General features: G+C 49.6%; 91 protein-coding genes, 1 tRNA gene, 2 pseudogenes and 1 riboswitch (1 of these 95 running past the window's edge). Of the genes and pseudogenes, 54 read left to right on the top strand and 40 right to left on the bottom strand.

The window, feature by feature from the left end; genetic code table 11:
- Positions 1 to 727, bottom strand: the beginning of a protein-coding gene (gene nifJ, locus BGX14_RS00475; protein ID WP_095878756.1) for a pyruvate:ferredoxin (flavodoxin) oxidoreductase. Its footprint begins 2,837 nt before the window's first position; 727 of the gene's 3,564 nt are visible here — the first part of the coding sequence; the start codon lies at positions 725 to 727; its stop codon lies off the left edge, out of view.
- Positions 728 to 816: 89 nt separating this feature from the next.
- On the opposite strand from nifJ, the gene BGX14_RS16225 reads away from it, so the two are divergent.
- A complete protein-coding gene (locus tag BGX14_RS16225; RefSeq protein ID WP_255404457.1) occupies positions 817 to 945 on the top strand; it encodes a hypothetical protein in 129 nt (42 codons plus the stop codon).
- A 40-nt stretch (positions 946 to 985) separates the two neighbouring features.
- Here BGX14_RS16225 and BGX14_RS00470 read toward each other — a convergent pair whose 3' ends face one another.
- Positions 986 to 1,945 (bottom strand): IS30 family transposase, encoded by a 960-nt coding sequence (locus tag BGX14_RS00470; RefSeq protein ID WP_095878741.1) that lies wholly within the window; start codon positions 1,943 to 1,945, stop codon positions 986 to 988.
- A gap of 154 nt (positions 1,946 to 2,099) precedes the next feature.
- Between BGX14_RS00470 and BGX14_RS00465 the strand changes: the two genes are divergently transcribed.
- The 15 genes and pseudogenes from BGX14_RS00465 (at position 2,100) to BGX14_RS00400 (ending at position 16,078) form a co-directional block, all read left to right on the top strand.
- Positions 2,100 to 2,429, top strand: a complete 330-nt coding sequence (locus tag BGX14_RS00465) for a hypothetical protein (RefSeq protein WP_073303300.1) — start codon at positions 2,100 to 2,102, stop codon at positions 2,427 to 2,429.
- Complete coding sequence (locus tag BGX14_RS00460) at positions 2,377 to 3,150, top strand: TatD family hydrolase (protein ID WP_095878754.1); 774 nt, start codon at positions 2,377 to 2,379, stop codon at positions 3,148 to 3,150. The genes BGX14_RS00465 and BGX14_RS00460 overlap by 53 nt, the downstream gene beginning before the upstream one ends.
- A 196-nt stretch (positions 3,151 to 3,346) precedes the next feature.
- Entirely contained in the window at positions 3,347 to 5,494 is a 2,148-nt protein-coding gene (locus BGX14_RS00455; protein WP_073303301.1) for a bifunctional (p)ppGpp synthetase/guanosine-3',5'-bis(diphosphate) 3'-pyrophosphohydrolase, read from the top strand.
- On the top strand, positions 5,491 to 6,075 hold the full coding sequence (locus tag BGX14_RS00450) for a hypothetical protein (protein ID WP_095878753.1): 585 nt from the start codon (positions 5,491 to 5,493) through the stop codon (positions 6,073 to 6,075). Before BGX14_RS00455 ends, BGX14_RS00450 begins: the two co-directional genes overlap by 4 nt.
- Before the next feature lie 12 nt (positions 6,076 to 6,087).
- Positions 6,088 to 6,474: an NADH-quinone oxidoreductase subunit A gene (locus BGX14_RS00445; RefSeq protein ID WP_073303305.1), complete on the top strand. Its 387-nt coding sequence runs from the start codon at positions 6,088 to 6,090 to the stop codon at positions 6,472 to 6,474.
- A pseudogene (locus tag BGX14_RS16365) lies at positions 6,465 to 6,944 on the top strand (NADH-quinone oxidoreductase subunit B); the annotation flags it as partial. The gene BGX14_RS00445 and the pseudogene BGX14_RS16365, both read left to right, overlap by 10 nt.
- A 120-nt stretch (positions 6,945 to 7,064) precedes the next feature.
- Positions 7,065 to 7,718, top strand: coding sequence for an NADH-quinone oxidoreductase subunit C (locus tag BGX14_RS16360; RefSeq protein ID WP_369833013.1), 654 nt, complete (start codon positions 7,065 to 7,067; stop codon positions 7,716 to 7,718).
- The gene (locus BGX14_RS00435) at positions 7,719 to 8,858 is read left to right on the top strand and encodes an NADH-quinone oxidoreductase subunit D (RefSeq protein WP_095878751.1); all 1,140 of its coding nucleotides are present in this window, start codon (positions 7,719 to 7,721) and stop codon (positions 8,856 to 8,858) included.
- Between the two features lie 3 nt (positions 8,859 to 8,861).
- A complete protein-coding gene (gene nuoH, locus BGX14_RS00430) occupies positions 8,862 to 9,944 on the top strand; it encodes an NADH-quinone oxidoreductase subunit NuoH (protein ID WP_073303311.1) in 1,083 nt (360 codons plus the stop codon).
- Positions 9,941 to 10,381: an NADH-quinone oxidoreductase subunit I gene (locus BGX14_RS00425; RefSeq protein WP_233126353.1), complete on the top strand. Its 441-nt coding sequence runs from the start codon at positions 9,941 to 9,943 to the stop codon at positions 10,379 to 10,381. The genes nuoH and BGX14_RS00425 overlap by 4 nt, the downstream gene beginning before the upstream one ends.
- Positions 10,378 to 10,920: an NADH-quinone oxidoreductase subunit J gene (locus BGX14_RS00420; RefSeq protein ID WP_073303313.1), complete on the top strand. Its 543-nt coding sequence runs from the start codon at positions 10,378 to 10,380 to the stop codon at positions 10,918 to 10,920. Before BGX14_RS00425 ends, BGX14_RS00420 begins: the two co-directional genes overlap by 4 nt.
- The gene (nuoK, locus tag BGX14_RS00415) at positions 10,917 to 11,222 is read left to right on the top strand and encodes an NADH-quinone oxidoreductase subunit NuoK (protein WP_073303314.1); all 306 of its coding nucleotides are present in this window, start codon (positions 10,917 to 10,919) and stop codon (positions 11,220 to 11,222) included. The genes BGX14_RS00420 and nuoK overlap by 4 nt, the downstream gene beginning before the upstream one ends.
- Entirely contained in the window at positions 11,215 to 13,128 is a 1,914-nt protein-coding gene (gene nuoL / locus BGX14_RS00410; RefSeq protein ID WP_095878749.1) for an NADH-quinone oxidoreductase subunit L, read from the top strand. The genes nuoK and nuoL overlap by 8 nt, the downstream gene beginning before the upstream one ends.
- 9 nt (positions 13,129 to 13,137) lie before the next feature.
- On the top strand, positions 13,138 to 14,649 hold the full coding sequence (locus BGX14_RS00405; protein WP_233126352.1) for a NuoM family protein: 1,512 nt from the start codon (positions 13,138 to 13,140) through the stop codon (positions 14,647 to 14,649).
- Positions 14,650 to 14,653: 4 nt separating this feature from the next.
- Complete coding sequence (locus tag BGX14_RS00400) at positions 14,654 to 16,078, top strand: NADH-quinone oxidoreductase subunit N (RefSeq protein WP_095878748.1); 1,425 nt, start codon at positions 14,654 to 14,656, stop codon at positions 16,076 to 16,078.
- Between the two features lie 231 nt (positions 16,079 to 16,309).
- On the opposite strand, the gene BGX14_RS00395 is transcribed toward BGX14_RS00400, so the two are convergent.
- On the bottom strand, positions 16,310 to 17,113 hold the full coding sequence (locus BGX14_RS00395; protein ID WP_073303321.1) for an exodeoxyribonuclease III: 804 nt from the start codon (positions 17,111 to 17,113) through the stop codon (positions 16,310 to 16,312).
- Positions 17,114 to 17,316: 203 nt separating this feature from the next.
- On the opposite strand from BGX14_RS00395, the pseudogene BGX14_RS00390 reads away from it, so the two are divergent.
- A pseudogene (locus tag BGX14_RS00390) lies at positions 17,317 to 19,467 on the top strand (TIGR02171 family protein); the annotation flags it as partial.
- A gap of 77 nt (positions 19,468 to 19,544) precedes the next feature.
- A complete protein-coding gene (locus tag BGX14_RS00385; RefSeq protein ID WP_095878746.1) occupies positions 19,545 to 20,132 on the top strand; it encodes a hypothetical protein in 588 nt (195 codons plus the stop codon).
- 106 nt (positions 20,133 to 20,238) lie between these two features.
- On the opposite strand, the gene BGX14_RS00380 is transcribed toward BGX14_RS00385, so the two are convergent.
- On the bottom strand, positions 20,239 to 21,000 hold the full coding sequence (locus BGX14_RS00380; protein ID WP_073303325.1) for a Nif3-like dinuclear metal center hexameric protein: 762 nt from the start codon (positions 20,998 to 21,000) through the stop codon (positions 20,239 to 20,241).
- Between the two features lie 148 nt (positions 21,001 to 21,148).
- On the opposite strand from BGX14_RS00380, the gene metK reads away from it, so the two are divergent.
- A complete protein-coding gene (gene metK / locus BGX14_RS00375) occupies positions 21,149 to 22,342 on the top strand; it encodes a methionine adenosyltransferase (RefSeq protein WP_095878745.1) in 1,194 nt (397 codons plus the stop codon).
- A 704-nt stretch (positions 22,343 to 23,046) separates the two neighbouring features.
- Here metK and BGX14_RS00365 read toward each other — a convergent pair.
- Positions 23,047 to 24,006 carry a hypothetical protein gene (locus tag BGX14_RS00365; RefSeq protein ID WP_073303332.1) on the bottom strand — a complete coding sequence of 320 codons (960 nt, stop codon included), beginning with the start codon at positions 24,004 to 24,006 and terminating at the stop codon, positions 23,047 to 23,049.
- 63 nt (positions 24,007 to 24,069) lie between these two features.
- Here BGX14_RS00365 and BGX14_RS00360 point away from each other — a divergent pair, with 63 nt between their 5' ends.
- Positions 24,070 to 24,312, top strand: a complete 243-nt coding sequence (locus BGX14_RS00360) for a zinc-ribbon domain-containing protein (RefSeq protein WP_095878743.1) — start codon at positions 24,070 to 24,072, stop codon at positions 24,310 to 24,312.
- Here the strand turns inward: BGX14_RS00360 and BGX14_RS00355 are convergent.
- The 4 genes from BGX14_RS00355 to BGX14_RS00345 all read right to left on the bottom strand — a co-directional run bounded on the left by BGX14_RS00355 (position 24,302) and on the right by BGX14_RS00345 (position 30,450).
- The gene (locus BGX14_RS00355) at positions 24,302 to 28,093 is read right to left on the bottom strand and encodes a response regulator (protein ID WP_095878742.1); all 3,792 of its coding nucleotides are present in this window, start codon (positions 28,091 to 28,093) and stop codon (positions 24,302 to 24,304) included. The genes BGX14_RS00360 and BGX14_RS00355 overlap by 11 nt on opposite strands.
- A gap of 67 nt (positions 28,094 to 28,160) precedes the next feature.
- Entirely contained in the window at positions 28,161 to 29,120 is a 960-nt protein-coding gene (locus BGX14_RS00350) for an IS30 family transposase (protein ID WP_095878741.1), read from the bottom strand.
- A 92-nt stretch (positions 29,121 to 29,212) separates the two neighbouring features.
- Entirely contained in the window at positions 29,213 to 29,362 is a 150-nt protein-coding gene (locus BGX14_RS15410) for a hypothetical protein (protein ID WP_158223178.1), read from the bottom strand.
- Complete coding sequence (locus BGX14_RS00345; RefSeq protein WP_073303337.1) at positions 29,362 to 30,450, bottom strand: HD domain-containing phosphohydrolase; 1,089 nt, start codon at positions 30,448 to 30,450, stop codon at positions 29,362 to 29,364. The genes BGX14_RS15410 and BGX14_RS00345 overlap by 1 nt, the downstream gene beginning before the upstream one ends.
- A 150-nt stretch (positions 30,451 to 30,600) precedes the next feature.
- Here BGX14_RS00345 and BGX14_RS00340 point away from each other — a divergent pair, with 150 nt between their 5' ends.
- A complete protein-coding gene (locus BGX14_RS00340) occupies positions 30,601 to 31,809 on the top strand; it encodes an IS4 family transposase (protein WP_095878730.1) in 1,209 nt (402 codons plus the stop codon).
- 155 nt (positions 31,810 to 31,964) lie between these two features.
- On the opposite strand, the gene BGX14_RS00335 is transcribed toward BGX14_RS00340, so the two are convergent.
- From BGX14_RS00335 to BGX14_RS00320, 4 genes are all read right to left on the bottom strand, one after another.
- Positions 31,965 to 33,578 carry a cellulase family glycosylhydrolase gene (locus BGX14_RS00335; protein ID WP_095879744.1) on the bottom strand — a complete coding sequence of 538 codons (1,614 nt, stop codon included), beginning with the start codon at positions 33,576 to 33,578 and terminating at the stop codon, positions 31,965 to 31,967.
- A 167-nt stretch (positions 33,579 to 33,745) separates the two neighbouring features.
- Entirely contained in the window at positions 33,746 to 34,186 is a 441-nt protein-coding gene (locus tag BGX14_RS00330) for a hypothetical protein (RefSeq protein ID WP_073303339.1), read from the bottom strand.
- A gap of 81 nt (positions 34,187 to 34,267) precedes the next feature.
- Positions 34,268 to 35,641: a M23 family metallopeptidase gene (locus BGX14_RS00325; RefSeq protein ID WP_078775802.1), complete on the bottom strand. Its 1,374-nt coding sequence runs from the start codon at positions 35,639 to 35,641 to the stop codon at positions 34,268 to 34,270.
- Between the two features lie 10 nt (positions 35,642 to 35,651).
- Positions 35,652 to 36,089: a hypothetical protein gene (locus BGX14_RS00320; RefSeq protein WP_095878740.1), complete on the bottom strand. Its 438-nt coding sequence runs from the start codon at positions 36,087 to 36,089 to the stop codon at positions 35,652 to 35,654.
- 436 nt (positions 36,090 to 36,525) lie between these two features.
- On the opposite strand from BGX14_RS00320, the gene BGX14_RS00315 reads away from it, so the two are divergent.
- Complete coding sequence (locus BGX14_RS00315) at positions 36,526 to 43,803, top strand: tandem-95 repeat protein (protein WP_095878739.1); 7,278 nt, start codon at positions 36,526 to 36,528, stop codon at positions 43,801 to 43,803.
- Between the two features lie 86 nt (positions 43,804 to 43,889).
- On the top strand, positions 43,890 to 44,408 hold the full coding sequence (locus tag BGX14_RS00310; protein WP_095878738.1) for a hypothetical protein: 519 nt from the start codon (positions 43,890 to 43,892) through the stop codon (positions 44,406 to 44,408).
- 173 nt (positions 44,409 to 44,581) lie between these two features.
- Here the strand turns inward: BGX14_RS00310 and BGX14_RS00305 are convergent, their stop codons facing one another.
- Complete coding sequence (locus BGX14_RS00305; protein ID WP_095878737.1) at positions 44,582 to 46,546, bottom strand: DUF262 domain-containing protein; 1,965 nt, start codon at positions 46,544 to 46,546, stop codon at positions 44,582 to 44,584.
- A 476-nt stretch (positions 46,547 to 47,022) separates the two neighbouring features.
- Between BGX14_RS00305 and BGX14_RS00300 the strand changes: the two genes are divergently transcribed.
- Together BGX14_RS00300 and BGX14_RS00295 are read left to right on the top strand one after the other, a co-directional pair.
- The gene (locus tag BGX14_RS00300; protein ID WP_095878736.1) at positions 47,023 to 49,770 is read left to right on the top strand and encodes a valine--tRNA ligase; all 2,748 of its coding nucleotides are present in this window, start codon (positions 47,023 to 47,025) and stop codon (positions 49,768 to 49,770) included.
- Between the two features lie 224 nt (positions 49,771 to 49,994).
- The gene (locus BGX14_RS00295) at positions 49,995 to 51,758 is read left to right on the top strand and encodes a nuclease-related domain-containing DEAD/DEAH box helicase (RefSeq protein WP_158223177.1); all 1,764 of its coding nucleotides are present in this window, start codon (positions 49,995 to 49,997) and stop codon (positions 51,756 to 51,758) included.
- A gap of 52 nt (positions 51,759 to 51,810) precedes the next feature.
- On the opposite strand, the gene BGX14_RS00290 is transcribed toward BGX14_RS00295, so the two are convergent.
- The 10 genes from BGX14_RS00290 to BGX14_RS00245 all read right to left on the bottom strand — a co-directional run bounded on the left by BGX14_RS00290 (position 51,811) and on the right by BGX14_RS00245 (position 60,847).
- The gene (locus tag BGX14_RS00290) at positions 51,811 to 52,284 is read right to left on the bottom strand and encodes a V-type ATP synthase subunit K (protein WP_078775807.1); all 474 of its coding nucleotides are present in this window, start codon (positions 52,282 to 52,284) and stop codon (positions 51,811 to 51,813) included.
- 18 nt (positions 52,285 to 52,302) lie between these two features.
- A complete protein-coding gene (locus BGX14_RS00285) occupies positions 52,303 to 52,758 on the bottom strand; it encodes a V-type ATP synthase subunit K (RefSeq protein ID WP_073303354.1) in 456 nt (151 codons plus the stop codon).
- Positions 52,759 to 52,798: 40 nt separating this feature from the next.
- Entirely contained in the window at positions 52,799 to 54,721 is a 1,923-nt protein-coding gene (locus tag BGX14_RS00280; RefSeq protein WP_073303356.1) for a V-type ATP synthase subunit I, read from the bottom strand.
- The gene (locus BGX14_RS00275) at positions 54,718 to 55,338 is read right to left on the bottom strand and encodes a V-type ATP synthase subunit D (RefSeq protein ID WP_073303358.1); all 621 of its coding nucleotides are present in this window, start codon (positions 55,336 to 55,338) and stop codon (positions 54,718 to 54,720) included. Before BGX14_RS00275 ends, BGX14_RS00280 begins: the two co-directional genes overlap by 4 nt.
- A gap of 1 nt (position 55,339) precedes the next feature.
- Positions 55,340 to 56,638, bottom strand: a complete 1,299-nt coding sequence (locus BGX14_RS00270) for a V-type ATP synthase subunit B (protein ID WP_073303360.1) — start codon at positions 56,636 to 56,638, stop codon at positions 55,340 to 55,342.
- Positions 56,631 to 58,364, bottom strand: coding sequence for a V-type ATP synthase subunit A (locus BGX14_RS00265; RefSeq protein ID WP_095878734.1), 1,734 nt, complete (start codon positions 58,362 to 58,364; stop codon positions 56,631 to 56,633). The genes BGX14_RS00270 and BGX14_RS00265 overlap by 8 nt, the downstream gene beginning before the upstream one ends.
- Before the next feature lie 5 nt (positions 58,365 to 58,369).
- The gene (locus BGX14_RS00260) at positions 58,370 to 58,915 is read right to left on the bottom strand and encodes a DUF2764 family protein (protein WP_073303364.1); all 546 of its coding nucleotides are present in this window, start codon (positions 58,913 to 58,915) and stop codon (positions 58,370 to 58,372) included.
- A 3-nt stretch (positions 58,916 to 58,918) separates the two neighbouring features.
- Positions 58,919 to 59,524, bottom strand: coding sequence for an ATPase (locus BGX14_RS00255; RefSeq protein ID WP_078775812.1), 606 nt, complete (start codon positions 59,522 to 59,524; stop codon positions 58,919 to 58,921).
- A gap of 156 nt (positions 59,525 to 59,680) precedes the next feature.
- Positions 59,681 to 60,052, bottom strand: coding sequence for a cytochrome c (locus BGX14_RS00250; protein ID WP_073303370.1), 372 nt, complete (start codon positions 60,050 to 60,052; stop codon positions 59,681 to 59,683).
- A gap of 3 nt (positions 60,053 to 60,055) precedes the next feature.
- Entirely contained in the window at positions 60,056 to 60,847 is a 792-nt protein-coding gene (locus BGX14_RS00245; protein WP_073303372.1) for an SDR family oxidoreductase, read from the bottom strand.
- Between the two features lie 97 nt (positions 60,848 to 60,944).
- On the opposite strand from BGX14_RS00245, the gene BGX14_RS00240 reads away from it, so the two are divergent.
- Positions 60,945 to 61,505, top strand: a complete 561-nt coding sequence (locus BGX14_RS00240) for a manganese efflux pump MntP family protein (protein WP_095878733.1) — start codon at positions 60,945 to 60,947, stop codon at positions 61,503 to 61,505.
- A gap of 143 nt (positions 61,506 to 61,648) precedes the next feature.
- Here BGX14_RS00240 and BGX14_RS00235 read toward each other — a convergent pair whose 3' ends face one another.
- Positions 61,649 to 62,176: a DUF4416 family protein gene (locus tag BGX14_RS00235; protein WP_073303376.1), complete on the bottom strand. Its 528-nt coding sequence runs from the start codon at positions 62,174 to 62,176 to the stop codon at positions 61,649 to 61,651.
- A 4-nt stretch (positions 62,177 to 62,180) separates the two neighbouring features.
- Entirely contained in the window at positions 62,181 to 63,401 is a 1,221-nt protein-coding gene (locus BGX14_RS00230; RefSeq protein WP_143159343.1) for a hypothetical protein, read from the bottom strand.
- Between the two features lie 113 nt (positions 63,402 to 63,514).
- On the opposite strand from BGX14_RS00230, the gene BGX14_RS00225 reads away from it, so the two are divergent.
- Complete coding sequence (locus tag BGX14_RS00225; protein WP_095878732.1) at positions 63,515 to 65,857, top strand: DNA internalization-related competence protein ComEC/Rec2; 2,343 nt, start codon at positions 63,515 to 63,517, stop codon at positions 65,855 to 65,857.
- Between the two features lie 1,423 nt (positions 65,858 to 67,280).
- On the opposite strand, the gene BGX14_RS00215 is transcribed toward BGX14_RS00225, so the two are convergent.
- The gene (locus BGX14_RS00215) at positions 67,281 to 67,967 is read right to left on the bottom strand and encodes a trans-aconitate 2-methyltransferase (RefSeq protein ID WP_073303382.1); all 687 of its coding nucleotides are present in this window, start codon (positions 67,965 to 67,967) and stop codon (positions 67,281 to 67,283) included.
- A 178-nt stretch (positions 67,968 to 68,145) separates the two neighbouring features.
- Between BGX14_RS00215 and BGX14_RS00210 the strand changes: the two genes are divergently transcribed.
- The gene (locus BGX14_RS00210) at positions 68,146 to 69,354 is read left to right on the top strand and encodes an IS4 family transposase (protein ID WP_095878730.1); all 1,209 of its coding nucleotides are present in this window, start codon (positions 68,146 to 68,148) and stop codon (positions 69,352 to 69,354) included.
- A 233-nt stretch (positions 69,355 to 69,587) separates the two neighbouring features.
- Here BGX14_RS00210 and BGX14_RS00205 read toward each other — a convergent pair whose 3' ends face one another.
- The 4 genes from BGX14_RS00205 to leuA2 all read right to left on the bottom strand — a co-directional run bounded on the left by BGX14_RS00205 (position 69,588) and on the right by leuA2 (position 74,731).
- Positions 69,588 to 71,699, bottom strand: coding sequence for a glutamine synthetase III (locus BGX14_RS00205; RefSeq protein ID WP_073303384.1), 2,112 nt, complete (start codon positions 71,697 to 71,699; stop codon positions 69,588 to 69,590).
- Positions 71,700 to 71,934: 235 nt separating this feature from the next.
- On the bottom strand, positions 71,935 to 72,627 hold the full coding sequence (locus tag BGX14_RS00200) for an SIMPL domain-containing protein (RefSeq protein ID WP_095878729.1): 693 nt from the start codon (positions 72,625 to 72,627) through the stop codon (positions 71,935 to 71,937).
- Positions 72,628 to 73,161 carry a hypoxanthine phosphoribosyltransferase gene (gene hpt, locus BGX14_RS00195; RefSeq protein WP_073303388.1) on the bottom strand — a complete coding sequence of 178 codons (534 nt, stop codon included), beginning with the start codon at positions 73,159 to 73,161 and terminating at the stop codon, positions 72,628 to 72,630.
- Positions 73,162 to 73,171: 10 nt separating this feature from the next.
- On the bottom strand, positions 73,172 to 74,731 hold the full coding sequence (gene leuA2 / locus BGX14_RS00190; protein WP_073303390.1) for a 2-isopropylmalate synthase LeuA2: 1,560 nt from the start codon (positions 74,729 to 74,731) through the stop codon (positions 73,172 to 73,174).
- 228 nt (positions 74,732 to 74,959) lie between these two features.
- Positions 74,960 to 75,068: riboswitch (TPP riboswitch) on the top strand.
- Between leuA2 and BGX14_RS00185 the strand changes: the two genes are divergently transcribed.
- The 13 genes from BGX14_RS00185 (at position 75,057) to BGX14_RS00125 (ending at position 89,156) form a co-directional block, all read left to right on the top strand.
- Positions 75,057 to 76,634 (top strand): thiamine-phosphate synthase family protein, encoded by a 1,578-nt coding sequence (locus BGX14_RS00185; RefSeq protein ID WP_095879743.1) that lies wholly within the window; start codon positions 75,057 to 75,059, stop codon positions 76,632 to 76,634. It overlaps the preceding riboswitch by 12 nt.
- A 14-nt stretch (positions 76,635 to 76,648) precedes the next feature.
- Entirely contained in the window at positions 76,649 to 77,287 is a 639-nt protein-coding gene (gene thiE / locus BGX14_RS00180) for a thiamine phosphate synthase (RefSeq protein ID WP_073303392.1), read from the top strand.
- A 170-nt stretch (positions 77,288 to 77,457) separates the two neighbouring features.
- Positions 77,458 to 77,739 (top strand): co-chaperone GroES, encoded by a 282-nt coding sequence (gene groES, locus BGX14_RS00175; protein ID WP_073303394.1) that lies wholly within the window; start codon positions 77,458 to 77,460, stop codon positions 77,737 to 77,739.
- 31 nt (positions 77,740 to 77,770) lie between these two features.
- Positions 77,771 to 79,402, top strand: coding sequence for a chaperonin GroEL (gene groL, locus BGX14_RS00170; protein ID WP_073303396.1), 1,632 nt, complete (start codon positions 77,771 to 77,773; stop codon positions 79,400 to 79,402).
- Between the two features lie 184 nt (positions 79,403 to 79,586).
- Positions 79,587 to 80,240 (top strand): nucleotide exchange factor GrpE, encoded by a 654-nt coding sequence (gene grpE, locus BGX14_RS00165; protein WP_073303398.1) that lies wholly within the window; start codon positions 79,587 to 79,589, stop codon positions 80,238 to 80,240.
- Between the two features lie 104 nt (positions 80,241 to 80,344).
- Entirely contained in the window at positions 80,345 to 82,264 is a 1,920-nt protein-coding gene (dnaK, locus tag BGX14_RS00160) for a molecular chaperone DnaK (RefSeq protein ID WP_073303400.1), read from the top strand.
- Between the two features lie 148 nt (positions 82,265 to 82,412).
- Positions 82,413 to 83,549: a molecular chaperone DnaJ gene (gene dnaJ, locus BGX14_RS00155; RefSeq protein WP_073303402.1), complete on the top strand. Its 1,137-nt coding sequence runs from the start codon at positions 82,413 to 82,415 to the stop codon at positions 83,547 to 83,549.
- Between the two features lie 65 nt (positions 83,550 to 83,614).
- Positions 83,615 to 84,316, top strand: coding sequence for a peptidase-C39 like family protein (locus BGX14_RS00150; RefSeq protein ID WP_073303404.1), 702 nt, complete (start codon positions 83,615 to 83,617; stop codon positions 84,314 to 84,316).
- Positions 84,313 to 85,821 carry a RimK family protein gene (locus tag BGX14_RS00145; protein ID WP_095878728.1) on the top strand — a complete coding sequence of 503 codons (1,509 nt, stop codon included), beginning with the start codon at positions 84,313 to 84,315 and terminating at the stop codon, positions 85,819 to 85,821. Before BGX14_RS00150 ends, BGX14_RS00145 begins: the two co-directional genes overlap by 4 nt.
- A gap of 9 nt (positions 85,822 to 85,830) precedes the next feature.
- The gene (locus BGX14_RS00140; protein ID WP_095878727.1) at positions 85,831 to 87,063 is read left to right on the top strand and encodes a glutamate-cysteine ligase family protein; all 1,233 of its coding nucleotides are present in this window, start codon (positions 85,831 to 85,833) and stop codon (positions 87,061 to 87,063) included.
- A complete protein-coding gene (locus BGX14_RS00135; RefSeq protein WP_073303409.1) occupies positions 87,056 to 87,760 on the top strand; it encodes an N-formylglutamate amidohydrolase in 705 nt (234 codons plus the stop codon). The genes BGX14_RS00140 and BGX14_RS00135 overlap by 8 nt, the downstream gene beginning before the upstream one ends.
- Before the next feature lie 5 nt (positions 87,761 to 87,765).
- Entirely contained in the window at positions 87,766 to 88,431 is a 666-nt protein-coding gene (locus tag BGX14_RS00130) for a hypothetical protein (protein WP_073303411.1), read from the top strand.
- Positions 88,432 to 88,448: 17 nt separating this feature from the next.
- Positions 88,449 to 89,156, top strand: a complete 708-nt coding sequence (locus BGX14_RS00125; protein WP_143394064.1) for a hypothetical protein — start codon at positions 88,449 to 88,451, stop codon at positions 89,154 to 89,156.
- A 52-nt stretch (positions 89,157 to 89,208) separates the two neighbouring features.
- On the opposite strand, the gene BGX14_RS00120 is transcribed toward BGX14_RS00125, so the two are convergent.
- Entirely contained in the window at positions 89,209 to 91,755 is a 2,547-nt protein-coding gene (locus BGX14_RS00120; protein WP_095878725.1) for an ATP-dependent Clp protease ATP-binding subunit, read from the bottom strand.
- 273 nt (positions 91,756 to 92,028) lie between these two features.
- On the opposite strand from BGX14_RS00120, the gene BGX14_RS00110 reads away from it, so the two are divergent.
- A complete protein-coding gene (locus BGX14_RS00110) occupies positions 92,029 to 93,027 on the top strand; it encodes a class II fructose-bisphosphate aldolase (protein ID WP_073303418.1) in 999 nt (332 codons plus the stop codon).
- A gap of 1,657 nt (positions 93,028 to 94,684) precedes the next feature.
- On the opposite strand, the gene BGX14_RS00100 is transcribed toward BGX14_RS00110, so the two are convergent.
- Positions 94,685 to 96,634: an EAL domain-containing protein gene (locus BGX14_RS00100; RefSeq protein WP_095878724.1), complete on the bottom strand. Its 1,950-nt coding sequence runs from the start codon at positions 96,632 to 96,634 to the stop codon at positions 94,685 to 94,687.
- Positions 96,635 to 96,775: 141 nt separating this feature from the next.
- Here BGX14_RS00100 and mqnE point away from each other — a divergent pair, with 141 nt between their 5' ends.
- Positions 96,776 to 97,813 (top strand): aminofutalosine synthase MqnE, encoded by a 1,038-nt coding sequence (mqnE, locus tag BGX14_RS00095; RefSeq protein ID WP_073305106.1) that lies wholly within the window; start codon positions 96,776 to 96,778, stop codon positions 97,811 to 97,813.
- A 119-nt stretch (positions 97,814 to 97,932) separates the two neighbouring features.
- Here the strand turns inward: mqnE and BGX14_RS00090 are convergent.
- Positions 97,933 to 98,005 (bottom strand) — tRNA-Lys (locus BGX14_RS00090).
- 94 nt (positions 98,006 to 98,099) lie between these two features.
- Between BGX14_RS00090 and BGX14_RS00085 the strand changes: the two genes are divergently transcribed.
- Both BGX14_RS00085 and BGX14_RS00080 read left to right on the top strand, forming a co-directional pair.
- Entirely contained in the window at positions 98,100 to 99,062 is a 963-nt protein-coding gene (locus tag BGX14_RS00085) for a hypothetical protein (protein ID WP_143394063.1), read from the top strand.
- Positions 99,062 to 99,793: a hypothetical protein gene (locus BGX14_RS00080; protein ID WP_073305103.1), complete on the top strand. Its 732-nt coding sequence runs from the start codon at positions 99,062 to 99,064 to the stop codon at positions 99,791 to 99,793. The genes BGX14_RS00085 and BGX14_RS00080 overlap by 1 nt, the downstream gene beginning before the upstream one ends.
- Before the next feature lie 316 nt (positions 99,794 to 100,109).
- Here BGX14_RS00080 and BGX14_RS00075 read toward each other — a convergent pair whose 3' ends face one another.
- From BGX14_RS00075 to BGX14_RS00060, 4 genes are all read right to left on the bottom strand, one after another.
- A complete protein-coding gene (locus BGX14_RS00075; RefSeq protein WP_095878723.1) occupies positions 100,110 to 101,255 on the bottom strand; it encodes a glycosyltransferase in 1,146 nt (381 codons plus the stop codon).
- A 92-nt stretch (positions 101,256 to 101,347) separates the two neighbouring features.
- The gene (locus tag BGX14_RS00070) at positions 101,348 to 102,283 is read right to left on the bottom strand and encodes a glycosyltransferase family 2 protein (RefSeq protein ID WP_143394062.1); all 936 of its coding nucleotides are present in this window, start codon (positions 102,281 to 102,283) and stop codon (positions 101,348 to 101,350) included.
- Entirely contained in the window at positions 102,280 to 103,230 is a 951-nt protein-coding gene (locus tag BGX14_RS00065) for a glycosyltransferase (protein ID WP_073305095.1), read from the bottom strand. Before BGX14_RS00065 ends, BGX14_RS00070 begins: the two co-directional genes overlap by 4 nt.
- 2 nt (positions 103,231 to 103,232) lie before the next feature.
- Complete coding sequence (locus BGX14_RS00060) at positions 103,233 to 104,345, bottom strand: glycosyltransferase (protein ID WP_158223175.1); 1,113 nt, start codon at positions 104,343 to 104,345, stop codon at positions 103,233 to 103,235.
- Between the two features lie 228 nt (positions 104,346 to 104,573).
- Here BGX14_RS00060 and BGX14_RS00055 point away from each other — a divergent pair, with 228 nt between their 5' ends.
- The 8 genes from BGX14_RS00055 to BGX14_RS00020 all read left to right on the top strand — a co-directional run bounded on the left by BGX14_RS00055 (position 104,574) and on the right by BGX14_RS00020 (position 114,045).
- Positions 104,574 to 105,938, top strand: coding sequence for a capsule assembly Wzi family protein (locus BGX14_RS00055; RefSeq protein ID WP_233126351.1), 1,365 nt, complete (start codon positions 104,574 to 104,576; stop codon positions 105,936 to 105,938).
- A 145-nt stretch (positions 105,939 to 106,083) separates the two neighbouring features.
- The gene (locus BGX14_RS00050) at positions 106,084 to 107,349 is read left to right on the top strand and encodes a glutamate-5-semialdehyde dehydrogenase (RefSeq protein ID WP_095878720.1); all 1,266 of its coding nucleotides are present in this window, start codon (positions 106,084 to 106,086) and stop codon (positions 107,347 to 107,349) included.
- Between the two features lie 7 nt (positions 107,350 to 107,356).
- Positions 107,357 to 107,707 carry a phosphoribosyl-AMP cyclohydrolase gene (hisI, locus tag BGX14_RS00045; protein WP_073305087.1) on the top strand — a complete coding sequence of 117 codons (351 nt, stop codon included), beginning with the start codon at positions 107,357 to 107,359 and terminating at the stop codon, positions 107,705 to 107,707.
- 51 nt (positions 107,708 to 107,758) lie between these two features.
- A complete protein-coding gene (gene tilS, locus BGX14_RS00040; protein WP_095878719.1) occupies positions 107,759 to 108,922 on the top strand; it encodes a tRNA lysidine(34) synthetase TilS in 1,164 nt (387 codons plus the stop codon).
- Between the two features lie 102 nt (positions 108,923 to 109,024).
- Positions 109,025 to 111,115, top strand: a complete 2,091-nt coding sequence (gene ftsH / locus BGX14_RS00035) for an ATP-dependent zinc metalloprotease FtsH (RefSeq protein ID WP_233126350.1) — start codon at positions 109,025 to 109,027, stop codon at positions 111,113 to 111,115.
- Position 111,116: 1 nt separating this feature from the next.
- A complete protein-coding gene (gene folP / locus BGX14_RS00030) occupies positions 111,117 to 112,004 on the top strand; it encodes a dihydropteroate synthase (protein WP_078775749.1) in 888 nt (295 codons plus the stop codon).
- Positions 111,991 to 112,797, top strand: a complete 807-nt coding sequence (gene cdaA, locus BGX14_RS00025; RefSeq protein ID WP_073305084.1) for a diadenylate cyclase CdaA — start codon at positions 111,991 to 111,993, stop codon at positions 112,795 to 112,797. The genes folP and cdaA overlap by 14 nt, the downstream gene beginning before the upstream one ends.
- 36 nt (positions 112,798 to 112,833) lie before the next feature.
- A complete protein-coding gene (locus BGX14_RS00020) occupies positions 112,834 to 114,045 on the top strand; it encodes an SUMF1/EgtB/PvdO family nonheme iron enzyme (protein WP_095878718.1) in 1,212 nt (403 codons plus the stop codon).
- A gap of 5 nt (positions 114,046 to 114,050) precedes the next feature.
- Here BGX14_RS00020 and BGX14_RS00015 read toward each other — a convergent pair whose 3' ends face one another.
- Positions 114,051 to 114,467, bottom strand: coding sequence for a hypothetical protein (locus BGX14_RS00015; RefSeq protein ID WP_143394061.1), 417 nt, complete (start codon positions 114,465 to 114,467; stop codon positions 114,051 to 114,053).
- A gap of 53 nt (positions 114,468 to 114,520) precedes the next feature.
- On the opposite strand from BGX14_RS00015, the gene BGX14_RS00010 reads away from it, so the two are divergent.
- Positions 114,521 to 114,886, top strand: a complete 366-nt coding sequence (locus BGX14_RS00010) for a hypothetical protein (protein WP_095878716.1) — start codon at positions 114,521 to 114,523, stop codon at positions 114,884 to 114,886.
- On the opposite strand, the gene BGX14_RS00005 is transcribed toward BGX14_RS00010, so the two are convergent.
- Positions 114,883 to 115,167, bottom strand: a complete 285-nt coding sequence (locus BGX14_RS00005; protein WP_073305076.1) for a hypothetical protein — start codon at positions 115,165 to 115,167, stop codon at positions 114,883 to 114,885. The genes BGX14_RS00010 and BGX14_RS00005 overlap by 4 nt on opposite strands.
- Positions 115,168 to 115,343: the final 176 nt, after the last annotated feature.

Here is a 115,343-nt window from a genome sequence, read left to right as displayed (position 1 = left end):
CGATTGCCGGATACGCTTCGTAATATTTATTGACCGTTTCGCGACCCTGGAAATAGACGTCCGGGTTCTGGGCTGTTCCGCGCATGGTCGGACGATCCGGAGTCAGCGCGCGTTCGCGGCAAGCCTTGACATATTTTTCATCAATGACCTGACGAATGACGCCGTCTTCGAGAGATTCGATTTTCATCACTTCGTGCGAAGTACGGAAACCGTCAAAGAAATGCATCGTCGGGATTCTGCCTTCCAGAGTGGAAGCGTGGGCGACGAGCGCCAAGTCCTGGCATTCCTGTACGGAAGAAGAGCTCAGCATGGCAAAGCCCGTCTGGCGGCAGGCCATCACGTCGGAATGGTCGCCAAAAATAGAAAGGCCCTGCGCGGCAAGCGAGCGGGCTGTTACATGGAAAACCGTCGGGGTGAGTTCACCCGCAATCTTGTACATATTCGGAATCATCAGGAGAAGGCCCTGAGATGCCGTAAAGGTGGTCGTCAAAGCTCCCGCCTGAAGTGCTCCGTGCACCGTTCCTGCGGCACCGCCTTCGGACTGCATTTCGAACACGCGGGGAACTTGGCCCCAGATATTCTTTTTACCTGCCGCACTCCAGTTGTCCGCATGCTCGGCCATCGGGCTAGACGGGGTAATCGGATAGATAGCGGCGACTTCGCTTACTTGAAAAGCTACGTTGGCGGTGGCTTCGTTACCGTCAACGGCAATCATCTTTTTTGCCATAGGTAGGATACTCCAAAAATTAAGTAAACATCTCAACGCATCGTTTTCGAGATATTCTGGGCATAAAACTACATTTTATTCGACGCTAAATGCGGGAAAAAATCAAAAAAAAGGATAAAAGAACTTTTCCTGCGACTTGGATAGCTGACAAAAACGGCAAGAAAAGAGGTGAAACCGCCCAAAGCAAAGCACTTGCTGTTTTAAAAAGCCCATATTAAATCCGGATTTTATTAGGCGGATTTTCGTCGCTAACGCGACTTAGGTTTGTAGTTTAACTTGCGTATAAATATACTCTAAAGGGGTCATAAAGTCAAGCCTTTTTCGAGGCCTGTTGTTCAGTTTATCCTGTATCCAGCGAACTTTCCGGGGAGAGATTCCCTTGAACGACTCCTTCTTGGGAAGATATTGGCGTATTAGACCGTTCATGTTCTCGTTGGCACCGCGCTCCCAGGAGTGGTACGGGTTCGCAAAGTAGTAATCCGCCTTCATAGCTTTCGCTATTTCTGCGTGACAGGCGAACTCCTTCCCGTTGTCCGAAGTGATTGTGAGAATCTTGACTTCGAACGTTTTCTCAAAGTCCTTCAGCGCCCTCACAAGCGTTCTCTTCAGGTCTTTCGCGTTCTTCGTCGGAAGATACCTTATCAGGCTGTAATTCGTCATCCTGTCGTTGATCGTGAGCAGGTTCGCGTCATGGTCCGCGCTGTTTATCAGGTCTATCTCGATGTCGCCTACGCGTGATTTCTCGTCCACGATTGCCGGACGTTCCTCGATGGGCACGCGGCCTACAATCTGGCCTCTCTTGTCCTTCTTCTCCCCGCGCTTACGGTATGGTTTCTTGCCGTGCCGCAAGTGCTTCTTCAGGTCCTCGTCCTTGTTCACATGCCTGTATATCGTGGCGACGCTAGGGACACCCATCCCATCGAGTTTCGCGCGTCCGTTCACCTGTTCGGGAGAGTAGTCTTCCTTGATTTTCCCGTCCACGATTTTCCAGTCGTCCTCGTCGTAGTCGTAATGCAGGTGACTTGTCGCGGCAAGGAGGTCTGCCCGTTCCTGCGACTTGACCGGGTCGTAATGCTGGCGGCCGCCGCCCCTGTTTAGTTCCCTGTAGATTGTGGATTTGTGGACCTTCAGCTGCAAGGCTATGTTTTTCGGGGGGATCTTTGCCGCATTGAGCGCTCGTATTTCGTATCTTTGTGCTTGGTTGAGACTCACCGCCATGTCCTTTTTTGGTAGAATCGGCAAGGTAGAAAAGTTTCGGCCAGGTTCCCCAGGGGCTAGCCCTAGGGAACTTTTTTTCTTCCCGATTCAACCTATATCAGTCGCATTGACGGTGAAAATTCGCGTTATATTGGCAAAACGGAGAACAACAAAAATGAAGGATTTTGCAAGAGAATACCACGCCAAACACCTGGGCAACTGCGCAATGTCCGTTGCCGCCGCCTGGCTGAACGCCCATGAAAGCGACCCTTCCGAAGTCGAAAAATTTAAAACCTGCGGTGCGGGGCGTGCTCCCGACGGCCTGTGCGGAGCACTTTACGCCGCCACGCAATTCATGCCCGAAAAAAAGGATGCCATTGTTCAGGAATTCAGCCGGGTTGCCCAAGGAACTCTTTGCAAGGAGATTCGCAGCAAGACCAATATGACCTGCAATGACCGGGTCGCCCTTGCCGCCGAAATCCTTTCGCATCTCGAAGAAAAATAACCTGTTCGATTTGCTCGATTTTCACATTCACATCGCGCGACTTCCCCGCCCGGAAGAAATTTCCCGAGCGCTCGTTCGTCGTGGCTATAAGGCTGTTCTTGTCGCCTGCGAGCCCTGGGAATGGGAAAGAATCGAAGCTTTGCTTCCTCTATGGAAAGATTCGGCGATTCCCTGTTTTGGCATACACCCGATGATCGCTGCGAATTTGAATCGGGAAGAACTTGCCGCCTTGCGCTCCCTGCTGCACAAATACCCGCAGGCCTTTGTCGGGGAATGCGGACTGGACAAGCGTTTCCCCGGCTATGCGCCCGGAGAAATCCAAGAAAGCGTATTTCAAACCCAAGCGGAAATGGCTCTGGAAATGCAACGCCCGCTGATGCTCCACTCGGTCGGCGATTCGCGTCGCCTTTTGAAAATTCTCGAAGGAGCTGGATTTTCGCCAACTTGCGGGCAGCCGATTTTTCACCGATTTTCTGGCGATGCGGAAATCGTCAAACGGGCGATGGCGTTGAATGCGCTATTTTCCTTGCATTTAGACAGTTTTCGCAAAAAATCCTTTTGTCGCGCGCTCCCGCTCATCCCGGCAGAGAGAATCCGCTTTGAAACCGACGCCGACGAAAGTTTTTTGATGCCCAGCCCCGAAGCCCTGGAAAGCAACTTGCAGGAATGCGTTCGGCGTTTTGAATGGCTAAAAATGGAACGAGATTCCGAAAACCTCTGAATTCGTTTAGATATTCGCGAAATTTGCCTCTTTTTAATTTCGGCAACGCTGAAAAACTTTTCTTCTTCTGTTTTGGCGATGAAAAGCGCTTTTAAAGCAAACGCTCCTCCGAACGAATTAAACGCAAAGACAAAATTGTACCGCCAAAATTCACGAAATTTGGGCTTTTTCGCTGTTTTTTTGATAGATTTAGGGTATGCCAACGGAAATTTTGCAACCGACACAAGAACATATTATTCATGTGCTGATGAAAAAGAACCCCGCCCTTGACGAGGGAATGCTTCGGAATGCCGTAGCGTTTATATCCGATGCGCACAAGGGACAATTTCGCAAAAGTGGAATGCCCTACACGGAACATCCCTACGAAGTCGCCAAAATCATAGCCGAAATGAAACTCGACACCTCTTCGGTACTTGCGGGATTATTGCACGATGTCGTCGAAGACACTCCGCACACTCTTGAAGAAATCAAATCCCGATTTGGCGAAGACGCCGCCTTTATGGTAGATGCCGTAACAAAAATTTCCGCCGTGCAAAAGCAGGGAAATAAAATCGAGCAGAAGGCGGAAACCTATCGCAAATTCATCAGCGCGATGGCAAAGGACCCGCGGGTCATCATGATTAAAATTGCGGACCGCCTGCACAATATGCGGACCCTGCAATACATGAAACCCGAGAAGCGCAAAATTATCGCCCAGGAAACCCTCGACATCTACACGCCGCTCACCCACCGTTTTGGACTTTACCAGTTCAAATCCGAATTGGAAGACTTGGCTTTTAAATACCTGAATCCGGTCGAATACAAGCGGGTCGTCGATCACCTTCTTTCTACAAAGGAAGAGCGCGAACGCTATATCAAATCGGTGGTGGGCCCGCTCCAGATCAAAATGGCGTTGGAAGATTTTGACTGCGTTATCCAAGGGCGCACCAAGAACATCTACAGCATCTACGGGAAAACCCTGAGCCGCAACTGCTCGCTGGATGAAATTTTTGACATTTTCGCCATTCGCATTATTGTAGAAACCATTCCCGAATGCTATCAGGCACTCGGTTACGTGCACAATCTCTGGACGCCCCTGCAAGGGCTTTTCAAGGACTACATCGCAACGCCGAAACCGAATCTTTACCAGAGTATTCATACGACGGTCATCGGGCCGGAAAATAAAATGGTCGAAGTGCAAATCCGCACGAAGGACATGGACTTGACCGCTGAAAAGGGCTTTGCGGCGCATTGGGCTTACAAGCTCGAGACGCAGAGAAGCGGTGAAGAGCTCGAATGGATCGACCGTCTTGCCAAATTACAGGCGGAAATTCCGGATTCCGTGGAATATCTGAACTTTTTGCGCGTCGATTTGAAAAACGAAGGCGTTACCGTATTCACTCCGAAAGGCGACTCCATTGAACTTCCTGAAGGGAGTACGATTCTCGACTTTGCCTTTGCCGTTCACACGGAACTCGGATTGCATTGTGTAGGCGCCCGCATCAACAACGACGTCATCAACGCCACCAAAGTCGTCCCCAATGGCGCGACCATCCAGGTGCTGACCAACCACAATCAGAGCCCGCTTCCGGAATGGCTGGAAATCGTCCGCACCGAAAAAGCGAAACAGGAACTCCGCCGCTGGATGCGCACAAGCATCGCCAAGGAAGCGCAAACCCTCGGCAAGGAGCTGTGGCAGCGGGAATTGCGGGTTTTCAAAATCCAGAAGCACGAAGAACAGCCGAAACCCGAAGAAATCTGCGAATTTTTCAAAGTAAAGAATATCGAGGAATTTTATGACAGGCTTGGACTCGGCAATATGGAACTTTCCGAGCTTGCCCGCTTCATTCAAAAAATCCACCCGGAAAAATTCCAGGAAGCCGATCCGGAATCGCCCGTGAAACTTTTCGTGACCAACCAGGCGGATGAATCCCAGCTGCCCGTGGAAGTCGGCAATGAATCGAGCCTTCTTATCCACTTTGCCAGTTGCTGTTCCCCGATTCCCGGAGAGCCGATTGTCGGAGCGCTGATGCCGAAACACGGCATTGAAGTCCACCGTAAAGACTGCACGCGTCTTTTGAACATCCCCGAAACCCGCCGGATTTCCATGGAATGGAACAGCGATTCCAAAAAGGAGTTTTCTGTGCATTTAAAAGTGGACACCGATGACCGCAAGGGCATTACTGCCGAAATTTTGGACGAAATGAACAAGGCGAAGGTTTTTATTGAGCGGATGAGCGTCGTTTCTGCCAAAAAGGCAGGACGGATTCGTCTTGTTTTCCGCATTGCCCGCCGGGACATTTTGGAACGCCTGATGGAATCCCTCCGCAAAATTTCAGGAGTTCGCGAGGTAACACGCCTATGATGACACTCACCCATCCCGTTGAAGACCAGACCGTCCGCAATCGGGCGTTCAACTGCCGAATGCGCAACCGCCGATACGAGGAAGTTTTTTACGCTTTCTGCGCGCTCTCCCCTTTGATGACGCAGACCAATGTGAGCGATCGACGCGAATGGTTTGCCGCCATCGGTGAAAAAATCGCCGTTTGTGAAACGACGCTCGAAGCCTGTCTGGAATATGCGCAGGCTTCCGTCTTTTTTGGCAAGCTTGAAAAAATCGGGCACTACTCCTCGGAAAATCCCCGCGGCATTTTGCAAGAAGAGCTGCTGCTCGTGTATTTTTTGAGCGAGTTGCAGGCGACGACGCGCTACCTGCTTTCCCGCATCGAAATGGATAAAGAACTGCAGAATATGGATTCCGAAATGGAAGCCAACAAGAACGGGGCCTACGTTTTCGGATTCATTTCCAATATGCATAAAAATCTGAACGCCTTGAACCTCGCGACGGAAAAGGAATTTCGCGATTTGCACTCGCACATTAAAACGCGTTTTGAAATCGGGAACGAACTTTTCGGCATTTTGCAAGAAGTGCAGCATTTCTATTAATCGAAGGTGATCATGCAGCTTTCCGAATACTTCATCCTCATTTTCTTCCTTTTTCTAGGAATTGTCGTCGCCGGTGGAGCCGTCATTTTCGGCAAGATTCTAGGGCCGAAATCCAAGGAAACCAAAAATAAATTTGCGCCTTATGAATGCGGAATGCAAACCGTCGGGAACGCGCGAATCCAATTCAAAGTCGGCTACTATCTTTTTGCGCTCCTGTTTTTGATTTTCGATATCGAAGCGCTTTTTCTGTTTCCCGTTCTTGTCCACTTCAAGGCGATTGTCGGCGGGGAAACCATCCTTTCGCCTGTCATCGTCGCCATCGACCTCGTCGTATTTTTGGCGATACTCGTCTGCGGACTTGCCTACGCTTGGAATAAAGGAATCCTCAAATGGGAATAATCAATTACTTGCCCAAAATTCTCGACCCGGTTCCCGGCGGAAAAAAAATCGTGGACGCCCTAGACTATGTAGTGAACTGGGCGCACGCCAATTCCCTTTGGCCTTTGACCTACGGCACCAGCTGCTGCGCCATTGAAATGATGTCCGCATCCATGGCCCGCTACGATATTGCCAGGTTCGGCTCCGAAGTTTTCCGCGCTTCCCCACGGCAAGCGGATCTTTTTATTTTGGCCGGAACGATTACAGAAAGAATGGCTCCCGCCATCCAGATGCTCTGGGAGCAAATTCCGGGCCCCAAATACGCTATCGGCATGGGAGCGTGTACCATTTCGGGTGGACCTTTTTATTACAACAATTACTCCGTCGTCCGCGGCGCGGCCAGCATCATTCCCGTTGACGTTTTTATTCCCGGATGTCCGCCCAGACCGGAAGCGCTTTTCCATGGACTTTTAAAGCTCCGGGAAAAAATTCGACAGGAAACCTACCGTCACCCGTGGCACGAAGGCGACATCGATTCCACGGATCTGAGGAACCGTTTTGCCGAAGCAAAGAAAGCCTGGGAGGCTTTGGAAAAAATCAAGGACGAGGAAATGGCGGAAGCCCGGACGCATTTCAAAGAGCGGAATCCCGATTACAAATCCGGCTATCGTCCGACCCGCATCGTAAAGGAAACCTTTCCGGAAGTTTCCTACCGGGCAAGAAAACAGCAAGGACTTTCGCAAAAAGAACTTTTTGGCATTGCGCAGGAGAAATTCCAAGGCGTTTCGCTTTACGGGCTGGAAGTTTCGGACGAGGCTTTTGCCGCCATGGAATCCGATACGCCGCTGGATATTCTGGTTTCCAGAGAAGACTATTTGGCTTTCGCCGAATTTTTGAAAAACGATCCGAGAACGCAGATGGATTATCTGATTGACGTGACCGCCGTCGATTGGAAGGACCACTTCGATTTGATCGCCCAGCTGATGAGTTCAGAAAAAGGCCATAAGATTTTTCTGCGCCTTTCGCTTCCAAAGGACGATTCCATTCCCGAAGAGAAACGGGCGAAGAGTATTTTGGCTTCCGCTCCGTCGCTTTCCAAGCTGTATTTAGGGGCGAACTGGAAAGAACGCGAAGTCTTTGATATGTTCGGCATCGCCTTTGAAGGGCACGACGACCTGCGCCGGATTTTTTTGGACGAAGATTTTCCGGGCTATCCTCTTCGCAAGGATTTTACGCACCCGCACATCATTTCGAGGGAGGGCTAAATGGAAGAACTATTCAACCTTCCCGGATTCAAGGAAGTTTTCAAGGACCCGAACAGCGAAGAATTTATTGTGAACATGGGTCCGCAGCATCCCAGCACGCATGGGGCTTTGCGTTTGCAGCTGCGTCTGGACGGCGAAAACATCATCGAGGTCGTGCCGCATCTGGGCTACATCCATCGGGGACTCGAAAAACAGGCGGAAAGCCAAAATTATCTGCAATACATTCACCTTTCCGACCGGCAGGATTACCTGACCGCAATCCAAAATAATCTGGGAGTCTGTCTGGCTTTGGAAAAGGGGATGCAGATTGGAGTTCCCGAACGGGGCGAGTACATTCGGGTGATGATGGCGGAACTCGGGCGTATTGCGTCGCATCTGGTTTTCTACGGCTGCTTCGGCGGCGATTTGGGCGGCCAGACGCCTCTAATCTACGGCTTTAAAGAACGGGAAATGATCCACGATATTTTCGACGAGCAGACCGGTTCCCGCCTGACGACCAACTTTTTCCGACCGGGCGGTTCCCGCTACGACGTGACGGATACGTTCATTCCCAGGGTCAAGGATTTTCTGGAAAAGCTGAAGCCCGCTATGGAAGATTACGAAAGGCTGCTCAGCACGAATCTGGTTGTTCTGGAGCGCACACAGGGAATTGGCGTGCTTTCCAAAAAGGACGCGCTTGCATTCGGATGTTCCGGTCCTGTCGCCCGCGCTTCGGGAGTAAATTACGACGTCCGCAAAAACGACCCTTATGGCATTTACGACACATTCGACTTCCAAGTGCCGATTCGTACCGAAGGTGACTGCTACGCCCGTTACCAGGTGCGCATCGCCGAAATCCACGAGTCGATGAAGATTCTGGAGCAGTGCATTTCCCGCTTTCCCGATGGGCCGTGGCGCAGTAAGGAAAAGCCCGTTCGACTTCCGGCGGGCAGCTATTATGCGGCTAGCGAAACGGCGAAGGGACTCTATGCGACCTATGTGGTTGCCACTTCCGGAGACAAGCCTTACCGCATCCATACGCGCGGTCCTAGCTTTGCGAATCTTTCCGCTTTAAACACGATGGTCAAAGGGCATAAAGTAGCAGACCTGGTGGCCGTCATGGCGACCCTCGACCCCGTTATTCCCGAAATCGATAGGTAAACGATGACACCGTCTATTACAAATCCGATTGGCGACTTTGTTCGGGCGAACATTCCCATTCCGGAACTCGCCTACCTGATTAACGCCCTGCTGTGTATCTGCGCAATTTGCACGGTGGCTTTTGGAAGCGCAATGGTGCTGGTTTACATGGAACGCAAGGTATGCGCCCACGTCCAATGCCGTTTGGGTCCCATGCGACTCGGCTTTCACGGCTGCATCCAGACTGTCGCCGATACGATCAAGCTCATTTTCAAAGAGGTCTATGCTCCCGGCGGCGCGGACAAGATTCTTTACTACATGGCTCCGATGGTCATTCTCGTTGCGCCCTTTATGGCTCTCACGATGATTCCTTTTGGCCCGTCCCTGCAAGTCGCCGACATTCCCGTCGCCGTTCCGCTGATCATTGCGGTAAACGGTTTCGGCATTTTGGGAATTCTGCTTGGCGGCTGGTCGTCGAACAACAAATATTCCCTTTTGGGTTCGCTCCGTTCCGGAGCCCAGATGATAAGCTATGAAATTTCGTATTCCCTCGTCCTTCTCTTTATTGTGATGCTCGCCGGTTCCGCAAGCCTTCGCGATATTACGCTAAGCCAGCAAGGAACCCTTATCGACTGGTGGATTTTCAAAGCACCCGTCATCGGGATTATCGCTTTTGTCATGTTCCTCATCAGCTCTTCCGCGGAACTGAACCGCGCGCCTTTTGACATCGTCGAAGCCGAACAGGAATTGACCGGCGGCTACCACACGGAATACAATGGCACCGCTTTTGCCATGTTCTACCTCGCCGAATACATCAACCTGGTGACGACTTCCTCTTTGGCGACTGTCTTTTTCTTTGGCGGGTATCTGCCTCCCTGCATCGGAATCGCCGCTATCGATAGCATTTTGAACATGGTTCCCGGCGTCGTCTGGTTCTTTGCCAAAGTCGTCGTGATGATTTGGATTTACATGATGCTCCGTTGGACATTCGTGCGCCCGCGCGTGGACCAGCTGATGAGTCTGGAATGGAAATTCCTCTTGCCCGTGAATCTGATTCTTCTGGTTCTCGGGGCAGTCTTCATCTCTTTCGGATGGATTATCAAATGAACCGCTATTTTAAACGCATTCTCCAGTCCGCCAGTTTTTTCAAAGGGCTTTCCGTCACCCTGAAATATTTTTTTCAACCCAAGCGGATTGTGACCGAACAATATCCGGAAAACAGGGACTCTCTCCGCATGTATTCCCGTTTCCGTGGACGGTTGGAAATGATTGAGGATGAAAACGGCGAGAACAAGTGCACCGCCTGTGGGATGTGCGAAAGGAATTGCCCGAACGGAAGCATCAGCGTTTTACCGACGAAGAATATCGCCGGGAAAAAAGTTCTCGGGCGTTATATTTATCGGCTGGACACCTGCACGCAATGCGGACTTTGCGTCGAAAGTTGCCCATTTGGCGCGATTCGTATGAATCAGGAATTTGAACTCGCCGAATTTGACCGCAGCCGTTTTGAAATGAAATTGAACCAGAAGGAGGGGCGAGCATGAGTCTTATTTCCGACGCGCTCTTTTCGGACATCGTTTTTTATGTGGTCGCCGCCGCGATGATTCTTTCGGCAATTATCACGATTACGGCAAAAAACCTGTTGCAGAGCGCCGTGTTTCTGATTGTTTCCTTTATCGGAACGGCGATTCTCTATTTGATGCTCCATGCGGAATTTATCGCGATGGCGCAAATTATGGTTTATGCGGGAGGCGTCGTCATCTTTGTGATATTCACCATCCTTTTGACAAGCCATCTGGGAGAGGCGACGCTGAATATCAAACTGCCAAGAAATTTTATCGCCCTCGCTATCGCTGGCGGACTTCTGTTCACCGTGGTTCGTTTTTTGCTAAAAGCGAAAGACATCCAGACCGCTTTGCCGGGTGCCCATAGTGATTACGCATCCCTTCCGCAGCTTGCCTTGCGCCTGCTCTCCTCGGATCCTTCCGGTTTTTTGATTCCTTTTGAACTCGTGAGCTTTATTTTATTGGTGACACTCATCTGCGCCATTACCATTGCGCGTAAACTCAAGGGGGAAGAATGACCCTCGAAAACTGTCTGATACTTTCCTTTATTCTTTTCGCTATCGGCATCTGCGGCGTGCTTCGCCAGCGGCACATGGTCGGCATGCTGATTTCGATTGAAATCATGCTCAATGCGGCGAATATGAATTTCATTTCTTTTGCGTATTTCAAGGCTGCGGATGCCACTGCCGGAGCCGTGTTCAGCATTTTTGTCATCGCGCTCACCGCCTGCGAAATGGCGATTGCTTTGGCGATCGTCGTCAGCATGTACCGTCGCCATCACAGTTTGGACGTCAACCAATTGAGGGATCTCCATGAATGAATTTCTGATTTCCCATAGTTACTGGATTCTCCTTTTTCCGTTGATCGGGTTTCTGGTGAACGGTTTGATTCTTGCCAAAAATCACCGCAAGGCGGCAGGAACTCTTTCCGTCGTCCTTTCGGGGTTTTCAATGCTCTATGCGATCGCCTTGGTCGTCGCCTATTTCGCCGGAAACGCACCGCAGGCGATTGTCGCTTGGAAATTTCCCTTTCTCGCATTTTCTAAAACCCTGATTGCCGAAGCCGCCTTTTTGCTGGATCCGCTTTCGGCCATGATGGTTTTTGTCGTGACCGTCATCGCTTTCTTTGTGAACATTTACAGCCTGGGCTATATGCGCGAGGATCGGGCGGAAGGGCGATTCTTTGCGCTGCTTTCCTTTTTCACGTTTTCCATGCTCGGCCTTGTGGTTGCGACGGGGCTTTTCCAGATGTATTTCTTTTGGGAACTGGTCGGCATCGCAAGCTATTTGCTCATCGGTTTTTGGTATGAACGTCCCCGTGCCGTGGCCGCGTCAAAGCAAGCGTTTATTGTGACCCGCTTTGCGGACAGCTTTTTTCTGCTGGGCATTGTCATTGTAACTTATGTCGTCAAATCGTTCCATTTCGGCGTGCTGAATATCGTCCAGCCCGAAATGATGACGGGAACTATTTCCCTTGGATTCTGGGATGTTTCCGCCCGGGACGCCCTTCTCTTCGGTTCCGTTCTGATTTTTATCGGCGGCTGGGGAAAGAGCGCCATGTTCCCCTTGCACATCTGGCTTCCGAACGCCATGGAAGGTCCGACACCTGTTTCCTCCATCATCCATTCCGCAACGATGGTTGTCGCCGGTGTTTATCTGGTCGCGAGGATGTTCCCGTTTTTTGCCTCTTGCGAAGGCACACTGGAAATTGTCGGCACCGTCGGAGCGTTCACGGCGATTTTTGCAGCGGTTATCGCATGCACGCAAAAAGATATCAAGCGGATTCTCGCCTACTCGACCCTTTCGCAACTCGGCTATATGATGTTCGGGCTTGGAGTTTCGGCAACCGCAGCGGCGAGCTTCCACGTTTTCAATCACGCCTTTTTCAAGTGTATGCTCTTCCTGGTCGCCGGCTCCCTGATCCACCAAGTGGAAACGAACGATTTGGACAAAATGGGCGGACTCCGCAAAAAAATGCCGTTCACTTATATCGCCGCCCTCATCGCGTGCCTTTCCATTTCGGGCATTCCGCCGTTTTCGGGATTCTTCTCCAAAGATGAAATCCTTTCGGGCGCAATCGCCTCCGGCCATCCGTTTATTTTTGCGGTCGGCTTTGTCACCAGCGCGCTGACGGCTTTCTACATGTTCCGCTTTTTCTTCCTCGCTTTCCACGGGAAGCCTCGCGCTGACCTTTCCCACGCGAAGGAGGATTTCGCAATGACCTTGCCTATCGTGTGTCTTGCCGTTCCATCGTTTTTCAGCGGATTCCTTTGCCGCGGGCTCTTTGAAAAATTCTTCGACAGTTCCGCGGCGCACCTACCGGAAACCGCCTCCTCTTTGACTCCCTACGTTCCTTATCTGGCAACCGGAGCCGGCATTTTGGGAATCACCGTGGCATGGGTCCTTTACGCCAGCCCGAAAACGAATATCTCCCGTGCGCTGGATTCCACAAACCGGTCCGCGCTTTACAAAACCGTCTATCACAAGTTCTACTTCGACGAAGGCTATTACGCATTCACCCGCCAGTTTATTTTCCGGGGAGTCGCCGCCTGCGCACGAGCTTTTGAAGATTACGTCATCGGCGGGATTCTCAAGCTGGTCACGTCCGTAGTCCACTTTGCCGGAACGCTTGTCCGCGAAATGCAGACGGGCTACCTTTCCATCTACATCGGCACGCTTATCGTCGGCGTTATCCTGTGGCGTTACCTCGGCGGACTTCCCATCTAAAGGTTTAGTATGATTAGCACAGTCCTTTTCAATTCTATCTGGATACTGCCGCTCGTTGCGGTTCTTGTATGCGCACCGATTTCCCGAAAGCATACCGCCCTAATCAAACGGATTCATCTGCTATTCGCCGGAATCTCGCTGGCCATCGCCTCGTGGCTCGTTTTTCACACGTACTCGCTGACCATGCCGCTCGGCATTCCCGAAGGCAACAAGCCCTTTCTCCAATTTCTGACGGATTTTGAATGGCTCCCGGCGATTCACGCCCATTACACGATGGCAACCGACGCTCTCGGCATTCTCCTCGTCTTTTTGACGGCCGTCATCGTCTTCACGGGAATGCTCGCCAGCTGGAAAGTGGACAAGCAGCAGAAGGAATTTTTCGCGCTGATGCAGCTTTTGGGCACCGCGGTTTACGGCGTATTCATGAGCTTCGACCTGGTCCTCTTCTTTGTGTTCTACGAAATGGAAGCCCTTTGCATGTATCTGATGATTGCGGGCTGGGGAACGGGCAACAAGGATTACGGAGGCAAAAAACTCACGCTGACGCTGGCGCTCGGTTCCGCCATGGTGCTTTCAACCCTGTTCGGCATTTTTATCGAAAGCGGAGCAACAACTTGGAACATCGTCGAACTCGCCGACGTGAAGCTTCCGATGAATTTCCAGATGTGGGCGTTCCCGATGCTCTTCATGGGGTTTGCCGTTTCGGGTTCTCTTTTTCCGTTCCATTTCTGGTCGCCGGACGGTCACGCTTCCGCTCCGACGGCCGTTTCCATGCTCGCCGCTGGCGTGATGATGAAAATGGGTCCCTTCGCTTGCCTTCGGATCGCCATCTATTTGATGCCGGAAGCCGCCCGAATTTACCTGCCCTACATCGCCTTGCTCGTCATCTTCAATGTCGCGGTAGCCTGCTTTATCGCCATGCGCCACAAGGACCTCAAATACATCACGGCATACAGCTCCATTTCTCACCTGGGTCTTATCTTTTTGGGACTCGTGGCTGCGACCCCTTTGGCATTCCGGGGAGCCGCATTGCAAATGCTTTCCCACGGATTTCTGACGGGACTTTTCTTTGCGAGCATCGGCATGATTTACGGTCGCACCCACACCCGCAACATCGATGAAATGGGCGGACTCATGCGCATCATGCCATTCCTCGGCGTAGCCTTTACCATCGCCGGATTTGCGGGACTCGGACTTCCCGGGCTTTCGGGCTTCGTCGCCGAAACATCCATTTTTATCGGCAGCTTCCAAAGCCCCGTTCCGCATATTCGAGTCATCACCATTCTGGGAATCCTTTCGATTACGGCTACAGCGGTCTATATTCTGCAAACCGCCAACCGGATGCTTTCCGGACCCGTCCGCTTCGAACAATTCAAAAAACTTCCCGATGCGGATTGGACCGAAAAAGTCGCTCTGATCATCATCACCCTCTGCCTTTTGGGAATCGGACTCTTCCCCGGCTGGATTTCGGAATTTCTCGACACGGCCATCGCTCCCATCTACGCCAACCTGATGAGGTAAAATCATGACAACTTTTATTTTACCCGATATTCTGCTTTTGCTTTTTCCTTTTGCCGTCGTCACGCTGCATTTGCTCTTTCCGAAAAAACGCCAGCTGCCGTTCGTCTTTTCCGTTCTGTTTTTCGGCGGCGTTTTCATTTTGCTCAACTCGCTTCTGGTCGGGGGAACGCAGACTTTCCTTTCCAACTGGAAAATCGACAGCTTTGGCATTCTCATGCGGGAAGTCCTTGTGCTGGGCACGCTGCTCGCCCTGCTTTTTGCCAAAGACTACTTTGACCACCCTGCCGACGGAAAGCCCCAACTGCACCAGTTTCCGGAATTTTCCGCCGCCATCGCCGCCGCCACCTTTGGAGGGTTCATCGTCGTATCCGCAGACGAACTGCTCTCTCTCTTTTTGGGACTCGAACTCGCCACGCTCCCGATGTATGCGCTCACCGCGTGGAACAAGGCCGATCCGCAAGGCTCCGAAGCCGGCACCAAATACATTTTGATGGGAAGCGTCGCCACGGCATTTGAATTGTTCGGACTCAGTTACCTGTATGGATTTTCGGGCAGCATGCGCTTTGACGCCATCGCCCAGGCCGTCGCCGAAAGCCCGATGGATCCCCTGCTCTGGATTTCCGCCCTCTTCCTTTTTTGCGGAATCGGATTCAAGCTCACCCTCTTCCCCTTTCACACCTGGGCTCCCGACGTCTATGAAGGCGCGCCCACTCCCGTCACCGCCGCTTTGGCTGTCACCAGCAAGACCATCGCCATCGCTTTCGTCGCCGTCCTCGTTTACGGTCCTCTCTCCGCCATTCACGACGCATTGATTCCCTTCCTTTCCGTCCTCGCCGGAGTCACGATTCTCGCCGGCGGGCTGGGTGCGCTCAAGCAATCTCGCCTACGCCGCTTCATGGCCTACAGTTCCATCTCGCAGGCCGGATACATTCTCGTCGCCTTGATCGGTTCCGAAACCACAGCGAAAACGGCGCTTGTCTTTTACCTTTTCCTCTACGCGCTTTCCAATTATCTGGCGTTTTTCGTTTTCGGCATCATCGGGCAAAAGCGTCCGGAAAGCTTCCACTCCCTCGCCGGCCTTTCCAAGGAATGCCCGAGTCTGGCCGTCGCCACGGCCATCGCCGCGTTCAGCCTCGCTGGAATCCCGCCACTCGCCGGATTCGTCGGCAAATTTTTCCTCTTTGAAAGTGCCGCACACTCCCACGCCTACTTCATCATCGCCTTCGCCTGCATCAACAACGTGATAGCGCTTTACTACTACCTGCAACTGGTGAAAAGTGCCTGGGTGGACTCGCCGGACGAAAACCTCGCCCCGATAGCCATCAACCGGCGGCAAAAGATCTGCGTCGTCCTTCTCACGGCCAGCGTCCTCCTCGTCGGCGTCCTTCCTTTCCTCAGCACGAATATCCTAAGCGTTCTCGGAAGCTGAACGGAAAAATCCGACTCCGGTTCCGGCTTTTTAGAATCAAAGTCAAAACAAAGCCAAAAGGAACTTTTTGAAAAGTCGGGCGTGCCCCGGCGGCAAAAGGCAAAATGAAGTTTTTCACGCCGCCGGGTCGGCGAGCTGCGGGCTACCCGTTGGTCGGTGCTATGCACTGGCGCATCCGCGCCACCCTCCGCATGCCTCACGCAAAAATGCAAAGGCACCATCGCGCCAAACCTATTCCTGCTTTTCCGTAGAAATCGGTGGAAACGGCATTTCCAAATCCACGCTAATCGGGCAATGATCCGAACCGAGCACTTCGGTGTAAATTTGCGCATCGCTCACATTTTGCGAAAGCCCCGCATCCACAAAAGCGTAGTCGATTCGCCAACCGACATTCCGCGCCCTAGAGTTCGCCCGATTCGACCACCAGGTGTAAGTGTCCCGCGCATCCGGGTGCAGCGTACGGAAAGTATCTTCAAATCCGGCGGCAATGTATTTGTCTATCCAGGCGCGCTCCACCGGCAAAAAACCGCTCACGTTTTCATTTTCGGCGGGACGCGCGATATCCATCTCCGTGTGGCAGGTGTTGTAATCGCCCAAAGTCACCACGTGGCGTCCCCGCTTTATCCAGCTCAGACAATTATCCAGAAACGCATCGTAGAAACGGAGCTTGTAATCCACCCGGTCTTCGCCCTGACCGCCATTGGGAAAATAGATGGAGTTCAAGACCCAGTCCGGGAACACCAGTTGAACCACGCGACCTTCTTCGTCGAACTCATCAATCCCGAATCCATACTCCACGGAGTCCGGTTCTATCTGGCTTAAAATCGCCGTTCCGCTGTAACCCTTTTTCTTTTGACAGGAATTCCAGTAGCAGAAATAGCCTTCCGGAGCGACGATGCTTTCCGGGACCTGTTCTTTTTCGGCCCGGATTTCCTGCAAGCAGAGAAGTTCCGGTCGGGTTTGGTTGAACCAATCGGCGAATCCTTTTTTTTCTGCGGAACGGATGCCGTTTACATTCCAACTATAAATGCGCATGGCGCAAAAGATAGATTATTCAAATCCAAAAAGGGAATCCGCCAGCACCAGTTTCGGACAAGCGTTACCAATTACGCGCAGTTCTCGCGGCCAATGCCTTCCAGCCTTCCCAAAACGGATACAGGCTTCCCACCGAAGCCGAGTGGACCTTTGCCGCCCAAAACATCGCTTTCAGTCCCCAAAAATCCTAGAATTCTTCCAACTCCAGTGATTCGCTGCACCCGGTCTGCACCAGCGACCTCAAGGCGGTTCTTTGCGACATGGCGGGCAACGCCATGGAATGGGTAAACGATTTCTTGGGAGCGTTCCAGGACACGAGCGTCTCCAACTTTATCGGCTCCCCCGACGGCGGTGCCATCGGTATGCGAATTCTCAAAGGGGGCAGCTTCCGTTCCAGCGCATCGAATATGCACATCTATTCGCGGGGAGACGTTTATACCGTCACTTCTTCGACCAAAGCGGACTACGTGGGCTTTCGCCTGGCTCTAGGACCGATTCCGGACGGAAATTCCTTTGATGCGGAAAAGCCGAACTCTTCGACGGCCAAAGCTCTAGCTTCTTCCCAAGAACTCAAACTGAAAGTGGGAACGACTCTGGCGCGACTTGCCTTTCGCGACGATGAAATCGGAAAAATTGTCGTTGTCGAATACGCCATCGGTTCCAACAGTTTTTTTGAAATACAAACGAAAAGCGACCCCTACCACCCGAATATTTCCCCGAATGGGCAATGGATTGCCTACACGACACTCCCCGAAGGCATTTCCGGATTTAAATCGCTCTATGTACAACCGTTCAACGCTGCCGACACCAGCGTCTTCCTTTACTCGCAAACTTCCGCCGCTGAACCCCGTTGGAAAATCCAAGGCGGAGACACGCTGATCTATTTTGCAACCGACGGCGGAGACAATACAAACGAAAACCCGTTTTTCAAAGGGAAAACGGCAGCGGTTTCATTTTCAAAAAAGAATTTTGGCGAAGAAATTTTGCTTTTCAATGGCTCTTATCATGGCGGAGTTTCGGACGACGGCTCTCTCGCGGTAACGAGAGCCAAATTGCTGCGCGCCCATATCGGCGGAAACGATACGGTCTGGTATCATGGAAAACAGGCCTGCAACGTTTCGCTCGCTCCGGATTCCACAAAACGCGTGCTCTTTCTGGATTTCGGAGGCAAGACCGGTCGAGAATTTGTCAGCAAGAATTACACCCCGCACGAATACATTCTAATCGCGGACAGTACGGGAAAACTCGTCCAGGCGATTCCCGCTCCCGACGGTTACACCTTCGACCATACCGAATGGACGAACGTTCCCGACCTGATTGTCGCCACTTTGGTCAATGCAGACGGCGGGCATTCCCGAATTGTCCTTGTGGATACTCGGGATTCCAGCGTGCTCCACCTTGTCGAAGGAAACGAACTTTGGCATCCTTCCCTTTGGGTTTCTCCTAACCGGAACCGCCTGCCATCCGACAAATATGCCGCGGACAGCCTGGGCATCTATATGACGGAAACATCGAGCATCGGCAGCCGCATCATGAAGGTGAAAATGGATCTGTTCTGGACAAACAGAGCTAAAGCGCAAATCGCCATTACAGGATCATCCCGAACTTTTGCGGGCGTGGATCCGGCTCTGCTCACGACGACCGGAAACACCGAAGCTTTCAACTATTCCTATTCCGGCCAAGATATGGCGGCGACCGAATTCCTTATCGCCAACTACTACCTGCCACTCGAAAAACTGAAAACGCTTGTCATCGCTTTGAATTTGGATCGCTGGAGCTATACCGACGAAGCATTCCAGACACTCTACAACGAAGTTCCAGGCTACATCTATGACGAGCGGCATGATTTTTGGCAAAACGGCGTACCTTCCAATATGGCGGAAATCGTGCTGGACAACATCACTCCCGAACCGAACGAATACAACTTTTACTGCTATCATAATGGACTTTATCGTTCCATAATGATCGGATACGGCGACACGCCGGAAATCACCTTTAGGAATTATGACACGAAAGCCGCCCAATTCAACCAGGAAAAATTGCTTTCCATTATCGATTTGGCCAACAGCTACGGAGTGAATGTCGTCGGCGTCATTTTTCCGCAATCCCCGCGCTATATTTCAAACGGGACGTGGGGGCGTTACGGACCATCCCTCGAAGACGCCAAAATCCTGCTGAATTTTGTCAATTCCCTTGCCCGCCAAAAAAGCAATTTTTACGTGCTGGACGAATATAAAAACGGGAAAAACGACTACTCCATGCAGGTTTTTGCGAACGACGACCATCTGAATTTGCTCGGTGCCGAAAAATTGACCGTTCGATTGGATTCCCTTCTGCAAAAAATTCCGCAATAAACTTTCCCGCCAGCCCGAAATGCGAAATTTTTCTTTTTTCACAAGCGTTTTGCAAAAGCTGTAATTATATTAGCTTCATGAAGTTTCGATTTGTACTAGGAATCAGCGTTTCTTTATTATTGCTTACCGCCTGCGGCGGAACCTCTGACGGCAGCAATCTGGAAGTTCCCGATAATATGCCACCGGCGTGCCGAGAAATCGATTTTGTAGAGCAGCCCGATATGCGGGAGCTCTGCGGAGTCCGGACGGTTCGCTTCAAATCCTACCGCAACATCGCCAAGGAACGCTATCTGGTCAATCCCAAAGACGCCAAAATCGTTCAAGCGAACGGAAAAACGGAATTGCGCATTCCCGGCAACTTCCCCATCGAACTCAACGGCCAAATTGTCGAGGACATTCACTTTGACCAGAATACGCGCCTGAAAAAAATTTCCAACCGTTACGAATATCACGAAGGCTATAAAAATGCCAGCCACAAACGCAAAGACCGCATCCGGGCATTCAAATTGACAATCCCGACGGATGTCGGTACGGAATACGAATACTGCTTCCGCATTCCCGAAAAAATGGGCAACGAAAGAACCCGCAATCAGGCCATGGGAAACCGCCTCGAAGAAATGTCCTGCGAGGATTTTACCTTTTTAGCCAGCCAAAAGAAAAAATAAATCAGAGGCTAGTGGTTAGTCGAAAGTCAAGAACGCTTGAAGCTGAAAAAAAGGAGAAGCGGCGGAGTGCCGCTTTTTCAAAAAGGAATTTTTAGTGAAAGCAAAATCAAATAGGATTGTCAAAATCGACAAAGGTGGCAGGAATTTTCAATTCTCGCTCCATTTTTTCTGCCAGCGCGCGTACACCAAAAATTTCGGTGCGATGATGCCCGCAGCTAATCAAATTAAAACGGCCTTCTTCGCAAGCAATGGGAACCGCTTCCTTGATTTCACCCGTGATAAACGCCTCGCAGCCCAAGCGAATCGCTTCATCCATCCCGCTAGCCCCGCTGCCACTGCAAATACCGACCCGCTTGATTTTTTCAGAGCCGAACAGAAACGCATTTTGTACGCCGTGTTCAAAAGCGGCGTTCGCCCTGTCTAAAAATTCCTGTCTGGAAATGGCAAAATCCCATTCCGCAATCACCCCGACGCTTTTTTCGCCCTCTTGCATAAACCCCTGAACGGGATTCATTTGCATCGCTTTGGCAATCAAAGCGTTATTTCCGATTTCCGGGTGCGCATCTAGAGGGAGATGGAAGCCGTAAAGGGAAATGCCATGCCGAAAAAGCCGCCCCAGCCGTTCGCCGTAACGCCCCACCGGAATGCGGGATTCGTTTTTCCAAAATCCGTTCGGATGGTGTACCAAAATGCAGTCCGCGTTTCTTTCTATCGCCGCATCGATTAGCGCATCCCGAAAGCTGACCCCGGTAACAACCCGCGAAATCCGCGACGAGGCTTCCACGCAAAGCCCATTCGTACAATAGTCCTGAAATGCCGCAGGCTCCAGCAGTTCATCCAGCCATTTTGAAAAATTTTGCAATTCCATGCGTTAAATTTAGCGTAAAATCGCCCGATTTGATAAAACTTTTCCCTTGTTTTTGCGTATTCGAGAGTTTTTGTTTAAAATGGCCTCCACCCGTTGCCACAATCTATGCGTTTTTCTACATTTACGCATAGAACAATAAAGGAATACTATGGCTCACTATCTGTTTACTTCTGAATCCGTATCCAAAGGCCACCCGGACAAAGTCGCCGACCAAATTTCCGACGCCATTCTCGATGCGGCGCTCGCCGCCGACAAAAACAGCCGCGTCGCTTGCGAAACCCTGGTCAATACGGGACTTGTTGTCATCTCCGGAGAAATTACGACCCGGGCCGAACTCGACTACCAGACACTGGCCAGAAAAACGATTGAAAATATCGGCTACAACGATTCGGAACTCGGCTTTGACGCCAAAGGCTGCGCGGTCATCGTCGCCGTGGACAAGCAGTCGCCGGACATCGCCCAAGGTGTTGACGCCAAAGCTGCCGTCGGCAAGGAAGAAGACAAGCAGGGCGCAGGCGACCAAGGAATGATGTTCGGCTACGCCGTCAATGAAACTCCGGAACTGATGCCGTTGCCGATTTCCCTCGCCCACAAATTGATGGAAGAAATCCAGAATCTGCGCGAATCGGGTGCCATTCCATGGCTGCGCCCGGACGCCAAAAGCCAAGTCACCGTCGAATACGATGAAGAGAACAAACCTGTTCGAGTGGATACCGTTGTCATCAGTACGCAGCACGCTGCCACTTTCAAAGGCAAGGAGCTTTCGCACGACCAGATTCAAAAGACCATCGTGAGCCAATTGATTAAAAAGGTAATCCCGGCAAAACTTCTGGATAAAAATACCCGTTTTTTGGTGAACCCGACGGGAAAATTCGTCATCGGTGGACCGCATGGCGACTGCGGACTGACCGGGCGCAAAATCATCGTGGACACTTACGGCGGCATGGGACGGCACGGCGGCGGAGCATTCAGCGGAAAAGACCCGAGCAAAGTGGACCGCTCCGGTGCTTATGCGGCTCGTTATGTCGCCAAGAACATTGTCGCAGCGGGAATCGCCGATCGCGCCGAAGTCCAACTCGCTTACGCCATCGGTTATTCGAAACCGGTTTCCATTCTGGTCAATACTTTTGGCACGGGAAAAATTGCCGATTCAAAAATCGAAGACATCGTCAAAAAAGTTTTTGACCTTTCCCCCGCAGGAATCGTCGAAATGCTCGATCTGAAAAAGCCCGGCTACATCGATACTGCAGCACTTGGGCATTTCGGGCGCACCGGAAAACGCTTCACTTGGGAAAAGACGGACAAAGCGGCTCTGCTCAAAAAGATGGTAAAAGCCTGCTAGACTTTCGGGATTCCGTTCGGCGGAATCCTTTTTTTGATGGATGCCATTCGATTTTTCTCAAAAAAGTTGTTTCTATCCTAAAGAGAAATTTCTGTGAAAATGGGGCCGAAAATGGTTATCCATTACCAACCGGCTCTTTCTCTGCGTCGGCCTCGATGAAAATGCAACCACACCAGCAGAAAGAATGGCCTTTCGGTTTGCATACAAATTCTTTTCCGCAAAAATTTTTTGGAAATTATAGACAATCATCCACCAAATACTCGCAATTAAAATTTTTCCGCAAGAGTGAACTTTTTTCAAATGGAGCATTTTCTTTCACAAGTAGAAGTCGGTTATCAGTTTTCGGTTATCAGTTTCAACTCCCAACCGGTTGCTGAGCCTGTCGAAGCACTGCAGCCGTTGGTTAGTGCACCTCGGCAAGCTCGGTAACCACTTGTCGAACTAGTCGAAAGGTGGTCCCTGAAGGGCGACTTTATTCTTTCTGTAAAAGCATTCCTGTTTCATCGGAAAAGTTTCTTTTAGGCTTTTGCGTGAGGTACGCGAAGGGTGGCGCAGTTTTGATGCGCCAGCGCGAAGCGCCGACCAGCGGTAAGCCCGTAGCACACCGACCGCCAACGGCAGGGCACGCCCAAGAATCCGAAATTTCGCAAGCAATGCCAGCAAGAACAAAAAACGGGCCAGTCTCCCGCAGCAAAATTTCCGTTTCAAAACTTTCGACTTATCACAAACATAATCATCGACAGCATCCACTCGTGCCCGGTCCGTTCCTGCAGAAGTTCCTGGTTGCTTTCATAGCGGACGTTTCGGTATTTCCGGTTGCGGGAAACGACCGTCATCAGCATTCCCGCCCAATTTTCGTTCAACTTGACGGCAAGCCGAGGAGTGACATGGATGCGCTTGAACTCCGGGTCGTAGGGATCATAGACAGCATCATAATCGGACTTGTGCATAATCCCTTGAACGCCATAGGAGACCATCGCCATGGGAAAATGCGCAAACGGCAAAAGGCAAATGAACGTCGCCCCGTATTGCCAGCTGTAACCGTTTGCGGCAATCTCCGTCCCCACTTTCCAGACTTCCCCGTCGTCCGCACCCGTATAGCGCATGTAAGTCAAAGTCGCTCCCGGTTTCAGAATCCATTTCGTCCAGGCGGTCTTGGGAAGGAACGCCATCAGCGGGATGGAAAGCGTCGCATGGTAGTTCACGCCCAAAAGGAATCGCGTCATGAACGCATCGCAATCGTAGTCCTTTTTTTCCGGATTGTAGGTTCCCATAAAGGTCGCCACGCTCCCATAATTGATGGCCGTGCTAACGTTCCCTTGAACGCCCACTTCCAAAAGGTGCAAGAATTCAAAGGAGAGGTCGCTCCGAATCCCGAGCCCGAACAAAAAAAGATCCCCGTTCAAAGAAGCCTTGGGCGTTATCCACTTCCCAAAATCCCGCTGCGCCCGCAAGCTCGTATTCCAACCCATGGGCGACGCCGTGAGAAAAAAGGGCCACTTGTGCAGGGATTCCGAATTGCGCAAGGACTGGTGCGGCAAGAAAATGCCCACAAAGGAAAAGCGGTTTTCCAGCTCCGTTTTCCAGGAAGCGGAATCGGCACCCTCCGCGGCAAATAAAATGGTCGCCCAGAGCAGGACTATCAAACAAAAGCGAAAACGCATAAAACAGGCTTCCAATATACAAAAACAGATGGCTGCCCGCCGAAGAAAACCTATATTCCGACTATGAAAATTTGTCCTCATTGCGGCGCCGAGTTGAAAGACAAGGCGACATTTTGCAAAGAATGCGGCAGCGATACCGAAACCGGCTGGAAAGAGGGGGCCGAATTTGTGGACTTGGAGACTCCCGATTACGATGAAATTGTAGAGAAGGAATTTGGCAAGCGAAATCGCTGGAGTTCAAAAATCGCTTCGCTTTTCATCGTCGGCATTTTGCTTTTCGCCTTCGTTCTCGCCTTTATTTTTTGAACGTTTTCAGTTTCTGCAAGATGGCTTCTGCCGATTCAAAATCGAAATCCTCGACCGCTTTTTCCAAAAGACGAATAAAATCCATTCTGGCTTCGTCAAATCGGATGTGGGACACGGTTTTGATAGCGGCGCGGCAACTAGACGGAATAGCGTCTCGGACGGCAGATTCCAACATTTGAATCGCTTTGTCCAATTTTTCTTCCGCATCCGGATCGTCCACCAGTTTTTCATTTTGTTCACCGATACACTCCGCAGCTAGCGGAATCGCTTTGCGCAGGCGTTCAATGATGGTTTGCAAGTTCTTATTCAAAGCGGACCACGGCGTAAACTTCAATTCTTCACTCTCATTCGTAATCTGCGCTTCGATTTTGGCAAAGGCGGCCTGCAAAGCGGAGCATCCGATAGTTCCCGTTATGCCCTTGAGCGTATGCGCCATACGGACGCTGTTTTCCCTGTCGCCATTTTGAATCAACTCTTGAATTTCGGTCACGTAGCCGTCGAAATTTTCCACGAACCGGCGAATGATTTTCAGGTATATCGCCTTGTTGCCAGCGGAACGGTACAGCCCAAGAGAAACGTCGAGGTCGGGAATCTTTTCAAAAAGGGAAAGGAAAGGATCCTTGGGCGAGACGGACGCCGAATTTTCCGTTTCGGCATTTTCCACGGGAGCCGTTTCTTCACAAGGAATCCAGCGGGCGATTTCTTTGTAAAGTTCCGTCGGATCAATGGGTTTTGTAACATGCGCATTTAAACCGGCGGCAAGGCTTTTTTCCTTGTCCCCTTGCAAAGCGTAAGCGCTCATGGCGATAATGGGAAGATCCTTCTTTTCGGCATCGGGCAAAGCGCGAATCAAACGCGTCGCTTCAAAGCCGTCCATAATGGGCATCTGCAAGTCCATCAGCACGAGGACGTAAGAATTCTTTTTGAGAGCTTCCAGGCCCTCCTTGCCGTTGTTCGCCACATCCACATCCAAACCGACGCGCGTCAAAAGCTCGACGGCGAGTTCCTGGTTCAAAATATTGTCTTCTACCAGCAGGACTTTGCTTCGTTTGAACCGGTAAGCATCCTGCGCCCGCGGCTTCACAGAAAATTCCTTCTCCACGGGAGAGAATCCCAAAGTTTCTTCCAAAGCGTTTTGGAAATCGGAGAGCAAAAAGGGCTTGGGCAAATAATTCAATCCAGCCGCTCGAGCAGCCTGCAAACGGGATTCATCATTTTTCATGCCAATCCCTAAAATCGGCGGCAACGCCATTCCTTTATTTTTCAGATGCTCGACAAAGCGGTCGGCGGGAGTGTCGTCGGCATCCCAGGAAAGAACTAACGCATCGTAAAATCCACGTCCCCGTTCTTGAATTTTTTCTTCCGCGTCCTCGGCCAAACCACTCGCATCGACCTGCAAATTCAAATTTTCGCACATCTTTTCGAGAATGGAACAAGAGCAAGAATTCGAATCCAACAGCAGGAGCCGCTTTCCTTGCAAGGGTGAAGGTTTAGCCATTTCTTCCGGCTCTTCCGCCATATCGAATGTGAGCGTAAAATAAAATTCGCTTCCCTTTCCAGCTTCGCTGCGAACCTGCAAATTTCCGCCCATCAGTTCCACAAGGGAACGCGAAATCGCCAGTCCCAGTCCTGTTCCTCCGTATTTCCGGGTCGTAGAGCCTTCTGCCTGGGAGAACATCTGGAAAAGCTTTGCGGTCTGCTCCGAAGTCATGCCGATTCCAGAATCCACGACTCCAACCCAAATCGTGACTTGGGAAGCCTCTTGCTTGACGACTTCCATTTTAAGGAGAACCTGCCCTTTTTCGGTAAATTTTTCCGCATTGTTGATCAGATTGATAAGAATCTGGGAAAAATGCAAGGGGTCGCCCAGAATGCGCTTGGGAATTCTAGAATCGATGTCGGCCAAAAGCTCGATGGATTTTCCCGCGATGCGGACAACGGTAATCGACAGCACGTTGGAAACGCACTCCCGCAAATCAAACGGGATATGCTCCAGTTCCTGTTTTTTTGCTTCGATTTTGGAATAATCCAAGATATTGTTGATTATGCCCAGAAGGGATTTTGCCGCATAGGAAATGCGATCCAGATAATGCTCCTGCTGCGAGTTGAGCTCGGTGGACAAAACCAGGTCCGACATGCCGATAATCGCGTTCATCGGTGTGCGGATTTCGTGGCTCATGTTCGCCAAAAATTCACTCTTCGCCCGGGTCGCATCCTTTGCTTCCTGCTCTGCCCGCATAATGGGCGTAATGTCCGTAATGAAGAACAGGTAGCCCATCTCGCTCGAATCTTTAGAGCGCAAAACGGAGCCTTCGCCTCGACACCAGATTCGATTTCCATTCGGCAGCATCACTTCAAAGTTTTCGCTCCATAAAGCCCCGCTTTCCAAAGCGGCCAATGGCTTTTCCAAAATCGTCCGCGAAATACCGATGGAAGGCAAATCGTCATAGAAGACGCCGACAAGTTGATCCCTGCGGATATTGAAAAGCTCGCAAATCCTTTTCGAAACGTAGATTATCTTCATGCTGTTGTCGAAAATGATAATCGTATTTTGGGAAGACTCCATAATGGAATCCAAAATGGATTCTTTCTGAACCGCCGAAGTTTCATCCGATACCAAAAAGAGATAGCGCACCGAGGCGTCGTCTTCCAGCAGCAAATTGAAAGAGACGTTCCACCAGAGGATTTTCCCGTCATTCCTCTGCACGACGATTTCATGCGACCCGATTTCGCTGGTCTGCGGTGCCGCCGTTTTTTGCGCATTCAGTACAAAGTCCTTGAACTCCGGATTGGGAATGATGTCCCACAGGATTTTTCCCTGCAAATCGTGCCAGTCGTCTCCGCCTCGGACATTGGCGATATTGGAACTCGCCCGCAAAACGCGAAAATGGTTGTCCGTCAAAATCAGAGAAAAATACTTGCTTCCCAAAATCGCATCGAAGAGAGAGCTCGAATTGGTGCTGTCCGTCAAATCTTTGGAAATCATCCGACGGAACAAAATCTGGCTGACAATGATTGTCATCACAATTAAAAAGAGAATGCAGATGCCCGAAAACAGGGTGAAATTCCACATCTTCTGGCTGAAAAGCGAAGCCGTCTTGTTTTGCGGAACAATATGCACCAGGTGAAACGGCAATTTATTGACGGGCGCGATCAACGCCATATATTGCCGACCGTCTTTATCTTTCAATTTAAAATTGACTACGCCCGAACTCGAAAGCGTGTCCACGTCGTATAAATTCCGAACGGGTTCCAAAAGGGCGTGGACACTGTCCAGCGTAATATCGCCAAGACTTGTGCGATACGGAAAATAGGTGCACACGCTGTCCGTTTCATTATTTAAAAGAACAGTCACGCCCCCGCTCTCTTTAGCAAGCGCAGAAATCGTCGAACGAAAATCGTTTACATCTATATCTTCCGCAATCACACCCCGAATGCGATTCTGCCGTTTCCACACGGGCAAAGACAAAGTGAGCACCCGACGCTCCGCGCTAAAATTCCAATTCGGACCAGAATAGGCGAAACCCTTGTTGCGGCTGGATTCCAAAAACCAGGATTTAGTACGAAACTCCGGATGGTCCGGATCCCCACCGCGATACCCCTTGGCGCTGACGAACGCCCCGTCCGCCCCTCCGTAATAGACATCGACTACATTTTGCTTTTTGCATTCCGCTAAAAGTGACGCGCGCAAATTGGACGGCAGACGATGCGCAATTTTTCCATGAAACCGCTGAAAAGGAACCGCATAAAAAGAAATCTTTTCTTCAAAGGACTGCGCCATCTGCTGCAAAACCTTGCCGGATTCCGAATAGGCGTTTTCAAAGGCGGATTTTCGTCGCTAACGCGACTTAGGTTTGTAGTTTAACTTGCGTATAAATATACTCTAAAGGGGTCATAAAGTCAAGCCTTTTTCGAGGCCTGTTGTTCAGTTTATCCTGTATCCAGCGAACTTTCCGGGGAGAGATTCCCTTGAACGACTCCTTCTTGGGAAGATATTGGCGTATTAGACCGTTCATGTTCTCGTTGGCACCGCGCTCCCAGGAGTGGTACGGGTTCGCAAAGTAGTAATCCGCCTTCATAGCTTTCGCTATTTCTGCGTGACAGGCGAACTCCTTCCCGTTGTCCGAAGTGATTGTGAGAATCTTGACTTCGAACGTTTTCTCAAAGTCCTTCAGCGCCCTCACAAGCGTTCTCTTCAGGTCTTTCGCGTTCTTCGTCGGAAGATACCTTATCAGGCTGTAATTCGTCATCCTGTCGTTGATCGTGAGCAGGTTCGCGTCATGGTCCGCGCTGTTTATCAGGTCTATCTCGATGTCGCCTACGCGTGATTTCTCGTCCACGATTGCCGGACGTTCCTCGATGGGCACGCGGCCTACAATCTGGCCTCTCTTGTCCTTCTTCTCCCCGCGCTTACGGTATGGTTTCTTGCCGTGCCGCAAGTGCTTCTTCAGGTCCTCGTCCTTGTTCACATGCCTGTATATCGTGGCGACGCTAGGGACACCCATCCCATCGAGTTTCGCGCGTCCGTTCACCTGTTCGGGAGAGTAGTCTTCCTTGATTTTCCCGTCCACGATTTTCCAGTCGTCCTCGTCGTAGTCGTAATGCAGGTGACTTGTCGCGGCAAGGAGGTCTGCCCGTTCCTGCGACTTGACCGGGTCGTAATGCTGGCGGCCGCCGCCCCTGTTTAGTTCCCTGTAGATTGTGGATTTGTGGACCTTCAGCTGCAAGGCTATGTTTTTCGGGGGGATCTTTGCCGCATTGAGCGCTCGTATTTCGTATCTTTGTGCTTGGTTGAGACTCACCGCCATGTCCTTTTTTGGTAGAATCGGCAAGGTAGAAAAGTTTCGGCCAGGTTCCCCAGGGGCTAGCCCTAGGGAACTTTTTTTCTTCCCGATTCAACCTATATCAGTCGCATTGACGGTGAAAATTCGCGAAATAAAAACGAGCGCATATAGGCGGTAAAAGCGATAAAGCCTATAAGCATCGCAATCAAAACGGGAAATGTATAAATCCAAATAATCCGGGAACTTAAAGCACGCTTCGTACTCATCAATCAGCAAAACCTTTATACAGTTCGGGAAGATCGTCCGCAAAAGATTCAAACGCGCGAACGACTTCTGGGTCAAAATGCGTGCCGCTGCCTTCGCGAATAATACGAACGGATTCTTCGTGAGAAAGCGCATTTTTATAGACCCGCTTGGAAACCAGCGCGTCATAGACGTCGGCAACGGCCATCATGCGGGCGCAAAGCGGGATGGCATTCCCAGAAAGCCCCAGCGGATATCCCGAACCGTCCCATTTTTCATGGTGAAATTTCGCAATGTTGGCGGCAATGATAACCATCGGATTGTTATTCAATTCCTGCGTAGCGGAAAGCAGCACCTGATAACCCAAAATCGTGTGCTTCTTCATCATCATCCGCTCTTCCAAAGAAAGCGCTCCCGTTTTCCGCAAAATATCGTCCGGAATGCCGACTTTGCCGATATCGTGAAGAGGTGCCGCAATCGCATACTCTTCAATGGTTTCTTCATCCGGCAATTCCTTTTTGAACGCGTCGTATTGGCTCATGACTTGAGCGAGCTTTTTCACAATCATCTGCGTGCGTCGCAAATGCGTGCCGGTTTCATTGTCGCGGAATTCCGCAAGAGTGCCAAGACTCGTCAGCATCACCTGCAAAGTCTTTTGCAAATCCTTGGTCTTTTGAGAAAGCTGGACGGTGCGTTCATCCACCAAATCCAAAAGGCGATCCCGAAAAAACTTGCGTTCCAGATGATTGCGAATGCGCAAGCGCAGCAGGCCCTGATTAAAAGGCTTGGTCACATAGTCGTCCGCCCCCAAGGAAAGTCCCTTCATTTCGCTGTCGCTTTCCGTCTGAGCGGTTAAAAAGATGACGGGGATATTTTTGCAGGAAGGAATTTCGCGCAAACGGCGAAATGTTTCATAGCCGTCCATTTCCGGCATCATCACATCCAGAAGAATCAAATCCGGCAGACAGCGTTCCGCCAATTCAAGCGCGCGCTTTCCGCTTAAAGCGACGTGGACGTCGTAATTTTCCTGTTCCAAAGCCCCAACCAAAACCTCGATGTTCGGTTTCGTATCATCTACGACTAAAATTTGGGGCCTGCTTTTATCTTCCATATAGGAATAATCTATTCTATTTTAATAGTGTCCGCTAAAAGTTAATCAATTTCGTAGAAAAGTTATAAAAAAAGACGGTTCCCGATAATCGAGAGCCGTCACTTTTGGTATCGTTTTAAATAACCACAAATAAAAGGAACCAAAAGCAGTATGAAAGATAGCAACTTTAGCGGACAGCCGGTATTTTCCCAGATAATGAAGCTTATTCCCAAGAACCTTGTCCTGTCCCTATCTAGACAGAACGGCGGGGAACGCTATGTCAAGAAGTTCGATGCGTACCAGCATTTGCTTGTGCTCTTGTTTTCCGTCATGGAGCAGTACAAGTCCATCAATCAAATCTTGCTGGGGCTCGAAGCGGAATCGAGACGGCTAGTCCACGCCGGACTTACGGAGATCCCCAAAAGAAGCACATTCGCTGACGCGAACGGACGGAGACCGGCCGCGATATTTGAACGGCTCTACCATGAGTTGCACAAGAAGTACGAGCACTGTTTAGCGGACAGCCGGGACTATTTTTGGTCCAAAAGGCTTTATGTCATGGACTCGACGACTGTCTCCCTCTTCACCGACGTGATGAAGGGTGCCGGCAGGAACCCGAAGCTGGGCAAGAAGAAGGGCGGAGTCAAGGCGCACACCGTGATGAAGGATTCGTCTGGAGCGCCGGAGTTCGTCATCGTGACCCCGGCAGCGAAACATGACAGCACTGAACTCAAGAAAGTCAAGCTTCCCTCGGAATCATTTCTTGCTATAGACAGGGCATACATCGACTACAAGTTGTTCGAGAGCTTCTCCAAAAAGAAAACGACCTACGTGACCAGGATGAAGAAGAACCTCAAGTACGACCATGTGTCGGACAACCCCGTTTCAGACAACATACTTCGGGACGAGAATGTCCAATTTCATTTTGTCTCCCGCAAGAAGGAGCGAGTTCACAGGGCCCGCATAGTCGAACATTATGTCGAGGAGACGGGAAAGACATGGCGGCTGCTTACGAACAACAATGAACTTCCTGCCAAGGAAATAGTCGAAATTTATCGAAGACGCTGGCAGATAGAAACCTTCTACCGCAGTCTCAAGCAGAATTTTCCGCTTCATTTCTTTTACGGAGACAGCGAGAATGCGATCCGGATACAGATCTGGATAGTAATGATAGCTAACCTGCTGACAGCCATTGTTCGTGCGCAGACAAAAAGGAAGCTGAGTTTCTCCAGCACGGTTCTGCTGATACGCCAGTGTGCAACCTACTACGTAGACCTGTACAAACTCCTGGAATCTCCAATAAAGGCTGTAAGGGATGCATACGTCGGTGGACTCGCTCCACCGCAATCACAGCAGTCATTCCTGTCCCAACTGAACTGAGGGGGGGCTCGTATTTTGAAACAAGTCCCGTTTTCCTTGAAAACGGGACGTTTTGGGGATTATGAATTCATGAATTAAAGTTTAGCGGATAACAATAATTCTATTTTAATACAAAGTAGCTAAAGGTTAGTACAACATGGAATAGTAAAAAAGGCTTACAAATCCTTGATGACCATGATCCCGCTTCTTCCGATTTTTGGAAACGGTTTCATTCCCTCGCCGCCCTTGCCGCTATCAAGCACATCGAGCAGTTCGCCTTCCGAAGAATACAAATGCAATTCCCACGGACCTGCCGGCGTATTGAAATACCCGGAATTTTTCTGCACGTTGCGTTGGAAACTCCTGTTCAGACGATCCGTGACGCTGCGGGCCTGCACGAGGGAAACGTCGGCAAGAGTCCAGCCGATGTCGCTTCCGCCCATGTCAAAAATCAACACGGCGTTTTCGTCCGTCGGCTCCTTCATCGTGAACTTCCAGCTGAAATCCTGCCAGCTCGTCGAAAGATCCAAAAAACGACCGTTCGCGTAAGGGACGTATTCTTTGGTCGCCCGCTTGATGTCCACATTCAATGTGCGCGGCCTGTCGGCCTTGGCCCGCATACTGAAAACGTAAGTGACGCCGTTGCGCAAAGAAAAGCTCTGCCGAAACTGCAAATTCCAGGATTCTTTGCCCGAATCCACAATGCCGAAATGGACGACGCCGTTTTTAACATTCGCATTCGCCTTGCCTCCCCAGAAATCCGCAGTCCATCCGTCCAAACCGTCCTTGAAATCGCCATTGGCAATGAGGTTGCGGCCTCTGTCCGAAACCCCGGTCGAAAAATCCGCATTTTGAATAAACGCCGGAATGACACTCGTATTCTGGATGCCCAAAGGACTGTCCACGCACACTTCCCTGCCCCAGCCGACGAGGGTGTTGAAAGAACCGTGCGTCGTCATGTCCATCTCGGGACTGTCGAAATTTCCCGGTCCCCAACTCCACGACAACCAGCCGATTTCCAAACGTTCCGCTTCCGCCATGATGAATTTGTACGGAATCTCCCGAGCACCATTCACGGCAACAGGCGCAAATTCTCCGATAATCAACGGCAGATTGCGGGACACCGATTCTTCCAAAACTCCCGTGATGCGTTCCCGGACCGTCGCATAGCCCGTCTTTTCCGGATTGTGCCGTTCCGTGGGCCACCACATGTGGATGTCAAAAATCAAATTGTGTTCCGGATCGGACGACAAAAGTCGCGCCCCCTGTTCCAAAATATTTTTAGAACTCTGTCCCCAGTTGTCCGCATCGATAATCAATGGAACCCGAATCCCCGCAGCCCGCATCCGCGTGACCGCCGAAGTATAAGCTTCGTAAAATTCTTCGCCGCTTTCCTCTTCGCCACCCACTTCGTTTCCGATATTGACCAGCAGATATTCCTGATGGTCCTGTATCAGCTGGACGGCATCTTCCCGCGTCCAGAAGTTCACCAATTCCGGCAAGCGTGTCCACTGCCCCGTCGCATCGTGGAGTTCCACAATCGGAATCATGCTATTGACAATGCTTTCATCAACAATGTGGTACAAATCCGAAATCCGCCCGTGCATATTCCATACGATACGGACGCAGTTCGCGCCCGTCTTGGCGATTTCCGGAATGGACTTTCCTTCGCGATCCGTCCAAATGAACATGTGGTTCACGCCGCGAAGTATGACTTTTTCATTGTCCTTGGTATAAAGGAAGCGCCCCTGAACAAAAAAGCCCGGTTTTGAATTATTGACAGATTCCATCTGAACACCTTTCAAAAAAATTGATTCCTTGCTCAAAATAAGAAAAAAAAAGTCGGAACGTTCAAAGGAATTTCACGTCGGCTTTAAAAATCGAAGCGCGGACGAACATGTCGCCCGCAACCCGGGATTTTCCTATTCGCAAACGGGAAAATCGACCGTCGTTTGAATCAATTCGATTGGGATTCGAACGCGTATTTCTCGCGATAATAGCTCAACATATCGTCCGCATTGCGGAACGCTCCCCGTTTGACGGCGCTGCGCACTTCGGGATCCGTACGCACCAGCTTGCGAAGACGCGAATCAATGTCCCGGAAAAAGAGTTCATTGGAGGCCTGATCGATGTTGTGCTGGGAATAATTCAAGTGGTAACGGCGTTCCAGCATCTGGAAAAGATCCGTCTGGCACTGGTTATCGGGCGGATTCCTTTTGAGAATGGGCTCGTAGCATTGGGAAATATAGGACTGCTTCATGCTGACAATCATATTGTCAATCTTCGGGATGTTGCGCGAACTGTCCGAATGGGTGGCAAGCTCCGCTTTGGGCAAAGAAGAGGAACAGGCGACAAAAATAGCCGCAAAACCAATGACAGCAATCCAACGACCAAACATGAAAACTCCTATGTAATTTTCCCAGCCCGCACTAAAGTTACCTAATTCCAACCAAATTTAGGGGCATCTTTTTGTGAATTTTCACTTACCAGAAAGGAACCAAGTGATGGGATTCACAACTGTATAACGAATATTACCCAATTTTTTCTTGCCTCGGGCATCTACAAAACCCGTCACCAAATGAACGTGCGGTCCCGTCGTATGTCCCGTCGTTCCCACAGTGGCCACCGGATCTCCCCGCATGACGTTCTGCCCGTCCAAATAGAGCAGCTGATTGCAGTGCATAAAAAGAATCACCCGATTTTTATCGGCGATACCAATAACGACTCCCCCGCGTTCGTCTTGAAATGTCCAAGCCTTGCCGCTGAAAGGTGCGAGGATTCTCGCTCCGGGACGACTGGCGACATCCCACGCCGGATGCTTGCGATTTTTAGACGTCGCTTTCGGATAATAGGCTTCCGTCACGTAGGCAATCGAATCGGCGATAAGCCCCGTGAAATAATTCCAGGCGGGAGCGATCAAATCGTATTCGGGATTGCGCAAACTGTCCGGTATCGAGAAACGGACGGAAACTCCCGCGGGCGGAATGCGCAGAGAATTCTTTCTCCAGGAATCGGCGGGGAATCCATTTTTCTCCAGAGTTTCCGCGATGTAGGAATCCAAAATTTCAGCGTTCGTCACCAAGGCGGAAAAACGCCCGACCGCATAACGGGCAATTCTTTCCAGTGGCTCCTTCCCGTCAAAAACGTAATCAAAATAGGGAGCTTCGGCGTAAACAAGCATTTCGGACTTGATATTCCTGGAAAGCGGAAGCTGCTCCGCCCATTCGGAAGAGATAAAAAAAGGAACTGCGGCGGCCAAAACGCAAAAAAGAGGGAAAAAACGGCGAAAGAATCGCGGCCATCCATCCAGGACATTTTCACGGAGAATGCGAATTTTCAAAAACGAAAGGAACGTCGCCGCAGCCAAAGACGCATCGGACTCAACGTCCTCTACAGAAACAAAGCCTCTTTCGACGGAGTTCCTAACCGCAGAATGCAAGGCAGGAAAACGTTTTTTGGGTGGCAGCGGCGCACACCACCAGAAAAACTGGGGAGGAAAAGGGGCAAAGGAATTTAGAGCGGATAAAAGTTCGTCGGAGAGCGGCTCCCGGCCTTGAGAAAAAACAAGAAGAATACGCATGGAAAAAAGCAACGAGGCAATTTCGCCTTCAAATCCTTTCCGGAATACGACAAAGATATTTTTCGCTTCGTTCTTCTGCTGCCGAACTCGACATTTTTCCAAAAACGCTTTTGGAGAGCCTTCTAGCGGCGAATATTCGACAAAAAGAAAAGGCGCAGTCCCGCAAAAGGATTGCGCAAAATTCTCTAGCCGCTCGCAGCGAAAGTTTTTCGGAACGATGACGCCCACGAGCGATCCTTGGGCGATCAACGAATCGAGCACCTTGCGCTGCATGGCACTACGCTTAAAGGCTTTCTACCGTTTTCTTGACGAACATCTTGCAAGCACCGCGCGGATAAGTGTGGATCTGCGGCGGCGCAGCGACAAATCTGTCGATGGCCGTATAGAGCTCTTCTGAAGAGGCGTTCGGGGCGATAATCATTTCCTGACCACGCAAAGCACTGCGACCTTTGAGCGGTTCTACACGACGAGAGCGGCTGACAACGGCAAGCGGAACCATTTCCAAAACGGGAAGCAGCCCGAAATAACGGAAAAGGCTAAAATTCTTTTGCCACGTAAAACGTTCAACAAGAAGACCGAAAGTATTTTCCGGAACGCCCTTGGCCTGCAAAAACGCCTCGCCGGACATGGTTAGCAATTCATGATTGGTCGGAAAATTGTTTACAAAAGCGGCATTGTCGCCTTTCAGGTAAATATCATCGCAAAGGAAAACAAATTTCATATAAGATCCCGTTGTTGAACAAATGTCGCACTTAAAATAGATAAAATTCCCCTTTTTGTCATCACAAAGCGTCCCATTCGCATATTTATCCCACCAACATTATTTTTTTCTGTCCGCACTTGTTTTTTCTTTTTGGAGACAATCCTTCGACATGCCATAGCATAACTTGTTGAACATCAACGAGTTAAAATCAAAAAAGCGTTTTTTCTTTAAATTTTGGGCCTATTCAAATTCTTTTTTGCGCTATCAAAATCGAAAATTCTTCACATTTTCTTTGTCCAAGACCGTTCAAATAACTTTATATTTGGTAAAGTTCGCCCATTTTTGGCATTTTGCATAAAACCGGCGAAACATAGGATGAGAAGTGGTTTTGAACGGTTCAACCGCACAAGGCGGTTCGCCGACATTAAACCATGAGGTCTATTGGAGTTCATAAATGATTCGAAAGAAATCAGTGTCCCTATTCTTGGCCGCAGGTCTGCTGTCCTCGGTCGTTTTTGCACAAGATGAAGCCCAACCGGCGGCGGCAGAAAACAATCCGCCGTCCCTAAACGGCATTCCGGGTGAATCTATCCAAGAAGGCGGAAAATTCGCGCCCATCAAGCTTGACGACTTTGTCAGCGATCCTGAAGATCCTCCTGCTAAATTACGTTGGAACATCTCTGGAAACAAGCAACTCCAAGTAAAAGAATCCAATCATGTGGTCTCGATCACAGTGCCCGACCAATATTGGAACGGCTCAGAAGATTTGACATTTACTGTCACAGACACCAAGGGCGCGTCAAGTTCCGAAACCGTGACGTTCTCGGTGGAATCCGTCAATAACCCGCCTGAAGTTTCCAAAATCCCCGATCAGACCATCGACGAAGGCAAGACCTTCACTCCCATCAAGCTTGACGATTATGTAAAAGACCCCGACCATCCGAAAGACCAGATTACCTGGGAATACGAGATGACGCAGACCGCCAAAGACCAGGCGGAGGGCGAACTGACCGTCGATATCACCAAAGATCGCATCGCCAACATCGTCGTTCCGGACGCCCATTGGTACGGTGCCTACAAGATTACCTTTATTGCGACCGATGCCGAATACGCTTCGGCAAAAACCTCGGCGAACTTTACCGTTCGCCCGATAAACGATCCGCCCATCGTCCAGAAAGCTCCAGACCAGACCATCAACGAGAAGGAGCAGTTCGAAGCCATCAATCTTTCCGACTTGATCAGCGATGTCGATGACGACGTGTCGAAAATCAAATGGACCGTCTCCGGCGGAAAAGACCTCAAGGTCAAAATCGACAAATACAACGTGGCGGAAGTCACCATTCCTAATGAAAACTGGAATGGACCGACCGAAACGTTTACCTTTACAGCGACCGACCCGCACGGTGCCAGTGCGAGCTTTAAAACCGCTTTCACGGTAAAATCCGTCAATGACGCTCCGGAATTTGTGGACCAGATTCCCGACCAGACCATTGCGGAAAAGCAGCAGTTCAAGCCGATCGAATTGGAAAAATACATCAAGGATCCGGATCACAAGTTCGAACAATTGAAATGGGAATTTTCCGGCAACAAGGATTTGAAAGTCCAGCTAAACGGCAAGACCGCTAAAATTCTGATTCCAAACGCTTTCTGGAACGGTTCGGAATCCATCACGTTCAAGGCGACCGACCCCGAAGGGGCCAGTGCCGAAACCCAGGCGACCTTTACTGTCGAATCCGTCAACGACGTGCCAAAATTTGTCAAACAGATTCCCGCGCAGACCATCGACGAAAAGAAGCAGTTCGTCGCCATCCATCTGGATGAATTTGTCAAGGACGACGACCATAAAAACGCCGAGCTTTCCTGGGAAGTCGAAGTCAAGTCCGTCGGCAAGGAACCGGAATCCGGTCCGCTGAACATCAATATCGACGACAAGCACGTCGCTAAAATCGAAATCCCCGACACCTACTGGAATGGTTCCGCCATCGCGACTTTCAAAGTGACCGACCCCGAAGGTGCCGAAGCCAAGCAGGATGTCAAGCTTTCCGTCCGTTCCATCAATGATTTGCCGGTGTTTAAAAAGATTCCCGACCAGACCATTGAAGAAAAAGCCGAATTTGATAGCTTCGTCTTGGACGATTATCTCTCGGATCCGGACCACGATATTTCTCAGTTGAAGATTACCGTTTCAGGGAATAAAGATTTGAAGGTGAACATCGACAACAACCGCAATGTCACCATTAAACAGCCGACCGAAATTTGGAACGGCACGGAAAACATCACCTTTACGGCAACCGATCCCGAAAACGGCAAAGCTTCGACGACTGTGAAATTTACTGTGACCTCGGTAAATGATCCTCCGGTCATGACCGATATTCCGAACCAAACCATTAAAGAAAAAGAACAATTTAAGCCGATTGAACTCGACAAGTATGTGTCGGATCTCGACCATCCGAAGGAAAAGCTTAAGTGGACGATTACGGGCAACAAGGATATCCAAGTTAAGCTCGATAATAACCGCAAGGCAACATTCACCCTTCCGAGCAAATATTGGAATGGTTCTGAAGCGATTACTTTCAAGGTCACCGACCCCGAAGGCGCTTCGGACGAACGCACCGTGCAGATGACCGTAGAATCGGTCAACGATGCTCCTGAATTTGTGAAGGATATTCCGGATCAAAAGATTAAGGAAAAAGGTCAATTTAAGCCGTTCAATTTGGGCGAAATCATCAAGGATCCAGATCACAAGCTGACCGATTTGACCTTGGATGTTTCCGTGAAGCCGGCTCCGGGCGCTCCGAAGGGTTCCGAGGCAGAACTTCAAGTAAATGTGGATGCGAAGATGCTCGCCTCTGTCGTCATCCCGAACAAATATTGGAACGGCTCGAATGTGATTACCTTTACCGTGACCGACCCAGAAGGTGCCAAGGCTTCGAAGTCTGCAACCTTTACCGTCGAATCGGTAAACGATGCGCCGACTCTCCAAGAAATCAAGTCGCAAACCATTATGGAAAAGGCGCAGTTCGCTCCGATTAACCTCGCCGAACTCACAAACGACCCGGATCATTCTTTCGATAAGCTCAAATGGACGATCACCGGCAATAAAGACTTGAAGGTGAACATTAGCAAAGCGGGCGAAGCGACAATCGTTATCCCGAATCAACTTTGGAATGGTTCTGAAAAGCTCACCTTTACCGTGACCGACCCGGAAGGCGCAAGCGCTCGCCAGACCGCAGTCTTTACGGTGACCTCGCTGAACGATCCTCCTGTTATGAAGGATATTCCGAGCCAGACCATCAAAGAAAAGCAAGAATTCAAGGCAATTGACCTCGACAACTTCGTCTCGGATTTGGATCACCCGAACGATAAGCTCAAATGGAATATCACGGGCAATAAGGATCTCAAGTTCAAGATTGATGCAAAGCGTCAATTCACAGTGATTATCCCGAACAAATACTGGCACGGTTCCGAAACTCTTAATTTCGAAGTCGTTGACCCCGAAGGTGCAAAGGATTCTCGTAAGGTGACCTTCACCGTCGAATCGGTGAACGATCCTCCTGAATTCACAAAGAAAATTAACAACCAGACCATCGACGAAAAGAAGCAATTCGCGCCGATTAAACTCTTTGAAATTGTGAAAGATCCGGATCACAAGACCTCGGAACTCACTTGGAAATTTGACGTGAACGCTGCTCCGGGTTCGCCGAAGGGTTACAAGCCAGGTCTCTCCGTGAACTTGGATCCGAAAACGGGCATTGCGAACGTCGTCGCTCCGGATCAATACTGGAACGGTGCCGATGAAATCACATTTACCGTGACCGACCCGGAAGGTGCAAAGGCTTCGCAGAAAGCTCTCTTCACCATTCGTTCGATTAACGATAAGCCAGTTCTCAAGAAGATTAACGATCAAATCATCGTCGAAAAGGAAGAGTTCAAGGATATCAATCTCGCCGAACTCGTCTCGGATCCGGATGATCCGTTCAAGAATCTCAAGTGGACCGTTACAGGCAACAAGGATTTGAAGATTGCGATTTCGAAGGAAGGAATTGCAACGATCAAGACTCCGAATAAGCTTTGGAACGGCACCGAAAAAGTCACATTTACCGTGACCGATCCGGAAGGCGCTTCGGACAAGCAGACCGTTCAATTTACCGCAAAGTCGGTGAACGATCCGCCGGTCATGAAGGATATTCCGAACCAGACCATCAAGGAAAAGCAAGAATTTAAGGTCGTCGAACTCGACAAGTATGTTTCGGATCTCGACCATCCGAATAGCAAACTCAAGTGGACGATTACCGGAAACAAATTCCTCAAGTTCAAGCTTTCTCAAGATCACAAGCTCACCGCCGAAGTTCCGAACAAGTATTGGAACGGAACCGAAACGATTACGCTTACGGTAACCGACCCCGAAGGCGCAAAGGATTCTCGCAATGTGACCTTTGAAGTCATCTCGGTAAACGACCCGCCGGTCTTTGTCCGCGAAATCAAGGATCAGACAATCGACGAAAAGAAGCAATTTGCGACAATTAAGCTCGACGACCTCGTCCAAGATCCGGATCACAAGAAGACAGATCTCCAGTGGAGCGTCTCGGTGAAGGATGCTTCAGCAAAGGCAGCTCCGGCTCCGAAGAAAGGCAAGAAGGGCAAAGCGACTCCGGCTGAAGAACCGAAGAAAGACGGTTTGACCGTTGAAATTGACAACAATCATGTCGCCCACATCGTCATTCCGAATACTTACTGGAATGGTGCAGCAAACATCACGTTTACCGTCACCGATCCGGAAGGCGCAAAGGCTTCTTCGACAGCACTCTTCACAGTGCGTTCGATCAACGATTTGCCGGTCATCGCAGCGAATGCGCCGAAGGGCGAAACCATCCGCGAAGGTGGCAAGTTTAAGACCATCGACCTTTCGACTCTCGCGACCGATGCAGACCATCCGTCCAAGCTTCTCAAGTGGAGCTTCAGCGGAAACCGTCAGTTGCAAGTCGTCTTGAACAAAGACAATACCGTCCAAATCAAGACCCCGAATTCGCAGTGGCACGGCAAAGAAACGATTACGTTTACCGTGACCGACCCCGAAGGCGGCAAGGCAAGCCACAAGATGGACTTCGTCGTCACCGAAGTGAACGATCCTCCTGTTCTCGCCAAGATTCCGAACCAAAAGATTAAAGAAAAAGAAGTCTTCAAGCCGGTTTCTTTGGATGATTACGTGAAAGATCCGGACAATAAACCGTCCGAAATGAAGTGGACTGTCACCGGAAACAAATTCCTCAAGGCAGAAGTCACCTCGGCAAGAAAGCTTGTGATTTCCGCTCCGAATAAATACTTCTGGTGCAAACCGGATACGATGACTCTCACGGTGAAGGACCCGCAAGGCGCTTCTGCATCGACGACTATCATCTACGAAATCACCTCGGTCAACGATGCTCCGGTGATGAAGGATATTCCGGGTCAAACCATCAAGGAAAAGGCTCAATTCAAGGATATTCCGCTGGATAATTACGTCCACGATCCGGACCACAGAAACAATCAGTTGAAGTGGACCGCTGTGGTGAAGGCTCCGGCTGCTGCCGCTGCACCTGCTCCGAAGAAAGCCGCGAAGAAGAAAGGCAAGAAGGGCAAAGCGCAGAAGGAAGAACCGAAAGTCGAAGAAAAGAAAGAGGACGACTTGACTGTCACAATCGACGACAAGCACGTGGCACACTTGAACATTCCAAACAAATATTGGAACGGCAAGCGCACCATCACCTTCACCGTCGAAGACCCCGAAGGTGCAAAGGATTCGAAGACGGTTGACTTTGAAGTCATCTCGGTCAACGATCCTCCTGTTCTCGCCAAGATTCCGAACCAAAAGATCAAAGAAAAGGAACGTTTTGCGCCGATCGATCTGCTTCCGCTCGTCAAGGATCCGGATCATCCGACCGCAGCCCTTACCTTTGAAGTTTCGCAACCGCGTAGCCTCAAGGCTTCGATCAATGCGAAGAAGCAGTTAATCGTCGCCACTCCGGACAAGTACTGGAACGGTTCCGAAAAGATTACTCTCACAGTGACTGACCCCGAAGGCGGACGTGCTTCGCAGCAAATCCTCTTCGAAGTGACTCCGGTGAACGATCCGCCGGTTGTAAAAGCGATTCCGAACCAAAAGATCAAGGAAAAAGAACGCTTTGAACCGATTGATCTCTCGAAATTCGTGACCGATCCGGATAACCGTCCGAACGAAATCAAGTGGACTGTTTCTGGAAACAAGGATTTGCAGGTGAAGATGAACGGCGCACGCGTCCAACTCTTAACCCCGAACGAATTCTGGAACGGTTCCGAAAAGCTCACCTTTACCGCAACCGATCCGGCTAATGCAGCAGCAAGTGTTTCGGCAACCTTTACCGCAACTCCGGTAAACGATCCGCCGCACTTTGACAAGATTCCGGCTCAGACCATCAACGAAAAGCAAGACTTTAAACCGATTGACCTCACCAAGTTTGTGAAGGATCCGGACAACAAGGCTAGCGAAATGCGCTGGACTTTGGACGACGGCGAACCGGCTCAAAAGGATAAACGCGGCCGTATGGGCAAAGCAAAACGCCCGACAGTCAAACACCCGCTTTCGTATGATCTTTCGGACGCAGGCGTTCTCACCGTGAACACCCCGAACGAATTCTGGAACGGCAAGGATAAGATTAAGGTGAATGTCTATGATCCGGCTGGCGAAAAAGCTTCGATGGACATCGACTTCATCGTGAAACCGGTGAACGATCCGCCTGTTCTTTCAAAGATTCCGGATATGGTAACGAATGAAGGCACAAAGTTCAAGCCGATTAAACTCGACAACTTTGTGAAGGATCCGGACAACAAACCGCACGAACTCCGTTGGAGCGTCTCGGGCAACCGTCACTTGGAAGTGATGATTACCGGTGGCCGCGAAGCGATTGTGCGTCCGAATCGCGCCGATTGGTATGGTAAAGAAGCGATTACCTTCATCGTAAAGGATCCGGCTGGTGCATCTGCCAAGACGACCGTCAACTTTGAAGTCAAACACGTGAATGCGGTTCCGGAAATCCGTCCGATTCGCGATGTGACGATGAAAGAAGACGCAAACAATGGCGTTCTCGCCACCCTTAAGTTGGATCAATATGTCCGCGACCGCGACAATAGCTTCAACGAACTCAAGTGGGAAATCACGGGCAACAAGAAGCTTGTGGTCGAACACGACAAGGCTCGTAACATTGTCACGATTAAGCAACCGTATGAAAACTGGAACGGTCCGACCGAAACGATTACGTTTAAGGTTACCGACCCTGAAGGCGCAAGCGCTAAGACCTCGGCAAAGTTCACGGTCACTCCGGTGAACGATCCGCCGGTTGCGCTCTCGAAGTCTTACCAGACGAAGGAAGGCGAAAAGCTGACCGTCAGCGCGAAGGAAGGCCTCTTGAACGGTGCATACGATCCGGATGGAAAACTCGATGCAACGGTTTCTCTCGTTCGCCGTCCGCAGAACGGTAAAGTGGAAATCAACGCCAAGGATGGTTCCTTCACTTATACGCCGAATAAAGGCTTCTACGGCCTCGACGAATTCGGATTCAAACTGACCGATCGCGAAGGCGCGTCCTCCAAAGTGGAAACCGCCGAAATCAACGTGAACTTCAAAATGAAGGACATTCGCGGCGGAGAACCGGCAGCAGCTCCCAAGCCCGCAGCCAACGACAACGATAAAAAGAAGAACAAGCGTCGCCGCCGTTAAGCCGGAACTTTTCAAAAAAAGCTTTCCAAGGACTTTCTTGGGGAGCTTTTTTTGTTTATATTTCAAAAAAACAATGCGAGGAATCCATGAAAAAACGTTTAATTTTATCTGCAATCACCCTGTCGGCTTTTCTCTTCTCCGCCTGCTCTTCGAGCAGCAGCAGCGACAAGTCCCTTGCCGAAGAATGTGAAGCGGGCGTCTCGGAAAAATGTCTGGAAAGCGCAATCTGGAATATGAACGCGTTCTACACCCCGGAAGGAGCCATCTACAGACAGCTCTCGAATCCGACAACCCTTACCTTTGAAAAATCGGGCGAGTTCGAAATCAAATACTCCACCGATCCGAAAATCCAGAATGACGGAAACGGCATTCTCGGAGCCGAAGATATCGGAACCTGGACTCTCAACGGTTCGACCCTGACTTTGAACTTCACCGTCGGAACGGAAACGCACGAACTCCCCATCACGACAAATGCGACGGTCACGACGACGCCAACGGGAGAAATCCAACTGAATCTCGGCGGCATTTTCGTCCACAATCTCGCTTTCAGCAAAAACGAAGCCGCCTATTTAACAGAAATCTTCACCGGCATCGAAAAGCCCTAAAAGAAATTCGGAAATTCAAAAAAATCCCGGAAGTTCTTATCACTTTCGGGATTTTGTGTTTAAAGAGATTTTTACGATTGACGTTTAGGTAACGAAGAAATCAGCCGATACTGCCCCGCTCCGGCAGATACTCGCCTGACTCCTCGCGCGCTTTGTTGCCTTTCTGAAAATGTTCACGCATTCAATTCATCAATTTCATCTTCCATTTCTTCATCATCGTAAAATTCAAAAAGGTCCGCAACATCAATTCCGCGTTCCTTTAGATGTTCCAATTCCTCCTTTGTCAAATCCTCGTCGGTCGTATCACATTGCAATAAAGCGGCGTCGTCAACACCAAGCTTCTTCATCAAATCGGAAATGTCGATACCACTTTCTTTTAGGCGCTTCAAATTTTTCAGCTGTTCCTCTGTTACAGCCGGCTGCGCCAAAACGACACCGGCTTCATAATCTCTACGCCAACCTTCAAGAATCGCCACAACGCGTTCAGCGATGGAAACGTCCCGTTCAACGATGGAATCAAGGTTCCATACCATCAAGGAATCATTTTCACCAATGGCCTTGGTTATGGCCACTTCAGATTTCTTGTAGCACTCCCGTTTCTTCATGAAATAGTTGTTTCCCGCCACAATGTTCAGCTTCTTTTCAAAAGGAATCTTGTTGCCGAGATGTTCAATTTTTTCCTTCACTTCTTCGTCCGAATTATTCGGGAAATAACCATTCTGCCATTTCTGTGGAAGGATATGCTCGATTTCCCAATTAGCAGGCAGAAGTTCATCCTGCTCGTCATAGGCAAGAAGCTTCAGCAACATCCGCACCGCATTGCTATGGGGAGTTTTGGACAGTTTGCGGAGGTCTTCATTGGAAAACACATTAAAATCAATCGTCGGCTTATCACTGTCGATGACTGCCGCATTCAGTTTCAGAATACCCGTTTTGACCGAGTTAATGGTATGGGTTTCCAAGTACTTCGGCAAAAGTTCCACAATCATCTTTCGGATAAACAGCAAGAACTTCGCGGTAAAGTTATCGGCACCACGATAGGTGAGGTAGTAAATTACCACCGGATATTTCCAAAATTCATTAGGATAAGACGACAAGATGTCTAAAGCCTGGAGCACGTCCACATTGGAACTCCAAGCCTCGCCCTCGATGGCTACTTGAGAATTGACAACTTGGAACAAGCCTAAAATGGCTTTCAGATTTTCCATCAAGTCTTGCTGGTGGAGCCTGTCTTTCTTTTCTTCCAAATAATACCGGCGAACACCCGGAATGGTTGTATCCACATCGGATTCCAATGCCCGCAAATAAAACATGTAGTAGTAGAATAGGCGTTGAATGCTCTCCCCCGCCTCTTCTGCATCCTTGGAAAGTTCCTTCCAAGATTTAATGAAGGCGTCCTTCCGTTCCGCATCGGGTAAGCGATTGTAAATTTGAGCCTTGAAAATATCCGCATCCGATAATGGGCGGCCTCGATCGTTCAACGTCGTAAAGATGGTGAGAGCGGTCTCCTGGGTATCTGCCGTTATAGGCATCACGACAACCTGATTCAGCAAGGCGTAGATGAAGTCGTATATTTGAAGGGCGTCATCCTTAGAGGATTTTTCATACAAATTCACAAACTGATTATAGTTTTGGGAATAGTTGTCGGTCGCCCCGTCCGGAGCTCTTCCTGTTCGCAGAATCGTATGAAGAGATTCCCTGTCCTTGTCGCTAATAACCTTGGACTCCAGCAAAATCGCATCGAAATTTATGTCCCCTTCCAATTTGTCAATCAACCAGAGAGTTGGCTCAATTTGGCTCTTAAAATTAGCCGCCTTTTTATCGTTCGAGTCAAGCAACTTGGTATAAATCGCACGAAGAAGCAACGTAAGAGAAGTTATACGCTGCTGACCGTCGATGATTTCCTGTTTACCATCCTTTATGTAAGATACTACACAACCAAGGAAATATGAGCCTTCTCGAGTCGAGCCTCCACGGGTTTTTGCAAAATTCCAAACATCGTTAAACAAGGTATCCACTTCGTCAGAGGTCCAATCATAAGGACGCTGATAATCCGGTATGAGAAATTGTTTTTCCTTACCGGTTTCAAGAAAAGCCTTTACAGAAAGTTTGTTAACGCTAATAGATGTATCTGCCATTTTTTCTACACTCCTATCGATTCGCCCAAGCTGAAGTTCAATATTTGAGACGATGTTAAATATACAACGCTCCATCGAAAAATGCAAACAAAAATAAAAAGCTATTTGTATAAAGTTACTGTTCCAAGGCCTCCCGCAGGAATACTTCAAGAATCAAGGATTCCGCTTTTTAGCAATCCCCATGGGACTATAAATTGGCGAGCTTCCCGCTTTGTACGAAAAACATTTTTTAATTTCTTTTGCACTATTCTATAACCATGGCAGCATAAGATAACATGCGATTTTTGAAGGCTCTAACTTGAAAACGGAACATTGAGCGACGTAAAGCCCAAAGCGATGCTCCCAAATCGCGGGATGATGCAAAAATCAGCACGACTCCTGTTGCAGACAGAGAGACTCTTATATTTCATAAAAGTCCTCTTTTCTTTTTTGTCCGCAATCCAAACAACATCCAGATTACTAAATTTCTTCCCACTATGGAATCTCGTTATAATTCTTCTGAAGTTGAAGCCCGCTGGCACAAGGCCTGGGCAGAAAAAAACAGTTTTGCACCGAGTGGAAAGGGCGAGCCATTCTCTGTCGTCATTCCGCCTCCGAATGTAACCGGCGCCCTGCATCTGGGACATGCCCTGAACGACACCTTGCAAGATATTCTGGTCCGCTATCGCCGTAAGACCGGTCGGGACACTTTGTGGATTCCCGGCACCGACCACGCTGGCATCGCCACCCAAGCCGTTGTGGAAAAACGCCTGTTTCAGGACGAACACAAGACCCGCCACGACATCGGTCGCGAAGCTCTGGTGGAACGCATCTGGAAATGGAAAGACGAATACGAAGCCCGCATCACCAAGCAGCTTAAGAGCCTCGGTGTGAGTTGCGACTGGAGCCGCCAGCGTTTTACTCTGGATCCGGTGTGCGCCAAGGCCGTGCGTCACGCGTTTTTCAATTTGTTTAAGAAAGGTCTGATTTATCGGGGCAAGCGCCTGGTGAACTGGGACACCAAACTCCAGACCGCTGTCGCGGACGACGAAATCTATTACGAAACAGTGAAAGGCCATTTCTGGACTTTCAAGTATCCTCTGGCAGACGGTTCGGGATTTATCCCTGTTTCCACCACGCGCCCGGAAACCATCATGGGCGACACCGCTCTTGCCGTCCACCCCACGGACGAACGCTACGCCAAGTTCATCGGCAAAACTCTGAAAGTCCCCTTTGTGAATCGGGAAATTCCGGTCATTGCAGACGCAATTCTCGTGGACAAGGACTTTGGAACCGGCTCCGTAAAGGTGACTCCGGCACACGACCCCAACGACTACGCCACAGGACTTCGCCACAAGCTTCCCATGATTAACATCATGAACGACGACGGCACCCTGAACGAAAACGCCGGCAAGTTCCAAGGATTAAAAGGTCAGGCTGCTCGCGATGCCGTGGTTGCCGGCCTGGAAGAACTGGGACTGCTTATCAAAGTGGAAGACCACGAAATGCAAGTGGGACATTCCGACCGCAGCAAGACGGTGATTGAACCCTACCTTAGCGACCAGTGGTTCGTGAAAATGGACGTTCTCGCCGAAAACGCCATGAACGCGGTGAAGTCCGGTGAAATCAAAATTCTACCGGAACGTTACGCCAACAAGTATTTGGACTGGCTTGGCGAAAAGCGGGACTGGTGCATCAGCCGTCAGCTCTGGTGGGGGCACCGCATTCCCATTTGGCACACGGATGCCACCGAAGAAGAATTGAAGGCAGCCTTTGGCGACCGGAAAGACATCTATTTTTACAAGGCGGAAAACGGCGGCTACCTGGTTTGCTCCCAAGAGGAAAACCTGAAGGAAGATGCCATTCCGGGACGCCGCCTGAAACAGGAAGAAGACGTTCTGGACACCTGGTTCTCCAGCGGACTCTGGCCCCACTCCACCATGGGCTGGCCCGAAGAAACCGAAACCCTGAAGCGCTACTACCCCACCAGCGTCCTCGTCACCAGCCGTGACATCATCACCCTGTGGGTAGCCCGCATGGTGCTGTTCAGCCAGGAAAATATGGGCACTGTCCCCTTCCACACCGTCTATATCCATCCGAAAATTCTGGATGGCAACGGACAGACCATGAGCAAGTCCAAAGGCAACGGCGTGGATCCCATGGACATCGAACGCAAGTATGGTACCGATGCACTCCGCTTCGTGATGGCAAGCCTTTGCACCGACAACCAGGACGTGCGTCTGCCCGTGAAAAAGGAAAAGCAGGAAGACGGAACGGAAATCAACACTTCCGAAAAATTTGAAATCGGTCGAAACTTCAGCAACAAGCTGTGGAACGCCTGCCGCTTCCTCTATCCCCATTTGGAACAGGCAGGGGCCCTCGCTTCCGAACTCCCCATGGATTCCGCCTTGTTCGCCTTGGAAGACCGCTGGATTCTTTCCCGCTTGCAGACGACCATCAAGGACGCCACCCGGATGCTGGAAGAATACCGCTTCGCCGAACTGACCGGGTTCCTCTACCGTTTCGTGTGGGACGACGTTTGCTCCAGCTACCTGGAAATCAAGAAGGCCGTCATCAACAGCGAAACCCTCACTGCCGAAAAGAAAAACGCTATGGCCATTCTCAGCTATGTGCTGAAAAATGTGCTGGACCTTCTCCATCCGGTGATGCCCTTCATTACGGAAGAACTGAACGGAATCCTGTTCCAAGGTTCCGAATGGGTCATTAGCCGCTCCTGGCCCACCGCTGATGAAACCCTTATCGACAAGAGTATTGAAGCGTCATTTGACCAGGCCTTTGCCGTAGTGGAAGCCGTCCGTGGCGTTCGTGGCCGCTACAGCGTTTCGCCGGCAACCAAATTGAAAGCCGTCATCAGTGTGGATGACGCGACAACGGAAAAATCCGTAAACGCTTGCATCGCCATCATTACTGAACTGGGCGGCATCGACAGCATTACCGTCGCGGTGAAAGCGGAAAAGCCGAAATTCAGCGCATCCGCCGTCGTTCCCGGTGGCGAACTCTACATCCCGTTGGAAGGCATCCTCGACCCTGCGGCAGAAATCGCCCGCTTGGAAAAGGAAATCGAAAAAGCGAAATCCTTCGCAGCCAGCATCGAACGCAAGCTTTCCAACGAGAAGTTTGTGAACGGTGCGCCGGAAGCCGTGGTGAACGCCGAACGCACAAAACTCGCCACACAGCAAGACATCATTGCCAAAAACGAGAAGGCACTGGCCGAATTGAAATAAACGTCAGACCTTTCATTCAAGCACCCGGAAATCCTTGGATTTTCGGGTGTTTTTCATATTGAACTTTTCCCATGATTGAAAGATCAGTATCAGCGCGATGTCGAATGGCGACTCTGACTAAAGACGAAATTTTATCGGCGGCGATAATCCAAAAACTCGCGCGCCCTTTCTCCAAAGGAAATTTTACACAATTAAAAATTTATATTCCAAGAAAAAGGAAAAATATGCCGCAGATTCACAAATATTTATCCAAAGACTCCATATCCCGTTCCGAGAAAAAACTCTTCGATATTTTACTCTCGTTGAATAATGATTGGCATATATGGATGAACGCAAATCTCCGTTTCGCTCTTCGCAACGGAGCTTCGATGGAACGCGAAGTCGATTGCATTCTTTATCACCGGGAGCTCGGCATGCTCCTTGTGGAATGTAAAGACGGTCAGATTTCTACGGAAGAAAGCCTGGAATCCGAAAAAGGATTTATCTGGAAACAGAACCAGCGCGAAATGGAACGCTCCCCGGTGGATCAAGTTTTGAATCTAGTTCATCCCCTACACCAGCATTTTTGCGAAATGTTCCCCCGGCAAATCCAAAAAGACAATTCGCATCAACAATTTTCTTATGATTCCGTACGCGTACAATGGGCTCTTTTCTTTGGCGATATGGAAAATTTGAAAAAAATCGGCAGCAATGCGGTGCAATCCAAACGCGTTATTCTCAAATCCGACTTAAAATTCCCCAACCTATTGCTCCGAAAAATCACAAAAATTTTGGAAACGAAAGAAGCGAGTTTTGGCAACAAGCCCTTCCCCAACACAGTGCTGTCCGAAGAAAATCTCCAAAAACTGGTCGCCTTTCTCGGCTGCTTTGATGAACCGACCTGGCCGGAAATTTGGGATATGCAGGCCAATGCGCGAATCTACCCTACTGAAATTCAGGAAATGCTGATGGAGTCCATCACCCGAAATCCGCGGATGCGAATCGAAGGAGTCGCCGGTTCTGGAAAATCCCTGATGGCTCAGTGGGAAGTCGCCCGCCTTTTCAAGGAAGGCAAACGCATCGCATTTCTCTGCTATAACGACTTGTTGGCGGAGCAAATGCAAAATAATTTTCAAAAAAGAGAATTTCCGGCATCTCAGGTAACCGCCGCCAGTTTTTACAAGCTAGCAGCCAAATATGTACGACTAGCAAAAGTTCCCGGTGCTCCTCGAAAAGAACCCCAAAATGATGAAGGGAAAAAAGAATACTTCGCAAAAATGCCCCATTATTTTAAACAGGCTCTGGATATTTTGCGCAAACAAAATAAAGCATCCCGATTTTTCGACGCACTGATTATCGACGAAGGGCAGGATTTTGACAATTCTTGGCTGGACACGATTCTTTTGCTGCTAAAAGAACCGCAAAAAGGCTTCGTACGTTTTTTCTACGATTCCCATCAGACGATTTATAAAGGGCGCCCGGTATTAGGCAACACCAAAATCGAATCCATGCCGGTGATATTTCTGAAGCGTGGATTCCGCAGTACAAAAAAAATTCTGCTTTGGGTACGCGAAATCACTGGCATTTCTGTCTCTTGCTATGAAACCACTCCGACAGGCCACGATGTGGATGTACGTCTCTATTCCGATCCTCAAGAACAAATCGCACTTTTATATGCAGAAATTGCCCGTCTAAAAAAGAAAGCCGTCGAACCCAAGGACATCCTAGTAGTTTCATTACGCAGCCGATCTAATTCGGCCCTAGCAGAACTCCACAACGACGAGTTCCAATGGAGCGACGTCCACGATTCCCTAAATTCTTTGGCCATCAATATAGTTTCTGCTTATCGTTACAAGGGTTTGGACAAGCGGGTCGTCATTTTGACGGATTTGGAACCTTCCGCAAACAACCCTGGGGAGCCGCACAGCAATGCCAATTTGATCCTTGTCGGTGCGACCCGTGCCAAAGAGCATCTGATAGTGTTCAAGCAGCGCAGCAAAATTGTATAAACAAAAAGTTCCCGGCAAAAACCGAGAACTTTCCTTTTTATTTTGAACTTCTTTAAGACACGAGCATCATCGAGAAGACCATGACAAACAGGGCAACGGTTTCTCCAACGCCGAGAACCATCAGGTAATTCACGAGACCCTTTCCGGTTTCACCAAGAGCATTGCAGGCATTTGCCGCCGACTTGCCGACATACCATGCCGACGCCAGCATGCCAATACCGCCAAAAATGCCGACGCCCAAATACGCCGCCCACATGGAAGCTGTTGGATCCGTGCCACCTTCCGGGCTAATTTTGCCCAAAATGTAAAGCATCAGAAGCATCCCATAAATGGTTTGCGCAATCGGAGCTCCGACAAATATCAGCAAAGTGAACAACGCATTTTTGCCCTTGAGATATGCCTTTTTCCAGGCTCCAATGGCAGCCATGCCCGCCGTACCGCAACCCAATGCCGAACCCACCGCAGCAAGCCCTAAAGCCGCAACAGCTCCGAGTTTCGACAAAGTAATCAACATATTCTGATCCATAAGTATTCTCCTTATGGATTAAAGAACCATCATCGAGAACACGAGCACGAACAAGGCTACGGTTTCAACGATACCGAGCACCATCAGGTAATTGACCATGCCCTTGCCCGTTTCGCCCAAGGCATCGCAAGCGACCGCAGCCGACTTTCCTTGATACCAGGCGCTCGCCATCAAGCCGAGACCGCCGAAAATACCGGCACCTAGACATCCGCCCCAGTTCGTAAAGCCCGAAGCAGTCGCAGCATTCAAGATGAAATTCATCAAGAGCATTCCATAAATCGTCTGGGAAATCGGCGCTCCGACAAATACGAGCAAAGTAAAGAGAGCACCTTTACCTTGAGCATACGCCTTTTTCCATACGGAAATAGCGGCCATACCAGCAGTTCCGCAACCAAGGGCGGAGCCCATAGCACCAATGCCCAGAGCGGCAGCTGCACCCATCTTAGCGAGAGTTACTATTGTTTGTTGATCCATTTTGTTATCCTCTTATTGGTAACGGGAATAGTTCCCTTGGTTAATTTTTGCTCTTGGAAAAGGGAGCGAAAGCATAACCGCTCCACTGCAAGTCCAAGCCGTTAGAAAATTCAAGAGTATTCAGACGCACAGCATGAACGGCAACACCCATAATGGCAAGTGCAATATTCAAGCCATGGACAAAAAGAAGTATCAAAGCAGCGCCGGCAATGCCAATCGCAGAACCGAAAAGCGGAGAAAGCATTCCATTAAACGCTTCCGCAATGGCCGCTCCGCTCATTCCTACAGCAAAAAGACGAATATAACTGATCACATCGGTAAAGCTGTTCACAATATTCAGCACAAGCATAGGAATCGAAATCCAGTCCTGTTTGAGTCTGCTGGGCGGAACCGAGAACAGAACCAAGAGAACCGCCGCCACGATGAACATCGGCATGACGAACCCGGGCATCTGCATACCGAGAACCATATTGTTCGCCAAGCAGAACATGCACCAGCAGCAGAGCAGCCAGCCGACCTGCGCCAGGAACGTGGAATCCTTCCGTTTGATACGAACGGCGATATTCCAGAGGTGGGCGATCGAAAGATGCACAACCGCAATGCAGAAGCAGAAAAACTGGATGTGCTGCATCTGGGACTCGCCCGCTTCCAGCGGAACAAAAGATTCCGGGAAGAAGGATATTCCAGAAACCCAGCTATGGTAGGCGGCGAATTTCGCCGGATCCGACGGCGCAGCGGTACGAATCCAGAGCATCGCATTTTGAAGCGGTTCCGGAAGCCACGCATAATTCGTCAAATCCAAATAGCGCGTCCACGAAGCCAACTCCGGCGAAAGCCCGAGGAAACTGGCGTTAATAAGTCCCCAGAAAATGGTCATTCCACTCATCAAATAGATAAAATGGAAGCCCGCGGAATTGGCATTCGGTTTCTTTTTGCGCACAATCAAAGCGATGGCGAGGAAGAGCAGGCCATAAGCCATATCACCTACAATCATCGCAAAGAAAATGCTGAAAAAGCACAGGAATACGCTGGACACATCCACTTCATGATAGCCCGGAGAAATTCCGATAATATCATAAAGGAACTGCATCGGGCGAGAAAGCTTATTGTAGGAAAGCAGCGTCGGCACATTGTCCTCTTCGGACGGATCCTCTACGCGCAAACCCCAGCCAGCCGCTTTTGCCGCCGCAGAGAGTTCAGCAACTCGAGGAGCCGGACAAAATCCTTGAACCGCCGCCAGCATTTCCGAAGAGAGCATTCCGGCGGAAGCTGTTTCCAAAGCATAAGCGTCCGTAGTTTCTGCTAGGCATTTTTTGACTTTACCTTTTTCCGCAGAAAGTTCCTGGAAGCGTTTTTCCACCTTGTCCAGCTCCGCCAAAGAGCCCGAACGTTCCTGGCGATAATATTCCACGGACTGGGCGGGGATCGGTATTCGCGTTGCGGGCGTTTTTACCTTTGCAGGTTCCGCTCCTTGATTCAATACGGCGTAACACAAGCCGTCGGCATTTTCCGCAAAAGGACAGATGACGGCTTTTTCATCTTCCGTTTCCAAAGGAATCCCACGAGCGGTCGCATAAAGCCGAACAAAAATACCGCGTTCTTCCAAGGATTTAACCGATTTCGGATCCAAATTGCCAAAAACCCCGTAACGGGACAAATTGGCTTCCGCTTCCGCATGGGCATCTTCGGCATTTTTGCGTACTTCAAGAAGTCGCTGCACCTCTTCTACAACGCCTTCTCCCGTCAGAGAATCTTCCAAAGGAACGGCCTTTTTGACATCCGGAATGGATTCCAAAGCTTTCTGGACCCGCAGCAAATCGTTTCGGACGGCGTTCAGGCTGCTTCCCGTAGGATTTTTTAGCGGAGTGATGTGCAAAATGCCCATTTCCCGAAGTCTTTCGAGAGAGGCCTGCTTGTCGGAATCCAAGCAGATGATCGTCACTTTTTTCATCGGAGTAATCATGCGGCGGCTCCTTCTTGCGTAAGGATTCTAGCATTCGCCTTTCCCTTGGCCAGTTTGGAACGGGCGACTCCTGAAATCTGCTGATCCGAAAGGAATATATTGATGGTCCGAATATTCTCTTTCGTTTCCGGGATTTTCACTTTTTCAAAGAGATTTACTCGCTGGCTTGTAGAGCGCAATTCCGCAGAAAGCAATTCATACTGCTTTTCGAGAACCCGGCGTTCCAAGCGCAAAGCGATAAGTCCTTGCAAAGAGCGAATACCTTCGTCAAGCCATGCAGGTGTCGTGAAAAAATCCGGTATGGTCACTTTAAAATCGACACCATTGAAAATGGGAATTTCGACACCGGCGATATTGCCTTCGTCCTCCCGCACTTCCTTCACGGAAATGTACTTGTCCCATTCAATCGCTTCTGCATAAAGCCCGACCCAGCTTGCCATGGAAGTTCGAAGGGAGTCTTCTTCTTCCCGCTTTGCCATGACCTTGGCCTGGAGAGTGCGCATCTCCATCTGCAATTGCTGTTTTTTCAGCAGAAGCGTCGGCAGATATCGCTGATAGCGTTTCAGCGCATCACGCTCCATCTTCAAAGCGTTTTTTGTCAATTTGACTTTCGCCATATTACCCCTTCTTGGGCCAATACTGGCTAATCATCTTAGACGGAATGCCCGTTTCTTCGGGAGTAAAGCAATCGGCCAGAATTTCCCAACCCAGATCGAGAGCGCGCTCCAGCGGAATATTCACCGAAAGATCCATCATTTCTTTTTCAAAACGTTCGCCGTATTTGAGCAGCTTGTTGTCCCAATTGCTCATGCGGAAACCCATCGACTGTTTTTCCAGCGTCTCTTTGTAGCTGGCGTAAAGCTGGATCATCGTATTCATGATGGTGCGATGGTCGCTGCGGGTTTTGCCGTTCACTTGCTGTTTCAAGCGCGAGAGGGAGCCGAACGGTTCGATTCGTCCATGCTTCAAGTAGAACTGGCCTTCCGTAATATAACCGGTATTGTCCGGAACGGGATGGGTCACATCGTCGCCGGGCATGGTCGTTACGGCGAGAATCGTAATGGAACCCGAGGACTCGAAGTCCACAGCCTTTTCATACCGACTGGCAAGCTGGGAATACAAATCGCCAGGATAGCCACGGTTCGAAGGAATCTGCTCCTGCGTAATGGCGATTTCTTTCATCGCATCGGCAAAGTTGGTCATATCCGTCAAAAGGACAAGGACATTTTTGCCGCGAGTCGCAAACTGTTCGGCAACCGCCAAAGAGGCATCCGGAACCAGCAGGCATTCCACAATCGGGTCGCTCGCCGTATGCACAAACATCACCGTCCGGGAAAGAGCACCGTTCTGTTCCAGATAATCCTTCAGATACAGATAGTCGTCGTGCTTCAGTCCCATACCGCCGAGTACAATGACATCGACTTCCGCCTGCAAAGCGATACGCGCCAAAAGCTGGTTGTAAGGTTCTCCAGCTACAGAAAAAATCGGAAGCTTTTGCGATACGACCAACGTATTGAAAACGTCGATCATCGGAATGCCCGTGCGCACCATCGTCTTCGGAATGATGCGTTTCGCCGGGTTTACAGACGGGCCGCCGATTGCCACCGGATTTTCTTCAATCGCGGGACCATTGTCCCTTGGAACGCCCGCGCCCGAAAAGACGCGACCGAGAAGAGCTTCGCTAAACGGGATTTCCATCGGCTTGCCGAGGAAACGCACCTGGGAATCGGTCGAAATACCGCGGGCGCCGGCAAAGACCTGCAAGTCCACCATATCCTTGTCGATACGGATGACGCGAGCTAGAGAAGTGCCTTGAGCGCTTGTAACCTGCGCCAATTCCTGATTCGCCACATTGTCCGCTTGGACGGTAATCACGCTGCCAGCAATACGTTCAATGCGATGATAAACCTTATACATTCTTCGCTACCTCCGCAACAGAGTCAGAAATCTGCTTTTCGAGATTCTTAAATTCTTCGGAATCAAACGCAACGCGGTTCCAGTCCTTGGTCGTCTGCGTCAGCTTCAGGAAGAAGGCGCGGGCCGAATCCTTGTCGGTAAAAGACATTGGCGTTTCAAGAATTTTATAAACACATTCAAACACGTATTTTTGCCGATCCGCCGAGCACGCCGCATCGATATCGTTGTAAGCATCCTGCTGTAAATAGACGGAATCCAGATATTCGGACTTCAAATAAACGACAAAGTCGTCGTTGGAAGTTCCTTCCTCGCCAACGACCTTCATCATCTGGTTCACATCGTTACCGTCAGCAAGAACCTTTCTCGCTTCCGCCACTTTTTTCGAATCGATGACGCCTTCATATTTGGACCAGGATTCCAGCGGATGAATTGCCGGGAACCGACGCTGGTCGGAACGTTCGCGGGAAAGTCCGAGGAAGGCACCGACCACTTTCAAGGTCGCCTGAGTAACGGGCTCTTCAAAGTTGCCACCCGCAGGCGAAACGGAACCGCCAATGGTCACGGAACCTGTCGAGCCGTCTTTCAAACGCACGACGCCGCCTCGCTCGTAGAACGAAGCGATGACCGATTCCAAATATGCCGGGAACGCTTCTTCGCCCGGAATTTCTTCCAAACGTCCGCTCATTTCACGGAGAGCCTGTGCCCAACGAGAAGTCGAATCGGCAAGCAATAAGACGTTCAAACCCATCTGGCGGTAGTATTCGGCAAGGGTAACGCCCGTATAAACGGAAGCTTCTCGAGCAGCAACCGGCATCGAAGACGTATTGCAAATAATCAAGGTGCGTTCCATCAGGCTCTTTCCCGTTCTCGGGTCGATGAGTTCCGGGAATTCGCGGAGAGTCTCCACCACTTCACCGGCGCGTTCACCGCAAGCCGTCAAAATCACGATATCCACATCGGCATAGCGGCTCATCAGCTGCTGCAAAACCGTCTTGCCCGCACCGAAAGGCCCCGGCGTACAGAAAGTCCCCCCTTGCATCACAGGGAAGAATGTATCGATAATGCGCTGCTGCATCGTCAGAGGTTTAGAAGGGCGCAAGCGTTCCGCATAATTCTTGATTGGAATCTTGACCGGCCAGGTCTGGTAAAGCTTGACTTCAACGGAATTGCCATTTTCATCTTTCAAAACCGCGACGACATCTTCTACGACATGCTCGCCCGCAGGAACAATGCTTTCGACGGTGAGCGAATCGCGGCATTTGAACGGCACCATGATGCGATGCTTGAAAATTCCCTCGGGAACGGTTCCCAGAGTATCGCCACCCGTAACCACGTCGCCCACTTTCGCAACAGGCGTAAACGCCCACTTGACATCTCGCGGGAGCGCGGGCAGATACTTGCCTCTCTGCAAAAAGAATCCGCATTCTTCGGCCAATTCCGGCAGGGGGTTCTGCAAGCCGTCAAAAACCTGGGTCAAAAGCCCCGGTCCCAACTCCACAGAAAGCAATTCGCCCGTAAAGCGGACTTCGTCGCCCGCCTTCAGGCCCGTCGTATCTTCAAAAACCTGGAGTTCTGCATAATCTCCGCGGATACGAATCACTTCGCTTTTCAATTCAACGCCCGAAGCGAGTTTTGCAAAACCGACTTCGTTTTGGGCAACTGCACCATCAAATGCGACCCGGATCAAGTTTCCGTTCACACCGACTATTTTACCGATAGTAGCCATTGAAATTAAGACCTCCGGTCATCCCTGTTATAGGCAGGGTCGTTATCATTAATCACTTTGAGGACGGCGGCATTTCCGGCTTCAGCGGAAATACGAGACCAGCGTTCGCAAATTTTCAATTTAATCACGAAAGCATACACCGCCGCCATGGAATCCTCTCCACGGGCAAGTTCATCGACTAGCCAAAAACGGGTCTTATCCAATTCCTGTTCCCGTTCCAATGGATTCTGCTTGGCGTAAGCTTCCGAAACCATTTTGGCAAAAGTCACGTCGTAACCGGGAAACTGCCGTTCCGAAAAACGGACTTCCGGTCCCCAGGATGCGGCACGAGCATGCCCCACGACATTTTTTAATTGAATTTCATGAGCCATGTATGCCGAAGCAAAAGGATCGTCGCATTCTTCTCCGTTTACCAAGGAGTCGAAAGTGGCGAGTTCCTCTTCGGTCATGACCGCAGAACAACGATTGCGAAGTTCCGAAATAGAGAATGGAGGTGGATCTCCGAACTTTAAAAATGGAAGCGACGCAGTGATGTAAACAGCATTGCTCATCGACTATTTTCCCTGAGCCACGTCGGAAACGATTTTCGCCACCTGTGGGCGGACTAGCGCCGACAGCGCCGCAGCAATGGATTGGGAAGTAAATTCGTGAGAAACTTTGCCAGCGTCCATTTTCAGGCGGAATCCGAACTTGATGCCCGAATCGCTTTCTACCTGAACCCCGGCACCGAGAACCTTGGCAAATTCGCCGATGACAAAAGATTCCAATTTGGCCTTGTCCGCTGCGGAAAAAACGACACCCATTTCAGAGGAAGCGTAATTTTTTGCCAAAAGCAAAAGCATTTCCTTGATGGTAGAATCGTTCAAATTTTTTTCAACTTGAAGAGAAAGAATGCCGTTTACCATGGATTCCAAACGGCGACCGACAGAAATAAGCACATCGCGAGCGGCTTGTTCCAAAGCCTTGTTGCTCCGTTCCGTATAAACTTCCGCATCCTTATCGGCTTTTTCCAGTTTCGCCTTTGCTTCGGTTTCGGCGTTCTTGATAATACTGGCCGCTTCCGCTTTGGCTTTGGCAATAATTTCTGCGGACTGCGCGTCCGCTTTTTCTACCGCATCCTTTTGAATACGTTCAATCAGGTTCTGTAAATCTTCTGCCATAAAATCTCCGATTTCAACAGGCGTTTTTTTCGTCGCTTTCTAATATATATGAATTGCGGGCAAAAAAAGCCGTCAAAGATGTTAAAAAATGAAAAAGAATTGACAAAATTGCCCCATTTTAAGACAAAATGCAGACAAAAAGAGATGTTCAGAAATTCAGCGAGGACGGTCTTTCGCCGTAGAATCCCGCACCAAGGAAAATAGCCAAGCGACCATCAACGAGGCTTCGGAATCCGAAAGTTTCCCGATTTCCATCGGGCGATATTTGTCCGGATGGATGGGCTTCGGATCCTTGAGGTATTGCCAAAGCGAATCCGGGCGATCCAGATAGCGCGCGACATTTCCTTTCATGGCGGGACCGGCAAATTCCCGATTCCAACGATGGCAAGCGTAACATTCCCTATCGTAAATATCCGCGGCCTTTTGACGATTTTCGGGAGTCAAGTCGGAAAATGTCATCAAATCGGCGGCAAAAAGGGCCGATGCCAAAACCACAAAAAAAACAAACCAGCGATTCTTCAACGGCATCAACTATCTTCTCGGTTTCAAAAGTTTTCCAGAAAGGATGGTCACCAAACGCCGAGGGAGGAATCTTTCCGCTAAAAGAATCGCCTTGTTGGAATAACCGGGCACCACGACATTCGGAAATCCGGAAAGAATGGCGCGAACGGCTTCCCAAGCGACCTGCTGCGGCGTACTGCTGAAGAAATAACGGAGAAATCCTCTCTTTGAACCCGCCAAGGCGTGAAAATTCGTATCGACGGAACCCGGACACAAGGTGAGTACGCGAACCCCGTGCAAACGGGATTCTTCCGCCAAGGCTTCGCTATAGGACAAAACGAAAGCCTTGCTCGCAAAATAGGCCGCCATATAAGGCCCCGGCTGAAATCCGCCCATGCTCGCCACATTCAGTATAACCCCTTTGCGACGGGCGTACATCGTTTTCAGAGCGAGCTTGCAAAGAACCATTAGGGATTCCATGTTCAGGCGGAGCATCTGCGCTTCCGCTTCAACAGAAAGCTCGGCGGCTTCCCCGCAAAATCCTGCACCCGCATCGTTTACAAGGATATCCGGCGGGCATCCGACCAATTCGATAAATTTTTCAAAAACGGTCTGGGCGTTTCCCGATACCGATAGATCCGCAGCCAAAGCAAAAGCTTTGGTTCCAAAACGAAGGGAAATATCCTGCGCCAACGCTTCAAGCTTATCGGAACGACGAGCCACCAGAACGACCTGTTCTGCCTGGGGAGCAAGTCCGTAAGCGATTTCTTTTCCGATTCCAGAACTCGCACCCGTGACAAGAAGAGCTTTATACCGTTTCATAAGCCTCTCGACATTTCTATTTTTATCGCCGTCAAAAGTCATCCCATAACTTTTGATTCGTTCCTGTTCAAATTAACTTTTTTTTGTGGACGACGCAATGGAATGGATTCGTGTTTTTTTCATCGCCTGCGCTCTGGCCATCGACTGCATGGCCGTCTCCCTTTCCATCGGGCTTTGCCGGAAAGAAGCCTATGAACGCGAGATTTTAAAACTCGCCCTGTGTTTTGGAATTTTCCAGGCGGGAATGACCTTGACCGGGGCCTTTGGCGGCGGCTTTCTGGCGGAAATTATCGGAAGTTGGGACCATTGGGTCGCATTCGCCTTGTTGGGCTGGATTGGCATTCGCATGATACGGGAAGCTTTTCAGAAAAAGGAAAGCTGTTTCACGCAAAAACTCGGTTACAGAACGGTTCTTTCTTTAGCTATCGCCACCAGCCTGGATGCGCTGGCCGTCGGATTTTCCTTTGGGATTATCGGGCACGAAATCGCATTCAGTTCAACGCTTATCGGCATAGTCGCTTTTGCGGCAACGGAAATCGGCGTTCACTTGGGAAAAAGGGCAGGCAAAAAAATTCCGTACAAATGGACGGAAATCGCCGGCGGCTGCGTGCTCATCGCCATCGGCACAAAAATTCTCGTCGAGCATCTCCATCGCTGATTCGCATCATTGCCGCGCGTCGGAAATTCCGTACAGATCTCTGACGACTAGCCACTCTAATGCGAGCGAACTAACAACTAACAACTAGCAACAAGCCACTCTAATGCAAGCGATTTTTGCGAATGAATTTTTAGAGCCGCCTTTTAAACACTGTCTTTTTTGAATTTTTCCCGAATCAGCAATAGGTCGTGTTCATAGGGATTGCGCCTGAAGTCTTCAAAGGCCCACGCGGTCGGCGTAAAATGTCCCTTGGCGTAGTGCAGAATCATATCGAGCCAAATGCCGTTTCCGGCGTAGAGTTTGAAAGGGCCGCGCTTATAAGAGGGCAACACGACTTTGTCGAGATCCATATAGCCGATGTCCACATTCGCCGTGCGATGATTCGGGGAATGCGCCAATTCAAATTCCAGCGCATTGGAACGTTCCTTTTCTCTGCCGATATCCTGCGGGGACACGCTTTGCGCAAAGGAAAGAACGCCGCGATAAAGGGAGTCGCCCATTTCCGGCGCATAATACGCTGTTTTATCAAAGGCGAAAAGCTTGCCTAGATGCCGAACCGGCCCCCAGGTATTTTGCAGAGCATTCAGGACTTCAGACGGCCATTCGTTTCCTTGCACGAGAACGAAAGCCAAAAGAGCCGCCTTTTCAGAGAATTGATGAGGTAAAGCCATATCGTTAATGAGGGTAAACCGGTATCATTTTTGCTAGAGAGGAAAGTTGCCCTTCTGTAAAAGTTCCCGTATTTACCGATGCTGCGGGGAACATTGGGTTAGAGGCGTCGGGACAAGTCGCTGCATTTTTGAAAAAGAGTTTCGGCAGAACATTCGGAAGAAGCGAAACGGGGTTTTCCGATTCGCCCGAAGCCATTTTCATATTCAGAACCTGCCCGCAATGCGGCGTGTCGGCAATGCCGTCTTCCCAAATGGAATAATCCCCCAAAGCCGCCTGATCGGATTTTGTCGCCGTCGTATGGCGCAAACCGAGAAAATGCGCGCATTCGTGAATTGCCGTGTTCACGATTTCACTGGCCGTCTGTGAATATTCCGTACGGGAATCCAGCATATAATGCGTCCCGACGACCACCGTGCTGCCTTGACCGCCGCCGAAATTGCCCGCAAACAGAATGGAATACCCCAAAACTCCTGCAATTTCAATCCGATGCACCAGAACCAAATCCAGAGCGTTATACACTTCTGGTTCCTCCGGAGAGTTCGGCCAGCCTCCCAATTCCGTCACAAAAACATCGGAGCTGGATTTTCCGGCAAGCCAAGGTTCATCGTCTGGATAAGAATTTTTGACATCGTTCCTTTCCGAAGCGTAATGCAAAAAGAGCGTATCGACAGCAATGCCTTCCGAAGAAAAATACCGACGAAAGCCCGCGAGCAAAAGTTTTGACAGGGAATCCAGCGAAACGGAATCCGCCGTGCCGCCATACTGCCCCGCTACAACCAGATTCACGCTGAAATGCGAACTGTAAGCTCCCTCGGCTTCATAGCGGACATTTCGAACCGTTCCTTTGTAATAATCGCCGTTTTCTTCCAAAGTCGTCGCCCAATAGCCGGAGTTATTTTCTTCGCAAAGAAAACGGTAATACCATCTGCCATTGCTTTCTTCCGCCGAAAGTTGCCGCGTTCTAGAGCCTACATAGCTGTCCACAACACGGAAAAGGTTCAGTTTTGGTGGTTTCCTGCCGGAATCCGCATCGAAGGAAAGGGTGTAAAGAGCATTCGGATGCACCGCCAAAAGCGTTCCCGTCGGCAAATAAGCCGCAGCAGAATCGTTCGGCACAAAATCGTTGCCGTAAAGGACAAATTTCGCCGTCGTCGGATACAGAGCGAGAGCTTCCCCATCGCCATCCGAAGAAAAAAGCCCGCAACCCGTCAAAAAAGCAAACAAGGTTGCATAAAAAAGGATGAAAATCAACGTTTTTTTCTTTTTTCCCGTCATCTGGACGTTATTCCCTATAAAACATTTCTCTTCAATTTAGTCAAAATTTTTAGGAGAAAACGATGCGATTCAAAGAATGGGAAAGATTTTTACAGCCGCTTTCAAATCGTCCGGCACTTGCCGCTTTTTTCTGTTCCGTACTTTTTTTAGCGTCCGCAAAATATCCGATATACGGCATCGCTTTTGTGCCCGTCCTCCTTCTTTCCCTTTACGCCTTTCCCCGATTTCCTCGACGCGCTTCGCTTGCCGTGCTGCTTTTTTTCGCCTTGCGCATGGGCACCTCCTCTTGGATTTTCGCCCATCCTTCCGAGGAAAATCCATTTAAAACGCCGACAGAGAACCTGGGCTTTGTGGAATCCGTGATGGACAGGGAAGAAGGCGTCGCCGTCATTATCCGTAGCGAATCCGGGAGATTCCGGCTTTCCAAAAAGCAGCCTCCATTTCCCAGCCCCGGCGATTCCATCCGTTTTCAGGCAAAGTGGTTTCCCGTCGAGCCGCCCACGGTTCCCGGCGGATTCGATTCCCCCAAATGGCTTCGCGGTCAAGGGCTTTCGGGTTTCGGCAAATTGGAATCTTTCAGCGTCCTCTCTCATCGATTCGTCTTTGAAAAATTCTTTTCCGGGTTTCGCCATTTTTTGAAAAACTATTTCTCGCGCTACCTTCCCGCCGCCGAATCGGGACTTCTGATTGGACTTTTGGCCGGAGACCGCTCCCAAATTCCGGACGCCTTGCAAAACGGTTTCAAACGGGCAGGAATCGTCCATGTTCTGGCCATTAGCGGTTTTCACGTCGTCTTGCTTTCGGAAATGATTCTGCTTTTACTGAAAGCGACCCGGATGCCCCACCGAATCGCCCGCATCTGCGCCATCCTTTTTATGCTCCTTTATGCGCCTGCCGCCGGAGGCTCCCTCGCCGTTTTTCGTGCGGTGTTTATGTTCTCCGTCGTACAGATCGGGCTTCTGTTTGAACGCAAAGCCGACAGTCTGAACGCTCTTGGCGTCGCTCTGGTTCTTTTGTGCGCATTCAACCCGGAGGTCATCTGGAATGTCGGTTTCCAGCTTTCCGCCTCGGCGACGGCGGGGATCATCGCTTACGGAAAACGGAACCCGCTTATTTTGCAAAGCGAAGTCCTGCGAAAAAACAAAATATGGATTTGTTTTGAAAACTACGTGCTGTCCGCCGTCTGGATAACATGGGTCGCAACGGCTTTTACAGCCCCCTTTCTCATCTGGTCTTTTCATTCCCTTTCTCCCATTTCCATCGTCGGGAACATCTGCGTCGTTCCGCTGGTCAGCCTAGGAATGCAAGCCGGCCTGTTCGCCCTTTTATTGCCGATTCCCGCAACGGCCAGCCTCTTCTGCGAAGCCGCAGGATTCCTGTTTCGCCTTTCTGCTTTTTTGGTCGCGCAAATTTCTTCGTTCAGCATCGCCTCCGTGACAGCGGGACCTTTGCCCGTCTGGGTTCTTTTGATCTTGGGAACGATTCTGCTTTCCCTTGGCAGTTCCAAAAACAATTCATGCGCCCGCCGAATTATCCTTTTGGGAATTTTAATTTTCGGATGCTACTTTACATACCAGGCGTTTCTTCCCAAAGCGCGTCCCGAATGGAGCGTCGCCGTTTTAGATGTCGGCCAAGGAGATTGCATAGTTGTGAAAAGCCCCAGTGGAAACGTCTATCTGGTCGATGCGGGGGTAAACACCGGAAAACGGAATGTCGCCAAAGACAAAATCATCCCCTACCTGCAAGAAGAAGGAATCTGGATGTTGAAAGGGATTCTCATCACGCACCCGGATCTGGATCACTTCAGCGGAGCCAGCGTTTTATTGCAGGAGTTTCCCGTCGAAAATCTGTGGATTCAGGAATGTTCCCGCTTTGCCGACAAGCCGGAATGGAAAAACGTACTTGCCACGGCGCAAAAACTCGGCGTTGTCATCCAGGACTTAAAACGAGGCATGATTTTTCGCGAGACATTTTATACATCGCCTCAAAAACGGGAAACCTGGAATATGCGCGTGATTCACCCGGATCCTTTTTATTGCGGAGAGACCAATTCGCAAAGCATTTCCATGCGCATCGAGGGCATCGGAGGCTCAATGTTGCTGACCGGCGATTTGACCAAGGAAGGCGAACAGACGATTCTGCAAACCGACATCCCTTTGAAAAGCGACGTGCTGAAATTGGGGCATCACGGTTCAAAGACATCCAGCTCGGTCGCCTTTTTGGAAGCGGTAAATCCCGACATCGCTATCGCATCGAACGGAAGAAAAAATCGGTTCCGGCACCCGCACAAAGAAGTGGTGAACCGACTGGACAGTTTAAAAATTCCCCTTTTGAACACTTCTGAAAAAGGCAGCGTTTTTGTACGATTCAATGCGAACGGCTATCAAGTCCAAACTTCGCTGTAGTCATTGCCGTATGCAAAGGGAAGAAGGGTCAGCGAGGAGTGAGTAGTTAAGAGAACTTAAAATGGAGTGTATAGGAGAAGCGGCTGAATTTTCTCCCAACTTTCCACTTTCCTCTAACCACTGATCACTAATCTCTAACCACTCCTAACTCCCACTTCCCGCCAACTCTTGTACCATTTAACGAACTTCTAAAAGGTCTCAAGAAAATCCATGCACCATTTGACAAAAGCCGACTTTGCGTCGAAACAGGCATTTTTCATTTAGTCGAAGCTCCAAAATGCAAAAAAAATGCCTTTGTTCATTTAGTCGAAAACTCAAAATGCAAAAAAAATGCCTTTGTCCATTTAGTCGAAGACCCAAAATACGAAAAAACGACTTTGTTCGTTTAGTCGAAGACCCAAAATGCGAAAAAAGGCCTTTGTTCATTTAGTTGAAGCTCCAAAACGCGACAAAATGCCTTCGTTCATAATCACTAAGTTGCCACCTCAGCCGTTTTCCGACAAATATGATCACCCCATCGCCAAACAAAAGCGTGGCGGGGGATAGGGTGAAGGGAAAAGGGGCTGCCCATGAGTCTTAAGAGTTTTACTCTTTTAGACGAATTGTCCCAGGAAGGGAGCCTTCGCAAAAGCGTGCAAGGCGAATGTTGCGCCGCAAGCTTGCTTGCAGGCATTATCTTCGAGAAGACTAGTAATATTCGTCATTGCGTACCCACCAAGGAGAAAATCAGTCATATTTGAAAGCGACCGTCACCCCGAACCCCAAAGGGGTTATACGACACTTGTCAATTTATTGACTTAGTGGAGTTATCCTCTATGTGGATATACGACACTTGGTAACTTTGTTACCTTAGTGGAGTTATACTCGAAGTGTAGAAGCAATCCTTTCCCGCAGCCAGGATTGCCACGGCTTTGCATCCCTGAAACTGGGAATCTCCGATTCCGTAGTTGAAGTATCCCTGCAAGGGACAATTCGTCTAAGGGAACAAGTTCCCAAGACTCATGGGGCTTTGCATCCCTGAAACTAGGAATCTCCGATTCCGTAGTTGAAGTATCCCTGCAAGGGACAATTCGTCTAAGGGAACAAGTTCCCAAGACTCATGGGTAAGCGAGCACCTCGCTGTCTGCGAGAAGAAATTCCCCTTGTGAAAAGAAGTTCTTGTTTTAAAGAAGAGTTTACTTTGTGAAAAGAAGTTCTTGTTTTAAAGAAGAGTTTACTTTGTGAAAAAAAGTCCCGTCTGAAAAAGAGTTCACCTTGTGAAAAAGAATTTCCCGCTAGAATAAATGACCAGCCTTCGTCACGACGAGAAGAACGCAAAGCGGCAGAAAGCCGTCTCTCCCAACTTTCCACTTCCCTCTAACCACTAATCACTAACCGTGGTTCGACAAGCTCACCAACCGGTCCCTGAGCCAGCCGAAGGGCGCTAATCACCAACTTCTTTTTCCGCGCGGATGACGCCGAATTTCCCTTGAAAATAAATGCAGTCCACGATTTGAAATCCACTCTCTTTCATCCAGTTGATTTCCTGCGGAACGGAACATTCCCTGTCGAGTTTTTTCCTTTCCATCCAGCGGCAAAATTCTTTTTCGGACAAGCCGGAAGCCCGGATTTGCTCCGTCCAATACTTATCCGTCTTTCTGTGGATTGCATCGTTTTCCGAAGAGAACTGGTCGTAATTTACAAAGACGCCTCCCGATGAAAGGGAGTCGAAAATCATTTTGAAAAGCGACTTTTTTTGGGCGTGTTCCAAATGGTGAATGGATAAAGCGGAAATGACCAAGTCGGGCGAACCCGATGGCAATTTTTCCGAGTAATCCGCAATTTCGTATTTCACATTCGGCATTCCGGCAAAACGTTTTTTCGCCACATCCATCATCTCTTCGGCAAGATCGACTAGGACATACGACGATGTGGGAAAATGCGGCATCCAAAAGGATGGTAAAATTCCCGTTCCGCTTCCCAAGTCAAAAATCAACGAAGGATTTTTCTCCAAGGATTTCGCCACGAAGTCGGTGGATGCGATGTAATAATCGTCAAAACACGGGATGAATTTTCTGCGGTTTTCGTCGTATTCTTTGGCGATTAGATTAAACTGTTCCCGAATGTTCATTTAAAACCCATACAATGGCATTTTGAATTCGTGTAAAATATATTCTTTGTTAATAGTGTCCGCTAAAAGTTAATCAATTTCGTAGAAAAGTTATAAAAAAAGACGGTTCCCGATAATCGAGAGCCGTCACTTTTGGTATCGTTTTAAATAACCACAAATAAAAGGAACCAAAAGCAGTATGAAAGATAGCAACTTTAGCGGACAGCCGGTATTTTCCCAGATAATGAAGCTTATTCCCAAGAACCTTGTCCTGTCCCTATCTAGACAGAACGGCGGGGAACGCTATGTCAAGAAGTTCGATGCGTACCAGCATTTGCTTGTGCTCTTGTTTTCCGTCATGGAGCAGTACAAGTCCATCAATCAAATCTTGCTGGGGCTCGAAGCGGAATCGAGACGGCTAGTCCACGCCGGACTTACGGAGATCCCCAAAAGAAGCACATTCGCTGACGCGAACGGACGGAGACCGGCCGCGATATTCGAACGGCTCTACCATGAGTTGCACAAGAAGTACGAGCACTGTTTAGCGGACAGCCGGGACTATTTTTGGTCCAAAAGGCTTTATGTCATGGACTCGACGACTGTCTCCCTCTTCACCGACGTGATGAAGGGTGCCGGCAGGAACCCGAAGCTGGGCAAGAAGAAGGGCGGAGTCAAGGCGCACACCGTGATGAAGGATTCGTCTGGAGCGCCGGAGTTCGTCATCGTGACCCCGGCAGCGAAACATGACAGCACTGAACTCAAGAAAGTCAAGCTTCCCTCGGAATCATTTCTTGCTATAGACAGGGCATACATCGACTACAAGTTGTTCGAGAGCTTCTCCAAAAAGAAAACGACCTACGTGACCAGGATGAAGAAGAACCTCAAGTACGACCATGTGTCGGACAACCCCGTTTCAGACAACATACTTCGGGACGAGAATGTCCAATTTCATTTTGTCTCCCGCAAGAAGGAGCGAGTTCACAGGGCCCGCATAGTCGAACATTATGTCGAGGAGACGGGAAAGACATGGCGGCTGCTTACGAACAACAATGAACTTCCTGCCAAGGAAATAGTCGAAATTTATCGAAGACGCTGGCAGATAGAAACCTTCTACCGCAGTCTCAAGCAGAATTTTCCGCTTCATTTCTTTTACGGAGACAGCGAGAATGCGATCCGGATACAGATCTGGATAGTAATGATAGCTAACCTGCTGACAGCCATTGTTCGTGCGCAGACAAAAAGGAAGCTGAGTTTCTCCAGCACGGTTCTGCTGATACGCCAGTGTGCAACCTACTACGTAGACCTGTACAAACTCCTGGAATCTCCAATAAAGGCTGTAAGGGATGCATACGTCGGTGGACTCGCTCCACCGCAATCACAGCAGTCATTCCTGTCCCAACTGAACTGAAGGGGGCTCGTATTTTGAAACAAGTCCCGTTTTCCTTGAAAACGGGACGTTTTGGGGATTATGAATTCATGAATTAAAGTTTAGCGGATAACAATAATTCTTTGTACATTACGCCGTCAATTCGCAGCCTGCATCGGTCGATGACAGAGTCCTTTTTTGCCGCTATACTTATCGCTTGGATACACAAAAACGCCCCGCAGATCGCGGGGCGTTCCTATACTCTTTAGAAAAGGCTATCCAATAAAGAACATTTCTCCGTAGCCAGGAATCGGCCACTGGGATTCGGGAACAATCCGTTCCAGAGCATCCACGTGCTTACGCACGTTCAGCATTCCTTCCAGTTCTTTCGCCGTATCTGCACTGTCGATAGCGGCTTCCAGCTTTTCGATTTCCGCCGTCAGAGCTTCTACTTCATCGGCGGCATTCTTTGCCAATTTGGAAACTCCCGAGTGCGCAAATGCCGAAAGAGAGGAAGCCGATTCCGCAAGTTCCACCGCGTAGGAGATGCTTTCCGGAAGGAACATCGTCTTCGCCATCTGACAAGCGCAATTCGCTTCGAGAGCGACAACGGCTTCGTATTTTTCCTTTTCTATGACGTAACGGCTTTCCAGTTCCACTTCGGAAAGAACGCCATAGTCCTTATACAGCTTGACCACCTTCGGATCGCGATACGCTTCAATCGCATCAAGCGTCGTCTTCAGGTTCGGAAGGCCTCGGCGGGCCGCTTCGGCTTTCCATTCTTCACTGTAACCGTTTCCGTCAAAGAGGACCCGCTTGTGTTCCTTGATTTCCTTTTGCAAGACGGATTGCAGGGCAGCATTAAATTCCGTACCCTTCGCCGTCAGGGATTCAATCTGGTTCATCACATCGTCCAAGGCCCAAGCGACAATCGCGTTCAATGCCGTATTCGCCGTGGAGCAGCTCTGTTCACTGCCAACGGCGCGGAATTCAAACTTGTTGCCGGTAAAAGCAAATGGACTTGTGCGGTTGCGATCGGTCGCGTCCTGCGGCAGTTTCGGGAGAGTGGAAACGCCGATTTCGATTTCCCCGCCCTTTTTAGAAGACGAAGGCGTACCTTTTTCCAGCTGGTTGATGATGTCGGTCAGCTGATCGCCGAGGAAGATGGAAATAATCGCCGGAGGCGCTTCGTTCGCGCCGAGACGGTGATCGTTGCCGGCACTTGCCACGCTGGCGCGGAGAAGCGGAGCGAAAGTATCGACGCCCTTGATAATCGAAACGAGAACCATAAGGAACTTCGCGTTTTCGTGCGGAGTCTTGCCCGGAGAAAGCCAGTTCTTGCCGTCGGGCCCCGTAATGGACCAGTTGTTGTGCTTGCCGGAACCATTCACTCCATCGAAAGGCTTTTCGTGAGTCAGGCAGACCATGCCATAGCGTTCCGCCACATTCTGCAGAACTTCCATCGTCAGCATATTGTGGTCCGAGGACAAATTCTGCTCTTCAAAAACCGGAGCCAATTCGAACTGCGCCGGGCTGACTTCATTGTGGCGAGTCTTGGCGGGAACGCCGAGCTTCCAGAGTTCGCGATCGACTTCCGCCATAAACGAAAGAACGCGATTCTTGATTTTGCCAAAATAATGGTCTTCCAACTGCTGGTGGCGAGCTGGGCGAACGCCAAAAAGCGTGCGACCGGTCTGAATCAAATCCGGACGCTTGCTGTAAACTTCGGCATCGACCAGAAAATATTCCTGTTCCGGTCCGAGAGTGGCGAAAGGACGTTCCGAGCCTTCAATGCCAAAAAGCTTCGCCACGCGATGAATCTGCTTGACCAGAGCCGTCTGCGAGCGAAGAAGGGGCGTCTTCTTGTCAAGCGCTTCGCCATGATAGCCATAAAAGACGGTGGGAATGCAGAGAACGGCAACGCCGTCATTGTTCTTCTTGATAAAAGCGGGAGACGTCGGATCCCAAGCCGTATAGCCGCGAGCTTCAAATGTGGCGCGAAGTCCTCCCGACGGGAAGCTGGACGCATCCGGTTCGCCCTGAGTCAATTCCTTGCCCGAAAAGGAAGCGACAACGCCACCCTCGCCATCGGGATTGAAAAAGGCATCGTGCTTTTCCGCAGTCGTGCCGGTCAGCGGCTGAAACCAATGCGTAAAATGCGTAGCACCATGATCCATCGCCCAGGTCTTCATGCCTGCCGCCACTTCATCCGCAATAGACGGATCGAGGGCGGAACCGTTCTTCATCGTGGCGAGAAGGCTTTCGTAGGTCTTGTGTGAAAGATACTTCCCCATCGTTTTCGCACTGAAGACGAGGCTGCCGAATTCATCTTGAATACTCACTGTGTACTCCTTATGGTTGTTTGCCCGTTCTTTTGCAAGAACCATGCCAATTCATCAAATAGGCAAAATTTCAAAAATTTCACAAAAACAAGCAAACAAACCACACTTTTTTGTCTTTTTTGTAGATAGAATATAGCAAATCTGTCGCATTCTTTTTAAAATTCTCCAAAATTCCCCAAGCTGGCTCGATAAACAAAGCTCCCGGTTTCTAAAAAATTGTCCAGGAGCTTTACAAAATTGCAACAAATCGTTTTCGCTCGCAAGTCTTCCTTGTCAAACGTCAATCTAAAGCGAAGTCGATTCTCGTTACAACACGGACTTTTTTTATCGTAGGAGTGTTGTCGTCCCTATCCTCTATGGAAAAAACGCCTTGAGACGCTTCTCGGATGTTGCCGATTTTGCTCTGCGAATCCTTGGCGAAATTCTCCGCCGCTTGGCGCGCGTTCCGGGTAGCCTCCCCTATCATTTCCGGCTTGATGTCATTTAAACCGGTAAATTCATAACGGGCAAATCCCGAATTGACAAGAATCTCTTTCCCTGCAAGGACGGCAACTTCCATTTGAAGGTTCCGCACCAGTTCCACTTTTGACGATGCGACGGTAATCGTCGAGGTCATGGTGTAGCGAAATTCGGGACGTTTGCTCTGATCCCGATAGCGGTCCGCATAGGCATCTTCAATGCTTTGGGCGTCAATCGTAATATCTTCCCGGGGAAGCCCCCTTTCCATAAAGAATTGGACGATGATGGAATCCTTTTCCCGTACTTTGTGGTAAAGAGGGACAATTTCGTTGCCCAGTTCCGAAAAACTGACCGACCAGAAGACCTTGTCGGCAGGAACTTCCCGCTCCGCCAAGCCGCGCACCGTCACGGAACGATCTTTATTTATCATTCGACAAAAACCGTTATAGGCAAGGATTCCCGAAAAAATCACCGCCACCGCAAGAATCAGGGTTTCTTTAATTCGACTCTGCATTTACTTCTCCTTTTTTGAGTTTTCACCATCGCACAAACAGGCAATCTCCGGAAGCGCACGATATTTTCCGGCGTAATCCAGACCGTATCCGACCACAAACCGGTTTTCGATGGTAAAACCGGCGTAGTCCACGGCGAAATCGACTTCTCGACGGCTGGGCTTGTCCAGCAGGGCGCACGTCCGCACCGAAGCCGCTCCGCGGCGGGAAATTTCTTCCGCCAAATTTTTCAGGGTATGTCCCGTGTCGAAAATATCATCGACCAGCAAAACGTTTTTGCCCGCAATGTCCAAGTCTTCCAATCCGTTTACCGAAAAAGAAGAGTGTTCCGTCCCATTGCCATAACTGCTCGCCCGCACAAACTGAATCCGCAAATCCGCAAGACGCATCGCCCGAGCCAGGTCTGCAACAAAAATAAAGGAACCAGTCAAAACGCCGACAAGCACTTCGACCTTTTCCTTTTCGGAAATTTCCTGCGCCAGTTCCGCGACTCGCGCCTGCAAAGCTTCGCAGGAAATCAAGGTTTTCAACCGCATCGCATTTCCATTATTTATACAGCAAATTCACGCCGCAGAAAATCGCGCGCATATTCGCCTTGAGAGTATCGCTAGAAACACCGCGGCCTTCCACCTCCCTGTCTCCGGCTTTCAGCACAATACGGCTGAGCCCGCGACCCGCCCAGAGTTTATCCTGTTCGGGAACGACCAACTGGCGATATTTGACAAGTTCCACCGGCATTCCGATTTCCCGCATGAGCATCATGGCCGCCTCAATGGGACCTTCCGCCATCACGGACTTGACCAGCGATTCGCCATCTTTTTTGAAATGGAAAATAAAGCGGTTTTCGTCCGGAATCACTTCGATGTTGTTGAAAATCAGACGACCGTTCACATTCACCATCCGTTCGCGGAAAATATCCAGAACGCGATCCGCCGGAAGTTCGCCTTCCTTTTCGCTGACGACCTTCAAGACAGGCTGTAAAGCCGCCGCCTCGGCAAGAGACAGTTTATAACCGAATTTAGTGATAATTTCGTACACGGCAGTCCGACCGCTCTGACTGGTAAAGCTCAACGAATCGTTCTGCGTTCTGCCGATCATGGAATAATCAATAGGACGGTAGGCACCCTTCTTCATTCCTTTCGTCTTGCTCGCGCCGTCCTGATGAATGCCGCTGCGGTGAACAATCGCTTCCGCACCAATCAAAGGCGCCCGACTGTAGATGCTGATTCCGGACCACTGCGAAATGAGAATCGCCGTTTCATAAATCCGTTCGAGATGAATGTCCACGGGAGTTCCCGAATTGGCCAAAGCGACCACCACTTCGTAAAAATTGGTGTTGCCGCAGCGTTCGCCCAGTCCATTCAACGCGACTTCCAGCTGGGTCGCTCCCGCATAGAAGCTTTCTACAGTCGCCGCCGTCGCCATGCCCAAATCATTATGGCAATGTACGGAAATCGTCACGTCTTTCGGCAAGGCTTCGCAGACTTGCTTGACCTGATTGACATACAGGAACGGACGGTAGCGTTCCACCGTATTGGGCAAATTGATGGTCGTCGCCCCGGCTTCCACGACGGCTTTCAATTCGTCAATCACAAAATCCATATTTTCGAGACAATCCCCAAAATGCTCCACGCTGAATTCGACATCGCCCTTATCGCCCACCAGAGACTTGGCGAGTTTCACGCAAGAGACCGCGCGCTCTTTCACCTGTTCCGGGGTCATGTGCAGCACATATTCCATCGAAAGCGGGCTTCCCGCCAAAAAGGTGTGGATTCTGGGATGCGGAGCGTATTGGATGGCTTCCCAGCACCGCTGAATATCGCTGGGGATGCAACGTGCCAAGCCGGAAACCACAATTTTCTGCGCCTCTTCATTCCCTTCTTTCGCCATTTGCGCTGTCAGCATCGCAAGTTCCTTGCACGATTCAAAGTCCATTTCGGAAGATGCCGGAAATCCGACTTCGGCACCTTGGACGCCGAGTTTCAAAAGCTGCAAATACACGTCCTTTTTCTGGGCGTTGTTCCAGGGATTCGGAAGGGCCTGGTTGCCATCGCGCAGAGTCACGTCATAAATAAAAGGTTTTCTTTGATTTTGTTTCGATTCCATTTTGTTCTCCTTGCCCTTCGCATTGACGAAAGCATGGCGTATTTTTATTCAAAAATAACAAAGCCCGCGTCAATGAGAAGCGGGCTGTCGTATAAACAGATATGTAAAAAGCTCGCTTCAGTTAGAGCGTCCCAATAGAAGGCTAGAAAGTTGAAGTCGAGTGCTTTTACAATTTTGCATACCGCTAATATATAAAAATTCATCCATAATGGCAACACTTTTTTTATAATTGTGTTCTCGGGGAGCTGGAACCATCCGGCTGAGAGGAAGGTAGCATCCTTCGACCCAAACACCTGATCTGGATAATGCCAGCGTAGGAGACATCATGATCGGAAAAGTAAACGACGATTTTTTCACCCAATCCATTCTTTCCAAAACCGGCGCCAAAAACGCCAAAGTGCTCATCGGCCCCGCCATGGGCGTGGACTCGGCAATCCTTAAAGTGCCAAACGGCTATATGGCGATAGCGGAAGACCCTATTTTCCCGTCGCTCCGAATGACGCCCAAGGATTTCGCCTACGTCACGGTCCACATCGGGGCAAGCGACGTCGCCGTCATGGGAATCAAGCCGCAACTGATGACGTATTCCCTACTTCTGCCGCCGGATACGGAACAAAAGTACATCGCCGAATTGATTTCGGAAATCAGCGCGGAAGCCACCCGACTGGGCATTTCCATTGTGGGCGGACACACGGGATATTACGGAGCGGTAACGTGCCCCACCATCGGCGGAATCACCGTCTGGGGAACCGGTAAAAAATTCGTCTCGCCGCGCGGTGCCAAAAAAGGCGACGACTTGATTATCACTAAAGGAATCGCCATCGAAGCCGCCGCCCTGCTCGGTTTTGAACTCGGCGAAGCGCTTCGGGGAAAACTTGCCGAGCGCGAAATCCGGAAAGCCGCCAAGCGCATTCGTGAAATTTCCGTTGTCAAAGACGCGGAGATTTCCTCGAAATTCAAAGGCGTCCACGCCATGCACGATGCGACGGAAGGCGGAGTCAAGCGCGGAATCTGGGAAGTCGCCGAAGCCAGCGGACTCGGAGTCGTCATCGATGCGGACAATTACAAAATCCCGGCGGACATTCAAAAAATCTGCGCCATATTCGGCCTGAATCCTTGGGAAATCATCAGCGAAGGCACCCTGGTCATCGCCGCAGATCCCAAAGAGACGGCAAAATTGCAAAGGGCTCTCGCCAAAGAAGGCATCCCCAGTGCCCGCATCGGTAAATTCACCGCCAAAAAATGCGGAAGAAAATTCATTTGGAACGGCAAATCCGAAGACTTCGCTCCCCCATCCAAAGATTTTTTCTGGGACGTTTTTTTCCACGCCAATGAAATTCTTTCCCAAGGCGACCTTCGGAACGGACTTTCCGAAAACGACAGGCTGTGCAGAAACTTGAACGCCACCGTCGAATCTTTAAAAGCGGCGAACATCTACAAAATGCTTCCCGAAATCGGAACCAATATCGGCTATACCGTCCACGGAAATACCAACGAAGACGTCTGCGCGATTCCCGGTCGCCTTTTCCGGGTGGACAACGAAACCTGTTCCGTGCGCGAAGCCAAAATGGGAATCAGCCAATATATGGCGGGCACGCTTCTTGCCATTCGGAAAAAATTTCCCCAGGCCCAGTGCGTCGCCAACTTCCGCAGCAACGAAAAAATTCTGGCCGCCGTCAAAAACAGCAAATTCCACACCGTCGCCATGCCCACTCCAAAGAATTACTGGCAACGCGGAAACGACTACGACCGCGATCTAGAAAGCGTTCTGAACCAGACCGACAAAATGCCGGACGTCATCACCATTCCCGACCGGATCAATCTGGAAAAATTGATTCTTGTGGTCGGCTCCTCCTTGGAAGACTTTGAAAAGAAAGTTCTGCAAATCCACAATCGCATTTAAACGGAGACGCTAAAATGAAAAAATCCAACTATCTAAAATTATATCTGGTGACCGATTCCGGGCTGGCACTCGGCAGATCCGTCGAAAGCGTCGTCCATGAAGCGGTGCGCGGAGGCGTAACCGTAGTCCAACTGCGAGAAAAAGAAGCGTCCTCTCGGGATTTTTACAACACGGCGCTTCGGGTCAAGGAAATTCTGCGAGGCACGGGCATTCCCCTCATCATCAATGACAGGCTGGATATCCTCTTGGCGGTCGATGCCGACGGCCTGCATATCGGGCAAAGCGACCTCCCTTACGAAGTCGCCCGTAGAATTCTGGGTCCGGATAAAATTATCGGACTTTCCTGCGACAACGACGAACAGCTTTTGAAAGCCAACCAATACGAAGACCTTGACTATGTGGCAGTGCAGGCCTACGGAACCCAGACAAAAGCCGAAGCCGACCACCCGCTCGGTCCCGAAGGCGTTCTCCGTTCCAAACAGCTGACCCGGCATCCCCTGGTAGCCATCGGAGGCATCCACTTGGAAAACGCCGCAGCCATCAGCGCAGCCTATGCCGACGGTATCGCCGTCGTTTCCGAAATCATGAGCGCGGCCGATCCACAGAAAGCGGCAGCGAATTTGCTCCAAGAATTCGAAAAAGGACGAAAATAAAAAAACGCTTTCCAACTTCCTTCACCGCTCAACCGTTTCAAAATGAAACGTTCGTTGAAACAAATCGCCTTTTTACTTTCATTTTGCGCCGTTTTTAATGGAAAATCAAATTGGCACGATTCTTGCATACTTCCGAGCGGTTGAAAATTCAACAACGAGGTAACAACTTTATGATTAAGCCACTTGCAGACAGAGTTCTCATTGAACCGGCCCCGGCCGAAGAAAAGACCGTCAGCGGTCTCTATATTCCGGACAACGCCAAAGAAAAGCCCATGCAGGGCAAGGTGATTGCGGTTGGCCCCGGCAAAAAGGACGAAAACGGAAAATCCATTCCGATGGAAATCAAGGTCGGCGACCAAGTTCTTTACGGCAAATACAGCGGAACGGAAGTTTCCGTCGAAGGCAAGGATTATCTGATTGTCCGTGAAAGCGATGTATTCGCGATTCTTTAACAGGTAACAAGTTTATTTAGGAGAAGACAAAATGGCAAAGCAACTGAAATTTGATGTCGCAGCCCGCGAAAGTTTGATGAAAGGCGTTGACCAGCTCGCCAATGCGGTCAAGGTCACTCTCGGTCCCAAAGGACGCAACGTGATGATTGGCAAATCCTACGGCGCACCGACCGTCACTAAGGACGGCGTTTCTGTCGCCAAGGAAGTCGAACTTTCCGACACATACGAAAATCTCGGAGCCCAGATGGCGAAAGAAGTCGCGAGCAAGACCAGCGACACCGCCGGCGACGGTACGACAACCGCAACGGTTCTCGCCCAGGCAATTACCCGCGAAGGGCTTAAGAATGTTGCCGCCGGCGCCAATCCAATGGACATCAAGCGCGGCATGGATGCGGCCGTAGCCGCCGTCATCGAAAAACTCGACAAGATGGCCGTCAAAATCAACGGCAAGGAACACATCGCTCAAGTAGCGACCATTTCGGCAAATAACGATTCCGAAATCGGAGACTTGCTCGCCGACGCCATGGAAAAAGTCGGCAAAGACGGCGTGATTACTTTGGAAGAATCCAAGACAGCCGAAACGACCCTCGAAGTCGTCGAAGGAATGCAGTTTGACCGCGGCTACCTCTCCCCGTATTTTGCGACCAACACGGATACGATGGAAGTCAATCTGGAAAACCCGTTCATCCTTCTTTATGACAAGAAAATTTCTTCGATGAAGGACCTTCTCCCGATTCTGGAACAGGTCGCCAAGCAGGGCAAATCCCTTTTGATCGTCGCCGAAGATGTCGATGGCGAAGCTCTCGCCACTCTCGTCGTGAACAAGATTCGCGGAACGCTGAAAGTCGCCGCCGTTAAGGCTCCGGGCTTTGGCGATCGCCGCAAGTCCATGCTTCAGGATATCGCGATTCTCACCGGCGGTGCCCTCGTTTCCGAAGAAACCGGCGCCAAGCTGGAAGACGCCCCGATTTCCGTTCTCGGTCGCGCCAAGTCCGTAACGATTACCAAGGACAATACGACCATCGTCGAAGGCGCAGGCGATGCCGCCAATATCAAGGCGCGCGTAAACCAGATTAAGAAGCAGATCGAGACGACCACAAGCGATTACGACAGAGAAAAACTGCAAGAACGCTTGGCAAAACTGGCTGGCGGCGTAGCCGTCATCAAGGTCGGCGCTGCTACCGAAGTCGAAATGAAAGAAAAGAAAGACCGTGTCGATGACGCCATGCACGCGACCCGTGCCGCTGTGGAAGAAGGCATTGTTCCGGGCGGTGGCGTGGCTCTCATCCGTGCGGCCAATGCTATTGACGCACTCAAGTTCGACAATGCGGACGAACAGACCGGTGCGAAGATCATCCGTCGGGCGATTGAAGAACCGCTCCGCCAGATTGTCAAGAACGCAGGTCTCGAAGATTCCGTGATTGTGAACAAGGTGAAGGAAGGCAAGGATGGCTTTGGCTATAACGCCAAGACCGACGCTTACGAAGACCTGATTCAGGCCGGCGTCATCGATCCGACAAAGGTGACGAAGACCGCACTCAAGAATGCAGCTTCCATCGCTTCGATGCTTCTTTCTACCGACTGTGTCATCGCCGAAAAGAAAGAAGACAAACCGGCTCCGATGCCGCAGGGCATGGGTGGCGGAATGGGCGGCATGATGTAATCCTTACGGATTCTGTCCGATTCTAGACAAGGCGTCGCTCAAGCGACGCCTTGTCGTTTTTAAATGTTTCAAAATAGAACGAATTTTTCGGGAAACGACGTTTTTTCAGCACAAATAGCATTGGCATACATTTTGCTTTTACTTATACGCATTCATACAAAACGCACCATTAAAAAGGCAAATCATGTCCGAAGAAAACAAAACACAAGACCCTCAAAACGACGACATCATGAAAGAGGCTGAAGAAATTCTTTCTTCCGAACCCCAAGACGAAGTTTCCCAAACGACGCCCGAACCATCTGCAGCGGAATCCACAGCAGAAACTTCTCCAGAACAACCTGCGGAAGAAAAGGCTCCCGAATCTCAAGCGGAAGCCGAAATCGAAAGCCTAAAATCCCAGCTGAACGAAAGTAAAGATCGTTATGTGCGTTTAATGGCGGAATTTGACAATTATCGCCGCCGGACGGCCAAAGAACAGCTCGACATCATTGAAACAGCAAATGCCAAGCTCCTTGAAAAGCTCTCCGAAGTCCTCGACAATTTCGAACGGGCGTCCCATCCGGATAACAACAAGCAGAAAGACTACGATTCCTTTGCCAAAGGAATCCAGATGATTCACGACCAGTTTGCAAAAATCCTTTCCGATGCAGGACTAGAACAGCTTGATCCTGTTGGAGAGCCTTTTGACCCGAACATTCATGAAGCCCTGATGAACCAGCCGTCCGATACCGTGCCCGAATCCCATGTCGTGCAGGTTTTTCAAAAAGGCTACCGGCTGAAAAACAAGCTGCTCAAAACAGCCAAAGTCATCGTTTCTTCCGGCCCTGTTTCAAAATGAAACATTTTCAAACGAGTATGGCGAAAATGAATGAATTTCAACACTTTGAAAAAATGGCACAATTTTTGCTTTAATAGGCGCAGAAAATTAAAGGAGTATCTACAATGAGTAAGATTATCGGTATTGACCTCGGAACGACCAACAGCTGCGTTTCTGTCATGGAAGGCGGCAAGCCGGTCGTCATCGCCAATGCGGAAGGATTCCGCACCACCCCGTCCATTGTCGCTTTCGGCAAAAACGGCGAGCATCTGGTTGGCCACGTGGCAAAACGCCAAGCTATCACCAATCCGGAAAACACAGTCTATTCCATCAAACGCTTTATGGGTCGCCATGCAGGCGAATGCAGCGAAGCCGAAAAACACATGCCCTACAAACTCGTCGGTTCGGGCAACGATCTGGTTCGAGTGAAAATCGGCGACAAGGAATTCGCTCCGCCAGAAATTTCCGCGATGGTTCTTCAGGCGATGAAGAAAACCGCCGAAGACTACTTGGGACAGCCGGTAACGCAGGCGGTTATCACGGTTCCCGCCTACTTTAGCGATTCGCAGCGCCAAGCGACGAAAGATGCCGGAAAAATTGCCGGCCTAGACGTTCTCCGTATTGTGAACGAACCGACAGCTGCCGCGCTCGCCTATGGACTGGATTCTAAAAAGAGCGAAAAGGTCGCCGTGTATGACTTGGGCGGCGGAACTTTCGATATTTCCATCTTGGAAATCGACGACGGGATGTTCAGCGTGAAAGCGACAAACGGCGACACGATGCTCGGCGGCGACAACTTTGACGAAGTGATTATCGACTGGATCAACGAAGAGTTCAAAAAGGAAAATCCTGGCATTGATCTGAAGAGAGACAAGATGGCTCTGCAACGTTTGAAAGACGCCGCGGAAAAAGCCAAGATCGACCTGTCCGCAACGACTTCGACCAATATCAACTTGCCGTTTATCACTGCGGACGCAACCGGCCCGAAGCACTTGGACTTGACCCTTACCCGCGCCAAATTCGACCAGATTACGGCTGACCTTGTAGAACGCACCATCGGTCCCTGCCGGAAATGCCTTGAAGATTCCGGTCTCAAGCTCTCCGACATCGACGAAGTGATTCTGGTCGGCGGATCGACGCGTATTCCGGCTGTGCAGGCCAAAGTCAAGGAATTCTTTGGCAAGGATCCGAACAAGACCGTAAACCCGGACGAAGTCGTCGCCATCGGCGCAGCCGTTCAGGGAGCCGTCCTTTCGGGCGATTCTTCGGTCAAAGACGTTTTGCTCCTTGACGTCACCCCGCTTTCCCTGGGTATTGAAACCCTCGGCGGCGTGATGACCAAACTCATCGAACGCAACACCACGATTCCGACCAAAAAGAGCCAGGTTTTTTCGACGGCAGAAGACAACCAGTCCGCTGTAACCATTCACGTGCTTCAAGGCGAACGTACCTATGCCCGCGACAACCGCACCCTCGGACACTTCGACTTGACAGGCATCAGCCCCAAGCCGCGTGGAGTGCCCCAAATCGAAGTCACATTCGATATCGATGCGAACGGCATTGTCCACGTTTCTGCAAAGGATAAGGAAACCGGAAAGGAACAATCCATCAAGATTACCTCTTCCAGCGGACTTTCCGAAGAAGATATTGAACGCATGAAGAAAGACGCCGAAGCCAATGCCGAAAAGGACAAGGCCGACCGCGAAAAAGAAGACGCCAAGAACAAGGCCGAACAGATCGTCTATCAGGCGGAAAAACAGCTCAAGGAAGTCGGCGATAAAATTCCTGCCGACACCAAGAGCCAGCTTGAAGCCGCGATTCAAGAAATCAAGGACAAAAAGGACAACGGTTCCAAGGCCGAAATCGATGCCGCAGTCGAAAAGCTGCAAAACATGCTCGGTTCCATGGCGGGAGCAGCACAAGGAACTCCGAATGCGGGAGCCAGTGCCTCTTCCGCTCCGAACAGCGGCGCTCAGGCGGGTAAAAAAGACGACGGTCCTATTGACGCCGACTACACCGTTGTCGATGACGACAAGAAGAACTAATGTTTTTCATGACGTAAAAAACTAGAGGATTTTTCCTTCTTCGGGAGGGAAAATCCTTTTTTACTCATTTCCATTTGTTTATATCACATTATTAATGTGATTTTCAAAATATTCATATTCCAAAGGCAAAAAAGAAGAGAGTTCCAATATGGCCGAGAAACGAGATTACTACGAAGTCCTAGGCGTTGCTAAGAACGCCAGTGCTGACGAAATCAAGCACGCATACAAAAAACTCGCCATCAAATACCATCCGGACAAAAATCCGGGAGATAAAGAAGCGGAAGAAAAATTCAAAGAGGCTGCCGAAGCCTACGAAGTTCTTTCCGATTCAAAAAAACGCGCCCAATACGATCAGTTCGGACACGCCATGCCAGGTGCCGGCGGCGCTGGAGGATTCGGCGGTTTCGGCGGTTTTGAAGACATCTTCAGTCAGTTCGGCGATATTTTTGGTGGCGGATTCGGCGGATTCCGTTCCTCTCGAAGCGGCGGCAGGCAAGGTCCTCCACGCGGTCAGGATTTGCAAATCAAAATTGCGCTCTCTTACAAAGAAATTCTTTCCGGAGCCACTAAAAAGGTTCGCCTAAAAAGATACGCCCCTTGTACGGAATGCGCGGGGAAAGGTGGAGAAGGGGTAAAAACCTGCCCCACCTGTCATGGTACAGGTACTATTCGCCATGTCACACGCTCCTTTTTCCAGATGGTAAGCGAAACGACCTGTTCCGATTGCGGCGGCACCGGTGAAGTCATCGCCAAACCTTGCGCGCATTGCCACGGAGAAGGGCGTATTCTCGAAGAAGAGACCATTTCGATTAAAATTCCTCTAGGCATTTCCGAAGGGCAGTATCTGAAACTTCGCGGCGAAGGACACTGCGGTCCGCGCGGTGGAGCTTCGGGGGATTTGCTCGTCATCATTGCAGAAAAAACAGACGATTTTTACACCCGCGAAGGGGACGATCTGCATTGCTCTATAGACATTCCCGTCTATAAGCTTGCGCTAGGTGGGACCCAACGGATTCCGACCCTAGACGGCAGCGAGGTTTCCATCAAAATCGCCGCCGGAACTCAGCCCGGAGCCATTTTCCGCCTGAAAGGGCAAGGACTTCCTCAATTAAATGGAGGCAGCAACAGTCGCGGCAATCTTTTTGTCGAGGCAAAAGCATTTATTCCAACAGACCTTTCGTCGAAAGAAAAAGATCTTTACAAGCAGCTTTCTGAAATCCGCAAGGACAAGGACACCGCCAAAGACGATTCCCTGCTCGAAAAGGTGAAAGGACTCTTCTCGTAATATTTTTCCTTTCTTTCAGCCGCTTCAATTGGCTTTTTTTTTGACGAAAGAACAGTGAAGGCGTTATGAAAGTTAAAATTTTACCTCAACCCGATGATGTTACGTGCGGACCGACTAGTCTGCATGCCATTTATCATCATTTTGGTTACAATATTCCCCTCCCCAAACTGATTTCCGAAATCGAAATGCTGGAAGGCGGCGGAACCCTCGGCGTATTTTTGGGCTTGGACGCCTTGCGTCGCGGTTTCAACGCGACCATCCATTCGGTGAATTTGCAGATTTTCGATCCGACCTGGGTAGATTTGTCCATGGACGAACTGCATCAGAAATTGGAATTGGAATTTGCCGCCAAAAAAAAGAACAAACTGCGAATCGCCATCAAAGCCTACTTGCGCTTTATCGAGGCGGGCGGCATCGTTTCCCTTAAAGATTTGAAGCCCGGGCTTCTGGACCGCTATTTCAAAAAAGACATTCCGGTCATCGCCGGCGTTTCGACGACATTCCTCTACCAGAGTAAGCGCGAATACACGAATGCGGAAAACATGTCCGTTTTCGACGATATTCACGGAGAGCCGATGGGCCACTTCATCGTCATCTACGGGGAAAACGAAGAGAAAAAATTCCTTGTCGCCGATCCCGACCACACGAATCCCATAGCCCACAACAATTATTACGCCGTAGAACGCAATCGCCTTGTGCACAGCATTCTTTTAGGCATTCTCACTTACGACAGTTTAATCCTAGCCATCCAACCCAAGAAGATATGAAAAAAATTATCGTCGTCAATAATCCGAAAAACTGGAAGTTACACGTTCCCGAAGTGGAAATCGTTTCCGCCAAGGATTACTTGACAAATACCAACTACACGAAAATGCGCAACCTGCGCGTGTTCAACCTTTGCAAAGACTACAGCTACCAGAGCAAGGGCTACTACGTTTCTCTTTTGGCGGAAGCCCGCGGGCACAAAGTGATTCCCAATGTAAAAAGCATTCGGGATTTTCGGGCTCCGGCGGTCGTCAAAAATATCACCGATGAAATCGACGACCTGATTCAAAAAAGCTTGAAGAAACTTTCCGGCACAGAATTCTCACTCTCCATCTATTTTGGCCAAAATGTCAGCCCGCAGTACCTGGAACTTTCGCAGGAACTATATCGATTGTTCCAGGCTCCCCTGCTGCGCGCCCACTTCGTCTTTAAACAAAAATGGTTCATCCAGAGCATTCGCCCGATTTGCGTAAACGAAATTCCTGATTCCCACTTGGCTATGGTGGACCAGTTTGCCAAAGAATATTTTGACAAAAGCCGCTTTGGAGCCGCGCACACGGATGAATATCTGTATGACCTGGCCATTCTGGTGAACCCCGAAGAAGAGGAACCGCCGTCCAATCCCAAAGCGATTCAAAAGTTCATCAATGCGGCCGAAAAAACGGGATTCCGAGTGGAGCTCATCACCAAAAAAGACTACCACCGCGTGGGGGAATTCGATGCGCTGTTCATTCGGGAAACGACAAATGTCAATCACCACACTTACGCTTTTGCCAGACGCGCGCAATCCGAAGGCATCGCCGTGATTGACGACCCGGACAGCATTCTTCGCTGCTCCAACAAAGTCTATTTGCAAGAACTGATGACCGTCGGAAAAATCCCTGCGCCGCATACCCTTATCGCCCACTCCGAAAATCGCAAGGAGCTTTCCAAGGAAATCGGCTTCCCCATGATTTTAAAAGCGCCGGACTCCAGTTTCTCCATGGGAGTCGTCAAGGTGAAAGACGAAAAAGAATTGCAGGAACAGCTGGATAAAATGTTCGAAGGCAGCGATTTGATTATCGCCCAGGAATTTACGCCCACGGATTTCGACTGGCGAATCGGCATTTTGGATGGACGTCCTTTTTACGCTTGCCGCTATTATATGGCCAAAAACCATTGGCAAATCTACAACTGGAATTCGCAGAACAAAGACGACGTGTGCGGGCTTTACGACTGCGTCCCCTTGGACGAAGTGCCTCACGGCATCATCAAAGCGGCATTGCGAGTTGCCGCGCTTATCGGGAACGGGCTTTACGGCGTGGACCTGAAAGAAGTGAACGGTAAGCCTATGGTTATCGAGGTCAATGACAACCCGAGCATCGACGACGGCGTCGAAGACCAGCTCGGCGGCGAAAAGCTTTACCTGACCGTGATGCACTCTCTTCGTCGCCGCATCGAAGAACGGCTGAATCTGGCACAGCAACGACTGCTGCAACACCACGGTATCGATTCCTACATTCTGTAAGGAGGCTTTATGAGCAATTCCCCTTGGCATATTTTCGAACGGTTCGGCTTGGAACTGGAATACATGATCGTTTCCCGAGAAACGCAAAAAGTCATGCCCCGTGCGGACGCCGTTCTAGGCAAAGATGAAAAAGGCGAAAATCTTTCCGACGTAGAACACGGAGAGGTCGGGCTTTCCAACGAACTCGTTTCCCACGTTCTGGAAATGAAATGCGCGGAACCCGCCAGCTGCTTTTCGGGCTGGAGCGAATGCTTCCATCATGAAATTCTCGAAGCGAACAAAAAGCTTGAATCCATCGGGGCCGAATTGCTTCCGACGGCAGCGCACCCTTTTATGGATCCCTTGACCGAGACCCAAATCTGGCCGTATGAATGCAACGATATTTACGAAGCATACAATCGGATTTTCGACTGCCGGGGACATGGCTGGGCGAATTTGCAATCCACGCATCTGAATATTTCATTTCACGGCGACGAGGAATTCGGCATTCTTCACGCAGGCATCCGCCTTTTACTGCCTTTGATTCCTGCCATTGCCGCATCCAGCCCCTATCTGGACTCCCACTTCACGGGTTACAAGGATGCGCGCATTGAAACCTACCGGCACAACCAGGAAAAAATTCCGAGCATCACAGGCAAAGTCATCCCGGAAGCCGTATTCACCGAAGCGGACTACAATCGGCAAATCTTTGAAAGGATAAAAAAGGACATCGCACCGTTCGACAAAGAAAAATTGCTGAATCATTTCTTTTTGAACAGTCGCGGAGCCATCGCTCGCTTTGACAGAGGTGCCATTGAAATTCGCCTGGTCGATATTCAGGAATGCCCCGCCGCGGACGTCGCCATTGCGGAATTTGAAATGGCGATTCTTAAATCGCTTGCCAAGGGCGTTTTTGCAAGTCAAATGGAACAGCGCGAAATCGGCACGGATGAATTAGCCAAAATCTTGGAAGCGACAGTTCGCGAAGCCGAGGACGCCAACATCGACAATGCACGCTATCTGCGCCTCTTTGGAGTACAAGCCGAATCCATCCGGGCATCGGCATTGCTAGCTGAACTCTTTGAAAAAGTGCAATCCGAAATTTCTGCGGACTCGCAAAAAATTTTGCGCAAAATTTTAAACCGTGGCACCCTTGCCAGCACCATCTTGCGCAAACTCGGCGATTCGCCGCGCCACGAGGATTTTGTAACGGAATACGCCAGACTCGCCCACTGCCTTTCGGCAAATACACTTTATGAATAGGCTCCTGTTCCTGAGTTGCGAGCACGCATCCCGAGCGATTCCCCGCAACTTGTCTTTTTATTTTCAAAATCCCGAAGCGCAAAGACTTTTGCCGACGCATCGCGGTTACGACATCGGAGCGGCGGAAGTTTTTCGGAGACTCGCCCAAATACTCCAGCCGACATACGCCACCGAAGGAAGCTATTCCCGACTAGCCATCGATCTAAATCGCAACAGCAATAAAAATCATCGCTACTCCGCATTCACCTCTTCGATTTCGCCTGAAGCCAAAAATTTTCTGGAAAACTATTTCGACAATTATCGAAACGCTTTCTGGGAAGCCGCTTCCCGCGAATTGCAAAAACAAAACGACACCCAGATTCTCCATCTTTCCATCCACAGCTTTACGCCCGTTTTGAATGGAGTAGAACGCAATGCGGATTTCGGGCTGCTTTATGACCCGTCCAGAAAAACGGAATCCGCATTCGCCGCCAGCATGAAAAATCATCTGCGGGAAAATCGCGCCGAATGGCGCATCCGATTCAACTATCCCTATCTCGGAAAAACGGACGGCCACACAACCGCCCTGCGGAAGTGCTTGCCTCCCGAAAAATACATCGGCATCGAATTGGAAATGAACCAAGCGCTTTTTCAACGTTTTGATTCCAGAGAAATCGCCGTCTTTTTAGCAGCCGCAATCCAAAAAAGCTATTTTTAAGTTCTATGAATTTTCAGAAATTTTCCGCCACCATTTTCCCGCTGCTCCTTGCACTTTTGCTGTTTGGCTGCGCCGCTTCCCAAAAAATGCAGGCTGCCAATATTTTGCGACAGTGCAAAGTGGAAATCATCGGCGCTTCGCTGGACTCCATCAACTTGGATTTGGAAAAAATTATCGGCAAAGACGAGAAGCCCCTCGGCGGCATCCTCCCCAATCCCAAACAGATTCTTCTGATTCAAAACATCGCCAAAGGAAACATCCCCGACAGTCTGGGCACTCTCCATTTTGCATTCAGAGCCAACGTGAAAAATCCCACGAGCGACACGATATGGCTGCGTGCAGCCCAGGGCTCCGCACAATTGGACTCTCTAGTAACCCTGCCTTTAAATTATGCGGATTCCGCCATCGCCTTGTCGCCGGGAGATTCCGAAATCCAAATGCACTCCCGCTTGCCCATCGACAAGAACATTTTGAAGATTTTCACCGCCGATACTTTGAAAATCCAAGGCGAACTGACCTTTGCGCTATCTCCCGACGGCGACCCGATTTCTTTTTCCATCCATCAAAGGAAAATCATCCAGCCGGAAGAACGAACCGAAATCATCGATCGGGTTAGAACCCAAATTCTTTCCACCCTGACCGATTCTTGGGCTTCCGCATTTCGCCCGTAATTTTCTACTTTTCTTTCGTGATCAAAATATTTCGACACATTCCATGGATTCTGCTGTTCGCTGTTTCGGCGTCCGCACTGGATCGCATTTGGGATACCCGCTACACATTCGGTCCGGAATTCATGACCCAGGATCGCATTTCCTTGGGTGCTGGATTTTACACCAATTATCAAGAAGACGGCTATCTGCCGCTCAATGCGCAGCTCGCCATCAACGATTACATAGAGATTGGCGGCAAGTTGCTGTTTGACACCGAAGACGACTTTGAATCCGTCCAGACTTATTTGGACGTGGGGGCCAAATACCGCATTTTCGAATATTCAACCATCGAAATGGATTTTCTGATTGGCATCGGTAACAGCCGCGGTCCCGGACTCGCTTTTTCCTACGCCAAATTGCAACCGCTATCCCGCATTTTTTCAACGCTTTACGAAGTCCGCTTGGGCTTTTTTGACCGTATCGTCAGCGACGACGGCATCGCCGAATTCGCCTTTGGTGCAACACCCCAGTTCAAATTTACCGAAGCGGTTCTTGCCATGATGGGAATCGAAACTTCGGGAAGCCTGGGAAATATGAAAGACGATTTTATGGTGGATATCGTCCCTAGAATCCAGCTGGGAATACTTCCCAATATGCACGTCATGCTGGAAATGGCCATCGGGATCTTGCAGGAAAAGAACAACGACCAAATCCGTTTGGGCGCTTACAGCGTTCTCGGATTTTAAAGCACAAAAAATCCGACCCGGAAAACTCCGAATCGGAAATGCATTTTCCCCTCTATCCTATAATTTGGAATTCACCATCGCTGAAATCCATCGTACAGGGCTTTTCCGGTTGCACGTCACCGGCGAGAATCGCGTGGGAAAGTTTCCGTTCCACTTCCCTGTCCAAAAATCTCTGGATGGGACGCGCTCCAAATTCCGGGCTATACGACTTGTCGGCAATTTCCTGCAACGCGGCATCTGTCGCCGACACGATATAGCCTTCGCGAGCGGCCCGTTCGGCAAGATTCTTGAACTTGAGAGCGACAATCCGGCGAATTTCCTCTTTGCTCAGCGCCTTGAAAAGCAGAACTTCATCCAGACGGTTCAAAAATTCCGGGCGGAAGAATCCCTTCAGGCGAGGCATTACGTCGTCCATGGAGACCTCTCCGCTCTTGCCGAACAAGTCGGAACCCAGATTGGAAGTCATCAGGATTATCGTATTTTTGAAATTCACCGTGCGGCCTTTGCCGTCCGTCAAGCGACCATCATCTAGCACCTGCAACAAAGCGTTGAATACATCCGGATGCGCCTTTTCCACTTCGTCGAGAAGCACCACGGAATACGGCTTCGTGCGAACCGCTTCGGTAAGCTGCCCACCTTCTTCGTAGCCGACATATCCCGGAGGCGCGCCTATCAAACGGGAAACGGAATGTTTCTCCATGTATTCACTCATGTCAATGCGGATAACGGCGCTTTCGCTGTCAAAAAGTTCTTCGGCAAGAGCTTTCGCCAGTTCTGTTTTACCGACGCCCGTAGGTCCCAGAAAGAGGAAGCTGCCCACCGGTGCATTCTCTCGAGAAAGTCCGCTACGGTTCCGCAAGATTGCTTCGGACACCGCAGACACTGCAGAATCCTGCCCGATGACTCGTTCATGCAGGCGTTCTTCCAAGTGGAGGAGCTTTGCCCTTTCCGTTTCGCGCAGACGCGTCACAGGGATTCCCGTCCAACGGCTAACCACCTGCGAAACCGTTTCTTCCGTCACTTCCTGCGTCAATTCACCATTTTCGGAATCCTGACGTGCCAACTTTTCCAATTCGCCGACGCGCTTTTCCAAATTCACAATCGTATTGTATTTGAGTTCCGCAGCACGCGCCAGATCGTAGCGGGATTCCGCCTGTTCCATTTCTTCGCGCGCCTTGTGCAACGCTTCTTTGGCATCTTTCAGTTCGTTGAACTTGGAGCGGCGTTCCTGCCATCTCGCCTGCATCGCCGAAACTGCGGCTGAGGTCGTTTTCAATTCCTCCCTCAACTCGGCCAGACGCTTTTTGCTTTTTTCGTCGCTTTCCTTGGCCAGAGCCTGTTCTTCGATTTTCAGCTGCAATTCCTTGCGTTGCAGATTGTCCAAATCTTCCGGCACCGTATCCAGCTGCGTTTTCAGCATACTCGCGGCTTCGTCTATCAAGTCGATGGCCTTGTCCGGCAAAAATCGGTCGGCAATATAGCGTCCCGAAAGTTTTACCGCAGCAACCAAAGCGTCGTCATGGATTCGCACGCCGTGATGCGATTCAAAGCTTTCCTTGACACCGCGCAAAATCGAAATCGCTTCATCCTGAGTCGGCTCGAAAACGGACACCGGCTGGAAACGCCGTTCCAGAGCTGCATCCTTTTCAATGTAACGCCGATATTCCTGCGTCGTCGTCGCTCCAATGCAATGCAGTTCCCCACGAGCCAATTTGGGCTTGAGCATATTTCCCAAATCCATGCTGCCCTCGGTTTTTCCCGCCCCCACAATCGTGTGCAATTCGTCGATAAAGAGCAGCGTATTGCCATCTTCGTCCAAGGCGTTCAACACGCTTTTCAGGCGTTCTTCAAAATCGCCACGGTATTTGGCGCCAGCCATCAACGCAGACAAGTCCAAAGAAAAGAGCTTTTTGCCCTTGAGCGCATCGGGAACGTCGCCCTTGTGGATACGCATCGCCAATCCTTCGACAATCGCCGTTTTGCCGACGCCAGGTTCTCCGACAAGCACCGGATTATTTTTCGTCTTTCGAGAAAGAATCAAAATGACCCGACGGATTTCTTCTTCACGGCCAATCACCGGATCGAGCTTGCCCTCTTCGGCGAGGGCGACCAGCTCCCTGCCGTACAATTTGAGCGGCGATTCCTCTTCGGCGACGGCGGCGGCACTCATCGGATCCGAAAGCCAGGTTTCCACCACTTCCGCACTGCCCAGCGCATCTTCAAAAATTTTCACCATGCGGCGATCTTGCGCAAAACGCATCAAGGCGATCAGCATATCGCTGGGGCTTGCGGGCTGCGAGTTCTTGCGACCTTCCTGAATGGCGGCACGAAGCACCCGGGAAAGATCGGCATCCGGCGTTCCCGCATCCGGATTGACTTCCACCAATTTCGGGACGGCATCCAAAAAAGAAGCGAGCTTTCCCCGCATTTCCTTGGTGTCCGCTTTTTTCGCTCGAAAAAGATTTTTCAGCCGGGCATCGGGGGACTCCAAAAGGCCGAACGCCAAATGGACCGTTCCCAAATACGAATGCGATTTCTTGTCCATCAGTTCCTGCGCTTTCGCCAGAATCTTTTTCGCATCGCTTGTAAATTCTTCCATATAAACCTCCCGGATCCTTGCGGATCCATTCTATTTTCTGCCGCCATTATGCAAAAGCCGTGCCACTTTGAAATCCGCACGAAAATGCGAAAATCCGGAGTCCGACGATTACAACGTTTCATTCTGAAACATTTCTTTTCTTCTCTTGCGACTTTCATCGAAACGCAAGCACTTTTTATGGCAAAAAGACATTGCAGCCAGAGGAAATTTTCTAAATTGAAGCCGTCTAACTAACGGCGGATAAAAACGCCACAACTAAAACGAGGTAAAACAATGGCTGTTTCTTACAAGGAACTTGGTCTTGTCAATACGAAGGAAATGTTTGCGAAAGCCGTCAAGGGCGGCTACGCCATTCCGGCATTCAACTTCAACACGATGGAACAGATGCAGGCTATCGTTCAGGCCGCAGTCGAAACGAAGTCTCCCGTGATTATGCAGGTTTCCAAAGGCGCACGCAACTACGCCAACGGCACCATTCTCCGCTATATGGCTCAGGGTGCTGTCGAATACGCCAAGGAACTGGGCTGCGCCAATCCGCAAATCGTTCTTCACCTCGACCACGGTGATTCTTTCGAACTCTGCAAGGACTGCATCGACAACGGTTTCTCCTCTGTCATGATCGACGGTTCCGCTCTTCCGTACGAAGAAAACATCGCCCTCACCAAGAAGGTTGTGGAATACGCTCACGCTCATGACGTAACCGTCGAAGCGGAACTCGGTGTTCTCGCCGGTGTGGAAGACGAAGTCGCTTCCGAAGTTTCCCACTACACCAAGCCCGAAGAAGTGATTGACTTTGCAACCCGTACAGGCTGCGACTCTCTCGCTATCTCTATCGGAACTTCTCACGGTGCTTACAAGTTCAAGCCGGAACAGTGCACCCGCAACGCTCAGGGTAAGCTGGTTCCGCCACCTCTGGCTTTCGACGTGCTCCACGCTATTGAAAAGAAGCTTCCGGGCTTCCCGATCGTTCTCCACGGTTCTTCTTCCGTTCCGCAGGACGAAGTGGACACCATCAACGCTCACGGCGGTAAGCTCCCCGATGCCGTCGGCATTCCCGAAGAACAGCTCCGCGAAGCTTCCAAGTCCGCTGTTTGCAAAATCAACATCGACTCGGACAGCCGCCTTGCCATGACCGCCGCCATCCGCAAGTACTTCGACGAACATCCGGAACACTTCGATCCGCGTCAGTACCTGAAGCCGGCTCGCGAAAACATGAAGAAGATGTACATGCACAAGATTGTGGATGTGCTCGGTTCGAACAACCAGCTCTAATCTTCGCTCTTTAAAGAAAAGACCTGCCTTAGACAAGGTGGGTCTTTTTTTAAGGGAATATGGAGTTGGTGAGCCTGTCGAAGGGCACTCGCCGCTAGCCGCTAATCACTAATGGATCGAAAGCACACCAAGCAAATCGAGTGAAATTTTAGGGAATTATATACGATCTTCCACCAAATACTCTCAATTAAAAATTTTTTCAAAGTGTGAACATCTTTTTCGCAAAGTGGAACTCTTTTTTTTCAATACAGGAATTTCTTTTTCACAAGGAAAATTTCTTCTCGCAGACTGCGAGGTGCTCGCCTACGCCCATGAGCCTTGGAAGCTCCGCTTCCTTTAGGCGAATTGTGCAAAGCCCCATGAGCCTTGGAAGCTCCGCTTCCTTTAGGCGAATTGTCCCTTCCAGGGATACTTCAACTACGGAATCGAAGATTCCTAGTTTCAGGGATGCAAAGCCCCATGAGTCTTGGGAACTTGTTCCCTTAGACGAATTGTGCAAAGCCGAAGCAATCTGTGCTGGCACCTCGTCGTTGCGAGGAGCGTAGCGACGTGGCAATCTTGTCAGCGGGAAAGGATTGCTTCACCCCTCCGGGTTTCGCAATGACGGTCGCTTTCAAATATGACTGATTTTCTCCTTGGTGGGTACGCAATGACGAATACTACTAGTCTCCTCGAAGATAATGCCAGCAAGCAAGCTTGCGGCGCAACATTCGCCTTGCACGCTTTTGCGAAGGCTCCCTTCCAGAGACAATTCGTCTAAAAGAGTAAAACTCTTAAGACTCATGGGCAGCCCCCTTTTCCCTTCACCCTATCCCCCGCCACGCTTGGCGGTGGGAAATTTTAAATTCTGGGGCGGAATGAGATATGTTACTTCGCGAAAGGGGATATAGTCTTTTTCACAAGCTGAACTCCCTTTTAAAGAGAAACGTTTTTTCATAAAGTGATTTTTCTCGCAGGTTGCGAGGTGTTTTGCATTTTGGCTAGCCGTTTCTCCTATATTTCCAACTCCCCACTACCTTCTGATCACTAGTCGCTAACCATGGTTCGACTAGTTCGACAAGCTCACTAACCGACGGTCCCTGAGTTTATCGAAGGGCACCAACCAAGCAAATCGAGGTGGAATTTTATATATAAATCCCAAATTTTATGTATAAGCTCCAAATAGTGTTCCTTTCCTTCTTATTGTCCTGTCTGATTTTTCCAACATATTTTTTTATCTCCTGTTCGGATCCCGTCAATTCGGAAGAATCCGTCCAGTTTATCCAAAAGAATCTGAAAATTTCAATCGGAGAATGCCAAGAGACCCCTGTTGCAGAAAAAAATTTCCTCACAGAAAATACTCAATCGGCTACCCGTTGCGTGTCCGTTGAGGCCTTTTGCGGCAAATGCAATGAAAAAACGTCCTGTACGATCACTATTCCGCAAGTCTATGATGATTGCGATGTCACCGCCGATGTGCTTTATAAAATAGACGGAGATTCTCTAACCATTTCCTATGACAAAATCTATGGAGCAACACATTGCGTTTGCGCATCGGATCATCGTTTTCAAATCCCTAGGGAATTCTTGGCAAAATATGTACACTTTCAAAATCGCTGCTATGTGATTAGCGGGATTTCTTGTTCTTCCATCTAAAAATTTCCTCCAACGGACAGAATTACAAAGGCTGCAACGCATCCATATTATTTTGGCTGCGAATAAATTCCAGGAACGCTTCTTCGTTCAAAGGCTTTGAAAAATAAAATCCCTGAATTTTATTTGCTCCAGCTTCCAAAGCCCGCTCCAGCTGCTCGTGAGATTCGACACGTTTTAGCACCACATCGAATTGGAATTTGCGCATCAGCTGCATCCATTCGCTTGAGAAATTTTTCATATCCTTGCGCGTTCTTTTTTTTAAGATGGCGGCATCCAGTTTGAAGGTTTTAAAATCCTGATAAAGCATCTGAACCATATTCACGCCGCCTACACCGGAATCGTCCAGAGAAAACGAAAAACCTTGCCGACAAAGCCTTTCATAATGCCTTTGCAGTTTTTCTTTTTCACGGAAAAGAAAAGCCGATTGGACTTCCAGATTGATCCTTTCCGCCGAAACTTCATTTTTTTCCAAAATGCGTTCAAAATTTTCCGCCATATCGTCCGCATAAAACTGGGATATGCACAAATTGACGTCTATTTTATGCAGTCCGAATTTTTGGGGTTGCGCCGAACGCCATAAACGACACACTTGATCCAGAACTATACATCCCATTTCATGAATCATGCCGTTCCGCTCTGCAACGGGAATGAACTCCGTCGGAGAAATGCTGCCGTAATTCGGATTGGACAAGCGAAGAAGTGCCTCGGCGCTATCAAACATTTCTGTTTTGGCATTCCATATCGGCTGATAGTAAACTTCAAAAGCTTTTTGGCGAATCGCCCAGTGCAAGATGCGCTCGATTTCCGTTTGTCGCTTGAATTTTTCCACATCTTCCGCATGATGCAAAGCAAAACCCGATTGGAAGGAATTGCAATCATCATCGCCAAGTTCCGCCAGCAATTCCGAACTCTGCATTTCATCGGGAACGCTCACGATATCGACACTCGTGGACATGGGCACGGAACTGGTTTCTAAAAAAGCGGAAGACTGGACGATTTCTTTGAAACAATCAGCAAAAGCAGCACACGCCTCTCGGCTCTCCATGGTAATAATCCCAATTTTATCCTGCCCAATACTATAAACCGTCCCCTGGATATTTTTATTGAGCCAAAGGACAATCGACCTGGTCGCTTTTTCCATTTCTTCATGCCCGATCATGCGCAAGAGCATCTTGTAATTCCGCAGCGTAATGACCATGACCCTATATTGGCGCTGCGTCCGGATGAGGCGTTCATTGTCCACAATAAATATGTGGCTGTTATAGCCCCCCGTAATCACGTCCGTCCGTGAACCCTCCATTTCTATCAACAGCATAATACCCAACAGGGCTAGCGATTCGCCGAAAAGTTCCACCTGAAGCCATGGGAAAATAAGCTGCACGAAGGAACCGCCAAGAATGCAGGCGATGACAAAGCTGAGCGCAACCATATTGCTCTTGACCAAAATAAAGCGATAAATCCAGATCTCCCGGATGGCAAAAATGAAATAGCCGATTTCCAGCGCATAGATGAGAAGTTCCAAGGGGCCGCGGGTGTAAAGGATGTCGTCCTGGTAGAAAAAAATGAGCCCCGTCAGCGGATTTGTTAAAATAAAAAGTTCGACGAGCAGCGCCGGAGAAAGGAAAAGGACGATTTTTTTCAACGTCCGCATTTTGCCGCTATTATTGATTAAAACAACATAGAGAGCAAAAAGAGAAGCCAAAATGGAATGGAAAGCGAAGTAACTGGTCTGAAAAAATTCCTGCACGAGATGGGGAAAATTTTTCCCAGGCAAATTGAACGGTTTCAAGACGCTCGCCGCAGTAATCGAAAAGGAAGATAACAGCAGACAGAAAAGCAGACATTCGAATACGCAACTGTGATCCCTTTGAGGAGTCTTGTTGCTATAGTAATAGACGAGACAATAGAGAAGAACCGCTATCGAGCAGATATAAAAGCAAAAATCCGGAGTCAGCATTTCCATAGAGTTCATTTCAAGAAGCCCCAAAAAGTCCTGTTTTCTGAAAAAATAATATAGATAAAAAACATTCCGCTGCGGAAATTGTATTTTTTCAAGCGGTTTGTCGCCATTCCGCCAAATGAAAATGGGCTTATCGCCTTAAAGGTATCCGTCATGAGAATTTCTAAAGAAGATGCATTGGACTTGTTCAAAAACGCGCCGCTCCCCCTCCTTTGCCAAAAAGCGAATGAAGAAAAAGAGAAACGCCACGGGAAAAACGTATTCTGGGTGAATAACCGCCAAATCAACTACACCAACGTCTGCGTTCTCCATTGTTCGTTCTGCTCTTTTTCCAAAATCAAAAAAAGCGATGCAAACGCCTACGACTGGAATCTTCAGGAAATCACGGAAAAAGCGCGGGATGCCGTGCGGGGAGGTGCCCGAGAGCTGCATATCGTAGGCGGTCTCCATCCCGACCATCCCTTTGAATACTACATCGAAATGCTCTCGTCCCTGCGAAAGGATTTTCCCGGCGTAAACCTGAAAGCCTTTACCGCCGTTGAAATCTGCCACTTCGCCAAACTTTCCGGGCGGCATGTCCGAGAGGTTCTCGCCGACTTGAAAAATGCCGGACTGGACGCCCTTCCCGGCGGCGGTGCCGAACTTTTGAGCGAAGAAATCCGGCACCGGATTTGCGGAAAAAAGGAAAGCGGCGCAGAATGGCTAGAAGTCCATCGGGAAGCGCACAAAATGGGCATTCCGACCAATGCGACTATGCTTTTCGGGCATATTGAAAGCATTGAAGACCGACTGGAGCACTTGGAATTGCTCCGAAACCTGCAAGACGAAGCCCCCGGATTTTTTGCGTTCATCCCCCTGGTCTATCATCCCGAAAAAAATGCACTTGGCATTCGGGTAAAAGAAAAAACTTCCGAAGAAGATATTTTGCGTACGATTGCCGTTTCGAGACTCTATCTGGACAATTTTCCCCATATCAAAGCGTATTGGATTCAAACCGGCATTTCGACGGCGATGAAAGCGCTACACGCCGGCGCTTCGGATTTGGACGGCACCATTATGGAAGAAAAAATCACCCATGCGGCGGGAGCGGAAACCGCTATCGGCATGAGTCCGGAAAGAATGCGCTCGCTGATTCGAGAAGAAGGGCTTGTTCCTGTGGAACGCGACGCCCTCTACGACGTCATTCAGTGATTCCGGAATTACAGGGAATAGCGAGAGGGGGAGTTCACCTTGATGCGCCAAAGGAAAGCAGCAAATAGCCATAAGCCATAAAAAAAACCGGTCGAAGATTGCTCAATCGACCGGTTTCGTGAACTAAGAAGGGCTCGAACCTTCGACCCACGCCTTAAAAGGGCGTTGCTCTACCAACTGAGCTATTAGTCCAACGACCCAAATGTAATAAACATTTTGAATTTTGTAAATTATAACCATGTTTTTTTTTAAAAAAAGTTGGATTTTTTTTCTTTCTCTGCTCGTTTTGGCAGCAAATAGCACCGCCTACTTCAAAAAAAATGATTCCGGCGAAGAAGTTTTCTCCTTTTTGGGTTCTTTTAGCAGCGCTAGAAGTGCCGCTTTAGAAAATGCGAACGCAGCGATGCCATCTTCCAACCCCGGCGACGTTCTGCAAAATCCCGCGCTCATCCTGCTATCGTCGAATCAAAAAAACGCCGTGAGCTTTGCCTGGCAGACCGGAGAATTTGCCGACAATCAAGGATATCTCGCCTACGCCCGCCAAATCGGTAAAATGGTGGCGCTCGTCAGCTACGGCTGGATCCGCTACGGAGAAATCGATGGCTACGACAATATGGGCAATCCCACAGACAAGTCCTACAAGCCCCAAAGCTCCGTCGCCAGTCTTTCCCTCTCCCTTCCTCTTCCCCACTTCCAGTTCGGTTCTACCGTAAAATTCGCCTCCGACCTTTTATCCGACGAAGGAAACGACCAAACGGCGATGGCTTTTGCGTTCGACTGGGGCGTCCTGTGGCAGTCGTCCTCGCGAAAATTCGGTTTCGGACTGGCCGCCCGCAATTTCGGCAAGATGATTCGCGCCTATGTAGATGGCGGCGATACGGATTACGGGCTTGAAGAATCTTTCGACCTTTCAGCCTTTTACATTCCAGGGCTGCTTCCCCGTCTCTCGCTGCACGCCAAAACGACATTCCCCCGCTATGCGGAACCCGCACTTTCCTTGGGCGGCGAATACGCTCTAGGTTCAAGCCTTTTTGTGCGGCTCGGATTTTCCCGCACCTGGCTGGATATTTCCCGCGATGTCAAAGAAATTTTTTCTTCGTCCGACCGCCCGGACGAGACCAACGATGCCAGACTTTTCAGTGCCGGACTTGGCTATACCGGCAGCCGATTCTCCCTCGACTACGCCTTTTCCTATTTAGCCCAAGACCTCGGAACAGAACACCGAATCGGACTCGGTTTAAAATTTTAATGCAAAAGCAATTTGACATCATCGTCCTCTCTAAGGAAAATTTTCAGCCGCCCATCGAAGACGACGCCTTGGGCTGGTTCTTTGCAGAAAATTTTTCGGAATCGCTTGCAGCCATTGATGCAGAATGGATTATCCTATGTCATGCCGACACCTGTATCACACGAGAATTTTTGAATCGGACGGCGGATGTCTGCGCCGAGTTTCCCTTTGCCGACGCCATCGCCCCTAGAATCTGCACAGCCGGAAATCCGGAGCCTTTTTCGTCGGGTCTCCTCATCGACAAGAAATTCAATCTTCAAGAAGAGTTTCGTCAAAATCCGCGGGCGGAAATTCGCCAAGTGGCTAGTCTTTCCCCGTTTTGCGGCATCTACTCGGCACGCCTTCTCCAAGCTCTCGGCGGATTCGATACCGATATCCAAACAGATCTAAAATTTTTCGATCTTGGACTGCGGGCACTGCATCTAGGAGCAAACCTATTCACCATGCCAAAGCTTTCCGTCGAAATTTCCCATCGCATCAATCCTGAGCCGACCGACAACAAAGAACTCGCCCGCATCTACTACAAAGATGCCGACATAATGCGCTTTCTCCGGTTCACCTTTTGGCACCCATCCACCTTGAACGCCATCTGGGGAAAAAGAAAGGGACTCGACGAAAAATCTTTGAAAGTGACCGAGATTTCAAAACTTTCGTCCGAAAAATGGAAAAGCGTTTCCGCAGAACCACTATGAACGAGTCCTATTTTTAAGGGAATTATATACGACCTTCCACCAAATGCTATCAATTAAAAATTTTTCAAAGTGTGAACATCTTTTTCGCAAAGTGGAACTTTTTTTCAATACGGGAATTTCTTTTTCACAAGGAAAATTTCTTCTCGCAGGTTGCGAGGTGTTTTGCATTCTGACTAGCCGTTTCTCCTATATTTCCAACTCCCCACTACCTCCTGATCACTAGTCGCTAACCATGGTTCGACAACCGGTTGCTGAGCCTGTCGAAGCACACCAACCAAGCAAATCGAGGTGGAATTTTATATATAAATCCCAAATTTTAACGGTCCAGAATAGAATAGAGAAAAGCGCTTAATTTATCGGCAACCGTTTTAAGGCTGTATTTTTCCAATAATTTCGCCACTTTCTCCCGGTCGTATTCGTACTTGCCCGAAAAGACTTCGTCCAAAACCGCCAAATAGCCATCCACGTTATCCGCTGGGGAGACCAGCGGGCAAACTCCTGCAAAAATTTCCTTTAATGCGGTCGTATCGGCGCAAACGACGGGCGTTCCGCAAGCAATCGCTTCCAAAGGAGGCAAACCAAAACCTTCAAAGAAAGAAGGCATGACAAATAAATCGGCATGGCGGTAGAATTCCCGAAGCATCGGTGCTGCCAGATTGGAAAAATGGAAAACATTATGCAAATCGAGCGCTTCCATTTCCCGACGGATTCGGGATGTCATCTTTCCAATTCGTACAAACGCCACATTGGGACGTTTTTCCGCCATTTTCAAAAAAGTTCCAATGTTCTTCCTCGATTCGGGAAGGCTGACATTCAGCACCAGAGCACGAAATCCCCGAATCCCCAAATCCGCGCAAAAAGATTCCCGCTTGGCGCGATATATCATTCGGTCCGGCTGCAGATTGTAAAAAAGAGAATTGAGCGGAAGCCCGACCACGGCGTTCGGGCGACCGGCGATTTTATAATATTTTTCCGCTTCGCCCTTGGAATAATTGGAGTTGTAAACAAAGCCGTCCGCCTTTGCAGAAGGTGCGGCGTAAAGCCAGGAAATCAATTTATACTTGGGATTGAAAGGATAAAGAGTTTCGGCAAAAGTATCGTGAACGAGCACCACCGTCTTGGCGTTCGGGCAAGTTCTTTTGGCGACGGGAACCAAAAATCCTATTTCGGGACGGATGAAAAAAACAATCGTCGGATTTGACTTTTGAAGAAACTCGGCAAAGGGCGCGCGAAATTTGTAGAATCCAGAAAGAAGGGAGTCCGCCCAAATCGATTCGCTTTTGATGCCGCGCTCTTCTGGAGAAATCCCGTTGTTTTCCGGAAAATACTTGGGCGTTTTAATCCATAAAATTAAAACATCAAAGTCGGCAAAGAGGGTTCGTTCCAAATCCAAAGCCAAACGTCCAAAACTAGTTCTCGTGTTTTTATCGCATACGATGACGATTTTCTTTTTTTGCACCATATAAGCAATTATACTATTTTCAAAAACTTTTGCCCAACGGATTCTTCACACCGGCATTCCGTTTTCCCTAAGCCGACAGGCAAAAGAGAATTTTACTTTTTGGAAAAAGGAAAAAGTCCCAAGGCAAAAAGAAATAAGGTAAAATGGAGCTTCACGCGATTTCTTGCGTCCGCTGAAAACGGCACTCGAGGAAGCGAAAATAGCACACGAAGCGAACTGCGAACCGCGCGAAATGTTCGCGAAAGAACGACTCCTTTGAAGCCATAATGCTTGCGATAAAAATACAGTTGCGAGGAATCGTGTTGCAAACTGCGCGAAAGAACATTTTTCGCAGAGCCTCCGCCCAGATGGATGATGGAAGTTTTAAAATCAATCAAAAAGCGGATTTGAAAACGGTGCGCCCGATACGCCCAGTCCACATCTTCGTAATACATGAAAATATTTTCGTCAAAACCGCCCACCTTATTCCAGGTTTCCCTTGTCATCATCCAAGCCGCCGCATTCGTCCACTGGGCTTCATAAAAGGACGTGCCGGATATGGGTTTTATTTCTCCATTCACGTAACGCGACGCCGATTCCTCGGAACGGAAGGCATTGAAAAAAAATTGCACCGGCGGGATTTTGGAAAACCAGTTTTTTTGAAGACTGCCATCCACATTCAAAAGCCGAGGGACCACGACATCATTTGGAAAAAGGGACAAATCTTTTTGCAAAGAAGGAATTGCATTCGGCGAAAGCCGCGTATCATTATTCAAAAATAAAATGGAATCAAATGAAAAATTTTCCGGTTGAGCTAAGGCAATTCCTGCATTGTTGGCGGCACCAAATCCCCGATTTTCCTTGGCGCAAAGCAAGCGGACTTCGGGATAATCCTGAGCAATACGCTCCGGCGTGCCATCTAGACTTCCGTTGTCCACCACAAAAATACGAAACGATTCCTTGGGATTTTTTAGCAAGTCATCCAGACAATTTTTGGTTTGTTCCCAATGTCCGTAAGTAACGATAATGATGGCTGTTTTTTGAATCATGATTTCTTCCAAAAAATTTTTGCCCAAGGAAGCCCGATTAAAGAAAATAAAATCTGTCGGATTCGCGTTTTTAAATTTCGGGGTAAAAAAAGTTCATTCTGATTTTTTAAAATCCAAGGCAGAAAAAGGGGCAGAAATCCCTTTGTTTGTCTCCCTTGGTGAAGCTTCAGGAGTTTTTGGGCAAAACGGATTTCCCCTTCGGTCAGTGGAATCCTTTCGGCATTTTTCAAAAGGCACAAGACCCAGTTTTCCTGAATTTTCAAAGTCTGGCTCATGGGCGGAACCGGTTTTCCTCCCACCGCATTGGATTCATGCAAGCGATATTTTACAACGGCTTCGGAAAGACGGTAAATGCCGCCATGACGTTCTGCAAGCATGGCAATCCAGCGATCATGCACAGAAACGCCTTCGGGAATGGGCAAAATTTTGGCCAGCAAAGAAGCTCTAAATAAAGAAAGGCAACCGGTTACATGATTGATTCCCGCAATCTGCGCTTTGATGGAAACCCTATCCGGAATTCCGTCATAGATTCTCCAGGAAGGCGCGATTTCTTTACCGAAAGCGTCTATTACCCGCGCATCGCCAAAAGCCAAAGCACTGGAAGGATTTTTAACAAGAGCTTTTTTCAAAAGAGTTAATTTATTTGGAATCCATTCGTCGTCCTGATCAGCGAGGGCGATAAAATCGGAATCATCCACATATTGCGAAGCAAAACTTAACGCCTGATGAAACGCGCCTCGGTGCCCCAGATTTTTTTCACCGCGAAAAATTTTAATAGGCAAAACTTCGGAAAATTTTTCCAAAACGGAAACCGAAGCATCTGTAGAAGCGTCGTCATAAGCCACAATCCATTTCGCTTTCTCCGTTTGATTGCAAAGGGATTGCAAAAAAAACGAAAGAAATTTTTCGCCATTATAAGTACAGAGAACGATACAAATCTGATTCATAATTACTCTTGAAATATCTGGAGAAAAATTTCTTGTGTCCGTTTTTCAAATTCATCTAGACGACGATTTTTAAACAAGCGTTCCCGGCAAACCATAAATTCATCTTCACGAAAACTTTCTGGCAAGTTCCTGATTTTTTGCAGGGCATCCTGAATGTCTTGGGGATTATAAATCATCCAATCCGGCAATTCAAATTCTTTGACGTATTCAGAATCGGCAACCAAAACAGGAACGCCACAAGCGAAAGATTCAAAAAGAATCATGGGCGTCCCTTCAAAATGGGATGGGATAAAAACAAGGTGGATTTGATTTTTCAGAATTTCGTGCAATTCACTTTGAGGCATCCAAGAATGAATTTGTACGGAATTTTCAACACCGTATTGATGAATCCGTTTTTCAAGGGTCTTCTTATTCGGGCCTTCGCCTATAATGCGAAAAGAACAGGGAAAACCCATTCGGGAAAGTTCCCTTGCAAGGGGCGGAATGACATCTTGCCCTTTTTGCTTAAAATAAATCCGCCCGATAGTCGCTATGGAAAGGGGCTTTATGGGTATTTTAGGCGGTAAAATGGCTTCCCAAGAAACGGGATTGGGAAGAATCCAGACTTGTTTTTTCGGACCAATAAAACGGCGCAAAAGTTTTTCTTGGTTTTTTGAAATCACAATCCACTTGGAAATTTTTGGATAAATGAAACGTGCCAGAAAATCACGAATAAGTCCCAAGGGAGCACCGGATTCCCGCTGCGTAAAAGCCATAGGGAAATAGGATATCAATCGGATTCCCATTTTTTTCGCAACCAGAACGGCTGGCAAACAACGTTCGATATTCCCCGGACAAATCACCAGAACTTTCACTTGAAGTTTTTTAAAAAGTTCACGCAGAATTTTTTGTTTTTGATGGGAACGGTCTCGAAAAATCGGGAACGGCGTACTGGCAAAAAAAGGAAGCGGAACGCTGTGAATTTTTGGCGAAAGATTCTCTAAAAATTTTGCAGAAGAATGAAAAAAAATGACTTCTGGAAAAATGTCACGAACAAAATTTGCCATTTTAGCCGAAAGCATTTCCTGGCCGCCCCATTCTCTGGCGTCGCTATAAAAGCAAATTTTTGTATCCATTTTTTGCATTGCAGAAAATATAGGTTTTACAAATCCCTTCTGCGTATTCTTTCTTCATTCTTCGGGGGGCCGTCGCCTCTTCAAGCAAAAGAAACGCCCTTTTTTCAAATCGGCTCTTAAAATTACCGGATTTCATTTTTCATGACTTCTTTTCGCCCTTGAAATTCTAAAATTAAAGCCATCATGAAATTGGCGAACTTCCTTTTGCTTTTTTTCGTCGGAACAGTTTTGGCGACTCTTCCCGGCCATATCGGCTTTGGCGACTCCTCCGCTTATTTCCGCATTCGAGGAACTCTCGGCGATTCCCTTTCGGTTTCCCGCTTTGACAACACCCCGAAAACCGACAAGCACACGGAAAACAGCCTATTCGTGGAGCTCTTTATCAACGGTGCGATTACAGACAAATTTACATTTCAAGCGAAGGCTCGCGTATCCAACGACAAAACCTCCCGTAGCTACCAGGATCCGGGCTACAATCCCTACAGCGGCATTCCCTTTAACGTACAGAGCGACGATTCCAGAACCTGGGACTATTTTACGGCAAGCAGCCAATTCCGTTTCAACCAATGGGTAAAGCTCATGGGCGGAGTCGATTATTTGGCATGGGGACCCGCTCGTCGTAATAAGCTGACACTCAAAGGCGAGAACGTTCACTATCGCCCGTGGATGGATTCAACAGACCACATTATGCAGCCCGCGCCAACACCGTATTTGGGATATGAATTTACCATCGGACCTGTAACCTATACGCAATACGCCGGAAAACTTTATCACGACAAGCATAAAGACAAATTTTTCCATGCGCACCGCCTCGGCTTGAATCTGCCCGCCCGCATTGAATTTGGGATTAGCGAGACGCTTCTTTATGGTTCTACAGTCGAAAGAGCCGGCTCGAACGCAAACGAAGATGCCGACAGCACGGACCGCAGTTTTGAATGGATTTATGCGGCACCGTTTGTTCCCTATATTTTTGCACAGCACTACACGGGAGACTTAGAAAATACCGGCATCAGTTTTGACATGAGCGTCAAGACGATTCCGAACTGGGAAATCTATGCGGAAATGCTCTGGGACGACATGAAAAAACCGACCAGCATGTTCGACGATTCCTGGTGGGGAAACAAATGGGCGGCCAGCATCGGCGTCGCGACAGACAACCGTCAAATCGGGCCAGTCCTCTTTTCGTTCAACTCCGAATTCACTTGGATTGAACCTTGGGTCTATACGCATCACAAGGGAGCAGGATATTCCTATACGCATTACGGCCAAAGTTTTGGTTCCGAACTTGGTCCCAATTCCCGCGAATTTTACACCGAAATCCGAGCTGCATACAAAGCGGTGGAGCTTTCCTTTTTTGCCTCGAATGTTGCCAAGGATTCCGCCTTTGGTGGCAACCTTTACGATATCCACACGCCCTACGACAGAACCGATCGTGAATTTTTAGCGAAAGCGAGTACTCTTCACTACCGGGAATTCGGCGTCGGCGTGCAATGCAAACCGACCGAGTGGCTGTGGCTTCATCTTTCGCAGAGCTTTTACACGGGCGACTATGAAGGCTATCGTTTAAGCGGAAGTGCAGGCATCACTTGGTAACTTGAAAAATTTTTCGCAAAACTCGAATAGACAACGGCATCATCGAACTCCTTTGGAAAGCATTCCTTCGTCCATGAAGCATTCTCGTTCAGCCGTTCCATCCATTTACGTTGTAATTCATCTTTTGATTTTCTAGCTTTAGGATATGACACAAGACGAAATTCAAAAATATGCAGAAAGCCTGGCCAAAAAAGCCAGAAGCGCTTCCGCAAAAATTCGCACCATTCCAGCAACTCTCCGAAATCAGGCACTTTCCGAAGTTGCCAAAGCTCTTCGCGAAAACGAAAAAAAGATTCTTGAAGCCAACGCGCGGGATCTGGAAAATAGCCAAGACAAGCTCTCCCCCGCCAAGCTGGACAGATTGACTCTCAATCCCGAACGCATTGAAAACATGGCTCGCGGTGTCGAGGAAATCGCCGCTCTCCCCGATCCTTTGGACAAAGTTTTGGAAAAAAGAACGCTCCAGAACGGAGTGGATATTTCCCGAGTTACCGTGCCTCTGGGCTGCATTTTTTTCATTTATGAAAGCCGTCCGAATGTGACTATCGACGGTGCTGCACTTTGTTTCAAGTCGGGAAATGCAGTCGTCTTGCGCGGAGGAAAAGAGTCCCTGCATTCCTCCCAAATTCTCGCCCAGATTTTTCGAGACGCGCTGACCAAAACCGGAATAGATTCCGACGCCGTCCAACTCGTCGAAGAGCCCGACCATGCCGTCGTCTCGGCTCTTTTAAAACAATCCGAATATCTGGACTTGGTGATTCCCCGAGGCGGCGAACGGTTGATTCGCGCCGTCGTCGAACAGAGTTCCATCCCTGTCATCAAGCATTTCAACGGCATTTGCCACATCTATGTGGACAAATCTGCAAATCTGGAAATGGCCGCCAGAATTGTCGAAAACGCCAAAACGCAACGCCCCGGAACCTGCAATGCCATGGAGACGTTGCTCCTGGACTCCAGCCTTTCCGATAGCGATATGAAGGCGATTCTCGATCCGCTTCGCGCTAAAAAAGTGGAAATGTTCGGAGACGCCAAAACCCGAGAACGCATTCCCGATATCAAAGACATCGGCGAAAACGCCAATTACCATCATGAATATCTTGCGCTCCAGTGCAGCGTCCGCATTGTCGATGGCGTAAAAGAAGCCTGCAAACACATCGAAGAATTTTCGAGCCGCCACACGGAAGCACTCCTTGCCGAAGATACCGAAGTACAGCGTTATTTTCTCCGCAACGTCGATTCTTCCAGCGTGATGATCAACGCCAGCACGCGACTTGCCGACGGCGGAATTTACGGACTCGGTGCAGAAGTCGGCATTTCCACGGATAAAATTCACGCCCGTGGCCCCATGGGAATCGAAAGCCTGTGCACTTACAAATGGATTTTGAACGGTAACGGTCAATTGAGAAATTAGGCAAAATATGCAAACCGAAGAAATTTTAAAAGAAGTCAAATACGAAGTTCAATTCGGCGACAAGTTTTTGATTCCCGCCATCGTTCAGGACGCCGACAAGCACGACGTGCTCATGATGGCCTGGATGGACAAAGAGGCGCTCCGCCGAACCATCGAATGCGGAGAAATGGTTTTCTGGAGCCGCAGCCGCAAAGAATACTGGCACAAGGGCGATACCAGCGGCAACGTAATGACCGTGATCGATTGGGCTCTGGACTGCGACAGCGATGCGCTTCTTTTTCGCGTCCGCATGAAAGGTCCACAAGTCGCCTGCCATACCGGCTCCCGCACTTGTTTTTTTAAAAAAGCCGAAAATTAATCCGCGGAGTCAAATCCGGCGGACGCCCCTAAACGACTCCTTCCCCAAGCGATGCAGATATCCGATTTGCCAGATTCCAAACGCTTCAAACGTTTGCTTCTTGCGGTTTCCGGCGGATTGGATTCCATGTGCCTAGCGCATTACTTTGTACACAACCAACTCGCTTTGGGAATCGAATGGTTGGGAATTGCACACGTCCATCACGGACTTCGTGGCAGCACCGCCGACCGAGACGCCGATTTTGTCGCCCGATTTGCTTTTCAATCCCGCCGGCCCTTCTACATCCGATATCTAAACGGAGCCGCTCTAAAACAAAAAGGTTCCATTGAAGAAAACGCTCGCCTTGCCCGCTACGCCGCCCTCAAAGAAATCGCAGCTCTTCCCGAAGTTCGCGCGGATTATATCCTTACGGCACACCATGCCAACGACCAGGCGGAAACCGTTTTGATGCGGATTTTACGCGGCTCTTCCTGGAAAGGACTTTGCGGCATTCAAACCGTGCGGGAAGACGGCGTTTTTCGTCCTTTGCTCCCATGCACGAAAGCCGATTTGAAAGAATACGCCGAAGAAAATCACATTGAATATGTCGAAGACGAAACCAATGCCGACGAATCCTTCGCCCGAAATGCCATCCGTCACCGGCTTTTGCCCATTTTAAATGCCGAAATTTCTTCTTTGACAAATATCGCAAAATTGTCGACAAGCCTTTGCCAAAAAATCCGTCACCAATCCGAGACGGCCATCCGGCCTTTTGTTCTCCCCCCCAAGCTGTGGCCATTCCCCAAAGAATCTTCCCCATACGAAACGGTCATTGCCATTCACCAACAAGTACTGGTGAATTTATCTTTAAAAAGTCTCAATGGCGGTGCTGAAATTTTCCGCTTTTGGTTGCAAGAAAATGGATTTGCATTTCCTAGAAGCATCCAGTTCCTCTCTTCCTTTTCCTCCAGAGACGCCGAACTGATCTTTGAAAAATCCAAATCGATACTTTGGTTTTGCCAAAACAAAAAAAAGGAAGAGCCCGCAACGCCTGCCGGTTTTCGCAAACGAAAAAACGGAGACTTTTGCATTCCTGCCGGACGCCCACCCAAAAAATTGGGAAAATGGATGGAAGAAGAAGGCATTCCCGCATTTGTCCGGGACTTTATCCCTCTCTATGCCGAAGAAAACCGCATTTTTCAAATCGGCAAAATCCATCTCGGCGACAATCGCTGAATCCGGCTTGATTATTTGAAAATAACGCCTTTATCAAAAGGCTATCCCCAACCATTTCTTTTTGCAATTTGTATTTTTACATCGCATTTTTAAAGGATTAAAATGACTAAAAAGCCTAAGACGCCTTCTGCATTTCAAAATCGGAATTTTTTCCTGATTGCAACCATGCTTTTGATGGTTTTGTTCTTTATGCGCCTCTACGACGGCGAAGAAACCAAAGACCTGACCCGAACCGAATTCTTCGCCATGATGAACGATTCCACGTCAGAAATCAAGAGCCTGAAATTGCAGCGCACCCTCGACGGCATCACCATCGAAGGAACACGGGCGATGACCTCCGAAGAAATCGCCGGAGAAAAGAAGCAAAACGGATTTCTCTCCCGTTTTGTCCGCAGCAATTCCACTCCCAACAACACGCAGGCGTTCACAAGCCATGTACTCAATCTGACCAGCGAGCAAATCGACACGTGGGAAAAGACGAAAAATCTGAAAGTCCGCGTCCTTCATGAAACGCGAAGCTGGATAGACCGCATTTTCGCGTTCCTTCCCGCCATTCTTCTCATCGCTTTCTTCTGGTATATGATGGTTCGTCAAACCGGAGGAAAAGGCGGAGTCGGAATGTTCTCCTTTGGCAAGAGCAAAGCGAAACAGCTCAACGAAAACGGAAAGAGCAAAACGACATTTAAAGATGTCGCCGGATGCGATGAAGCCAAAGCCGATTTGGTGGAAATCGTTCATTTTTTGAAAGACCCCAAAAAATACGACGCTCTGGGCGGAAGAATTCCCAAAGGTGCCTTGCTTGTCGGCCCTCCGGGAACGGGAAAAACCTTGCTGGCCCGCGCAGTCGCTGGAGAAGCCGGAGTTCCTTTCTTCAGCATGTCCGGTTCGGATTTTGTAGAGATGTTTGTGGGCGTCGGAGCCGCTCGCGTCCGCGACCTTTTTGATATGGGAAAAAAGAACGCCCCCTGTATCCTCTTTATTGACGAAATCGACGCGGTGGGACGCCAACGCGGCGCAGGTCTCGGCGGAGGGCATGATGAACGGGAACAGACTTTGAACCAGCTCCTCGTGGAAATGGACGGATTTGCCGCCAATGCCGGCGTCATTCTGATAGCTGCAACAAACCGCCCCGACGTGCTGGACAAAGCACTGCTGCGCCCCGGACGTTTTGATCGCCAGATTACCGTCGGCCTTCCCGATTTGATCGGTCGTGAAGCCATCCTGAACGTCCACTTGAAAAAACGGAAAGTTCCGCTGGCAGACGACGTGAACGTGAAGGAAATCGCCAAGGGCACCCCCGGACTTGCAGGCGCGGATTTGGAAAATCTGATTAACGAAGCGGCTCTCCTGGCGGCCCGATTCAACAACAAAAAAGTAACCCGACAGGACTTTGAAGAAGCGCGGGACAAACTCGCGATGGGCGCCGAACATCGCACGCTTTTGATGTCCGACGAAGAAAAACGGCATACGGCATTCCATGAAGCCGGACACGCCCTCATGACCCTTCTTTGCCCGCATTCCGATCCTCTGCACAAAATAACCATCATTCCGCGCGGACGCGCCCTCGGCGTCACCATGTCGCTTCCGGAAAACGACCGCGTATCCCTTTCCAAGGAAAGCGCCGAAGAGAACATCATGATTCTCATGTCTGGACGCCTCGCGGAATTGATCGTATTCAACCATCAGAGCACCGGAGCATCCAACGACATCGCGCGCGCAACGGATCTCGCCCGGAAAATGGTAACGGAATGGGGCTTTGACGACAACATCGGGCCGCTCTGCTACAGCCGCAACGATGGCGAAATTTTCCTGGGTCGGGAAATCAGCAAGCCGAAAGAAATGTCCGAAAAAATGGCGGAAACCATTGACGATGCGGTGAACGGACTTGTAAAACGCCTGACGGAAAAAGCCCAAAAACTGCTGACAGAAAATCGGGAAAAACTCGACACCCTGGGCAATGCGCTCTTTGAATACGAAGTTCTGGACAGGGACGAAGTGGAGCGGGTTCTTGCCGGTGAAAAACTGGAAGACTCCAAAAAGAGCCGCACCTATCTCTTCCAAGAAGAAATGCGAAAAAAACAGGAAGAGGAAAAGCAAAATGAAGAACCGCCGCCCGATCCGGGTCGTCCGGCTCCGCTCCCCACTGAACCGGAATCCGCACAAGACGCCGAAATCAAGGGAGAACACGCTTAACATGCCTTTTTCCAGTTATATCAAAAATTCTTCGGCAAATCCGTGGACCGTCTGCGGCAACGTCATTTCGGGAAAACCGGTTCCCGCGGTCATGGGAATCGTGAATGTCACGCCGGACAGTTTTTTTGACGGGGGAAAGCACAACACTCTCGATGCCGCATTCGAACACGCCCAAAAACTCTTAGACGAAGGCGCAAGCATCATCGACATCGGCGGAGAAAGTTCTCGCCCCGGAGCCGCACACGTTTCCGCCCAAGAAGAAATCGAGCGAGTCGTTCCCCTTATCCGCAAACTCGCGCCCCTGCTTTCGACCAGAAATTTCACCATTTCCGTCGATACCGTAAAATCCGAAGTCGCCTTGGAAAGCGTCAAAGCGGGCGCGCATATTATCAACGACATCAGCGCGCTGCAATTCGACCCGAACATGGCGCAGACCATCGCCGAAACCAAAGCGTCTTGCGTTTTGAATCACATGCGCGGAAATTTCGGCACGATGCAACAAGACTTCGCCCCCTATCAAGATGTCGTCCGCGAAGTTCGGGAAAGCCTTCTCCAGGCAGCGCAAAAACTCATCGATTTAGGGGTGGACGAAAAAACGATTTGTCTGGATCCGGGCATAGGCTTTGGCAAAGACTTGCAAAACAATCTGGATTTGATCGCCTATGCCGAAAAATTTGTCGATACCCGCTTTCCCGTTCTTTATGGAATGTCCCGCAAATCCTTTATCGGAAAAACGCCCGGACTTGAAAACAGCGACCGCCTCATTCCCACGGTCGTTTCGGGGATTTTGGCAGCATTGGGCGGAGCAACCGTCATCCGAGTGCACGATGTCCGCGAAGCCGTCGAATCCTTTCAACTACTAAAGGCTTTCCGCCATGCACCTGTTTAAATTATTTGGCGTTATCGATGTCCGCTTTGCGGATATTCTCGACATCTTTCTGATATCGATTATCGCTTATTACGTCTTTCTGCTCTTTCGCGGAACGCGCGCCGTCCAGATGTTTGTCGGAGGCGGCCTTCTGCTTATCGGGTGGATTCTGGCGCAATGGTGGGAACTGCACACCCTGGTTTGGCTATTGAGCAATCTGGCGACTCTCGGCATTATCGCCATCGTCATCCTCTTCCAACCGGAAATTCGGGGAGCGCTCACCCGCATCGGCCAATCCGCCGCCAAAATGAATTTGAAAAATCTCTTTTTCCACCAGAGCGGACTGAACAAAATTGCCGAAGAAATCGGAGCCGCCGTTCAGGACTTGGCAAAAAATCAATTCGGGGCATTGATTGTTTTGGAAAACCGCGTGGGACTCCGGAACTACGCCGACACTGGAGAAGCGCTGAACGCCCGAATCAGCTCTCGCCTGTTGCGCGCCCTCTTCTTCCCCAATTCGGCTCTCCATGATGGAGCAGTCATCTTGAACAGCCGCTGCATCGTCGCCGCGGGCTGCATTCTTCCGCTGCCAGCGATTACTTCGGAACAGGACACCAGTTACGGAATGCGCCATCGAGCCGCCAAAGCGCTCGCCGCAGAAAGCGACGCCATGGTCATCGTCGTTTCCGAAGAAACCGGTTATATTTCCATCGCCTACCGCACCACCCTTCGGCGCAAGCTCAGCGTCAAAGAAGTCGAAGAAGAAATCAAGCGCCACTGGCGCGCTCTTTTTGACGACTCCGCATCCAAATAGCCTTTATCCATTCCTCTTTGCCATTGGGAATTTCTTATGAAACCTGCACAAAAAAATTCTTCCGAACGCCAGCTTCAAAGAAAAAGAAAATACCACTTGACGATTCTCGTCCTGATGTTGCTGCTGCTCGCGGCCCTATTTGTCGTCCAATGCCAGCTTTCCCACATGAAAGCGGATATGCTTGCCGAACGGAAAACCGAAATCGACGACAAAGCCAAAGACAAGAAATTCCAGGAAGACAGCCTGCAACGCTACAAAGACAGCCTTGCAGCCGCACTTCTCGCCGACAGCATCGCCCGCGCGGATAGCCTAGCCCGCATCCAAGACAGCATTGTCAAGGCGACGCCAAAGCCGCTTTCGCCCGAAGAAAAAGCCCGACAGGACAGCATAGCCGCTCGGAAGCGTTTTGTCAGAGACAGCATCGCCCAAGCGAAAAAAGCCGAAGAAGACAGCCTGAATCGGCGGAGAAAGGAAATCGCGGACAGCATCGAAGCTTACAACAATCGGGATTCCATTCCTCCTCAAGCCTTCATCTTACCGCCCGAAGGAAGATATTACGATCCTATTCAAATCAAAGTAAAATGCAACGAAATCCGCTGCAAAACATTTTACGCCGTCGGCGATACAAATCAAGCGCAAGAATTGACCGGAGCGGTGACTTACAACAAAACCGGCGACGTCTATTATCAGGCCGAAGACTCCGCGGGCAATAGAACGCCTTGGCAAAAAGTCCGCTACGATATGGCGAGCGACAATCTTTGCGGCAAAAACGCCTACCCTGTTCCTGTAAACGGCAAGACCGTGTGCGTAGATGCCTACGAATATCCCAACATTCCCGGAGAAATCGCCAAAGACATGGTTTCCCATGAACAAGCAGTCGCCCTTTGCGAACAGGCGGGAAAACGCCTCTGCCGCTTTGATGAATGGAGCGCCGCTTGCCGGGGAAAAGACGGATTCCGCTATTCCTATGGAAACAGTTACCGTCCCTCGGTCTGCAATACCAATTCAAAATCCGCAAAACGCGCCGGCAGAAAAGAAGGATGCCGGAGCTGGTTCGGCATGTACGACATGAACGGCAATCTGTGGGAATGGACGGCGACCCCCGCCAATGCGCCCAACCGCTTCCTTGTCGCCGGAGGAGCCTGGGACACGCAAAACGAAAGCCACTGTTCCAGCACCAAATACAGCTTTTACCCGCAGAACCAGTACAACTTTGTCGGCTTCCGCTGCTGTGCAGACGCCAAATAAAGCGGCTATTCTTTAAGCTCGATATGCAAATGCTCGTTCGCCGTGTTCTTTTCTTCCCAAAAGACGTTGAAGCGTTTGCCTAAAGCTTGGCGAATCGACGCCACCAGCTGCGACCTTTTATTCCGCGGGACGTCGGAAATCCGAAAATCCAGTGCCTTATTTTCATAATGTTTGGAACGGCGAGCGTGTTTTCCATAATCATTTGCGCTTGTAATCGTCGGGCGATAGGAATCCCCCATCACTTTGTGATATTCTGCAACGACGACCAGACCGGCGGAATCCATGGCGGCATCCAATTTTCCCGTATAGACTCCCGTTTTTAGCTGAACCCTTTTAATCAGCAGATTATGCACTTCGGCGGGTCCCCACTCCGCGCAGCAGATTGCGCAAAAGAAAAGCAACATGGCAGAACAAGAACGCATACAATTTCAAAAATAACTATTTTAAAGAGGCACTCATTCCTTCGGAGAACAAGATGAAAAAATTGTTTTGGATTGCCACTTTTGCCTCGCTCGCCATTTTGACTTCTTGCGGCAAACAGGAAAAAACCGTTTTTACCGGTTATTGGCAAGGCGATGAAAACATGATTTTTGAAGTTTTTCAGCCGGATCCTTCCCAAAACAACTACACTATCCGCAACATCAACGGCGATTTGCAAGCGCATGTCGAAGGCGATTCCCTGCTCACGGGAAAGAATTCTCTGGAAATGCCGTTCTATATGCGAGTTCGGGGCGATTCCGCATTTTACCAGTTCGGAACAATCATTTCCACATACGCCCGAATCGATTCAGCAACATACCATAAGCTATTCCAGACGCTGACCCGGCAAATCCCTAATTAAAGGACCATTGAAAACAAAGTTCCCAGCACGACAAGCGACAACGTAAAATTCAAAAAGAGCATTGTTCGCCGAAGTATTTTCAGAAAGGATTCCTGCCATGCAGGGCCTTTTATTTTTTTCAATTCCTTGAAAGCGAGAAGCGTACTTAAAAATCCCGTGACAACCAGCATCAACGCTCCGGGAAAATAGCCGTCACGCCACACCAGAATAGAAATCCAGCACCCGAGAACAACGGCAATAACGCCGATGATAAATTCCACAACATAAAGTTTCCGGTTCATAAATCTCTACAGGGAAAACAATCCGATCAGGCTGATTTTAGGAGATGCCGATTTGAGCGGACCGTTCAAAGGCCAACTAAAATTCAAATGGTTCACTAAATTAGAGACGGATTTGGTCATGGCGAATCGAATGCCAAAACCCGCGATGTATGTCAAATCCCGAGGTTCAAATTTGT

Origin of the sequence: Fibrobacter sp. UWS1 (assembly GCF_002300445.1) — a bacterium.
Lineage (GTDB): Bacteria > Fibrobacterota > Fibrobacteria > Fibrobacterales > Fibrobacteraceae > Hallerella > Hallerella intestinalis.
The sequence above is the reverse complement of the archived record's forward strand: the minus strand, read 5'-3'. Positions and strand labels throughout refer to the sequence as shown.

Coding starts and splice junctions, on each gene's coding strand:
- groL (WP_073303396.1), top strand. CDS start 77,771: ATGGCAAAGCAACTGAAATTTGATGTCGCAGCCCGCGAAAGTTTGATG.
- tilS (WP_095878719.1), top strand. CDS start 107,759: ATGCAGATATCCGATTTGCCAGATTCCAAACGCTTCAAACGTTTGCTT.
- BGX14_RS00250 (WP_073303370.1), bottom strand. CDS start 60,052: ATGCCGTTGAAGAATCGCTGGTTTGTTTTTTTTGTGGTTTTGGCATCG.
- BGX14_RS00070 (WP_143394062.1), bottom strand. CDS start 102,283: ATGATTCAAAAAACAGCCATCATTATCGTTACTTACGGACATTGGGAA.
- BGX14_RS00425 (WP_233126353.1), top strand. CDS start 9,941: ATGAACCGCTATTTTAAACGCATTCTCCAGTCCGCCAGTTTTTTCAAA.
- BGX14_RS00010 (WP_095878716.1), top strand. CDS start 114,521: ATGAAAAAATTGTTTTGGATTGCCACTTTTGCCTCGCTCGCCATTTTG.
- hisI (WP_073305087.1), top strand. CDS start 107,357: ATGCAAACCGAAGAAATTTTAAAAGAAGTCAAATACGAAGTTCAATTC.
- BGX14_RS00280 (WP_073303356.1), bottom strand. CDS start 54,721: ATGATTACTCCGATGAAAAAAGTGACGATCATCTGCTTGGATTCCGAC.
- BGX14_RS00365 (WP_073303332.1), bottom strand. CDS start 24,006: ATGCGTTTTCGCTTTTGTTTGATAGTCCTGCTCTGGGCGACCATTTTA.
- BGX14_RS00355 (WP_095878742.1), bottom strand. CDS start 28,093: ATGGCGCAGTCCTTTGAAGAAAAGATTTCTTTTTATGCGGTTCCTTTT.
- BGX14_RS00050 (WP_095878720.1), top strand. CDS start 106,084: ATGACACAAGACGAAATTCAAAAATATGCAGAAAGCCTGGCCAAAAAA.
- BGX14_RS16360 (WP_369833013.1), top strand. CDS start 7,065: ATGGCGGAAGCCCGGACGCATTTCAAAGAGCGGAATCCCGATTACAAA.
- BGX14_RS00185 (WP_095879743.1), top strand. CDS start 75,057: ATGATCGGAAAAGTAAACGACGATTTTTTCACCCAATCCATTCTTTCC.
- BGX14_RS00470 (WP_095878741.1), bottom strand. CDS start 1,945: ATGGCGGTGAGTCTCAACCAAGCACAAAGATACGAAATACGAGCGCTC.
- BGX14_RS00005 (WP_073305076.1), bottom strand. CDS start 115,167: ATGAACCGGAAACTTTATGTTGTGGAATTTATCATCGGCGTTATTGCC.
- BGX14_RS00255 (WP_078775812.1), bottom strand. CDS start 59,524: ATGGCAGAAGATTTACAGAACCTGATTGAACGTATTCAAAAGGATGCG.
- BGX14_RS00245 (WP_073303372.1), bottom strand. CDS start 60,847: ATGAAACGGTATAAAGCTCTTCTTGTCACGGGTGCGAGTTCTGGAATC.
- BGX14_RS00350 (WP_095878741.1), bottom strand. CDS start 29,120: ATGGCGGTGAGTCTCAACCAAGCACAAAGATACGAAATACGAGCGCTC.
- dnaK (WP_073303400.1), top strand. CDS start 80,345: ATGAGTAAGATTATCGGTATTGACCTCGGAACGACCAACAGCTGCGTT.
- leuA2 (WP_073303390.1), bottom strand. CDS start 74,731: ATGGAATCGAAACAAAATCAAAGAAAACCTTTTATTTATGACGTGACT.
- BGX14_RS00060 (WP_158223175.1), bottom strand. CDS start 104,345: ATGGATACAAAAATTTGCTTTTATAGCGACGCCAGAGAATGGGGCGGC.
- BGX14_RS00265 (WP_095878734.1), bottom strand. CDS start 58,364: ATGGCTACTATCGGTAAAATAGTCGGTGTGAACGGAAACTTGATCCGG.
- BGX14_RS00270 (WP_073303360.1), bottom strand. CDS start 56,638: ATGTATAAGGTTTATCATCGCATTGAACGTATTGCTGGCAGCGTGATT.
- BGX14_RS00285 (WP_073303354.1), bottom strand. CDS start 52,758: ATGGATCAACAAACAATAGTAACTCTCGCTAAGATGGGTGCAGCTGCC.
- BGX14_RS00145 (WP_095878728.1), top strand. CDS start 84,313: ATGAAAAAAATTATCGTCGTCAATAATCCGAAAAACTGGAAGTTACAC.
- BGX14_RS00065 (WP_073305095.1), bottom strand. CDS start 103,230: ATGAATCAGATTTGTATCGTTCTCTGTACTTATAATGGCGAAAAATTT.
- BGX14_RS00360 (WP_095878743.1), top strand. CDS start 24,070: ATGAAAATTTGTCCTCATTGCGGCGCCGAGTTGAAAGACAAGGCGACA.
- BGX14_RS00465 (WP_073303300.1), top strand. CDS start 2,100: ATGAAGGATTTTGCAAGAGAATACCACGCCAAACACCTGGGCAACTGC.
- BGX14_RS00315 (WP_095878739.1), top strand. CDS start 36,526: ATGATTCGAAAGAAATCAGTGTCCCTATTCTTGGCCGCAGGTCTGCTG.
- BGX14_RS00140 (WP_095878727.1), top strand. CDS start 85,831: ATGAGCAATTCCCCTTGGCATATTTTCGAACGGTTCGGCTTGGAACTG.
- BGX14_RS00205 (WP_073303384.1), bottom strand. CDS start 71,699: ATGGTTCTTGCAAAAGAACGGGCAAACAACCATAAGGAGTACACAGTG.
- BGX14_RS00290 (WP_078775807.1), bottom strand. CDS start 52,284: ATGGATCAGAATATGTTGATTACTTTGTCGAAACTCGGAGCTGTTGCG.
- BGX14_RS00420 (WP_073303313.1), top strand. CDS start 10,378: ATGAGTCTTATTTCCGACGCGCTCTTTTCGGACATCGTTTTTTATGTG.
- BGX14_RS00445 (WP_073303305.1), top strand. CDS start 6,088: ATGCAGCTTTCCGAATACTTCATCCTCATTTTCTTCCTTTTTCTAGGA.
- BGX14_RS00215 (WP_073303382.1), bottom strand. CDS start 67,967: ATGAACATTCGGGAACAGTTTAATCTAATCGCCAAAGAATACGACGAA.
- cdaA (WP_073305084.1), top strand. CDS start 111,991: ATGCACCTGTTTAAATTATTTGGCGTTATCGATGTCCGCTTTGCGGAT.
- BGX14_RS00325 (WP_078775802.1), bottom strand. CDS start 35,641: ATGCAGCGCAAGGTGCTCGATTCGTTGATCGCCCAAGGATCGCTCGTG.
- thiE (WP_073303392.1), top strand. CDS start 76,649: ATGAAAAAATCCAACTATCTAAAATTATATCTGGTGACCGATTCCGGG.
- BGX14_RS00330 (WP_073303339.1), bottom strand. CDS start 34,186: ATGTTTGGTCGTTGGATTGCTGTCATTGGTTTTGCGGCTATTTTTGTC.
- BGX14_RS00435 (WP_095878751.1), top strand. CDS start 7,719: ATGGAAGAACTATTCAACCTTCCCGGATTCAAGGAAGTTTTCAAGGAC.
- groES (WP_073303394.1), top strand. CDS start 77,458: ATGATTAAGCCACTTGCAGACAGAGTTCTCATTGAACCGGCCCCGGCC.
- BGX14_RS00335 (WP_095879744.1), bottom strand. CDS start 33,578: ATGGAATCTGTCAATAATTCAAAACCGGGCTTTTTTGTTCAGGGGCGC.
- BGX14_RS00345 (WP_073303337.1), bottom strand. CDS start 30,450: ATGGAAGATAAAAGCAGGCCCCAAATTTTAGTCGTAGATGATACGAAA.
- BGX14_RS00130 (WP_073303411.1), top strand. CDS start 87,766: ATGAATTTTCAGAAATTTTCCGCCACCATTTTCCCGCTGCTCCTTGCA.
- ftsH (WP_233126350.1), top strand. CDS start 109,025: ATGACTAAAAAGCCTAAGACGCCTTCTGCATTTCAAAATCGGAATTTT.
- BGX14_RS00385 (WP_095878746.1), top strand. CDS start 19,545: ATGAAGTTTCGATTTGTACTAGGAATCAGCGTTTCTTTATTATTGCTT.
- BGX14_RS00275 (WP_073303358.1), bottom strand. CDS start 55,338: ATGGCGAAAGTCAAATTGACAAAAAACGCTTTGAAGATGGAGCGTGAT.
- nuoK (WP_073303314.1), top strand. CDS start 10,917: ATGACCCTCGAAAACTGTCTGATACTTTCCTTTATTCTTTTCGCTATC.
- BGX14_RS00235 (WP_073303376.1), bottom strand. CDS start 62,176: ATGGCTTTACCTCATCAATTCTCTGAAAAGGCGGCTCTTTTGGCTTTC.
- BGX14_RS00450 (WP_095878753.1), top strand. CDS start 5,491: ATGATGACACTCACCCATCCCGTTGAAGACCAGACCGTCCGCAATCGG.
- BGX14_RS00020 (WP_095878718.1), top strand. CDS start 112,834: ATGAAACCTGCACAAAAAAATTCTTCCGAACGCCAGCTTCAAAGAAAA.
- BGX14_RS00305 (WP_095878737.1), bottom strand. CDS start 46,546: ATGGCAGATACATCTATTAGCGTTAACAAACTTTCTGTAAAGGCTTTT.
- BGX14_RS00300 (WP_095878736.1), top strand. CDS start 47,023: ATGGAATCTCGTTATAATTCTTCTGAAGTTGAAGCCCGCTGGCACAAG.
- nuoL (WP_095878749.1), top strand. CDS start 11,215: ATGAATGAATTTCTGATTTCCCATAGTTACTGGATTCTCCTTTTTCCG.
- BGX14_RS00135 (WP_073303409.1), top strand. CDS start 87,056: ATGAATAGGCTCCTGTTCCTGAGTTGCGAGCACGCATCCCGAGCGATT.
- hpt (WP_073303388.1), bottom strand. CDS start 73,161: ATGCGGTTGAAAACCTTGATTTCCTGCGAAGCTTTGCAGGCGCGAGTC.
- BGX14_RS00260 (WP_073303364.1), bottom strand. CDS start 58,915: ATGAGCAATGCTGTTTACATCACTGCGTCGCTTCCATTTTTAAAGTTC.
- BGX14_RS00240 (WP_095878733.1), top strand. CDS start 60,945: ATGGAATGGATTCGTGTTTTTTTCATCGCCTGCGCTCTGGCCATCGAC.
- BGX14_RS00295 (WP_158223177.1), top strand. CDS start 49,995: ATGCCGCAGATTCACAAATATTTATCCAAAGACTCCATATCCCGTTCC.
- BGX14_RS00225 (WP_095878732.1), top strand. CDS start 63,515: ATGCGATTCAAAGAATGGGAAAGATTTTTACAGCCGCTTTCAAATCGT.
- BGX14_RS00460 (WP_095878754.1), top strand. CDS start 2,377: ATGACCGGGTCGCCCTTGCCGCCGAAATCCTTTCGCATCTCGAAGAAA.
- BGX14_RS00120 (WP_095878725.1), bottom strand. CDS start 91,755: ATGGAAGAATTTACAAGCGATGCGAAAAAGATTCTGGCGAAAGCGCAG.
- grpE (WP_073303398.1), top strand. CDS start 79,587: ATGTCCGAAGAAAACAAAACACAAGACCCTCAAAACGACGACATCATG.
- BGX14_RS15410 (WP_158223178.1), bottom strand. CDS start 29,362: ATGAGTACGAAGCGTGCTTTAAGTTCCCGGATTATTTGGATTTATACA.
- BGX14_RS00320 (WP_095878740.1), bottom strand. CDS start 36,089: ATGAAATTTGTTTTCCTTTGCGATGATATTTACCTGAAAGGCGACAAT.
- BGX14_RS00110 (WP_073303418.1), top strand. CDS start 92,029: ATGGCTGTTTCTTACAAGGAACTTGGTCTTGTCAATACGAAGGAAATG.
- BGX14_RS16225 (WP_255404457.1), top strand. CDS start 817: ATGCGGGAAAAAATCAAAAAAAAGGATAAAAGAACTTTTCCTGCGACT.
- BGX14_RS00380 (WP_073303325.1), bottom strand. CDS start 21,000: ATGGAATTGCAAAATTTTTCAAAATGGCTGGATGAACTGCTGGAGCCT.
- BGX14_RS00400 (WP_095878748.1), top strand. CDS start 14,654: ATGACAACTTTTATTTTACCCGATATTCTGCTTTTGCTTTTTCCTTTT.
- BGX14_RS00200 (WP_095878729.1), bottom strand. CDS start 72,627: ATGCAGAGTCGAATTAAAGAAACCCTGATTCTTGCGGTGGCGGTGATT.
- BGX14_RS00150 (WP_073303404.1), top strand. CDS start 83,615: ATGAAAGTTAAAATTTTACCTCAACCCGATGATGTTACGTGCGGACCG.
- BGX14_RS00405 (WP_233126352.1), top strand. CDS start 13,138: ATGATTAGCACAGTCCTTTTCAATTCTATCTGGATACTGCCGCTCGTT.
- BGX14_RS00395 (WP_073303321.1), bottom strand. CDS start 17,113: ATGCGCATTTATAGTTGGAATGTAAACGGCATCCGTTCCGCAGAAAAA.
- BGX14_RS00210 (WP_095878730.1), top strand. CDS start 68,146: ATGAAAGATAGCAACTTTAGCGGACAGCCGGTATTTTCCCAGATAATG.
- BGX14_RS00015 (WP_143394061.1), bottom strand. CDS start 114,467: ATGCGTTCTTGTTCTGCCATGTTGCTTTTCTTTTGCGCAATCTGCTGC.
- dnaJ (WP_073303402.1), top strand. CDS start 82,413: ATGGCCGAGAAACGAGATTACTACGAAGTCCTAGGCGTTGCTAAGAAC.
- BGX14_RS00100 (WP_095878724.1), bottom strand. CDS start 96,634: ATGAACTCTATGGAAATGCTGACTCCGGATTTTTGCTTTTATATCTGC.
- BGX14_RS00340 (WP_095878730.1), top strand. CDS start 30,601: ATGAAAGATAGCAACTTTAGCGGACAGCCGGTATTTTCCCAGATAATG.
- folP (WP_078775749.1), top strand. CDS start 111,117: ATGCCTTTTTCCAGTTATATCAAAAATTCTTCGGCAAATCCGTGGACC.
- BGX14_RS00455 (WP_073303301.1), top strand. CDS start 3,347: ATGCCAACGGAAATTTTGCAACCGACACAAGAACATATTATTCATGTG.
- BGX14_RS00310 (WP_095878738.1), top strand. CDS start 43,890: ATGAAAAAACGTTTAATTTTATCTGCAATCACCCTGTCGGCTTTTCTC.
- metK (WP_095878745.1), top strand. CDS start 21,149: ATGGCTCACTATCTGTTTACTTCTGAATCCGTATCCAAAGGCCACCCG.
- mqnE (WP_073305106.1), top strand. CDS start 96,776: ATGAGAATTTCTAAAGAAGATGCATTGGACTTGTTCAAAAACGCGCCG.
- BGX14_RS00080 (WP_073305103.1), top strand. CDS start 99,062: ATGCAAAAGCAATTTGACATCATCGTCCTCTCTAAGGAAAATTTTCAG.
- BGX14_RS00075 (WP_095878723.1), bottom strand. CDS start 101,255: ATGGTGCAAAAAAAGAAAATCGTCATCGTATGCGATAAAAACACGAGA.
- nuoH (WP_073303311.1), top strand. CDS start 8,862: ATGACACCGTCTATTACAAATCCGATTGGCGACTTTGTTCGGGCGAAC.